The organism is Dankookia sp. P2 (assembly GCF_050632255.1).
Lineage (GTDB): Bacteria > Pseudomonadota > Alphaproteobacteria > Acetobacterales > Acetobacteraceae > Paracraurococcus.
In genome coordinates this window covers 6,161,591-6,267,515 of the sequence record NZ_CP192581.1, presented here as the reverse complement: position 1 = coordinate 6,267,515, position 105,925 = coordinate 6,161,591, and the positions used below count along the sequence as shown (strand labels likewise).

Annotated in this window: 118 protein-coding genes and 28 pseudogenes (2 of these 146 cut by a window edge); 64 read left to right on the top strand and 82 right to left on the bottom strand. The window is 71.2% G+C overall.

Annotation, left to right across the window (positions count from 1 at the left end):
• From ACQ86J_RS37330 to ACQ86J_RS37310, 5 genes and pseudogenes are all read left to right on the top strand, one after another.
• A protein-coding gene (locus ACQ86J_RS37330; RefSeq protein WP_431269443.1) for an ATP-binding cassette domain-containing protein crosses the window boundary here: on the top strand, window positions 1-157 show its final stretch. Its footprint begins 272 nt before the window's first position; only the last 157 of its 429 coding nucleotides appear in the window; its start codon lies off the left edge, out of view; the stop codon is at window positions 155-157.
• Window positions 154-771: pseudogene (phnL, locus tag ACQ86J_RS37325) on the top strand (phosphonate C-P lyase system protein PhnL); the annotation flags it as partial. The gene ACQ86J_RS37330 and the pseudogene phnL, both read left to right, overlap by 4 nt.
• 97 nt (window positions 772-868) lie before the next feature.
• A complete protein-coding gene (locus ACQ86J_RS37320) occupies window positions 869-2,008 on the top strand; it encodes an alpha-D-ribose 1-methylphosphonate 5-triphosphate diphosphatase (protein WP_431269442.1) in 1,140 nt (379 codons plus the stop codon).
• Window positions 2,005-2,670, top strand: coding sequence for a DUF1045 domain-containing protein (locus ACQ86J_RS37315; protein ID WP_431269441.1), 666 nt, complete (start codon window positions 2,005-2,007; stop codon window positions 2,668-2,670). The genes ACQ86J_RS37320 and ACQ86J_RS37315 overlap by 4 nt, the downstream gene beginning before the upstream one ends.
• An 86-nt stretch (window positions 2,671-2,756) precedes the next feature.
• Window positions 2,757-4,541 (top strand): annotated as a pseudogene (locus ACQ86J_RS37310) (gamma-glutamyltransferase family protein).
• A gap of 139 nt (window positions 4,542-4,680) precedes the next feature.
• On the opposite strand, the gene ACQ86J_RS37305 reads toward ACQ86J_RS37310, so the two are convergent.
• The 9 genes and pseudogenes from ACQ86J_RS37305 to ACQ86J_RS37265 all read right to left on the bottom strand — a co-directional run.
• Window positions 4,681-5,958 (bottom strand): hypothetical protein, encoded by a 1,278-nt coding sequence (locus ACQ86J_RS37305; RefSeq protein WP_431269440.1) that lies wholly within the window; start codon window positions 5,956-5,958, stop codon window positions 4,681-4,683.
• Window positions 5,959-6,304: 346 nt separating this feature from the next.
• Window positions 6,305-7,990: a thiamine pyrophosphate-dependent enzyme gene (locus ACQ86J_RS37300; RefSeq protein WP_431269439.1), complete on the bottom strand. Its 1,686-nt coding sequence runs from the start codon at window positions 7,988-7,990 to the stop codon at window positions 6,305-6,307.
• Window positions 7,991-8,053: 63 nt separating this feature from the next.
• On the bottom strand, window positions 8,054-8,293 hold the full coding sequence (locus tag ACQ86J_RS37295) for a hypothetical protein (RefSeq protein ID WP_431272679.1): 240 nt from the start codon (window positions 8,291-8,293) through the stop codon (window positions 8,054-8,056).
• 89 nt (window positions 8,294-8,382) lie between these two features.
• The gene (locus ACQ86J_RS37290; RefSeq protein ID WP_431272678.1) at window positions 8,383-8,583 is read right to left on the bottom strand and encodes a hypothetical protein; all 201 of its coding nucleotides are present in this window, start codon (window positions 8,581-8,583) and stop codon (window positions 8,383-8,385) included.
• Window positions 8,584-8,707: 124 nt separating this feature from the next.
• Window positions 8,708-9,631 (bottom strand): annotated as a pseudogene (locus ACQ86J_RS37285) (AMP-binding protein); the annotation flags it as partial.
• Between the two features lie 51 nt (window positions 9,632-9,682).
• Window positions 9,683-10,693 (bottom strand): ABC transporter ATP-binding protein, encoded by a 1,011-nt coding sequence (locus ACQ86J_RS37280; RefSeq protein ID WP_431272677.1) that lies wholly within the window; start codon window positions 10,691-10,693, stop codon window positions 9,683-9,685.
• The gene (locus tag ACQ86J_RS37275) at window positions 10,690-10,893 is read right to left on the bottom strand and encodes an oligopeptide/dipeptide ABC transporter ATP-binding protein (protein WP_431272676.1); all 204 of its coding nucleotides are present in this window, start codon (window positions 10,891-10,893) and stop codon (window positions 10,690-10,692) included. The genes ACQ86J_RS37280 and ACQ86J_RS37275 overlap by 4 nt, the downstream gene beginning before the upstream one ends.
• Window positions 10,894-10,942: 49 nt before the next feature.
• Window positions 10,943-10,990: pseudogene (locus ACQ86J_RS37270) on the bottom strand (hypothetical protein); the annotation flags it as partial.
• A gap of 226 nt (window positions 10,991-11,216) precedes the next feature.
• A pseudogene (locus ACQ86J_RS37265) lies at window positions 11,217-11,750 on the bottom strand (ATP-binding cassette domain-containing protein); the annotation flags it as partial.
• A gap of 146 nt (window positions 11,751-11,896) precedes the next feature.
• Here ACQ86J_RS37265 and ACQ86J_RS37260 point away from each other — a divergent pair.
• Window positions 11,897-12,151: an Lrp/AsnC ligand binding domain-containing protein gene (locus ACQ86J_RS37260; protein ID WP_431269438.1), complete on the top strand. Its 255-nt coding sequence runs from the start codon at window positions 11,897-11,899 to the stop codon at window positions 12,149-12,151.
• A 99-nt stretch (window positions 12,152-12,250) separates the two neighbouring features.
• A complete protein-coding gene (locus ACQ86J_RS37255; protein WP_431269437.1) occupies window positions 12,251-12,541 on the top strand; it encodes a hypothetical protein in 291 nt (96 codons plus the stop codon).
• Between the two features lie 2 nt (window positions 12,542-12,543).
• Here the strand turns inward: ACQ86J_RS37255 and ACQ86J_RS37250 are convergent, their stop codons facing one another.
• The 4 genes and pseudogenes from ACQ86J_RS37250 to ACQ86J_RS37235 form a co-directional block, all read right to left on the bottom strand.
• A complete protein-coding gene (locus tag ACQ86J_RS37250; RefSeq protein WP_431269436.1) occupies window positions 12,544-13,725 on the bottom strand; it encodes an amidase in 1,182 nt (393 codons plus the stop codon).
• Window positions 13,719-13,910: pseudogene (locus ACQ86J_RS37245) on the bottom strand (amidase family protein); the annotation flags it as partial. The pseudogene ACQ86J_RS37245 and the gene ACQ86J_RS37250, both read right to left, overlap by 7 nt.
• 307 nt (window positions 13,911-14,217) lie before the next feature.
• Complete coding sequence (locus tag ACQ86J_RS37240; protein ID WP_431272675.1) at window positions 14,218-15,522, bottom strand: gamma-glutamyltransferase family protein; 1,305 nt, start codon at window positions 15,520-15,522, stop codon at window positions 14,218-14,220.
• A 151-nt stretch (window positions 15,523-15,673) separates the two neighbouring features.
• Window positions 15,674-15,760: pseudogene (locus ACQ86J_RS37235) on the bottom strand (hypothetical protein); the annotation flags it as partial.
• Between the two features lie 201 nt (window positions 15,761-15,961).
• Between ACQ86J_RS37235 and ACQ86J_RS37230 the strand changes: the two are divergent.
• Both ACQ86J_RS37230 and gpt read left to right on the top strand, forming a co-directional pair.
• Window positions 15,962-16,304, top strand: a pseudogene (locus ACQ86J_RS37230) (tRNA-binding protein).
• Window positions 16,305-16,306: 2 nt separating this feature from the next.
• Window positions 16,307-16,787, top strand: a pseudogene (gpt, locus tag ACQ86J_RS37225) (xanthine phosphoribosyltransferase).
• A gap of 11 nt (window positions 16,788-16,798) precedes the next feature.
• Here gpt and ACQ86J_RS37220 read toward each other — a convergent pair.
• The gene (locus ACQ86J_RS37220) at window positions 16,799-18,112 is read right to left on the bottom strand and encodes a hemolysin family protein (protein WP_431269435.1); all 1,314 of its coding nucleotides are present in this window, start codon (window positions 18,110-18,112) and stop codon (window positions 16,799-16,801) included.
• Between the two features lie 168 nt (window positions 18,113-18,280).
• Between ACQ86J_RS37220 and ACQ86J_RS37215 the strand changes: the two genes are divergently transcribed.
• The 5 genes and pseudogenes from ACQ86J_RS37215 (at window position 18,281) to ACQ86J_RS37195 (ending at window position 21,126) form a co-directional block, all read left to right on the top strand.
• On the top strand, window positions 18,281-18,658 hold the full coding sequence (locus tag ACQ86J_RS37215; RefSeq protein WP_431269434.1) for a DUF3429 domain-containing protein: 378 nt from the start codon (window positions 18,281-18,283) through the stop codon (window positions 18,656-18,658).
• Between the two features lie 111 nt (window positions 18,659-18,769).
• On the top strand, window positions 18,770-19,021 hold the full coding sequence (locus ACQ86J_RS37210) for a hypothetical protein (RefSeq protein WP_431269433.1): 252 nt from the start codon (window positions 18,770-18,772) through the stop codon (window positions 19,019-19,021).
• Between the two features lie 65 nt (window positions 19,022-19,086).
• A pseudogene (locus ACQ86J_RS37205) lies at window positions 19,087-20,061 on the top strand (PfkB family carbohydrate kinase); the annotation flags it as partial.
• The gene (locus tag ACQ86J_RS37200) at window positions 19,964-20,659 is read left to right on the top strand and encodes a carbohydrate kinase family protein (protein WP_431269432.1); all 696 of its coding nucleotides are present in this window, start codon (window positions 19,964-19,966) and stop codon (window positions 20,657-20,659) included. The pseudogene ACQ86J_RS37205 and the gene ACQ86J_RS37200, both read left to right, overlap by 98 nt.
• A gap of 44 nt (window positions 20,660-20,703) precedes the next feature.
• On the top strand, window positions 20,704-21,126 hold the full coding sequence (locus ACQ86J_RS37195) for a hypothetical protein (protein ID WP_431269431.1): 423 nt from the start codon (window positions 20,704-20,706) through the stop codon (window positions 21,124-21,126).
• Between the two features lie 124 nt (window positions 21,127-21,250).
• Here the strand turns inward: ACQ86J_RS37195 and ACQ86J_RS37190 are convergent, their stop codons facing one another.
• The 9 genes and pseudogenes from ACQ86J_RS37190 to ACQ86J_RS37150 form a co-directional block, all read right to left on the bottom strand.
• Window positions 21,251-21,850, bottom strand: coding sequence for an MlrC C-terminal domain-containing protein (locus ACQ86J_RS37190; RefSeq protein WP_431269430.1), 600 nt, complete (start codon window positions 21,848-21,850; stop codon window positions 21,251-21,253).
• Between the two features lie 66 nt (window positions 21,851-21,916).
• Window positions 21,917-22,066, bottom strand: a pseudogene (locus ACQ86J_RS37185) (M81 family metallopeptidase); the annotation flags it as partial.
• Window positions 22,067-22,206: 140 nt separating this feature from the next.
• Window positions 22,207-22,347, bottom strand: a pseudogene (locus ACQ86J_RS37180) (M81 family metallopeptidase); the annotation flags it as partial.
• Complete coding sequence (locus ACQ86J_RS37175) at window positions 22,310-22,750, bottom strand: M81 family metallopeptidase (RefSeq protein WP_431272674.1); 441 nt, start codon at window positions 22,748-22,750, stop codon at window positions 22,310-22,312. The gene ACQ86J_RS37175 and the pseudogene ACQ86J_RS37180, both read right to left, overlap by 38 nt.
• Before the next feature lie 146 nt (window positions 22,751-22,896).
• Window positions 22,897-22,992: pseudogene (locus tag ACQ86J_RS37170) on the bottom strand (hypothetical protein); the annotation flags it as partial.
• Entirely contained in the window at window positions 22,953-23,660 is a 708-nt protein-coding gene (locus ACQ86J_RS37165) for a hypothetical protein (protein ID WP_431269429.1), read from the bottom strand. The pseudogene ACQ86J_RS37170 and the gene ACQ86J_RS37165, both read right to left, overlap by 40 nt.
• Window positions 23,626-24,024: a hypothetical protein gene (locus ACQ86J_RS37160; protein ID WP_431269428.1), complete on the bottom strand. Its 399-nt coding sequence runs from the start codon at window positions 24,022-24,024 to the stop codon at window positions 23,626-23,628. The genes ACQ86J_RS37165 and ACQ86J_RS37160 overlap by 35 nt, the downstream gene beginning before the upstream one ends.
• The gene (locus ACQ86J_RS37155) at window positions 24,021-24,404 is read right to left on the bottom strand and encodes a hypothetical protein (RefSeq protein ID WP_431269427.1); all 384 of its coding nucleotides are present in this window, start codon (window positions 24,402-24,404) and stop codon (window positions 24,021-24,023) included. Before ACQ86J_RS37155 ends, ACQ86J_RS37160 begins: the two co-directional genes overlap by 4 nt.
• Before the next feature lie 11 nt (window positions 24,405-24,415).
• On the bottom strand, window positions 24,416-25,714 hold the full coding sequence (locus tag ACQ86J_RS37150; protein WP_431269426.1) for an ArgE/DapE family deacylase: 1,299 nt from the start codon (window positions 25,712-25,714) through the stop codon (window positions 24,416-24,418).
• Window positions 25,715-25,901: 187 nt separating this feature from the next.
• On the opposite strand from ACQ86J_RS37150, the gene ACQ86J_RS37145 reads away from it, so the two are divergent.
• The 7 genes and pseudogenes from ACQ86J_RS37145 to ACQ86J_RS37115 all read left to right on the top strand — a co-directional run bounded on the left by ACQ86J_RS37145 (window position 25,902) and on the right by ACQ86J_RS37115 (window position 31,850).
• On the top strand, window positions 25,902-26,696 hold the full coding sequence (locus ACQ86J_RS37145; RefSeq protein ID WP_431269425.1) for a histone deacetylase family protein: 795 nt from the start codon (window positions 25,902-25,904) through the stop codon (window positions 26,694-26,696).
• Window positions 26,597-26,851 carry a hypothetical protein gene (locus tag ACQ86J_RS37140; RefSeq protein WP_431272673.1) on the top strand — a complete coding sequence of 85 codons (255 nt, stop codon included), beginning with the start codon at window positions 26,597-26,599 and terminating at the stop codon, window positions 26,849-26,851. Before ACQ86J_RS37145 ends, ACQ86J_RS37140 begins: the two co-directional genes overlap by 100 nt.
• Window positions 26,848-27,849, top strand: a complete 1,002-nt coding sequence (locus ACQ86J_RS37135) for a dipeptidase (protein WP_431269424.1) — start codon at window positions 26,848-26,850, stop codon at window positions 27,847-27,849. Before ACQ86J_RS37140 ends, ACQ86J_RS37135 begins: the two co-directional genes overlap by 4 nt.
• Window positions 27,850-27,921: 72 nt before the next feature.
• Window positions 27,922-29,039 (top strand): annotated as a pseudogene (locus ACQ86J_RS37130) (YifB family Mg chelatase-like AAA ATPase); the annotation flags it as partial.
• Window positions 29,034-29,447 carry a hypothetical protein gene (locus ACQ86J_RS37125; RefSeq protein WP_431272672.1) on the top strand — a complete coding sequence of 138 codons (414 nt, stop codon included), beginning with the start codon at window positions 29,034-29,036 and terminating at the stop codon, window positions 29,445-29,447. The pseudogene ACQ86J_RS37130 and the gene ACQ86J_RS37125, both read left to right, overlap by 6 nt.
• Window positions 29,448-29,601: 154 nt before the next feature.
• Window positions 29,602-31,341, top strand: coding sequence for a gamma-glutamyltransferase (gene ggt, locus ACQ86J_RS37120; RefSeq protein ID WP_431269423.1), 1,740 nt, complete (start codon window positions 29,602-29,604; stop codon window positions 31,339-31,341).
• Between the two features lie 41 nt (window positions 31,342-31,382).
• Complete coding sequence (locus ACQ86J_RS37115; RefSeq protein ID WP_431269422.1) at window positions 31,383-31,850, top strand: CreA family protein; 468 nt, start codon at window positions 31,383-31,385, stop codon at window positions 31,848-31,850.
• Here ACQ86J_RS37115 and ACQ86J_RS37110 read toward each other — a convergent pair.
• From ACQ86J_RS37110 to ACQ86J_RS37080, 7 genes and pseudogenes are all read right to left on the bottom strand, one after another.
• Window positions 31,817-32,872, bottom strand: a pseudogene (locus ACQ86J_RS37110) (ABC transporter ATP-binding protein). The gene ACQ86J_RS37115 and the pseudogene ACQ86J_RS37110 overlap by 34 nt on opposite strands.
• Window positions 32,865-33,869: an ABC transporter ATP-binding protein gene (locus ACQ86J_RS37105; protein WP_431269421.1), complete on the bottom strand. Its 1,005-nt coding sequence runs from the start codon at window positions 33,867-33,869 to the stop codon at window positions 32,865-32,867. Before ACQ86J_RS37105 ends, ACQ86J_RS37110 begins: the two are co-directional and overlap by 8 nt.
• Window positions 33,869-34,783 carry an ABC transporter permease gene (locus ACQ86J_RS37100; RefSeq protein WP_431269420.1) on the bottom strand — a complete coding sequence of 305 codons (915 nt, stop codon included), beginning with the start codon at window positions 34,781-34,783 and terminating at the stop codon, window positions 33,869-33,871. The genes ACQ86J_RS37105 and ACQ86J_RS37100 overlap by 1 nt, the downstream gene beginning before the upstream one ends.
• 1 nt (window position 34,784) lies before the next feature.
• Complete coding sequence (locus tag ACQ86J_RS37095; protein WP_431272671.1) at window positions 34,785-35,057, bottom strand: ABC transporter permease subunit; 273 nt, start codon at window positions 35,055-35,057, stop codon at window positions 34,785-34,787.
• 112 nt (window positions 35,058-35,169) lie between these two features.
• Window positions 35,170-35,727: pseudogene (locus ACQ86J_RS37090) on the bottom strand (ABC transporter permease); the annotation flags it as partial.
• Between the two features lie 113 nt (window positions 35,728-35,840).
• Window positions 35,841-37,217 carry an ABC transporter substrate-binding protein gene (locus tag ACQ86J_RS37085; protein ID WP_431269419.1) on the bottom strand — a complete coding sequence of 459 codons (1,377 nt, stop codon included), beginning with the start codon at window positions 37,215-37,217 and terminating at the stop codon, window positions 35,841-35,843.
• A 307-nt stretch (window positions 37,218-37,524) separates the two neighbouring features.
• Complete coding sequence (locus tag ACQ86J_RS37080; RefSeq protein ID WP_431269418.1) at window positions 37,525-38,595, bottom strand: AI-2E family transporter; 1,071 nt, start codon at window positions 38,593-38,595, stop codon at window positions 37,525-37,527.
• A gap of 118 nt (window positions 38,596-38,713) precedes the next feature.
• Between ACQ86J_RS37080 and ACQ86J_RS37075 the strand changes: the two genes are divergently transcribed.
• The 4 genes from ACQ86J_RS37075 to ACQ86J_RS37060 all read left to right on the top strand — a co-directional run bounded on the left by ACQ86J_RS37075 (window position 38,714) and on the right by ACQ86J_RS37060 (window position 41,466).
• Window positions 38,714-38,974 (top strand): hypothetical protein, encoded by a 261-nt coding sequence (locus ACQ86J_RS37075; RefSeq protein ID WP_431269417.1) that lies wholly within the window; start codon window positions 38,714-38,716, stop codon window positions 38,972-38,974.
• Window positions 38,971-39,492 (top strand): hydroxypyruvate isomerase family protein, encoded by a 522-nt coding sequence (locus ACQ86J_RS37070; RefSeq protein ID WP_431269416.1) that lies wholly within the window; start codon window positions 38,971-38,973, stop codon window positions 39,490-39,492. Before ACQ86J_RS37075 ends, ACQ86J_RS37070 begins: the two co-directional genes overlap by 4 nt.
• 26 nt (window positions 39,493-39,518) lie before the next feature.
• A complete protein-coding gene (locus tag ACQ86J_RS37065) occupies window positions 39,519-40,403 on the top strand; it encodes a 2-hydroxy-3-oxopropionate reductase (RefSeq protein ID WP_431269415.1) in 885 nt (294 codons plus the stop codon).
• A 172-nt stretch (window positions 40,404-40,575) separates the two neighbouring features.
• The gene (locus ACQ86J_RS37060; RefSeq protein ID WP_431269414.1) at window positions 40,576-41,466 is read left to right on the top strand and encodes a helix-turn-helix domain-containing protein; all 891 of its coding nucleotides are present in this window, start codon (window positions 40,576-40,578) and stop codon (window positions 41,464-41,466) included.
• Between the two features lie 20 nt (window positions 41,467-41,486).
• Here the strand turns inward: ACQ86J_RS37060 and ACQ86J_RS37055 are convergent, their stop codons facing one another.
• Window positions 41,487-42,026 (bottom strand): hypothetical protein, encoded by a 540-nt coding sequence (locus ACQ86J_RS37055; RefSeq protein WP_431269413.1) that lies wholly within the window; start codon window positions 42,024-42,026, stop codon window positions 41,487-41,489.
• 199 nt (window positions 42,027-42,225) lie between these two features.
• Between ACQ86J_RS37055 and ACQ86J_RS37050 the strand changes: the two are divergent.
• Window positions 42,226-43,697: pseudogene (locus tag ACQ86J_RS37050) on the top strand (helicase HerA domain-containing protein).
• An 83-nt stretch (window positions 43,698-43,780) separates the two neighbouring features.
• Here ACQ86J_RS37050 and ACQ86J_RS37045 read toward each other — a convergent pair.
• The 8 genes from ACQ86J_RS37045 to ACQ86J_RS37010 all read right to left on the bottom strand — a co-directional run bounded on the left by ACQ86J_RS37045 (window position 43,781) and on the right by ACQ86J_RS37010 (window position 47,153).
• Window positions 43,781-44,167 (bottom strand): nucleoside deaminase, encoded by a 387-nt coding sequence (locus ACQ86J_RS37045; RefSeq protein ID WP_431269412.1) that lies wholly within the window; start codon window positions 44,165-44,167, stop codon window positions 43,781-43,783.
• Window positions 44,168-44,333: 166 nt separating this feature from the next.
• A complete protein-coding gene (locus ACQ86J_RS37040; RefSeq protein WP_431269411.1) occupies window positions 44,334-44,675 on the bottom strand; it encodes a carboxymuconolactone decarboxylase family protein in 342 nt (113 codons plus the stop codon).
• Window positions 44,676-44,779: 104 nt separating this feature from the next.
• The gene (locus ACQ86J_RS37035) at window positions 44,780-45,730 is read right to left on the bottom strand and encodes an ABC transporter substrate-binding protein (RefSeq protein ID WP_431269410.1); all 951 of its coding nucleotides are present in this window, start codon (window positions 45,728-45,730) and stop codon (window positions 44,780-44,782) included.
• Window positions 45,731-45,744: 14 nt separating this feature from the next.
• Window positions 45,745-46,080 carry an ABC transporter permease gene (locus ACQ86J_RS37030; protein WP_431269409.1) on the bottom strand — a complete coding sequence of 112 codons (336 nt, stop codon included), beginning with the start codon at window positions 46,078-46,080 and terminating at the stop codon, window positions 45,745-45,747.
• Window positions 45,972-46,271 (bottom strand): ABC transporter permease, encoded by a 300-nt coding sequence (locus ACQ86J_RS37025; RefSeq protein ID WP_431269408.1) that lies wholly within the window; start codon window positions 46,269-46,271, stop codon window positions 45,972-45,974. Before ACQ86J_RS37025 ends, ACQ86J_RS37030 begins: the two co-directional genes overlap by 109 nt.
• 23 nt (window positions 46,272-46,294) lie before the next feature.
• Window positions 46,295-46,507: a hypothetical protein gene (locus tag ACQ86J_RS37020; RefSeq protein WP_431269407.1), complete on the bottom strand. Its 213-nt coding sequence runs from the start codon at window positions 46,505-46,507 to the stop codon at window positions 46,295-46,297.
• Window positions 46,504-46,701 (bottom strand): hypothetical protein, encoded by a 198-nt coding sequence (locus ACQ86J_RS37015; protein WP_431269406.1) that lies wholly within the window; start codon window positions 46,699-46,701, stop codon window positions 46,504-46,506. Before ACQ86J_RS37015 ends, ACQ86J_RS37020 begins: the two co-directional genes overlap by 4 nt.
• Before the next feature lie 29 nt (window positions 46,702-46,730).
• A complete protein-coding gene (locus tag ACQ86J_RS37010; protein WP_431272670.1) occupies window positions 46,731-47,153 on the bottom strand; it encodes an ATP-binding cassette domain-containing protein in 423 nt (140 codons plus the stop codon).
• Window positions 47,154-47,404: 251 nt separating this feature from the next.
• Here ACQ86J_RS37010 and ACQ86J_RS37005 point away from each other — a divergent pair, with 251 nt between their 5' ends.
• The 8 genes and pseudogenes from ACQ86J_RS37005 to ACQ86J_RS36970 all read left to right on the top strand — a co-directional run bounded on the left by ACQ86J_RS37005 (window position 47,405) and on the right by ACQ86J_RS36970 (window position 52,397).
• Window positions 47,405-47,695, top strand: a complete 291-nt coding sequence (locus ACQ86J_RS37005; RefSeq protein WP_431269405.1) for an SDR family NAD(P)-dependent oxidoreductase — start codon at window positions 47,405-47,407, stop codon at window positions 47,693-47,695.
• Complete coding sequence (locus ACQ86J_RS37000; protein WP_431269404.1) at window positions 47,662-48,003, top strand: SDR family NAD(P)-dependent oxidoreductase; 342 nt, start codon at window positions 47,662-47,664, stop codon at window positions 48,001-48,003. Before ACQ86J_RS37005 ends, ACQ86J_RS37000 begins: the two co-directional genes overlap by 34 nt.
• Window positions 48,000-48,314, top strand: coding sequence for a hypothetical protein (locus ACQ86J_RS36995; RefSeq protein WP_431269403.1), 315 nt, complete (start codon window positions 48,000-48,002; stop codon window positions 48,312-48,314). The genes ACQ86J_RS37000 and ACQ86J_RS36995 overlap by 4 nt, the downstream gene beginning before the upstream one ends.
• 92 nt (window positions 48,315-48,406) lie before the next feature.
• Window positions 48,407-49,377: pseudogene (locus ACQ86J_RS36990) on the top strand (CoA-binding protein).
• 285 nt (window positions 49,378-49,662) lie between these two features.
• The gene (locus tag ACQ86J_RS36985) at window positions 49,663-50,466 is read left to right on the top strand and encodes an acetate--CoA ligase family protein (RefSeq protein ID WP_431269402.1); all 804 of its coding nucleotides are present in this window, start codon (window positions 49,663-49,665) and stop codon (window positions 50,464-50,466) included.
• Between the two features lie 50 nt (window positions 50,467-50,516).
• Window positions 50,517-50,918 carry a VOC family protein gene (locus tag ACQ86J_RS36980; RefSeq protein WP_431269401.1) on the top strand — a complete coding sequence of 134 codons (402 nt, stop codon included), beginning with the start codon at window positions 50,517-50,519 and terminating at the stop codon, window positions 50,916-50,918.
• A gap of 23 nt (window positions 50,919-50,941) precedes the next feature.
• Complete coding sequence (locus ACQ86J_RS36975) at window positions 50,942-51,781, top strand: nitroreductase family protein (RefSeq protein ID WP_431269400.1); 840 nt, start codon at window positions 50,942-50,944, stop codon at window positions 51,779-51,781.
• Window positions 51,774-52,397, top strand: coding sequence for a hypothetical protein (locus ACQ86J_RS36970; protein WP_431269399.1), 624 nt, complete (start codon window positions 51,774-51,776; stop codon window positions 52,395-52,397). Before ACQ86J_RS36975 ends, ACQ86J_RS36970 begins: the two co-directional genes overlap by 8 nt.
• Window positions 52,398-52,477: 80 nt before the next feature.
• On the opposite strand, the gene ACQ86J_RS36965 is transcribed toward ACQ86J_RS36970, so the two are convergent.
• The 8 genes and pseudogenes from ACQ86J_RS36965 to ACQ86J_RS36930 form a co-directional block, all read right to left on the bottom strand.
• Window positions 52,478-52,801 (bottom strand): hypothetical protein, encoded by a 324-nt coding sequence (locus tag ACQ86J_RS36965; RefSeq protein ID WP_431269398.1) that lies wholly within the window; start codon window positions 52,799-52,801, stop codon window positions 52,478-52,480.
• Window positions 52,768-53,010 (bottom strand): annotated as a pseudogene (locus ACQ86J_RS36960) (MBL fold metallo-hydrolase); the annotation flags it as partial. The gene ACQ86J_RS36965 and the pseudogene ACQ86J_RS36960, both read right to left, overlap by 34 nt.
• Window positions 52,929-53,198: an MBL fold metallo-hydrolase gene (locus tag ACQ86J_RS36955; protein WP_431269397.1), complete on the bottom strand. Its 270-nt coding sequence runs from the start codon at window positions 53,196-53,198 to the stop codon at window positions 52,929-52,931. The pseudogene ACQ86J_RS36960 and the gene ACQ86J_RS36955, both read right to left, overlap by 82 nt.
• A gap of 226 nt (window positions 53,199-53,424) precedes the next feature.
• Complete coding sequence (locus ACQ86J_RS36950; protein ID WP_431269396.1) at window positions 53,425-53,613, bottom strand: hypothetical protein; 189 nt, start codon at window positions 53,611-53,613, stop codon at window positions 53,425-53,427.
• Window positions 53,601-54,080, bottom strand: a complete 480-nt coding sequence (locus ACQ86J_RS36945) for an EamA family transporter (protein ID WP_431269395.1) — start codon at window positions 54,078-54,080, stop codon at window positions 53,601-53,603. Before ACQ86J_RS36945 ends, ACQ86J_RS36950 begins: the two co-directional genes overlap by 13 nt.
• A 287-nt stretch (window positions 54,081-54,367) precedes the next feature.
• Window positions 54,368-55,225 (bottom strand): DMT family transporter, encoded by an 858-nt coding sequence (locus ACQ86J_RS36940; RefSeq protein ID WP_431269394.1) that lies wholly within the window; start codon window positions 55,223-55,225, stop codon window positions 54,368-54,370.
• A gap of 43 nt (window positions 55,226-55,268) precedes the next feature.
• Window positions 55,269-56,216 carry a hypothetical protein gene (locus tag ACQ86J_RS36935; RefSeq protein WP_431269393.1) on the bottom strand — a complete coding sequence of 316 codons (948 nt, stop codon included), beginning with the start codon at window positions 56,214-56,216 and terminating at the stop codon, window positions 55,269-55,271.
• 97 nt (window positions 56,217-56,313) lie between these two features.
• Complete coding sequence (locus ACQ86J_RS36930; protein WP_431269392.1) at window positions 56,314-56,874, bottom strand: hypothetical protein; 561 nt, start codon at window positions 56,872-56,874, stop codon at window positions 56,314-56,316.
• A gap of 180 nt (window positions 56,875-57,054) precedes the next feature.
• Here ACQ86J_RS36930 and ACQ86J_RS36925 point away from each other — a divergent pair, with 180 nt between their 5' ends.
• From ACQ86J_RS36925 to ACQ86J_RS36905, 5 genes are read left to right on the top strand one after another with little or no spacing between them, the layout of a single operon-like run.
• Complete coding sequence (locus ACQ86J_RS36925; RefSeq protein WP_431269391.1) at window positions 57,055-57,612, top strand: class I SAM-dependent methyltransferase; 558 nt, start codon at window positions 57,055-57,057, stop codon at window positions 57,610-57,612.
• Window positions 57,609-57,791, top strand: coding sequence for a hypothetical protein (locus tag ACQ86J_RS36920; protein ID WP_431269390.1), 183 nt, complete (start codon window positions 57,609-57,611; stop codon window positions 57,789-57,791). Before ACQ86J_RS36925 ends, ACQ86J_RS36920 begins: the two co-directional genes overlap by 4 nt.
• A gap of 13 nt (window positions 57,792-57,804) precedes the next feature.
• Window positions 57,805-58,335: a glycosyltransferase gene (locus ACQ86J_RS36915; RefSeq protein ID WP_431269389.1), complete on the top strand. Its 531-nt coding sequence runs from the start codon at window positions 57,805-57,807 to the stop codon at window positions 58,333-58,335.
• A complete protein-coding gene (locus tag ACQ86J_RS36910) occupies window positions 58,325-58,804 on the top strand; it encodes a hypothetical protein (RefSeq protein WP_431269388.1) in 480 nt (159 codons plus the stop codon). The genes ACQ86J_RS36915 and ACQ86J_RS36910 overlap by 11 nt, the downstream gene beginning before the upstream one ends.
• Complete coding sequence (locus ACQ86J_RS36905) at window positions 58,801-59,136, top strand: DMT family transporter (protein ID WP_431269387.1); 336 nt, start codon at window positions 58,801-58,803, stop codon at window positions 59,134-59,136. Before ACQ86J_RS36910 ends, ACQ86J_RS36905 begins: the two co-directional genes overlap by 4 nt.
• 10 nt (window positions 59,137-59,146) lie before the next feature.
• On the opposite strand, the gene ACQ86J_RS36900 is transcribed toward ACQ86J_RS36905, so the two are convergent.
• From ACQ86J_RS36900 to ACQ86J_RS36885, 4 genes and pseudogenes are all read right to left on the bottom strand, one after another.
• Complete coding sequence (locus tag ACQ86J_RS36900) at window positions 59,147-59,275, bottom strand: hypothetical protein (RefSeq protein WP_431272785.1); 129 nt, start codon at window positions 59,273-59,275, stop codon at window positions 59,147-59,149.
• Between the two features lie 63 nt (window positions 59,276-59,338).
• Entirely contained in the window at window positions 59,339-59,587 is a 249-nt protein-coding gene (locus tag ACQ86J_RS36895; protein ID WP_431269386.1) for a hypothetical protein, read from the bottom strand.
• Complete coding sequence (locus ACQ86J_RS36890) at window positions 59,580-60,923, bottom strand: acetate--CoA ligase family protein (RefSeq protein WP_431269385.1); 1,344 nt, start codon at window positions 60,921-60,923, stop codon at window positions 59,580-59,582. The genes ACQ86J_RS36895 and ACQ86J_RS36890 overlap by 8 nt, the downstream gene beginning before the upstream one ends.
• A 256-nt stretch (window positions 60,924-61,179) precedes the next feature.
• Window positions 61,180-61,314 (bottom strand): annotated as a pseudogene (locus ACQ86J_RS36885) (hypothetical protein); the annotation flags it as partial.
• Between the two features lie 604 nt (window positions 61,315-61,918).
• Here ACQ86J_RS36885 and ACQ86J_RS36880 point away from each other — a divergent pair.
• The gene (locus ACQ86J_RS36880) at window positions 61,919-62,869 is read left to right on the top strand and encodes an alpha/beta hydrolase (RefSeq protein WP_431269384.1); all 951 of its coding nucleotides are present in this window, start codon (window positions 61,919-61,921) and stop codon (window positions 62,867-62,869) included.
• Window positions 62,870-62,893: 24 nt separating this feature from the next.
• On the opposite strand, the gene ACQ86J_RS36875 is transcribed toward ACQ86J_RS36880, so the two are convergent.
• Window positions 62,894-63,481, bottom strand: coding sequence for a hypothetical protein (locus ACQ86J_RS36875; protein WP_431269383.1), 588 nt, complete (start codon window positions 63,479-63,481; stop codon window positions 62,894-62,896).
• Between the two features lie 63 nt (window positions 63,482-63,544).
• Between ACQ86J_RS36875 and ACQ86J_RS36870 the strand changes: the two genes are divergently transcribed.
• Entirely contained in the window at window positions 63,545-65,002 is a 1,458-nt protein-coding gene (locus ACQ86J_RS36870; RefSeq protein WP_431269382.1) for a P1 family peptidase, read from the top strand.
• Here the strand turns inward: ACQ86J_RS36870 and ACQ86J_RS36865 are convergent.
• Complete coding sequence (locus ACQ86J_RS36865) at window positions 64,975-65,298, bottom strand: M20/M25/M40 family metallo-hydrolase (protein ID WP_431269381.1); 324 nt, start codon at window positions 65,296-65,298, stop codon at window positions 64,975-64,977. The genes ACQ86J_RS36870 and ACQ86J_RS36865 overlap by 28 nt on opposite strands.
• Window positions 65,201-66,148 carry an amidohydrolase gene (locus ACQ86J_RS36860; protein WP_431269380.1) on the bottom strand — a complete coding sequence of 316 codons (948 nt, stop codon included), beginning with the start codon at window positions 66,146-66,148 and terminating at the stop codon, window positions 65,201-65,203. Before ACQ86J_RS36860 ends, ACQ86J_RS36865 begins: the two co-directional genes overlap by 98 nt.
• 77 nt (window positions 66,149-66,225) lie before the next feature.
• On the opposite strand from ACQ86J_RS36860, the gene ACQ86J_RS36855 reads away from it, so the two are divergent.
• The 12 genes and pseudogenes from ACQ86J_RS36855 (at window position 66,226) to ACQ86J_RS36800 (ending at window position 76,210) form a co-directional block, all read left to right on the top strand.
• On the top strand, window positions 66,226-66,540 hold the full coding sequence (locus tag ACQ86J_RS36855; protein ID WP_431269379.1) for a hypothetical protein: 315 nt from the start codon (window positions 66,226-66,228) through the stop codon (window positions 66,538-66,540).
• Between the two features lie 7 nt (window positions 66,541-66,547).
• On the top strand, window positions 66,548-66,775 hold the full coding sequence (locus ACQ86J_RS36850) for a hypothetical protein (protein ID WP_431269378.1): 228 nt from the start codon (window positions 66,548-66,550) through the stop codon (window positions 66,773-66,775).
• Window positions 66,736-68,097, top strand: a complete 1,362-nt coding sequence (locus ACQ86J_RS36845) for an autotransporter assembly complex protein TamA (protein ID WP_431269377.1) — start codon at window positions 66,736-66,738, stop codon at window positions 68,095-68,097. The genes ACQ86J_RS36850 and ACQ86J_RS36845 overlap by 40 nt, the downstream gene beginning before the upstream one ends.
• Before the next feature lie 282 nt (window positions 68,098-68,379).
• A pseudogene (locus tag ACQ86J_RS36840) lies at window positions 68,380-71,277 on the top strand (translocation/assembly module TamB domain-containing protein); the annotation flags it as partial.
• 106 nt (window positions 71,278-71,383) lie between these two features.
• Window positions 71,384-71,914, top strand: a complete 531-nt coding sequence (locus tag ACQ86J_RS36835; RefSeq protein ID WP_431272669.1) for a translocation/assembly module TamB domain-containing protein — start codon at window positions 71,384-71,386, stop codon at window positions 71,912-71,914.
• Between the two features lie 24 nt (window positions 71,915-71,938).
• A complete protein-coding gene (locus ACQ86J_RS36830) occupies window positions 71,939-72,838 on the top strand; it encodes a DUF2252 family protein (protein ID WP_431269376.1) in 900 nt (299 codons plus the stop codon).
• Window positions 72,839-73,097: 259 nt separating this feature from the next.
• Window positions 73,098-73,502: a MarR family winged helix-turn-helix transcriptional regulator gene (locus tag ACQ86J_RS36825; RefSeq protein WP_431269375.1), complete on the top strand. Its 405-nt coding sequence runs from the start codon at window positions 73,098-73,100 to the stop codon at window positions 73,500-73,502.
• Window positions 73,503-73,566: 64 nt separating this feature from the next.
• On the top strand, window positions 73,567-74,037 hold the full coding sequence (locus tag ACQ86J_RS36820; RefSeq protein WP_431269374.1) for a biotin/lipoyl-binding protein: 471 nt from the start codon (window positions 73,567-73,569) through the stop codon (window positions 74,035-74,037).
• Complete coding sequence (locus ACQ86J_RS36815) at window positions 73,938-74,672, top strand: HlyD family secretion protein (RefSeq protein WP_431269373.1); 735 nt, start codon at window positions 73,938-73,940, stop codon at window positions 74,670-74,672. The genes ACQ86J_RS36820 and ACQ86J_RS36815 overlap by 100 nt, the downstream gene beginning before the upstream one ends.
• Window position 74,673: 1 nt before the next feature.
• Window positions 74,674-74,979, top strand: a complete 306-nt coding sequence (locus ACQ86J_RS36810) for an MFS transporter (RefSeq protein ID WP_431269372.1) — start codon at window positions 74,674-74,676, stop codon at window positions 74,977-74,979.
• 4 nt (window positions 74,980-74,983) lie between these two features.
• Window positions 74,984-75,226 carry an MFS transporter gene (locus ACQ86J_RS36805; protein ID WP_431269371.1) on the top strand — a complete coding sequence of 81 codons (243 nt, stop codon included), beginning with the start codon at window positions 74,984-74,986 and terminating at the stop codon, window positions 75,224-75,226.
• Between the two features lie 147 nt (window positions 75,227-75,373).
• The gene (locus ACQ86J_RS36800) at window positions 75,374-76,210 is read left to right on the top strand and encodes an MFS transporter (RefSeq protein ID WP_431269370.1); all 837 of its coding nucleotides are present in this window, start codon (window positions 75,374-75,376) and stop codon (window positions 76,208-76,210) included.
• Window positions 76,211-76,366: 156 nt separating this feature from the next.
• Here ACQ86J_RS36800 and ACQ86J_RS36795 read toward each other — a convergent pair whose 3' ends face one another.
• The 3 genes from ACQ86J_RS36795 to ACQ86J_RS36785 all read right to left on the bottom strand — a co-directional run bounded on the left by ACQ86J_RS36795 (window position 76,367) and on the right by ACQ86J_RS36785 (window position 78,013).
• Entirely contained in the window at window positions 76,367-76,990 is a 624-nt protein-coding gene (locus ACQ86J_RS36795; protein WP_431269369.1) for an NAD(P)H-dependent flavin oxidoreductase, read from the bottom strand.
• Window positions 76,942-77,622 (bottom strand): enoyl-CoA hydratase-related protein, encoded by a 681-nt coding sequence (locus ACQ86J_RS36790; protein WP_431272668.1) that lies wholly within the window; start codon window positions 77,620-77,622, stop codon window positions 76,942-76,944. Before ACQ86J_RS36790 ends, ACQ86J_RS36795 begins: the two co-directional genes overlap by 49 nt.
• A 229-nt stretch (window positions 77,623-77,851) precedes the next feature.
• Complete coding sequence (locus ACQ86J_RS36785; RefSeq protein ID WP_431269368.1) at window positions 77,852-78,013, bottom strand: hypothetical protein; 162 nt, start codon at window positions 78,011-78,013, stop codon at window positions 77,852-77,854.
• On the opposite strand from ACQ86J_RS36785, the pseudogene ACQ86J_RS36780 reads away from it, so the two are divergent.
• Window positions 77,961-78,470, top strand: a pseudogene (locus ACQ86J_RS36780) (tripartite tricarboxylate transporter substrate-binding protein); the annotation flags it as partial. The gene ACQ86J_RS36785 and the pseudogene ACQ86J_RS36780 sit on opposite strands and share 53 nt — an antisense overlap.
• Window positions 78,463-79,086 (top strand): tripartite tricarboxylate transporter substrate binding protein, encoded by a 624-nt coding sequence (locus tag ACQ86J_RS36775; protein ID WP_431272667.1) that lies wholly within the window; start codon window positions 78,463-78,465, stop codon window positions 79,084-79,086. The pseudogene ACQ86J_RS36780 and the gene ACQ86J_RS36775, both read left to right, overlap by 8 nt.
• Window positions 79,087-79,105: 19 nt before the next feature.
• Here ACQ86J_RS36775 and ACQ86J_RS36770 read toward each other — a convergent pair whose 3' ends face one another.
• Both ACQ86J_RS36770 and ACQ86J_RS36765 read right to left on the bottom strand, forming a co-directional pair.
• Window positions 79,106-79,357 carry a TauD/TfdA dioxygenase family protein gene (locus tag ACQ86J_RS36770; protein ID WP_431269367.1) on the bottom strand — a complete coding sequence of 84 codons (252 nt, stop codon included), beginning with the start codon at window positions 79,355-79,357 and terminating at the stop codon, window positions 79,106-79,108.
• 130 nt (window positions 79,358-79,487) lie between these two features.
• Window positions 79,488-79,988 carry a TauD/TfdA dioxygenase family protein gene (locus ACQ86J_RS36765; protein ID WP_431269366.1) on the bottom strand — a complete coding sequence of 167 codons (501 nt, stop codon included), beginning with the start codon at window positions 79,986-79,988 and terminating at the stop codon, window positions 79,488-79,490.
• 294 nt (window positions 79,989-80,282) lie between these two features.
• Between ACQ86J_RS36765 and ACQ86J_RS36760 the strand changes: the two are divergent.
• The 7 genes and pseudogenes from ACQ86J_RS36760 (at window position 80,283) to ACQ86J_RS36730 (ending at window position 85,993) form a co-directional block, all read left to right on the top strand.
• Window positions 80,283-81,097 (top strand): annotated as a pseudogene (locus ACQ86J_RS36760) (tripartite tricarboxylate transporter substrate-binding protein).
• Between the two features lie 28 nt (window positions 81,098-81,125).
• Entirely contained in the window at window positions 81,126-81,434 is a 309-nt protein-coding gene (locus ACQ86J_RS36755) for a TetR/AcrR family transcriptional regulator (RefSeq protein WP_431269365.1), read from the top strand.
• Window positions 81,422-81,721 carry a hypothetical protein gene (locus ACQ86J_RS36750; protein WP_431269364.1) on the top strand — a complete coding sequence of 100 codons (300 nt, stop codon included), beginning with the start codon at window positions 81,422-81,424 and terminating at the stop codon, window positions 81,719-81,721. The genes ACQ86J_RS36755 and ACQ86J_RS36750 overlap by 13 nt, the downstream gene beginning before the upstream one ends.
• A 108-nt stretch (window positions 81,722-81,829) precedes the next feature.
• Window positions 81,830-83,632, top strand: coding sequence for an efflux RND transporter periplasmic adaptor subunit (locus tag ACQ86J_RS36745; protein WP_431269363.1), 1,803 nt, complete (start codon window positions 81,830-81,832; stop codon window positions 83,630-83,632).
• Window positions 83,541-83,960, top strand: coding sequence for an efflux RND transporter permease subunit (locus ACQ86J_RS36740; protein WP_431269362.1), 420 nt, complete (start codon window positions 83,541-83,543; stop codon window positions 83,958-83,960). Before ACQ86J_RS36745 ends, ACQ86J_RS36740 begins: the two co-directional genes overlap by 92 nt.
• Window positions 83,960-84,667, top strand: coding sequence for an efflux RND transporter permease subunit (locus ACQ86J_RS36735; RefSeq protein WP_431272666.1), 708 nt, complete (start codon window positions 83,960-83,962; stop codon window positions 84,665-84,667). The genes ACQ86J_RS36740 and ACQ86J_RS36735 overlap by 1 nt, the downstream gene beginning before the upstream one ends.
• Before the next feature lie 243 nt (window positions 84,668-84,910).
• A complete protein-coding gene (locus tag ACQ86J_RS36730; protein WP_431269361.1) occupies window positions 84,911-85,993 on the top strand; it encodes an efflux RND transporter permease subunit in 1,083 nt (360 codons plus the stop codon).
• A gap of 12 nt (window positions 85,994-86,005) precedes the next feature.
• On the opposite strand, the gene ACQ86J_RS36725 is transcribed toward ACQ86J_RS36730, so the two are convergent.
• From ACQ86J_RS36725 to ACQ86J_RS36715, 3 genes are read right to left on the bottom strand one after another with little or no spacing between them, the layout of a single operon-like run.
• A complete protein-coding gene (locus ACQ86J_RS36725; RefSeq protein ID WP_431269360.1) occupies window positions 86,006-86,818 on the bottom strand; it encodes a flavin monoamine oxidase family protein in 813 nt (270 codons plus the stop codon).
• Complete coding sequence (locus tag ACQ86J_RS36720) at window positions 86,818-87,543, bottom strand: flavin monoamine oxidase family protein (protein WP_431269359.1); 726 nt, start codon at window positions 87,541-87,543, stop codon at window positions 86,818-86,820. The genes ACQ86J_RS36725 and ACQ86J_RS36720 overlap by 1 nt, the downstream gene beginning before the upstream one ends.
• The gene (locus tag ACQ86J_RS36715; RefSeq protein WP_431269358.1) at window positions 87,540-88,628 is read right to left on the bottom strand and encodes an isocitrate/isopropylmalate dehydrogenase family protein; all 1,089 of its coding nucleotides are present in this window, start codon (window positions 88,626-88,628) and stop codon (window positions 87,540-87,542) included. The genes ACQ86J_RS36720 and ACQ86J_RS36715 overlap by 4 nt, the downstream gene beginning before the upstream one ends.
• A 69-nt stretch (window positions 88,629-88,697) precedes the next feature.
• On the opposite strand from ACQ86J_RS36715, the gene ACQ86J_RS36710 reads away from it, so the two are divergent.
• Together ACQ86J_RS36710 and ACQ86J_RS36705 are read left to right on the top strand one after the other, a co-directional pair.
• Window positions 88,698-89,672: a Bug family tripartite tricarboxylate transporter substrate binding protein gene (locus ACQ86J_RS36710; protein ID WP_431269357.1), complete on the top strand. Its 975-nt coding sequence runs from the start codon at window positions 88,698-88,700 to the stop codon at window positions 89,670-89,672.
• Window positions 89,653-90,635, top strand: a pseudogene (locus ACQ86J_RS36705) (Bug family tripartite tricarboxylate transporter substrate binding protein). The gene ACQ86J_RS36710 and the pseudogene ACQ86J_RS36705 overlap by 20 nt, the downstream one beginning before the upstream one ends.
• A 101-nt stretch (window positions 90,636-90,736) precedes the next feature.
• On the opposite strand, the gene ACQ86J_RS36700 reads toward ACQ86J_RS36705, so the two are convergent.
• The 20 genes and pseudogenes from ACQ86J_RS36700 to tsf form a co-directional block, all read right to left on the bottom strand.
• On the bottom strand, window positions 90,737-90,892 hold the full coding sequence (locus ACQ86J_RS36700; protein ID WP_431269356.1) for a hypothetical protein: 156 nt from the start codon (window positions 90,890-90,892) through the stop codon (window positions 90,737-90,739).
• Window positions 90,864-91,076: pseudogene (locus tag ACQ86J_RS36695) on the bottom strand (DUF697 domain-containing protein); the annotation flags it as partial. The pseudogene ACQ86J_RS36695 and the gene ACQ86J_RS36700, both read right to left, overlap by 29 nt.
• Window positions 91,058-91,702 (bottom strand): hypothetical protein, encoded by a 645-nt coding sequence (locus ACQ86J_RS36690; RefSeq protein ID WP_431269355.1) that lies wholly within the window; start codon window positions 91,700-91,702, stop codon window positions 91,058-91,060. The pseudogene ACQ86J_RS36695 and the gene ACQ86J_RS36690, both read right to left, overlap by 19 nt.
• A complete protein-coding gene (locus ACQ86J_RS36685) occupies window positions 91,699-92,505 on the bottom strand; it encodes a YcjX family protein (RefSeq protein ID WP_431272665.1) in 807 nt (268 codons plus the stop codon). Before ACQ86J_RS36685 ends, ACQ86J_RS36690 begins: the two co-directional genes overlap by 4 nt.
• Entirely contained in the window at window positions 92,412-93,101 is a 690-nt protein-coding gene (locus ACQ86J_RS36680) for a YcjX family protein (protein ID WP_431269354.1), read from the bottom strand. The genes ACQ86J_RS36685 and ACQ86J_RS36680 overlap by 94 nt, the downstream gene beginning before the upstream one ends.
• Before the next feature lie 31 nt (window positions 93,102-93,132).
• Window positions 93,133-93,522: a lactoylglutathione lyase gene (gene gloA / locus ACQ86J_RS36675; protein ID WP_431269353.1), complete on the bottom strand. Its 390-nt coding sequence runs from the start codon at window positions 93,520-93,522 to the stop codon at window positions 93,133-93,135.
• Window positions 93,519-94,373, bottom strand: a complete 855-nt coding sequence (locus ACQ86J_RS36670) for an LpxI family protein (protein ID WP_431269352.1) — start codon at window positions 94,371-94,373, stop codon at window positions 93,519-93,521. Before ACQ86J_RS36670 ends, gloA begins: the two co-directional genes overlap by 4 nt.
• Complete coding sequence (gene lpxA, locus ACQ86J_RS36665) at window positions 94,370-95,074, bottom strand: acyl-ACP--UDP-N-acetylglucosamine O-acyltransferase (RefSeq protein ID WP_431269351.1); 705 nt, start codon at window positions 95,072-95,074, stop codon at window positions 94,370-94,372. The genes ACQ86J_RS36670 and lpxA overlap by 4 nt, the downstream gene beginning before the upstream one ends.
• A 176-nt stretch (window positions 95,075-95,250) precedes the next feature.
• The gene (gene fabZ, locus ACQ86J_RS36660) at window positions 95,251-95,739 is read right to left on the bottom strand and encodes a 3-hydroxyacyl-ACP dehydratase FabZ (protein WP_431269350.1); all 489 of its coding nucleotides are present in this window, start codon (window positions 95,737-95,739) and stop codon (window positions 95,251-95,253) included.
• Between the two features lie 20 nt (window positions 95,740-95,759).
• Window positions 95,760-96,778, bottom strand: a pseudogene (lpxD, locus tag ACQ86J_RS36655) (UDP-3-O-(3-hydroxymyristoyl)glucosamine N-acyltransferase).
• A gap of 16 nt (window positions 96,779-96,794) precedes the next feature.
• Window positions 96,795-97,595, bottom strand: a complete 801-nt coding sequence (locus ACQ86J_RS36650) for an OmpH family outer membrane protein (protein WP_431269349.1) — start codon at window positions 97,593-97,595, stop codon at window positions 96,795-96,797.
• Between the two features lie 20 nt (window positions 97,596-97,615).
• Complete coding sequence (gene bamA / locus ACQ86J_RS36645; RefSeq protein ID WP_431269348.1) at window positions 97,616-99,964, bottom strand: outer membrane protein assembly factor BamA; 2,349 nt, start codon at window positions 99,962-99,964, stop codon at window positions 97,616-97,618.
• A gap of 145 nt (window positions 99,965-100,109) precedes the next feature.
• Window positions 100,110-101,213 carry an RIP metalloprotease RseP gene (gene rseP, locus ACQ86J_RS36640; protein ID WP_431272664.1) on the bottom strand — a complete coding sequence of 368 codons (1,104 nt, stop codon included), beginning with the start codon at window positions 101,211-101,213 and terminating at the stop codon, window positions 100,110-100,112.
• A 96-nt stretch (window positions 101,214-101,309) separates the two neighbouring features.
• A pseudogene (gene dxr, locus ACQ86J_RS36635) lies at window positions 101,310-102,471 on the bottom strand (1-deoxy-D-xylulose-5-phosphate reductoisomerase).
• A gap of 126 nt (window positions 102,472-102,597) precedes the next feature.
• Window positions 102,598-102,810 carry a phosphatidate cytidylyltransferase gene (locus ACQ86J_RS36630; RefSeq protein WP_431269347.1) on the bottom strand — a complete coding sequence of 71 codons (213 nt, stop codon included), beginning with the start codon at window positions 102,808-102,810 and terminating at the stop codon, window positions 102,598-102,600.
• Complete coding sequence (locus ACQ86J_RS36625; protein WP_431272663.1) at window positions 102,744-103,361, bottom strand: phosphatidate cytidylyltransferase; 618 nt, start codon at window positions 103,359-103,361, stop codon at window positions 102,744-102,746. Before ACQ86J_RS36625 ends, ACQ86J_RS36630 begins: the two co-directional genes overlap by 67 nt.
• 88 nt (window positions 103,362-103,449) lie before the next feature.
• Window positions 103,450-104,123, bottom strand: a pseudogene (gene uppS, locus ACQ86J_RS36620) (polyprenyl diphosphate synthase).
• 110 nt (window positions 104,124-104,233) lie between these two features.
• Window positions 104,234-104,806 carry a ribosome recycling factor gene (frr, locus tag ACQ86J_RS36615; protein ID WP_431269346.1) on the bottom strand — a complete coding sequence of 191 codons (573 nt, stop codon included), beginning with the start codon at window positions 104,804-104,806 and terminating at the stop codon, window positions 104,234-104,236.
• A gap of 188 nt (window positions 104,807-104,994) precedes the next feature.
• The gene (gene pyrH, locus ACQ86J_RS36610; protein WP_431269345.1) at window positions 104,995-105,717 is read right to left on the bottom strand and encodes a UMP kinase; all 723 of its coding nucleotides are present in this window, start codon (window positions 105,715-105,717) and stop codon (window positions 104,995-104,997) included.
• 154 nt (window positions 105,718-105,871) lie between these two features.
• Window positions 105,872-105,925, bottom strand: the end of a protein-coding gene (gene tsf / locus ACQ86J_RS36605) for a translation elongation factor Ts (RefSeq protein WP_431269344.1). The gene runs 867 nt beyond the window's last position; only the last 54 of its 921 coding nucleotides appear in the window; its start codon lies off the right edge, out of view; its stop codon occupies window positions 105,872-105,874.

The window sequence follows — 105,925 nt, the reverse complement described above, 5'->3', positions numbered from 1 at the left end:
GGTGACGCACGACATCGCGGCCGCGCGGCTGCTGGCGCACCGCATGCTGGTGATGCGCCAGGGCCGGGTGGTGGAGGAAGGCCTGACCGACCGGGTGCTGGACGACCCGCAGCACGAATACACCCAGTTGCTGGTCGCCTCGGTGCTGGCGGCATGAGCTGGGCGCTGCGGACCGAAGGCCTCGGCAAGGGCTTCACCCTCCATCTCCAGGGCGGCACGCACATCCCGGTGCTGCGCGGGGTCGAACTGGAAGTCCAGCCGGGCGAATGCGTCGCGCTGGCCGGGGCCTCGGGGGCCGGGAAGTCCACGCTGATGCGCTGCCTCTACGGCAATTACGGCGCCGGCGAGGGGCGCATCCTGCTCCGCCACCGGGACACGGTAATGGACCTCGCCGCCGCAGACCCGCGGCTGGTGCGGGAGGTCCGGTGCGACACGCTCGGCTACGTCTCGCAGTTCCTGCGGGTGATCCCGCGCGTGCCGACCCTCGACATCGTCGCCGAGCCGCTCGCCGCGCGCGGCCTGCCGCGGGAGGCGGCCCGCGCCCGCGCCGCCGCGCTGCTCGCCCGGCTGAACCTGCCGACCCGGCTGCATGGCTTGCCGCCGGCCACCTTCTCGGGCGGCGAGCAGCAGCGGGTGAACCTCGCGCGCGGCTTCGCGCCGCACTATCCGGTGCTGTTGCTGGACGAGCCCACCGCCAGCCTTGACGCGGGCAACCGCGCCGTGGTCATCGGGCTGATCGAGGAGGCCAAGCGCGCCGGCGCCGCCATCATCGGCATCTTCCATGACACCGAGGTCCGCGACCGGGTCGCCGACCGGCTGTTCGAGGTCACCCCCATGATGTCAGATACCGCGGCCGCGGGGCTGCGGCATGAAGGAAACCATCCTCACCAACGCCCGTCTGGTCCTGCCGGCGGAGGTGATCGCGGGCACCATCCTCCTCCGCGGCGACCGGATCGCCGAGGTCCAGCCCGGCCGCAGCCATCTCAGCGCCGCCGAGGACCTCGAGGGCGACCACCTGATCCCGGGCGTGGTCGACGTGCATACCGACAACCTGGAACGCCAGGTGCTGCCGCGCGCCAATGCCCGCTGGCCGAGCCGGTCCGCCATGCTGGCACATGACGCCCAATGCGCCGCGGCCGGCGTGACCACGGTGCTGGACGCGCTCTGCCTTGGCGATCTCGGCTTCGATGCCGGGCGCGGCCAGACCTTCCTCGACGGCGTGCGCGACCTCGATGCGCTGGGGGATACCGGGCTGCTGAAGGCGGAGCATTTCCTCCACCTCCGCTGCGAGCTGCCGGCGCAGGACATGCCGCAGGCGCTCGACCCGGTCGCCGACCATCCGCGGGTGCTGATGGCCAGCCTGATGGACCATTCGCCGGGCGTCGGCCAGTACCGCGACATCGCCCGCTACCGCGCCATGCGGCAGCGGCAGATGCAGCTCTCGGAGGCCGAGGTGACCACGCGGATCGAGGCGCTGCTGGAGCAGCGCGCCCGGCTGCGGGAGCCGCAGCGGCGCTGGCTGCTGCGCCGCCTCGCGCATCGCGACCTGCCGCTCGCCTCGCATGACGACGACAGCGCCGAGGCCGTGGCGCAGAATGCCGAGGACGGCATCCGCATCAGCGAATTCCCCGTCGTCATGGAAGCCGCGACCGAGGCGAAGCGGATCGGTGTCGGGGTGATCGCAGGCGCGCCCAATATCGTCCGCGGCGGCAGCCATTCCGGCAATGTCTCGGCGGCCGCGATGATCCGCGCCGGCACGGTGGACGCCCTGGCCAGCGACTATGTCCCGGCCGCGCTGGTCGAGGCCGCCTGGCGATCCGTGACCGAGACCGGGATCAGCCTGCCGGCGGCGGTCGCCATGCTGACCGATGCCCCGGCGCGGATGGTGCGGCTGGCCGATCGCGGCCGGCTGGAGGACGGGCTGCGCGCCGACCTCGCCCGGGTCGCTGCCATCGGCGACCTGCCCTTCGTCCGCCAGGTCTGGCGTGCCGGGGAGCGCGTCGCGTGATCGGCGCGCCGCGGCCGGAGGCCCGGCTGGCGCTCTACTGGGCGCCCGATTTGGATGACCCCTTGCATGCGCTCGGCTCGGCCTGGCTGGGCCGGGATGCCGAGACCGGCGCGCCGCTGCCGCAGCCGAAGCTGCCCGGGCTCGATATCGCCGAGCTCACCGCCGACCCGCGCGGCTACGGCCTGCACGCGACGCTGAAGCCGCCCTTCCGCCTCGCCCTGTCCTGGGCGGAAGCGGTCGCGGCGGCCGCGGCGCTGGCGGCGCGGCTGGCGCCCTTCGACCTGCCGCCGCTGGCGGTGCAGGACCTGCAGGGCTTCCTCGCGCTGCGCGAATCGGCGCCCTGCCCCGGCTTGCGCGACCTGGCCGATGCCTGCGTCGAGGCGCTCGACCCCTGCCGCGCCCCGCCCGCCGAGGCCGAGCTCGCGCGGCGGCGCAGGTCCGGGCTCAGCCCGCGGCAGGAGGCGCTGCTGGACCGCTGGGGCTACCCCTATGTCTTCGAGGAATGGCGCTTCCACGTCACCCTGACCCGGCGGCTGACGCCGGCCGAGAAGGCCGTGGTGCTGCCGGCGGTCACCGATTTCCTCGGCGATGCCCCGGCCCGGCCTCGCCGGGTCACGGCGATCTGCCTCTTCACCCAGGCGGCGGCCGGCGCCCCTTCCTGATCGCCGAGCGCCTGCCGCTGGGCGGTTGACCAGCGGGCCCGGGGCTGCGCCAATCCCGCCCGGAAGCGTCCCGCGGAGCCTGCCCCATGTTCACCACCCGCCCCGAGATCGCCGGCACCTTCGGGGCCGTCGCCACCACCCATTGGATCGCCTCCCAGGTCGGGATGTCGGTGCTGGAGCGCGGCGGCAACGCCTTCGACGCCGCGGCGGCGGCCGGCTTCACCCTGCAGATCGTCGAGCCGCACCTGAACGGCCCGGGCGGCGACTGCCCGATCATCCTGCACAGCGCCGCGCTCGGCACCCAGCAGGTGATCTGCGGCCAGGGGCCGGCGCCGAAGGCCATGACGGTCGGGAAGATGCAGTCGCTCGGGCTGGATATCGTGCCCGGCACCGGCTTCCTCTGCGCGCCGATCCCCGGCGCCTTCGATGCCTGGGCGCTGATACTGCGCGACCACGGCACCTGGAAGCTCCGCGACGTGCTCGAATACGCCATCGGCTATGCCGCGCGCGGCGCGCATGTGGTGCCGCGGGTCTCGGCGACGCTCGAGACGGTGCGGCCGCTGTTCGAGAGCGCCTGGCCGAGCAGCGCCGCGCTCTGGCTCCGCGCTGGCGGGCCGAAGCCGGGCGAGCTCTACACCAACCCGGAACTCGCCGAGACCTATGCCCGGGTGGTGCGGGAGGCCGAGGCGGCCGGCCCCGACCGCGTCGCGCAGATCGATGCGGCGCGGAATGCCTGGTATGGCGGCTTCGTCGCCGAGGCGATCGACTCCTTCGGCCGCAGCTTCGAGGCGCTCGACACCTCCGGCCGCCGCCACACCGCGCTGCTGACGGGCGACGACATGGCCGGCTGGCGCGCGGGCGTGGAGACGCCGCTGACGCACGACTATCGCGGCCACACCGTGCTGAAATGCGGCCCCTGGAGCCAAGGGCCGGCCATGCTGCAGACGCTCGCCCTGCTGGAAGGCTTCGACATCGGCGCCATGGACCCGGTCGGCGCCGAGTTCGTCCATACGGTGGTGGAGGCGATGAAGCTCTCCTACGCCGACCGCGAGGCCTATTACGGCGATCCCAACTTCACCGACGTGCCGATGGGGGCGCTGCTGTCCGACGCCTACACGGCCGAGCGCCGCAGACTGATCAGCGCGACCGCGAACAACGACTGGCGCCCGGGCTCGCCCGAGGGGCGGACACCGCGCACCGACTACCCGGCGGCCCTGCGCCGCGCCCGCGACATGGCGGCGGCGGCCGGCACGGGGAGCCGACGGTGTCGCGGCTCGGGGCCTCGGGCGGCGATACCTGCCATATCGACGTGATCGACCGTTGGGAGCAATTTCGTCAGCGCGACGCCCTCGGCCGGCTGGCTGCAGAGCTCGCCGGCGATCCCCGGACTCGGCTTCTGCCTGGGGTCGCGCTGCCAGATGTTCTGGCTGGACGAGTCGCTACCGAACGGCCTTCAGCCCGGCAAGCGGCCCCGCACCACGCTCTCGCCCAGCATGGTGCTGCGCGACGGCAAGCCCTGGATGAGCTTCGGCACCCCGGGCGGCGAGCAGCAGGACCAGTGGCAGCCGATCATGCTGATGCGGATGGTCGACCACCGCTTCAACATCCAGCAGGCGATCGACCTGCCGAGCTTCCATTCCGAGCACTGGATCAGCAGCTTCTGGCCGCGCGGCGCCCGCCCCGGCAAGGTGGTGATCGAGGGCCGCTTCGCGCCGGAGGTGCTCGCTGACCTGACCACGCGCGGCCATGCGGCGGAGATGGGCGGCGAGTGGTCGGAGGGCCGGCTGACCGGCGCGCGGCTGGAAACCGATGGGCAGATCTTCGCCGGGGCCAATCCCCGCGGCATGCAGGGCTACGCGGTCGGCAGGTAGGTTGGGGAGGGAAAAGTATTCCCTCCCCAAGCCCCACCCTTCCTTTTGTGGGTCTGGCTGCCGCCACGCGGAAGGTGCCGACTCATAGAAATAGATGAGGGGTCCGGGGAGAATACCTTCTCCCCGGCCCTCTCCCCTCTCAGACCGGCAGCGCTGCCGCGCTGGGCCGCCGTGCCGCCAGCAGCCCCCGCATCTCCTCGAGCCGCCCGGCGCCGAGATAGGCCTTCAGCAGCGTCGCCTCCACCAGGTCGACCTGCGCCCGGCTGCCGCCGACCCGCTCGCGCTCCGGCAGCACCGGCAGGATGGCCTCGATCGCCACGTCGAAATCCTGCCGCACCATGGCGGCGAAGGCGCGGCCCAGCGCCGTGATCGCCGGGCCGGCGGGATAGCGGCCGGCAGCGGTCATCGCCGCCATGGCCTCCGCCCGCGCCGCCAGTCCCTCGCCGTCGCCGAGCACCGCCTGGGTCAGCGCCACGTGCCAGTCGGCCAGCGGCATCCCCGGCCGCGGCGCAACCTTCAGGGCGAAGTCGTGCAGGGCGCGCCAGCGATCGGGGTCGCGCGGATGCCCGGCGAGCTCGGCCCGCCAGAGGAAGGCGGCGCCATCCGTCAGCTTGAGCCGGGCCGGGGCGTGGTATTCCTCCGCCGCGAAGGCCTCGGCATAGAGCCGGAAGCCTTCCTCGACGTTGCCGGCCTGCAGCTCGCTGAGGGCGAGGTGCCAGTGCAGGTGGCCGTGCAGCCGCCCGGCCCTGGGATAGCCGGGCAGCCAGCCGCGCAGGAAGGCGACGGCGCCGGCATGGTCGCCGGTCTCGTAATGCAGGTGGCCGATGCTGTGGGCGATGTAGCCGTTGCGCGGATTGGCGGCGTAGGAGGCCTCGAGGATCCGTCGCGCCCGCGCCGCCTCCCCCACCTCGGACAGCGCCATCCCGTGATGCGCGCCGAACCACCAGTCCTCGCCGTAATGCGGCGCCAGGCGGTCGAGCAGTTCGGCCAGGTCCTGCTCCCGCCTCGCCAGGCCGGAGAGGCCGATCAGCCCGGTCTGGTTGGCCGTGGTGCTCAGCACCAGCGCGTCGCAGGGCCATTCCGCCAGATGCGCCCGCACCGCTGCGAGCGCCGCCTGCGGCTCGCCCTCCAGCATCAGCCGGAAGACGCGTGCCTGGCCGGCGGCGCGCGGCGCCAAAGCGGTGGTGGCCGCGGCGTCGAGCGCGGCACGGGTGCCGGCGGAGTCCTCGGCCATCTGGAAGGCGCGGGCACGGGCCACGCGGGCCAGGCCGAAGCCGGGATCGGCGGCGATGGCGGCGTCGAACAGTGCCTCGGCGCCGGGATACATGCTGAGCAGCCGTTCGGCGCCGGCGACATAGGCATCCCGCGCGGCAGCGGAGGCGGTGTCGAGGGCAAGGCCGTAGCGGTCGGTCAGCATGTGGCGTCTACCCCCTTGCATATCGGGGAGGAAAGGTACCGGGCGCGGCAGCGAAGCCGGCAAGGCAGTTGCCCTGTTCTTAGGATAATATTCTTGATCCGTGACCTCGCCTCTGATAGGCTGCCTCGCCGCACCAGGGGATGACCGCCATGCCCAGCATTGCCGCCAGGACCGACCGACGGCCCCATCGCCGCGTCGCGGGCCCCGAGCCTTTGTCCGAAGGGCGGGATGCCGGTGGCGCGGCCGGGCTTTGTCCGAAACCCGCGTCCGGGAGGCCGGGACGGGACATTTGTCCGAAACCCGCACGCGGCCCCTGCAAGGGCCGCGGCGGGCTGAATCGCGCCGGCTAGGCCTTCGCCGCCTGCTCCCGTAGCTGGGCGATGGTGCTGCGGTTGGTCACCTGCTCGGGGTTCGTCCGCACTTCGATCACCGCCGGCTTGCCGCTGGCCATCGCCCGCCTGAAGGCCGGCACCAGCTGGTCGGTCGCCTCGACGATCTCGCCATGCCCGCCGAAGCTCTCGATGAACTTGGCGAAGTCGGGATTGGTCAGCGCCGTTGCCGAGACCCGGGCGGGGTAGTGCTTCTCCTGGTGCATGCGGATCGTGCCGTACATGCCGTTGTTGAAGACCAGGACGATCGGGTTGACCTTGTGGTGGAAGGCGGTGGCGATCTCCTGCCCGGTCATCAGGAAGCCGCCGTCGCCGACGAAAGACACCACGGTGCGCTCCGGGAAGACGATCTTGGCGCCGATCGCCGCCGGCACCGAATAGCCCATGGCGCCGTTGGTCGGGCCGAGGAAATCTTGGCCCTCGCTCACATGCATGAAGCGCTGCGGCCAGGTGGCGAAGTTGCCGGCATCGGTGGTGAAGATGGTGTCGGGCGGCAGGACCTTCTCCAGCTCCTGCAGCGCCACGGCCAGGTTCAGCGGGCCCTCATAGGCCTGCGGCTTCGCCTGCGCCTCGCGCGCCGCACGGAGCTGGGCGCGCCAGCCGGACCAGGCCGGCTTCGCCACCGGCGCGCTGGCCTTCGCCGCCGCGGCGAAGGCGTTCAGGTCGGCGGTTATGCCGAGCGCCGGGCGGTAGACGCGGCCGATCTCGGCCTGGTCGGGGTAGACATGGATGATCGGCTTGGCCCCGGCCATGTCGAACAGGGTGTAGCCCTGGCTTACCGTCTCGCCGATCCGGGTGCCGATGGCGATGAAGAGGTCGGCCTCCCGCGCGCTCTTCACCAGCGCCGCATCGGCGCCGACGCCAAGGTCGCCGACGTAGTTCGGGTGGGTGCCGTCGAACAGCCCCATCCGGCGGAAGGAGACTGCGACCGGCAGGTCGTTGGCGACGAGGAATTCCTTGATGTCCGCGCGGCCCTGCTTCGACCAGCCGGCGCCGCCGCCGAGCACGACCAGCGGCCGCTCGGCCTTGGCCAGCATGCCCATCATGCGGCTGACGGCATCCGGCGCCGGGTGCGGCGGCAGCACCTCGGCCGGGGCCAGGTCCGGCACCGTCGCCATGTGCTTCTGCATCTCCTCGGAGATCGCCACCACCACCGGGCCGGGCCGGCCGGAGGTCGCCACGTCGAAGGCATGCGCCATCAGCTCGGGGATGCGCGCGGCGTCGTCGATCTGCGTCACCCATTTGGCAAGCGGCGCGAACATCTTGCGGTAGTCCACCTCCTGGAAGGACTCCCGGTCGGTCTCCTCGAAGGGGATCTGGCCGATGATGAGGACCAGCGGCGTGCTGTCCTGGAAGGCGACATGCACGCCGATCGCGGCGTGGCAGGCGCCAGGGCCACGGGTGACGAGCGCGACGCCCGGCTTGCCCGTCAGCTTGCCATAGGCCTCGGCCATGTGGACGGCACCGGCCTCGAAGCGGCAGGTCACCAGCTCGATCCGGTTGCGCTGGGCATAGAGGCCGTCGAGCAGGTCGAGATAGCTCTCGCCCGGCACGCAGAAGGCATGGGTCACGCCCTGCGCCACCAGCGCATCGGCCAGGATATGCCCGCCGAGCCGCGCCTCGCGCCCCGCTGCCTGCGTCATTCGCGTCTTCCTCGTGTTGTCGTTGTCGATCGCGGCGGACCATACAAGCGGCCCGCCGGGCCGTCACCCGCGCCGAGGGCGCCGCTCTCGGTCCCGGCATAGATCTGCCTGAGTTCCCGCTTGAGCAGCTTGCCCGCGGTGTTCTTCGGCAGGGCCTCGGCCAGGATGATGCGCTTCGGCACCTTGTAGGCGGCGAGGTTGGCGCGCGCATGCGCCAGCAAGCGCGGCCTCGACATCCGCCGGCGGGTCGCCGCGGAGGACGACGACGGCCGCCACCGCCTCGATCCATTTCGGGTCGGGCACCGCGATCACCGCGACCTCGGCGACGGCCGGGTGGGTGAACAGCGCCTCCTCCACCTCACGGCTCGCCACCAGCACGCCGCCGGTATTGATCAGGTCCTTGGTGCGGTCGACGATCGCAAGATACCCTCCGCGTCGATCGTCGCCACGTCGCCGCTGTGGAACCAGCCGCCCTCGAAGGCGCGCGCCGTCTCCTCCGGCATGTCCCAGTAGCCGAGCAGCAGCTGCGGCGAGCGGTGCACCACCTCGCCGCGCTCGCCGGGCGCCACGTCGCGCATCTCGGCATCCACCACGCGCGTCTCGACATTCAGCACGGCGCGGCCGACCGAGCCGGGGCGCGCCTCGTCGCTCCTCCGGCCGCAGCACGGTGGCGAGCGGGGCGATCTCGCTCTGGCCGTAGCAATTGAAGGGCCGCGCCTCGGGCAGCCGGGCGCGCAGCTTCTGCAGCACGGGGACCGGCATAATGGAGGCACCGTAGTAGATGTTGCGCAGGCTGGAGAGGTCGCGCCGGGCGAAGTCGGGGTGCTGCAGCAGGCTGATCCAGAGCGTCGGCGGGGCGAAGAAGCTGGTGATCCGTTCGGCCTCGATCAGCTCGAGTACCAGCGCGGGGTTCGGCGCCTCGATGAGGATGGTGAAGGCGCCGTTGAGCATCTGCGGCATGGTGAAGCAGTGCATCTGCGCGGTGTGGTACAGCGGCAGGGCGGCCAGCGCGCAGTCGTCGCGGCGCATCTCAAGCTCGACCGTCACGCTCGCATATTCGGCCAGGATGGCGCGATGCGTCATCATCGCGCCCTTGGGCTGGCCGGTGGTGCCGGAGGTGTATTGCAGCTGGACGAGGTCGGTGTCCGCGACGCCTTCGCTCACCTCCGGATCGCCCGGCTGGCCCCAGCGCGGGTCCATGGCGGCGGCGAGGATGTCGTGCCGCCCCTCCCCGGCATCGAGGGTGCCGCGCAGCAGCGCCCCGCCGGCGGCATCCGCCACCGGCCGCAGCGCCGGCTGGACGAAGACCGCGGCGGCGCCGCATTGCCGCAGGATGTAGTCGAGCTCCGGCGTTGTCAGGGCGAAATTGGCGGGGACATGCACCAGCCCGGCCCGGGCGCAGCCGAGCCAGAGCAGCAGGAAACCGTCCGGATTCTTGCCGAAGGCGACGACGCGGTCGCCCGGCGCCAGGCCGCTGTCGAGCAGCATGCGGGCGACCCGGTCGGCAGCCAGATCGAGCGCGGCGAAGCTCCAGGACCGGTCGCCGAAGCGCAGCGCCGGGCGGTCGCGGAAACGGGCGCCTGCCCGCCGGACCGCGTCGCCGATGGTATTGCGCCGTGCCCGCGCGCCGATCTCAGCCATGGATGCCTCCCCGTTTTCCGGCATCCTATCCGGCGGGACGGCTGGCGGACATCACCCCGTTGCGGGGACCTTCACGCAGCGGGCCATCCGGCCGGGCAGCGGGCGGCGCGGCGCCGGGCCGATCTCGACCGAGCAGGCCGGCTCGGCCTCGGCGCAGCGCGGCTGGAAGGGGCAGGTGGTGGGCGCGACCTCGAGGCTCGGCGGCGCGCCGGGGATGGTGGTGAGCCGCTTGCCGCGCATGCCGGGATGCACGGTGGCGCCCAGCAGCCCGCGCGGATAGGGGTGCAGCGGGCCGCGCATCAGCGCCGCGACCGGACCTTCCTCGACCACCTTGCCGGCATACATGACGGCGACGCGGTCGGCGATCTCCCCGGCGACGCCGAGGTCGTGGGTGACGAAGATCACCCCCATGCCCATCTGCTCCTGCAGCCGGCGCAGCAGCAGCAGGACCTGGATCTGCACGGTGGCGTCGAGCGCCGTGGTCGGCTCGTCCGCCAGCAGCAGCTTCGGCTTGCAGGCCAGCGCCACCGCGATCATGGCGCGCTGGCGCAGGCCGCCCGAGAGCTCGTGCGGATAGGCCGCGAGGCGGCGCTTGGCAGAGGGGATCTGCACCAGCTCGAGCAGCTCCAGCGCCCGGGTATCCGCGGCGGAGCGGGAGATGCCCTCGTGCCGCTGCACCGTCTCGGCGATCTGCCGGCCGATGGTGAAGACCGGGTCGAGCGCGGTCATCGGCTCCTGGAAGATCATCGCCACGTCGCCGCCGCGGAAATCCTGCAGCTGGCCCTCGCTCATGGCTATGACGTCGCGGCCGCCGACCTCGATGCTGCCGGTGACCTGGGCGAAGCGCGGCAGCAGCCGCATCAGCGCCCGCATGGTCACCGACTTGCCCGAGCCGGATTCGCCGAGGATGCAGAGCACCTCGCCGGCGGCGAGATCGAGGTCGACTCCGTTGACCGCGTTGACGGTGCGATCGCGGGTGACGAAGCGGACGCCGACGTCGCGCATCTTCACCAGCGGCACAGAGGTGCTGGCGGTCGCCGCGCGCTCCATGACCTCGCTCATGCCGCCAGCCTCCCCGCCTTGCTGTGGCCGCTGCCGGGCGCCGCCATGTGGCAGGCGGCCAGGTGTCCCTCGCCCAGGTCGGCGGCGATCGGCTTGCGGTCGGCGCAGATGGCCTCGGCATGCGGACAGCGGGTGCGGAAGCGGCAGCCGGAAGGCGGGTTGATCGGGTTCGGCGGGTCGCCGGTCAGCGGCGGCTCCATCCGCCGCTTGCCTCGGGTCCATCGCCGGCCGGCTGGCCAGCAGGGCCTGGGTGTAGGGATGCGCCGGGCGGTCGTAGATGGCATCCACCGGCCCCATCTCGGCCACCTCGCCGAGGTACATCACCAGCACCCGGTCGGATATGTACTGCACCACGTTCAGGTCGTGGCTGATGAAGAGGTAGGTGAGGCCGAACTTCTCCTTCAGGTCCACCAGCAGGTTCAGCACCTGCGCCTCGACGAGACTTGTCGAGGGCGGCGAGACCGGCTTCGTCCAGCAGCACCAGGCGCGGCTGCAGTGCGAGCGCGCGGGCAATGTTCACCCGCTGGCGCTGCCCGCCCGAAAGCTCATGCGGATAGCGGCGGGCGAAGGTGGCCGGGGACAGGCCGACCGCGGCCAGCATCTCGCGCGCCCGGGCGCGGGCCTCGGCGTCGGAGACACCATGCACCTTGGGGGCAAAGGCGATGCTGTCCTCGATCGGGAGGCGCGGGTTGAGCGAGGCATAGCTGTCCTGGAAGACCATCTGCACCTGGCGGCGGTACTCCTTCAGCGACATGCCGCCGGTCTGGGCATGCTCGCCGACGCCCTCGCCGTCGAAGACCAGTGTGCCGGCATCCGGCGCCATCAGCCGCATCAGCAACCGGGCGGTGGTGGACTTGCCGCAGCCGCTCTCGCCGACGATTCCCAGCGTCTCGCCCTTGCGGACGGCGAAGGAGACGCCGTCCACCGCGCGTACGGTGGCGACGGTGGCGCCGAAGATGCCGCCTTTGATGGGGAAGTGCTTCTTCAAGTCCTGGACGAGCAGCAGGGGCTGGGCCGGGCCGCCGCGATCCTCATAGGTGGTCTGGGCGATGCTCATGCCCTGCCTTTCAGCAAGGCCCATGCCATAGCCGAAGCGGAGTCGGGCCGCCCGGCGCCGCCGCCCTGCCCGCTTGCTGGGCAGCGCCCCTTCCCCGCCGCCCGCCCGCGCGCCATCTTCCGGGCTGGATGGATTTGGGGGCTGCGATGCGGGCGATCTTCGTCATGATCAAATGCGACATGGGCCAGGCCTATCGCGTGGCACGCGAAATGGCCGACGGCATCCCCGAGTTGTCGGAGATGCACTCCACCTCCGGCCAGTACGACCTGATGGGGAAATTCTACCTGGAGCCGGACCAGGATATCGGCCTCTTCGTGGTGGAGACGCTGCAGACCGTGCCGGGGGTGAAGGACACCTACACCATCCAGACCTTCAACGCCTTCTCCGGCGCCAAGGGCTAGCGCCCCGGTTTCGCCACGGACGCCGCGCTTCCGCCGCGGCGCCACCATGGGCGCGCCTCGCGCCGCCGGCATGCTGGGGATCACAGGAGGTTCCCAGCCATGTCTTCCCGCCTGCTCACCGCCGCCGGCCTCTCCGCCGCCCTGCTGCTGGGCGGCTGCCAGAATCCGAACGGCACGACCGACTGGGGCAGCACGCTGCTGCTCGGCGCCGGCATCGGCACCGCCGCGGCGCTGATCGCCGGCGCGGCTTCGGACCACCACCAGCCGCGCCGCTACGCCGGGAGCTATGGCGGCGGCCGCCCCGGCTATGCGCTGCCCTACGGCAGCGGCTACAGTGGCGCCGGATACGGCAGCGCCGGCTATGGCCGCGGCTATGGCCGCGGCTGGTAGCCTCAGCCGAAGCCGAGAAAGCCTTCCATCCCGCTGATCGGCGGCGCCGCCCGCAGCGCCGCTGGGTCCGGCACCGGCCGGGCCAGCGCGGGATCGCCGGCGAAGGCTTCCTCCAGCGCCGCGGCGACGGCCAGGACAAAGGCGTCGCCGCCGCGCGGGCCGACGATCTGCAGGCCGAAGGGCATGCCCTTCGCATCCCGCCCGACCGGCAGGCAGACCGCCGGATGGCCAGCCAGCGTCACGTAATAGGCCAGCGCCAGCCGGTGGACGTAGCTGCGGGTCGGCTGGCCGTCGATCTCGGTGGGGAAGAGCTCGCGCCAGCTGCGTGGGCTGACGGTGATGGCCGGGGTGATCAGCACGTCGTGCCGCGCGAAGAATTCCTGGAAGCCGCGGTACAGCCGGGTCTGCGCGGTCGCCGCCCGGGCATAGTCCTCAAGGCTGTAGCGCAGCCCTTCCTCGACATTGCCGCGGACGTTGGGTCCGACGTCCTGCGGCCGGCTCCGCACCTTCTCCAGGTGCGCGCCGAGGAAGGCGGCGGCGCGCAGCACCTGGAAGGCGTCGTCCGCCCCGCTGCAATCGGGATGCGCCTCGGCGCTGTCGCGAAACAGCGGCGCGGCCGCGGCGGCTACGCCGCGGAAAGCGTCGCGCACCACGCGCTCGACCGGCGCCTCGCCGAAATCCTCCGATACCGCCAGGCGCAACGAGGCGAGGTCGAGCCGCCGCACCGGGTGGAACAGCGCCGCCTCGCCGCGCACCGGGCGGGCGTGCAGCGAATAGGCCAGCGGGTCGCGCGCATCGTCGGAGGCCATCGCCGAGAGCAGCAGCGCGGCATCCGCCACATTGCGCGCCATCGGGCCGAGCACGCCGAGATTGGACCAGCCATGCACCCGCTTCTCGGAGGGCACCAGCCCGGGGCTCGGGCGGAAGCCGACGATGCCGCAGAAGGCGGCCGGGTTGCGCAGGGAGCCGCCCATGTCGGAGCCGGAGCAGAGCGGCGCCATGCCGGTCGCCAACGCCACTGCCGAGCCGCCGGAGGAGCCGGCCGCCGAGCGCGAGGGATCAAAGGGGTTGCCGGTCGCCCCATAGACCGCGTTGCGGGTATTGGCGCCGGCGCCGGATCCGGCGTGTTGGTCTTGCCGAGGACGATGCCGCCGGCGGCGCGGATGCTCGCCACCATGCCGCAATCCTGCGCCGGCACCTGGTCCTGGAAGATCGGGCTGCCATAGGTGGTGCGCAGCCCGGCGGTCTCCTCGAGGTCCTTGATGCCGACCGGCAGGCCGTGCAGCGGCGGCAGGTCGTCGCCGCGCATCACCGCCGCCTCGGCGGTCTTCGCCGCGCCGCGGGCCACAGCCTCGTCCATCGCCACCATGGCATTGACCGCCGGGTTCACCGCGGCGATGCGGCCGAGGCAGCTGTCCAGCAATTCGACGGGCGAGAGCGCCTTCCGGCCGATCAGCCGGCGCGCCTCGAGCGCGGTGAGGTCGCAGGGCTCGGTCACGGGCGGGTTCCTTGTCGTGGGGGCGAGTGTCGGGGCATCGAAGCAGACGACGATGAGGCCAGGCGGGCCGCGACGATCGGGCCGGGCCGAGCGGTGGATCGCGCCACCGCACCCGCCGCGACCGGGCAACCGCCGGCGTCGACGCCGAGCGTCGTGATGCCGACCCGCAGCGGCCGCATCAGAAGCCGAGGGCGAGTCCGTCCTTGCGCGGGTCGCTGCCGCCGACGAGATGGCCGGCCTTCCGGTCGATGAAGATCGCCTGGCCGCCGCCATGCGGCTTGTCCACCAGCTTCACCTCGTGCCCGAGACGGGAGAGCCGGTCGATGACCGGGCCGGGGATGCCGCGCTCTAGCTCCACCGGCCCGCCGCCCGGCCCGGGGAAGAGCCGCGGGCAGTCGATCGCCTCCTGCACGTCGAGTCCGAATTCGAAGTGGTTGGACAGGAACAGGGTCTGGCCCATTGGCTGGAAATGCCCGCCCATGACGCCGTAGGGCATGATCGGCTCGCCGTCCTTCATCACCATGCCGGGGATGATGGTGTGCAGCGGCCGCTTGTTCGGGGCGATGCAGTTCACATGGCCTTCCTGCAGCCGGAAGCCGAAGCCCCGGTTGTGCAGCATGACGCCCGACTTCTCCGCCAGGATGCCGGAGCCGAAGGACTGGAACAGGCTGTTGATGAAGGAGCAGGCATTGCCGTCCGCATCCACCACGCAGAGATAGACGGTGTCCTTGTGCCGGGCGAGGTCGCTCTCCCCGGCCGGCGGCATGGCCGGCATCACCCGGTCGTCGCGGATCAGGCCGCGCAGCGCCGCGAGGTAGGCCGGGTCGGTCAGCTTCGCCACCGGGACGTCGACCTGGGCCGGGTCGGCGAGGAAGGCGTCGCGGTCGCGGTAGACCAGCCGGGCCGCCTCGATGTGGCGGTGATAGCGCTCGGCGCTCACCGGCCCCTGCTCCGGCGTCTCGAAGCCGCCGAGGATGCCGAGCAGCTGCAGGACATGCAGGCCGCTGCCGTTCGGCGGGCACTGGTAGACCTCCATGCCGCGCCAAGTGGCCTTGATCGGCTCGACGAACTCCGCCATTCGCAGCGCATTGGCGAAGTCTTCTTCCGTGTGCAGGCCGCCGAGGGCGCGCAGCGTCGCCACCAGGTCTGCGGCGATCTCGCCCTCGTAGAAGGCGCGGGCGCCCTTGGCGGCGATGGCGCGCAGCGTCCGGCCCAGCTCCGGCTGGACGAAGCGGTGGCCGATGGCGGGCGCCATGCCGTCCACCAGGAAGCGGCGGGAGGAGGCCTCGTTGCCGCGCAGCTTGTCGGCGGCCTCGGCCCAGTCCGACGCAACGCGCGCATGCACCGGCCAGCCCTGCTCGGCGCAGCGGATCGCCGGCTGCAGCAGCTCGCCCAGCGGCTTGCGGCCATGCGTGCTGTTCAGCAACTCCCAGGCCGAGATAGCGCCGGGAATGGTGACCACATGCGGGTCGGTATTGACCAGCTTGCTGACCTGCCGGCTCCGCAGCGCCTCGGGCGTCGAGGCTGCCGGGGCCGGCCGCTGCCGTTGATCGCCACCACCTTGCCGGTCCCTGCCGGGGCATAGAGCAGAAGCAGTCGCCGCCGATGCCCGTGCTCTGCGGCTCCACCACCGCCAGGACCGCAGCGGCGGCGATGGCGCCGTCCAGCGCGTTGCCGCCCTGCCGCAGGACTTCCAGTGCCGTGAAAGTGGCGATCGGCATGGAAGTGGCGGCCATGCCGGCGGTGCCGTAGACGGCGCTGCGGCCGGGGGCGTGGAAGTCGCGCTTCATCGGATCGTCCGTTCTTGCTTCTGTCGGGGCCGGTGACGCTGGCGCCCCGCCGGGGAGCTTGCCTCTCGCATGACCTCCGCCCGGCGGCAACCCGCCCCTTCCCTGACCGCCCCCGAAGGTCTATGCGGGGGCATGGCGGACGTGATCAGCTACGGCGAGTTCGAGAAGGTCGATATCCGGGTCGGCACCATCGTCGATGCCCAGCCCTTCCCCGAGGCGCGCAAGCCGGCCGTCAAGCTCTGGAGTCGATTTCGGCGCGCCGCTCGGGATCCGGCGGTCCTCGGCGCAGATCACCGTGCATTATCCCTGCGACCGGCTGATCGGCCGGCAGGTCATGGCCGTGGTGAACTTCCCGCCGAGGCAGATCGGCCCCTTCACCTCGGAGGTGCTGGTGCTGGGCGTGCCGGACGAGAACGGCGCGGTGGTGCTGGTGAAGCCGGACCTGAAGGTGCCGGACGGAGGAAAGCTTTTCTGACCATGTCCAACCGCTACTACACCGTCAGCTGGGACCAGTTGCACCGCGACAGCAAAGCGCTGGCCTGGCGGCTGAACGACCGCGGCCCCTGGAAGGGCATCGTCGCGATCACCCGCGGCGGGCTGATCCCGGCGGCGATCGTGGCGCGCGAAGCTCGAGGCACGGCTGATCGAGACCGTCTCGGTCGTCACCTACAACGAGGAAGAGCGCGGCCAGCCCGAGGTCGTCAAGCCGCCCGCCGCAGCCGGGGATGGCGAGGGCTGGCTGGTCGTGGACGACCTGGTGGATACCGGGACCACGGCCAAGGTGGTCCGCGCCCTGCTGCCGAAGGCGCATTTCGCCACGGTCTATGCCAAGCCGAAGGGCCGCCCGCTGGTGGATACCTTCATCACCGAGGTGAGCCAGGACACCTGGATCCTGTTTCCCTGGGACACCGAGGCGCAGTTCATCGCGCCGATCGCCCGCAGCGCGGCGGGCAAGTAGGGACCGGGTGGCTAGCCCGCGCCGGCCACCACCGTCTCCTCCCGGATGGCCAGCACCTTGTCGACCCGGCGGCCATCCATATCGACGATCTCGAAGCGCCAGCCGGCCCAGACGATCCGGTCGCCCTCGCGCGGCACCCGCCGCAGCAGCGCCAGCATCAGCCCCGCCACCGTGTGATAGGTGCCGTGATAGGGCAGCGGCGGCAGGTCGAGCTGTGCCCGCAACTCGTCGCTCGGCATCATCCCGTCCAGCAGCAGGCTGCCATCGGCCCGCTGGATCGCCTCGCCCGGCTGCTCCGGCGCGTCCGGCGGTCCGAGCTCGCCGATGATCGCCTCCAGCAGGTCGGAGGTGGTGACCACGCCCTCGAAGCTGCCGTATTCGTCCAGCACCACGGCGATGCCGACCGGGTCGTGCCGCATGCGCTCCAGCGCGTCGATCGCCGGCAGGCTGTCCGGCAGCACCAGCGGCTGGCGCTGCGCGCTGGGAACCGAGAGCGGCGCACCCTCCAGCATCTGGTCCAGCAGGTCCTTGGTCGCCACCACGCCGACCACGTTGTCGATCCGCCGGTCGGCGACGACGAAGCGGGTCACGGTATGCGCCCGGAGCGTCGCCGCCACGTCCTGCGGCGAGGCATTGCGGTCGATCCAGGCGACATCGTTGCGCGGCGTCATCAGCGCCCGTACCGGCTTGTCGGCCAGCCGCAGCACGCGCTCGATCATGTGGCGCTCCTCGTGCTCCAGCGCGCCGGCCTGGGCGCCCTCGGCGACCACCGCCTTGACCTCCTCCTCGGTCACCGACTGGTCCTGCGGCATGTGCGCCCCGAACAGGCGCAGCACGAGCGAAGAGGAGCGCGACAGCACCCAGACGATGGGGGCGGTGTAGCGCGCCAGCCAGGCCATCGGCCGGGCGACGGCGACGGCGAAGCGTTCCGGGTCGCGCAGCGCCAGCTGCTTCGGCACCAGCTCGCCGAGGATCAGGTTGGCATAGGCGATCGCCACCACCACCAGGACGAAACCTGCCTCGTTGGCGAAAGGCGCGAGGCCGGGGATCCGCGCCAGCGCCTCCCCCAACGGCCCGGCAAGCTGGGCGCCGCCGAAGACGCCGGCCAGGATGCCAACTAGGCTGATGCCCACCTGCACCGTCGGCAGGAAGCGCTGCGGGTCCTCGGCCAGCGACAGGGCCGCGGCGGCGCCCGGGCTGCCGCGCCGCTCCATGGCCAGCAGCCGGCCGCGGCGGGCGGAGACGATCGCCAGCTCGCTCATCGCGAACAGGCCATTCAGCACCACCAGCAGCAGGATCACCCCGATCTCGAACCAGATACCCATGCCCATCCCCGCTCCAGCGCGGGTTCTACGCCCCCGTCGGCGCGACGGTAGCGGCGGCGGGGTTGCGCGACGGCACGATCCGACGATCTCCTCGCGCATGGACCAGACGATTCCCCGCCCCACACTCTGGCTCGGCCTCGCCGGGCTGCTGCCTTCCTCGGCTCCGCCTTGCTCGCCTGGACCGCGCCGGCGGAATGGCGCGGCGTCGCGCTCTATGCCCTCGCCGCCTATGGCGCGGTGATCCTCAGCTTCCTCGGCGCGGTGCACTGGGGCTTGGCGTTGCGCGCCCCGGCCGCGGAAGCCGCGGCGATGGCGCCGCGGCTCGGGTTAGGAGTTGTGCCTTCCCTGGTCGGGTGGGTCGCGCTGCTCCTGCCTCCTCTGCCCGGGCTTTCCATGCTGGCGCTCGGGATCCTTGGCACCGCGGCGGTCGAAACGGCGGCGGCGCGGCGCGGGCTGGTGCCGCCGGCCTATCTGCGCCTGCGCTGGATACTGAGCCTTGGCGCCGCGCTCTGCCTGGCGGTCGGTGCCGCCGCGGCGCCGGCCTGACCTGACAGCCATGTGCATTGGTCCCGCAGGGTGGGACCTTTACAAAAATTAGACATCCCTGGAGGGCCGCAAGATGACCGCAACGACCACCAGCCCCTCCTTGCCTTCCCCGTGCGGGAGGATGATCGCCTCCGCCTGGCGCTGCGCAGCCTGGTCGTCGCGCTTGAAGCCCAGGGCGCCGCCGTCGCCGCGCTGCGCGGCGAGCTGTCGGAACTCGCCGGCAGCATGCAGGGGCTGGACTCCTCCTTCGCAACCTACCGGACCGAGCTGGACAGCACCGCCGCCACGCTGCGCGAGGCCGGCGACGAGGCACGGATGCTGGAGCGCACGGCCGAGGACTGGCTTTCCGCCACGCGGGTCTGATCGGCCAAGGCCCTGGCCCCGCGCCGCCCTTCGCCGCAGGATGCGGGGACCGAGGAGAGCACGCCATGACCCATCCGCTCATTCCCGAGTTGCGCCGGGCCCGCGTGGTGCCGGTGGTCCGCACCTCGACCGCCGGCCTCGCCGCCACTGCCTGCGGCTGGCTGCGGGAGGCGGGGATGACCATTCTTGAGATCACCTTGACCATCCCGGACGCGCTGCCGCTGATCCGCGGATTGGCGGCGGAGCCAGGCCTCCTGGTCGGCGCCGGCACGGTGCCGGATGCGCGGATGGCGGAGGCATGCCTGCAGGCCGGGGCGAGATTCCTGGTGACGCCCTGGACCGACCCGGCAGTGATCCGGGCGGCGAAGCAGGCCGGCGCCTGCGCCATGCCCGGCGCCATGACGCCCACGGAAATCCGCGCCGCGCTGGCCGCCGGCGCCGATGTGGTCAAGATCTTCCCGGCGAAGCTCGGCCGGCGGCCCGGCACATATCAAGGCCGTCCGCGCGGTCTTCCCGGATGCGGTCTTCTGCCCGACCGGCGGCGTCGATGCCGCCAATGCCCCGGCCTATCTCGCGGCCGGCGCCGCCTTCGTCGGCATCGGCGGCAAGCTGGTCGACGAGGCGCGGATCGCCGCCGGAGACAAGACGGCGATCCAGCGCGCGGCACGCGACGCGCTCGGACTGATGCAGGCATGACGCCGATGCCGGGATTGCTCTGCATGGGAGAGCCCATGCTCGAGATGAACCGCCAGGCACCGGGGTCGGACGGGCGGGCGATGTACCTGGAAGGGCACGGCGGCGACACCAGCAACGCCGCCATCTGCGCCGCGCGGCAGGGAGCGAGCGTCGGATATGTCACCGCCATCGGCCAGGACCGGCCGGGCGACAGCTTCATGGCGCTCTGGGCGAAGGAGGGCGTGGATACATCCACGGTCATCCGCAATGCGGAGGCGCCGACCGCCCTCTATGTCGTCACGCATGACGCGGGCGGGCATGCCTTCACCTTCTATCGCAGCAACAGCGCCGCCAGCCGCTACGCCCCGCGCGACGTGCCCGAGGCGGCGATCCGCGCCGCCCGCATCCTGCATGTCTCCGGCATCAGTCGAGGCGATCTCGACCAGCGCCTGCGACGCAGTCTTCCATGCCATCGCGGTGGCCAAGGCGGCCGGGGCGAAGGTGTCCTACGACACCAATCTCCGCCTCGCGCTCTGGCCGCGGACACGGGCGGCGGCGGTGATCCATGCGGCGATCGCGGAGGCCGACATCGCCCTGCCCTCGCTTGATGACGCGCGCGTGCTGACCGGGCTGGAGGCGCCGGAGGCGATCGCCGAATTCTACCTGCGCCTCGGCTGCCCGATGGTGCTGCTGAAGCAAGGCAAGGACGGCGTGCTGGTCGCCACCGCCGAGGGCGGCCGAACCCTGATCCCGCCCTGCCGCGTCCAGGCCGTGGATGCGACCGGCGCCGGCGACGCCTTCGCCGGCGCGCTGCTGGCCCGCATGCTGGCAGGCGACGCGCTGGTTGCCGCGGCGAGCTATGCGAATGCCTGCGCCGCGCTCTCCACCACCGGCTATGGCGCGGTGGCGCCCCTGCCCCGGCCGGATGCGGTGCGGGCGCTGCTGCAGGAGACGGCCGGCTAGCCGTCGCGTTTACTTGGATGACCAAGACGGGGTATCCGTTGGGGATGCGCCACGGCTCCCTGCTCCCGCTGCTCCTGCTGCTCGGCTGCGCCACGGACCCGGTGCCGCCGACAGCGCCAGCCCAGGATCTGGCCGAGTTGTCCGGGAAGGCGCCCGAGATCGGCGGGCTGGTGCGGGCAGCGCAACTCTGTGGCCTGGCACTTTCGCGCCCGGCCCAGGAGCGCGCGGCGCGGATCGAGGAAGCGGCGCTGGAGGTGGAGCGGCACCGTGGCGGCATCCAGGCACGGGATGCCTTCCTGCAAGGCATGGCGCCGCCGCATTTCGAGCCGAGGCAGCGCGGCCGTGACCGCGCCGCTTGGTGCCGGGAGAAGGGCCCGGCCGTCCAGGACATGGACACCATGCTGAACAGCCCCGAAGGCACCGCCCTGGTGCAGCGGTCCGAGGCGGCGCAGGCCAGCCTGCATTGAGGCCGGCTGTCCATGAGCCTGGCGTCGCGGCGACAGCGTTTTGCGTCCGCAGATGAACGACGCACCGCAGTGGCTCATCGTGTTCGGAGCCGATTTAGGCGTCCGAGCGTTCCCGCTCTCCCGCCTAGCGGTTCGCCCCGGGGCGAAGCCGCAGCCCTGGCCGCAGATTGGTAAAGGGCAGCACGGCCGGATCGGCCACCACCGGGCCGGGCGCCGCGACCACGATCACCTTCTCCGCGATCGGCTGGAAATGCGCGCGGAAATGCACGCTGGACTTCAGCGCCAGGATCTTCTGCGCGCTCGGCTCGACGCCGATATGGGTGAAGAGCGACTGGTCCAGCGCCTGCATCTTCCGTGTCACCACGATGACCCGCACGCCGGAGGAGACGCGGACCAGGGCGGTCGGGCCGAGATCGACCGGGTTGCCCTTCGACATCGGCCCGGTCCCGGTGAATCGGCCATCCGTCAGCGCCTCCACCACCGCCGTCACTGCCAGCGGTGCACCGTCGCTCTTGCCACCGAGCGTCAGCGACACTGTCGCCCCCACTCCCGCCGCATGGCAGGCGGCAGCGCTTTCGGCATCGTTGATCAGGCCGAGCACGGCGCCCTGCGCGTCCTGGCGGATCAGCTCGGCCAGCAGGCCGGTGGTGTCGCCATGGCCGCCGCCGCCGGGATTGTCCTGGGTATCCGCCATGACGACCGGCTTCAATGCATCGCGCGCCACGGCGATCGCCTCGGCGACGCCCTCCGCCGCCAGGGCGACGCCGCCGGCGAAGTCGGGCTCGTGCGCGTCGAGATAGGCCTGGAGGCCGGCAACGGCGGCATCGGCCGCGGCCTGCGTCTCGGCATAGCCGGCGATGGCGACGCCGCAGCCGGGGAAATCGGCATAGGGAAAGCCGAAGCAGAAGGCGAGCTCGACGCAGCCAGGTTCGGCTTCCAGCCGAGCGCGCTCCTCCAGTACCAGGGGACATGGGCGGAACCATGGTGCATTGCATGGTCAGCGGGATCAGGAAGTCGATCTCGGCAGAAGGCGCGCGCCCAGGGGCGGCCGCGACGGATACGCTCCAGCAGCAGCCGCGTCGCCTGCGCCCCGGCCGGCTTCATGTCGACATGCGGGTAGGTGCGGTAGGGCACCAGCGCATCGGCCAGCGCCACCATCTGTCGCGTCATGTTGGCATGCGGGTCAAGGCTGACGGTGACCGGCAGGTCGGGCCCGACCACGGCGCGCACTGCCGGCGCAGCAGCTCGCCCTCCGCATCGTCAAAGCCCACCGCCACCGTGGCGCCGTGCAGCTCGGAGGAAGATGCCGTCGAGCGGCCCCTCCTGCAGCGCGTCCGACAAGGCGCCCACCAGCAGCGCCGCGATCCGCTCGAAGGCTTCCGCCGTCACCGAGGCCGGCCGGGTTGGCGAAGCACCAGGTCAGCAGGACGATGGTGGCGCCTGCCGCGTCCAGCACCTCGATCGCCCCGGCGCAGGGCACCGAGGTCGGGCGCAGGGTCTCGACCAGGGTCGATGGCCGCTGCAGGCCGGGGAAGCCGCCGGGCTGGAGGAATTCGCGCCAGCCGGTCGGCAGCGGGGCGAAGGAATGGCTCTCGTGCTGGAAGCCGCCGATGGCGATGCGCATGGGATCAGGCCTTCGCGTTTGCCGCGGCGATCGCCGCATCGGCCAGCACCTGCAGCCCGGCCTCCGCCCATGCCGGGGTGATGCTCCTCGGCCTCGTTGTGGAGAGAGCCCGCCATGGCAGGGGTGAAGATCATCACCGTCGGAACCTTGCGCGCCATGTAGACCGCGTCATGGCCGATCGCCGTCGGCATTTCCTGCCACTTCAGCCCGCGTGCCCTGGCCGCTTCGCGCGCGCATTCCACCAGCGTCGCGTCGAAAGGCGTGTGCGGCGGAGTACCAGAAGGGCGTCACCGTCGCCGTCACCCTCCGCGCCGCCGCGATCTCCGCCGCCCGCGCCGCCAGGGCATCGCCCATGCGCGCCAGGGCCTCCGGGTCGCTGTGGCGGAAGTCGACGCTGAAGAAGACCCGGCTCGGCGCGACGTTGCGGCTGGAGGGATAGACCTCGACCACGCCGACCGTGCCGCGGCCCGGCTCGCCGGAGGGTGCCCGCGTCGCCAGGGCGATCTCCTCGACGGCCGCGATCGGCGGCGCCGCCGCCATCAACGCATCCCGCCGCCCGGCCATGGGCGAGCCGCCATGCGCGTCCTCGCCCTCCACCCACCACCTCGAACCAGTGCTGCGCCAGCGCATGGGTGACGACGCCGACATCGAGCCCGGCATCCTCGAGCAGCTTGCCCTGCTCGATATGCAGCTCGAGATAGGCGGCGCAGGTCTGCAGCTCGGCCGGGTCGACCTCCCCTTGCCAGCCGATGCGCCGCAGCTCCTCGCCGAACACCGCCCCGGCCTGGTCGCGCTTGGCCAGCACCTCCGCCTCGGTGAAGATGCCCATGGCCGCGCCGCTGCCCATCATGGGCGGGGAGAAGCGGGCGCCTTCCTCATTGGTCCAGTTGATCAGCAGCAGCGGCGCCATCGGTCTCCGCGCCGGCCTCGTGCAGCGCGCGCATGACCTCGAGCCCGGCCAGCACGCCGAGCACGCCGTCGAACTTACCGCCGGTTGGCTGGGTATCCAGGTGGCTGCCGATAGCGACCGGGGCGCGGGACGGGTCGCGCCCCTCCCGCCGGAAGACCATGTTGCCGAGGCGGTCGACGCTCAGCGTCAGGCCGCGAGCCTCGCCCCAGCGCCGAAACAGCGCGCGGCCCTCGGCATCCCGGTCGGTCAGGGTCTGGCGGTTGCTGCCGCCCTTCGGCGTGCCGCCGATCTTCGCCATCTCCATCAGGCTGTCCCAGAGCCGGGTGCACGACAGCGGCAGGTTGTGCGCGAGCGGGCCCGTCATGGCGTGCGCCCGAGCCGGGCGGCGCAATCGCCAAGCGCCCGGTCCAGCGCCCGCGCAATCGGCTCGGCTGCCGGACCGGACTCAGCCACCAGCACGCGCCAGACCAGCGGACTGCGTGGCGGCTGGTCCACCACCAGGGCGAAATCTGGCGTGTGACCGGGCAGGACGGAGCCCGCCACCGGCCGCACCGCCGCGCCGGCCTGGCGCAACACCACGACGGTGCCCGGCACCTCCTGCGACACGCAGGCGGCCAGTTGCGCCGGGTCCGGCAGGACCAGCTTGCCCTCCTGCCGATAGCCGCCCTGCGCCGGGTCGGGTTCCGGCGGCGGAGGGGCGATGCTGCAGCCCGCGACCGAAAGGGCGAGAAGGTGGTGGGACAAGGGAATGCGCCTCATTGTGCGATCGCCTCCACCCCGCACCATTCGGCCATGGTCAGGGCGATGGTGCGGGTGATGCCGTGCATGCTGTCCAGGCCGACATTCTCGTCGATGCCGTGGATGTCGACCGCGTCCGGGCCGAAGCAGGCGACCGGCGTGTCCTGGTACAGCGCGAAGAACCGGCCATCGGTCAGGCCCGTCGCGGGGTAGTCGCGCAAGCTCCCGCCGGTGACGTCGGCGTAGCTGCGGCGGGCCAGCCGCACGATCGCGGCTTCGGTGTCGAAGACGCAGGGATCGGCCATGAAGCCCTTGAATTCCAGCTTCACCTGCGCCCCGCGCAGACGCTCATGCTGCTTCGCCTGCTCGACGATGCGCTCGATATCCGCGCGGGTCTGCGCGGCGGTGTAGCCCATCATCACGCCGACCCGCAGGCCTATGCGGCAGCGGGTGGCGACCGAGGAATTCCACTCGCCGCCCTCGATGGTGCCAAGGTTGACATTGACCGGGTGGTTCACCCCGCGGAAGGCGGCGTGGATGCGTGAGCCGTCGTTCATCTCCCGCTCGTAGTCCTTGAAGGCGGCGCCGATGATCTGCGCCGCCTCGATGGCGTTCAGCCCGGCCTGCATGTCGCGCACATGCGCCGGCCGGCCAGACACCGTCACCCAGGCCCAGACCACGCCGACCTCGGCGGTGTAGAGCGCATCGAGGCCCGGGCCGGGTTCCGGGATGATCACCGCATCGGCCTTCGGCATCGCCAGCATGCAGGCCAGCGCGCCATTGCCGCTGCATTCCTCCTCGATCACCGACTGCATCTGCACCTCCGCCGCCGGCTGCAGCCCGGCCAGCTGCATCGCCTTGAAGGCGGTGAGGTAGCTGACGATCCCGGCCTTCATGTCGCCGGCGCCGCGGCCATACATGCGGCCATCACGGATGGCGGGCTCGTAGGGCGGGGTCTCCCACATGTCGGCGGCGCCCTCCGGCACCACATCGACATGGCCCTGCAGCACCAGGCTGTGGCCGGCCACGGCCTTCGGCCGATGCAGCGCGACGACGTTGTCGCGCCCCTCGTAGGAGATCAGCGGCGGCGAGAAGCCGGGATGGCCGGCCAGTTGCTCCGGCAGCGTCGGCACGCGCCAGGGTTCGAGGCCGAGCCCGGCATAGAGCCGCGCCATCTCCTCCAACGCCGATTGCTCATGCCCAAGCACCGAGGGGCAGCGCACCAGCCCCTCCAGCGTGGTCACCGACCAGTCCCGCAGCGCATCGACCGCATCGAGGATGGCGCGGCGGGCGCCGGGGTCGAGGCTTTGGGTCATGCAAGCTCCATGTTGCGGCGCGGCAGTGCAGCCCAGCCGCCGCGGTCTCGTCCAGCCATGCGGCGCATGGACAAGCGACGCACCGCTGCTAGCCTCCCCGCCATGCGCGCCTTCCATCATCCCGACCAGGCCCGGCACACGCCGCGCTTCTTCCTGACCCGCGGCGAGGTCCGCCAGAGATTACGAGGTGCCGGAACGCGCCGCCTCGCTGCTTGCGGGGCTGCAGGCGCTGCGCCTCGCGCCGGATGTCGCGGTGCCGGCAGAGCGGGCGGCGCTCACGCGCGTTCATACGCCCGACTATGTCGACTACCTCGCGACCGCCGCCGCCGCCTGGGCGGCCCTGCCGAATGGTGGGCCGGAGGTGGTGGCGAATATCCATCCCGCGCCGGAAATGCTGGCGCATGGCGCCCGACCCGGCGACCACGTTATCGGCCGGGCCGGCTGGTACAGCGCCGACGCCGCCTGCCCGATCGGCCCCGGCACCTGGGAGGCGACGCTCTCCGCCGCCGGCGTCGCCCTGGCCGCGGCGGCCGAGGCGGCGGCCGGCCGCAGCGCCTATGCGCTCTGCCGCCCGCCCGGCCACCACGCCTATGCCGCCCGCGCCGGCGGCCATTGCTACGTCAACAATGCCGCCCTGGCGGTCGAGGCGCTACGCGCCGCCGGGGCGAAGCGGGTCGCAACCCTCGACATCGACAGTCATCACGGCAACGGCACCCAGGGCATCTTCTGGGAGCGGGAGGATGTTCTGACCGTCTCGGTGCATGGAGACCCGACCCGCTACTACCCATGGTATGTTGGCCACGCCGAGGAACGCGGCGCCGGCGCCGGACTCGGCCGCAACCTCAACATGCCGCTGGCCATCGGCAGCGGCGACGCCCCTGGCTGGAGGCGGTCAGCCGCGGTGTCCAGGCGGCGCGCGACTTCGGCGCGGAGGCGCTGGTCGTCTCGCTCGGCTTCGATGCCTCCGAGCACGAGCCGCTGAACGCGCTGAACGTGACGGCGGACGGCTTCGCCCGGGCCGGCGCGCTGATCGGCGGCCTCGGCCTGCCGAGCGCGCTGATCCAGGAGGGCGGCTACAACATCGACCTGCTCGGCACCCTGCTGCAGCGGTTCCTGACCGGCTGGAGCGAGGCATGAGCGACATCCATTCCGCCACCCTCTGCCTCGATACCCATATCGATATCCGCTGGCCGGAGCCGCCGGACCCGCTGGCGGAAGGGCCGATGCGGGTGGACTTCCCGAAGATGGCGCGCGGCGGGATGAACGCGGCGATCTTCATCGCCTATGTCAGCCAGGGAAAGCGCGACGCTGCGGGGCACGCGGCCGCCGCCGAACGTGCCGAGGCCATGCTGCGGCATATCCGGGCCCGCGCCGATGGCGCCGCGCACCGCTTCTGCGCCACGGCGGACGAGCTCGAGGCCTGCTTCGCCGCCGGCGCGCTGGCGGTGATGTCGGCGGTCGAGAACGGCTATGCCATGGGCCATGACCTCGGCGCCCCGGCGCGCTGGAAGGCGCTCGGCGCCTGCTACCTGACCCTGACGCATGACGGGCACAACGACCTCTCGGATAGCGCCCGGCCGCGTCCGCAGCTGGGCGACGCGCCGGAGGAGCATGGCGGGCTCTCGCCGCTCGGCCGCGCCGCGATCGGCGCACTGAACCGGGCGGGGATGCTGGTCGATGTGAGCCATGTCTCGAAGCAGGGGATGCTGCAGGCAGCCGAGGTGTCGCGCACGCCGATTGTCGCCACCCATACCGCCTGCCGCGCGCTCTGCGACCATCCGCGCGGGATCGACGACGAGCAGCTGGACGTGCTGCGCCGGGTCGGTGGCCTGGCGCAGATCACCGCCGTGCCCGCCTTCCTGCGGAAGGTGCCGGACGGCCAGCGCAACCCGGCCAGCGTCGAGGACATGGCCGACCATGTCGATCATGCGGTGAACCGCATCGGCTTGGAGCATGTCGGCGTGTCATCGGATTTCGATGGCGGCGGCGCGGTGGAGGGCTGGCAGAACGCCGCCGAGACCGGCGGGCTGAGCGCGGCGCTGCTGCGGCGCGGCTATGGCCCGCGGGAGCTGGGCCTGCTCTGGTCGGGCAACTTCATCCGGCTGCTGCGCCAAGCGGAAGCCGCAGCCGGTTAGAACCACTCAGTTTGTTTTGGTATAGCATTGTCTTGTTGCGCGTCCTTGGGCTGGCGGCCATGGTTGCAGCCCATGACGATCGCCCGAGTCGCCAGCTTCGCCTTCGCCGGCATCGACGCCCAGCCGGTCGAGGTCCAGGTGCAGATCGCCGCCGGCCTGCCCGCCTTCCTGGTCGTCGGCCTGCCCGATAAGGCGGTGGGCGAGAGCCGGGAACAGGTGCGCGCGGCCCTTGCCGGGCTTGGCCTCTCCCTGCCGCCGAAGCGCGTGCTGGTGAACCTGGCCCCGGCCGACATCACCAAGGAAGGCAGCCATTTCGACCTGCCCATCGCACTGGCGGTGCTGGCCGCGATGGACGTCCTGCCGCGCGAGGAGCTGGCCGGCTATGCCGCGCTCGGCGAGCTGGCACTGGACGGCGGGATCAACCCGGTGGCGGGCGTGCTGCCGGCAGCGCTCGGCGCTTCGGCGCGCGAGCTGGGGCTGATCTGCCCGGCGGCGCAGGGCAGCGAGGCGGCCTGGGCGGGGCGGATCGAGGTGCTCGCGGCGCCCGACCTGCTGGCCTTGATGAACCATTTCCGCGGCACCCAGGTGCTGACGCCGCCGGAGCCGCCGGCGGTGGACAGCACGCCTTGGCAGGGTCCCTGCCTGTCCGAGGTGAAGGGCCAGGAGAGCGCCAAGCGCGCACTCGAGGTTGCCGCGGCGGGGGGCCACAATCTCCTGATGATCGGCCCGCCGGGCGCCGGCAAGTCGATGCTTGCGGTCCGTCTGCCCGGCCTGCTGCCGGACCTGACCCCGGCCGAGGCGCTCGAGGTCAGCCTGGTGCACTCCATCGCCGGGCTACTGCGCGGCGGCCGCCTGGTCACCCGGCCGCCCTTCCGCGAGCCGCACCACTCCGCCAGCCAGGCCGCGCTGACGGGGGAGGCAACCGCGCCAAGCCGGGCGAGATCAGCCTGGCGCATAACGGGGTGCTGTTCCTGGACGAGTGGCCGGAGATTCCCCGCCCGGCGCTGGAAGCGCTGCGGCAGCCAATGGAGACCGGCCGCGCCAGCATCAGCCGCGCCAACCACCACGTCACCTATCCCGCGCGCTTCCAGTGCATCGCGGCGATGAACCCCTGCCGCTGCGGTTATCTCGGCGATGCCCCGCGCGAGTGCGGCCGCGCTCCGCGCTGCGGGGAGGACTACCAGATGCGGCTTTCCGGCCCGCTGCTCGACCGCATGGACCTGGCGATCGAGATCATGCCGGTGCCGCCCGCGGAACTCGCCCGCGCACCGACTGGCGAAACCACCGAGGCAGTCGCCGCGCGCATCCGCGCGGCGCGCGAGCGGCAGCGTGCCCGCTATGGCCCGGACGGCCCCCGCTGCAACGCCGTCGCCGAGGGAGCGGTGCTGGAACGCACGCTGCTGGCGGAGGCGCCGGCGCGGCTGCTGGCGGAACAGGCAGCGGACCGACTGCGGCTTTCGGCGCGCGGCTACACGCGGACGCTCCGCGTCGCCCGCACCATCGCCGACTTGGCCGGCAGCGAGGCCGTGCAGCGGGCGCATGTGGCGGAGGCATTGGCCTTCCGCCACCGCGGCGGCGCCCGCGTGCAGGCGGCGTAGAGGAAGATGGCGGGAAAGCGTGAACACTTCGACGCCCGCATCTGACCTGAAGATGACAGGCTACAGCGGCGCGGCGTTCGTCTTCGAACGCAAGCCGCTGTAGCCTCGCTTCCCCGCACACCGCTACAAGGGTCGGGCATCCGAGGGGAGCGCGATGATCCGGCTGGTCCTGCTGCTCCTGTTCCTCGCCGTGCCGGCCCGGGCGCAGCGCCAGATGGTTGTCGCCGCGCACCCGCTGGCCGCCGAGGCCGGCATGGCCATGCTGCGCGCCGGCGGCAGCGCGCTCGATGCCGCCGTCGCCGCCCAGGCGATGCTGGCGGTGGTGGAGCCGCAGGCATCGGGACTCGCCGGCGGCGCGCTGCTGCTGCACTGGGACGCCGCGGCCCGGCGCCTCGTTGCCTGGGACGGGCGGGAAGCGGCGCCGGCGGCCGTGCCGCCCGGGCTTTTCCTGCGCGATGGCCAGCCGCTGCCCTTTTTCGAGGCGGCTGTCGGCGGCCGCGCCGTGGGCGTGCCCGGCGCCATGCGGATGCTGGAAGCAGCGCATCGGAACCAGGGTAGGCTACGCTGGGCGCAACTCTTCGCCCCGGCAATTGCCGTCGCCGAGGCCGGCTTTCCCACCCCCGCCCGGCTTTCGGCGCAGATTGCCGCCGATGCAGACCGGCTGGGGCGCGACCCGCAGGCGCGTGCCCTGCTGCTGCCCGGCGGCAGGCCACTGGCCGCCGGCGCGCCGCTGCGCAACCCGGCCCTGGCCACGACGCTCCGCGCCATCGCCGAGCAGGGTGCCGATGCGCTGCATCTCGGCCCGATCGCGGCCGATATCGCCACCGCGGTGCGGGCGCATGCCAATGCCGGCTTCATGACTACCGACGACCTGGCCGGCTATGCGCCGCGCGAGCGGGAGGCTGTCTGCGCGCCCTACCGGGCCTGGACGCTCTGCGGCTTCCCGCCGCCCTCCTCCGGCGGCGTCGCGGTTCTGCAGATCATGGCGCTGCTCGGTCATCAGGACATGGCCGCCCTCGACCCGCGCGGCACGCCGTCCGAGACGCGCGTGCTCGATGCCGCGCATCTGCTCGGCGAAGCCGGGCGGATCGCCTTCGCCGACCGTAACCGGTACTTGGCCGACAGCGACTTCGTACCGGTGCCGGTCCGCGGGCTCCTCGACCCGGCCTACCTGACCTTGCGGGCGCAGCTGATCGACCGCGACCGCGCACTGGCCGTGCCGCGCCCCGGCAACCCGCCCTGGGATGGCGGGGCTCCGCTCGCCTCGCAACCGCCGCAGCCGGAAAATGGTACCAGCCATCTCTCGATCATCGACGCGACCGGCAATGTCGTCGCCATGACCACCACCATCGAGGACGTCTTCGGCGCCCGAGTGATGGTGCGCGGCATGCTGCTGAACAACGAGCTGACCGACTTCTCCTTCCTGCCGGAGGTCGACGGTCGGCCGGTGGCGAACCGCGTGGCCCCAGGCAAGCGGCCGCGCTCCTCCATGTCGCCGACCATCGTCTTCGGCGCGGATGGGCTGCCGGCGGCGGTGGTCGGCTCGGCCGGCGGCTTCCGCATCATCGGCCACGTGGCGCAGACCCTGGTGGCGATGCTGGATTGGGGAATGGACCCGCAAACCGCCGTTGCCCTGCCCCGGGTCGGCGCGGCGAACGAGCGGATAGAGCTGGAGGCCGGGACCACAGCCGCCGCCCTGGCCCCTGCGCTCGAGGCCCGCGGCCTCCCGGTGGAGGTGCGCACCATGACCAGTGGCCTGCACGCCATCCGGGTGCTGCGCGGGCCGGACGGTGTCCGGTTGCAAGGCGGCGCCGATCCGCGGCGGGATGGCGTGGCGCTGAGGAATAGGTCACATCCGCGCTTGGGCACTTTTTCCGGTCGCCATCCGGCGTGACCGATGTTGAAGCGTGTCAGCCCCAATTGCAGGAGCCCGCCATGTCCCGCTTCGCCATCCTCGCCGCCGCCTTGCTGCTCCCCTGCGCCGCCTTGGCGCAGGAAACCAAGGAGATCGGCCATGTGAACACCGCGCTGACCAATCTCGGCCTGACCCGGAGCCACCAGATCGTCATCGAGCGCTTCGACGACCCGAAGATCGAGGGCGTCTCCTGCTACATCGCGCAGGCCCGCACCGGCGGGGTGAGCGGCATGGTCGGGCTGGCCGAGGACCCGGCGCGCTTCGCCCTGTCCTGCACCCAAACCGGCGCGGTGAAGGTCAGCGACGCCGCCCGCCGCAGCGAGAAGGGCGAGCGGGTGTACGAAAGCTCGACCAGCCTGTTCTTCAAGGAAACGCGGGTGCACCGCTTCCTCGACGAGGAGCGCAACGTGGTGGTCTACATGGCTTGGTCGACGAAGCTGGTGGACGGCTCGCCCTACAATGCGATGGCGGTCGTGCCGATGCGCTGATCGGCCCCGGCCGGCGCGGGCGATGGATCGCGCTGTTCCTGCACCGCGTGGCAGGCAGCCACGGTACCCGGCTGCCCCGCCGGCGGCAGGAGCGCCGGCATTTCCGCCCTGCAGCGGTCATTGGCAAGCGGGCAGCGCGGGTGGAAGGGGCAGCCGGAGGGCGGGCTGATCGGGCTCGGTACCTCCCCGCCCACCGGGATGCGCTGCCGTCCGGTCATCTCGAGGTCCGGGATCGCCTCCATCAAGGCGCGCGTATAGGGATGCCGCGGCGCGGTGAAGGCGTCTCCGCCGGAGCAAGCTCGACCAGCCGGCCGAGATACATCACCCCGATGCGGTCGCTGATCTGTCGCACCACAGCCAGATTGTGGCTGATGAACAGGTAAGTCAGGCCGAGCCGCTGCTGCAGGTCCTTCATCAGGTTCAGGATCTGCGCCTGGACCGAGACGTCGAGCGCGCTGGTCGGCTCGTCGCGAGACCAGGAAGTCGGGGTTCGAGGAGAGCGCCCGAGCGATCGAGATCCGCTGACGCTGGCCGCCGCTGAACTCGTGCGGGAATTTCTCGCCATCGAACGGGGAGAGGCCGACCTGGGTCAGCAACTGCCCGACCCGCTCGCGCAGCGCGGCCGCACCTTGCGCCATACCGAAGGCACGGATCGGCTCGGCGATGATGTCCTGCACCCGCCAGCGCGGGTTGAGCGAGGCATAGGGGTCCTGGAAGATCATCTGCATCCGCCGCCTGGTCTCAGCGTCGGCGCGGGCCTTCTCCAGCTCGATTCCCTCGAACAGCACGCGGCCGCGGCTCGGGCGATAGAGGCCGACGACGAGGCGGGCTACGGTGGACTTGCCGCAGCCGCTCTCGCCGACCAATGACAGAGTGGTGCCCTTCGGGATCTCGAAGGAGACGCCGTCCACGGCCTTGAGGGTGCGGCGCCCCTCCCCCGACAGCAGCCGCTGCAATAGGGGACGGGAGACGTCGAAGTAGCGGGCCAGGTCCTCGGCGACCAGTACGGGCGTCTCAGACATGGCGCATCACCTCTGGTGCCTGCTTTTCCGAAGCCGGATCGTAGAGCCAGCAGGCTGCCCGCGTGCTGCCGGTGTCCAGCAGTTCGGGCCGCTCGATCTTGCAGCGGGCGAAGACATGCGGGCAGCGTGGGTTGAAGGCGCAGCCCTGCGGGATGGCGGAAAGCCTAGGCATGGAGCCCTCGATCCCGGCCAGGTGGTCCACCTTGCGGTCGAGCGGCGGGATGGAGGCCATGAGGCCGGCGGAATAGGGGTGCTTCGCCGACTTCACCACGGCCCGCACCGGGCCGATCTCGGCGACGCGGCCGGCATACATGACCGCGACCCGGTCGGCGGTTTCGGCGATCACGCCCATGTCGTGGGTGACCAGCATCATCGCCGTCCCCTTCTCCCGCGCCAGGGTCTTCAGCAGAGCGATGATCTGCGCCTGGATCGAGACGTCGAGCGCGGTGGTGGGCTCGTCCGCCACGATCAGCTTCGGCTCGGCGCAGAGAGCGAGCGAGATGACCACGCGCTGGCGCATGCCGCCCGAGAATTCGTGCGGGTAGCTGTCGACGCGCTGCGCCGCGGCTGGGATGCCTACCATTTCCAGCCAGCCGATGGCGCGCTGCCGGGCTTCCTTGTCGGACAGCGGCAGGTGGGTCTGCATCGTCTCGATCAACTGACGGCCGACGGTGTAGAGCGGATTGAGGGTGGTCAGCGGGTCCTGGAAGATGGCGCCGATCTCGCGGCCACGGATGCGGCGCATCTGCTCATAGGGCAGATTGTCGATGCGCTTGCCGTTCATCAGGATCTGGCCGCCGGCGATCCGGCCCGGCGGCTCCAGCAGGCCGATGATGGCGGCACCGGTCATCGACTTGCCGGCGCCGGATTCGCCGACCACGCCCAGCACCTCGCCCGGGGCGATGTCGAAGGAGACACCGTCAAGCGCCGTCAACGTTCCGCGGCGGGTCGGGAATTCCACCCGCAGGTCGCGGACTTCGAGGATAGGGCCGGCCATCAGCGGAGCCTCGGGTTCAGCGCGTCGCGCAGCCAGTCGCCCAGCAGGTTCACCGACAGCACCATGCAGATCAGGGCAATGCCCGGGAAGATGGTGATCCACCACTCGCCGCTGAACAGGAAGTCGTTGCCGATGCGGATGAGCGTGCCTAGCGAAGGCTGGGTCGGCGGCACGCCGACGCCGAGAAAGGAGAGCGTCGCCTCCGCCAGGATGGCAAAGCCGAGGTTGAGCGTGGCGATGACCAGCACCGGCCCAATCACGTTGGGCAGCACATGAGTCAGCATGATCCGAAGCTGCGAGACCCCGATGATCCGCGCCGCGAGGACATATTCCTTGTTGCGCTCGACCAGGGTCGAGCCGCGCACGGTGCGGGCGGATGCAGGCCAGGCGCTGATGCCGATGGCGAAGATCACGACGAACAGGGCGATCTCGTCGTGCACCTCCCGCGGCACCGCGGCGCGGACCACGCCATCCACCAGCAGGGCAATCAGGATCGAGGGAAAGGTCAGCTGGATGTCGGCGATGCGCATCAGCAGGCTGTCCACCGTGCCGCCCAGATAGCCGGCCAGCAGGCCAATGGCGACGCCGACCAGGGTCGAAAAGACCACGGAGCAGACGCCGACCAGCAGCGAGATGCGCGCGCCGTACATGATCGCCGAGAGGACGTCGCGCCCCTGGTCGTCGGTACCGAGGGCGAAGAGCGCATCACCGTCCTCGGCCCAGGCCGGCGGCTTGAAGGCGTCGCCGAGGTTGAGCGTGGCGAGGTCGAAGGGGTTGTGCGGCGCGATCCAGGGCGCCAGCACCGCGCCGAGGATGCAGACCAGCGCCACCACCGCCGAGGCGACCGTGCCCGGCGAGCGCTTGAAGGACCACCAGAGGTCGCTGTCGAGGGCGCGGGCGAGGGCGGAGGCCATCTCAGTGCCCCCCGGTCGCGCCACGGCCGACCCGCAGCCGCGGATCGACGAGGAAGTAGAGCAGGTCGACCACCAGATTGATGCCAACGAAGACCAGCGCGATCAGCATGAGATAGGCCGCCATGACCGGGATGTCGGCGGCGCCGACCGACTGGATGAAGAGCAACCCCATGCCCGGCCACTGGAACACCGTCTCGGTCACGATGGCGAAGGCGATGATGCCGCCGAGTTGCAGCCCGGCGATGGTGATGACCGGCACCAGCGTGTTCTTCAGCGCATGGCCGAAATTGATGGCCCGGTTGCCGAGGCCCCGGGCTCGGGCGAGATGTAATGTAGTCGGTGCGCAGCACCTCCAGCATCTCAGACCGCACCAATCGCATGATGAGCGTGAGCTGGAACAGGCCGAGGGTGATCGCCGGCAGGATCAGCGCCTTGATACCCGACCAGGTCAGGAAGCCGGTGCTCCACCACCCGAGCTGGACGACCTCGCCGCGGCCGAAGCTCGGCAGCCAGCCGAGCCAGACGGAGAAGATGAGGATCAGCAGGATGCCGATCAGGAAGGGCGGCAGGGAGACGCCAATCAGGCTGAAGGTGAGGAAGGCGCGGCTCAGCCAGGGATTGCGGTAGAGCCCGGTATAGACCCCCATGGCGACGCCGACGACCAGGGCGATGCTGGCGGCGCAGATCGCCAGTTCCAGCGTCGCCGGCGCACGCTCGCCGATCAGCTGCGCCACCGGCCGGGACAGCCGGTAGGACAGGCCGAACTCGCCCTGCACCGCATTGCCGATGAAGCTGGCGAACTGCATGAAGAAGGACTGGTCGAGGCCGAGATCCTTGATCAGCTGGGTCCGCTGCGCCTCGGTGAAATCCTGGCCGAGCATGATGGAGACCGGGTCGCCGACATAGGCGAACATGGCGAAGCTGATCAGCGCCACCACCAGCATGACCGGGATGGCCTGCAGGATGCGGGAGAGGATGAAGGCGAACACTTAGTTCGGCCCCCGGCACGCAGCCGCCACGCCAACCCTATGTGCAGGGGGCATGTTTCTCTCCTTCATCACTGGACCACCGCCCAGCGGAAATAGGGCTGGTTGTTGGCCATGTGCGGGATCTGGATATTGGACCGCATCGCCCAGGGAATCATCTGGTGGTGCAGCGGGATATGCGGGATGTCCTCGCGGTACAGTGTCAGCGCCTCGGTGATGGCGGCCTGCCGCGCCTCGCCGGTGTCGGACTTCATGCGCTGGACCAGCGCATCCATCCGCGGGTTCGAATAGCGCCCGTAATTCCAGATGCCGTCGCCCTGCTCCCCGTTGCGGGAGGCGAGCAGCGACTGGAAGGAATAGAGCGCATCGAGTGTCGGCACGCCCCAGCCCAGCAGGTAGACCGAGGTGTCGTCCTTCTGGATCTGGGCGAAGAAGGGCGCCAGCGGCTGCGACTTCACGGCGGTCTTCACCCCGATGCGCGACCACATGGCGGCGATGTTCTGGCAGATTTGCTCGTCGTTGATGTAGCGGTTGTTCGGGCAGTCCAGCGTCACGCTGAAGCCCTGGCCGTAGCCGGCCTGCTCCAGCAGGGTTTTGGCACGGGCGGCATCGAAGGGTAGCCGGACATCCTCAGCCTTGATGTAGCCGTTCACCTGCTCGGGGAAGAGGGTTCCGGTCACCACCGACTGTCCGCGCATGGTCGTGCGGTGGATCGCCTGGATGTCGATCGCCTGGTACAGCGCCTGTCGCACCCGCAGGTCCTTGAAGGGGTTCTTGCCCTTCACGTCGCTGTACAGCAGCTCGTCACGGTTCACGTCCATTGCCAGGAAGATGGTCCGCACTTCCGGCCCCTCCACCACCTTGACCCCGGGCGCGGCGCGGAGGCGGGTGAGGTCCTGCAGCGGTGGGTCCATGACGAAATCGATCTCGCCCGAGAGAAGGGCTGCGATCCGCGTGGCATCGGAGGCGATCGGCCGGTAGACGATCTCGGTGACGTTGCCGGCATTGCCCTCGGTGCCCCAGCCCCACCAGGCATCGTTCCGGGCCAGCACGGTCCGGACGTCGGGCTCGCGCGAGGCGAGCCGGTAGGCGCCGGTGCCGTTGGTATTGCGGGTAGTGTGCATCTCCTCCCGCGCGCGGGTGTTCTGCGGCCGGATGGCGTTGTGCTTCTCCGACCAGCTTTTCGACATGATGAAGATGCTGGCCAGCTTGTTCGGCAGGATCGGGTCGGGCCGCTTCAGGATGATGTCGACCGTGCGCTCGTCCACCGCAACGGCGCGGTCCACCGTATCGACGTAGATGCCGAAATTGCTGGTCGGCTGCAGCGCCCGCTGGACCGAGAAGGCGACATCCTCGGCAGTCAGGCTCTCGCCCTCATGGAATTTCACGCCTTGCCGCAGGGTGAAGCGCCAGCGGGTCGGCTCCTCCTGCCGCCATTCGGTCGCCAAGCCCGGGGCGAGGGAGAGGTCCTGGTTCCGCTTGAGCAGAGAGGTCGTAGACCTGCTGCAGCACCATGGTGACCGTGCCGACATTCTGGCTGTGCGGATCCATCGTGTTGGGATCGCCGCTTGCGGACCAGCGGACGGTCTTCGCCTGCACGGTGCTCGTGCCGACAGCTTGCCAGAAACGCCAATGCCGCGGCGGTCCGCAGGACCGCCCTTCCCTTCGCCCGCATCGCCCTGCCTCCGTCCCGGCCCGGTAAGCCCGGGTCTCGCGCCCGCCCTCTTATCGCCCAAGCTGGCCGGCGGAAAGGTCTCAGCCCGGACCTTTCGCCGGCGCCCCGGCCTCATCCGCCCAATCCTTGAGCAGTGTGAAGCCCACCGCGAGCAACACCGGGCCGAGGAACAGCCCGAGGAAGCCGAAGGCGAATACCCCGCCCAGCGCGCCGAGCAGGGTCAGCAGCAGCGGCAGGTCGGCACCGCGGGCGATCAGCCAGGGGCGGATGACGTTGTCCGCGCTGCTGATGCCGAAGGCTCCATAGAGGCCGAGGAAGATGGCCCAGCCAGTCTGGCCCTGGGCGAACAGCCAAAGCGTGGCCGGGATCCAGACGAGCGGCGCCCCGACCGGCATGATCGAGATACAGCCGGCGATGACCGCCAGCAGCGCCGGCCGCGGCACACCGGTGATCCACAGCCCGAACCAGGTCATCAGCCCCTGCACCACGGCGGTGCCGAGCAGCCCGTAGACCACCCCGCGGGTGACGCCGCCGATCAGCTCGACGATATGGCGGGTCCGGTCGCCGGCCAGCCGCGCCAGCGCGGCCTCCGCGCGCTGGGCAATCGCCGGGCCGTCCCGGTAGAGGAAGAAGGCGAGCAGGATGGCCAGCAGCACCTCCGCCAGGCCCGAGAGCACCGCCAGCAGCACCCCGAGTGCTCCCTGCGCCAACGTCGCGGCATAGGGGCTGATCAGGTCCGCCAGTCCCGAGAGGCCGAAATCCACCCCGGCCAGGTGTTCCTGCAGGCTCGGGCCGATCAACGGAAGCCGGCCGAGCCAGTCGCCGAGGCCGGGCATCCCCTGGGTCAGGAATGTCTCGACCGCGGCGCGCAGGCCGTCGATCTCGTCACGCTTGGTTGGGGTGGCGAAGACCAGCGGCACGCCGATCAGCAGGAATTCGGCCATCACCATCAGCAGCGCCGCCAAGCCGGGCGACAGACGCAGCCGCTCCCGCAGCATGCGGAAGGCGGGCCAAGTGGAATAGACAAGGATCGCGGCCCAAAGCAGCGCCGACAGGAAGGGCCGCAGCACCAGCAGGCAGCCGAAGCCCAAAGCCAGTGCCGCCAGCAGCCCAAGCAGCCGGACCGGGTTGCCATTGTCGGGCTGCATCATCCGCCTCCGATTCGGTTTCCGACCTGTAGCATCCGCTCGCATCGGGCGCATCTGCGGCAGTAGCCAGCCAGCCGGTGCGCCGTTAGCTTCCGCAGCCCAATGGGGGAGTTCCCGCGCCATGCCGCGCTTCGCCGCCAACCTGTCCATGATGTTCAACGAGGTTCCCTTCCTGGACCGCTTCGCCCGCGCCCGGACGGCAGGCTTCCAGGCAGTGGAGTTCCTCTTTCCCTATGATTTCCCGGCGGCCGAGATCGCCGCCCGGCTAAAGGACAACGGGCTGCAGCAGGTGCTGTTCAACGCCCCGCCCGGCGACTGGGCAAAGGGCGAGCGCGGCCAGGCCGCCCTGCCCGGCCGCAGCGCCGAGTTCCGCGAGGGGTGAAGAAGGCACTGGACTATGCCGCCACCCTCTCCTGCCCGCGGCTGCATCTGATGGCCGGGCTTACGCCCGCCGGTGTGCCGCGCGACACGTTGCTGGCGACCTATGCCGCGAACCTGGCCTGGGCCGCCGAGGAATGCGGCAAGGTGGGGGTCAAGCCGGTGATCGAGCCGATCAACCATCGCGACATTCCCGGCTTCTTCCTCAACACCATGGCCGAGGGCGCGGCGATCATCGAGGCGATCGGGCCGGAGCGGGTCGGCCTGCAATCCGACCTGTATCATTGCCAGATCACCGAGGGCGACATCGTCAAGCGGGTAGAGAAGCACCTGCCGATCATCGCCCATATGCAGGTGGCGGATAATCCTGGACGCAACGAGCCCGGCACCGGCGAGGTCAACTGGCCGTTCGTCTTCCGCAAGATCGACGAGCTCGGCTTCCGCGGCTGGATCGGCTGCGAGTACCGGCCGGCGGCGGAGACCGAGGCCGGCCTCGGCTGGTTCGCGCCCTACAAGTCCTGACCATCCATACCAAGGAATCAAAGACCATGAAGATCGGCTTCATCGGCCTCGGCATCATGGGAAAGCCCATGGCCGGCCACCTCAAGGCGGCGGGCCACGAGATCATCGTGCCCGAGCGCCGGAGCCTCGATGCCGAGGCGCGCGCTGCCTTCACCGTCGCCGCCGACGCCACCGCGGTAGCGGCCGCCGCCGAGGTGATCATCCTGATGGTGCCCGACACCCCGGATGTCGAGGCGGTCCTGTTCGGCGCCGGCGGCGTCGCCGCCGGCCTGTCGAAGGGCAAGCTGGTCATCGATATGTCCTCGATCAGCCCGACCGCGACCAAGGATTTCGCCTCCAAGGTCAATGCCCTCGGCTGCGACTACATCGACGCCCCGGTGTCGGGCGGCGAGGTCGGCGCAAAAGCCGCGAGCCTCACCATTATGGTCGGCGCCGAGGAAGCTGCTTTCGAACGCGCCAGGCCGCTGTTCGAGGCGATGGGCAAGAACATAACCCTGGTCGGGCCGAACGGCGCGGGACAGACCACCAAGGTCGCCAACCAGATCATTGTCGCCCTGACCATTGAGGCGGTGGGCGAGGCCATGGTCTTCGCCAGCAAGGCCGGGGCCGACCCCGCCAAGGTGCGCCAGGCCCTGATGGGCGGCCTCGCCACCTCCCGGATCCTGGAACTGCATGGCGAACGGATGATCAAGCGGACCTTCAACCCAGGCTTCCGCATCGTCCTGCACCAGAAGGACCTGAACTTGGCCCTGCAATCGGCCAAGGAGCTCGGAGTCGCGCTGCCGAACACCGCATCCACCCAACAGCTCTTCTCCGCCTCGGTCGCCGCTGGCAATGGCGGGCTCGACCATTCGGGTCTGGTGAAAGCGTTGGAAGCGATGGCTTCTCACCCGGTTGCGCCGGACGCGTAGTGCTGACGTAACGCGCGAGCGGCGGGGCGGAATGCCCCGCTCGCCGTGAAGCCGATCCGCAATGCTTGCCTTTTGCGCGCAAAGCGCGCAAGTTTTTGGACCAGTACCGGCAGCGGGGGCATTTCCAGGAATACGCTGCGCGCCGGGCACCCATGGCGGGCCGGAGATCGGGATGCGTTTCGCGGATATCGGGCAGCAACTGCGCGCCTATCGGCTCGAATCCGGCCTGCGGGCCGAGGAGATCGCCGCCCGGCTTGGTGTCTCCCGCGCTGCCCTGTACCGCTACGAGAAGGGCGAGGTCATCAAGCTGGACACGATCCGGCGGCTGGCCAAGCTGCTGAAGATCTCGCCGCTCTCGCTGCTTGGGATCGGCATCGACTACTTCTCCCGTCCCCTCGCCTTCCAGGAACGCCTCCGCCAACTGGAGGAGGAGGCCGACCAGATCCTGCTGTTCGGCGGCAGCGTCTGTTTCCAGGTCGCCTCGGATGCCTATGAGGCGGCACTTAACGAGGCCTGGGCCGAGTCGGCCGAGGCGGGCGGCGACCCGATCCAGGGCCGCGGCCAGGCGGAACAGGCGCTTTCCATCCTGTCGCAGCGCCGCAAGCTCTATCAGCAGCGCCGGCCGAGCATCATCGCCATCCTGTCCGAGGCCGCCCTGCACCGGTCCCTGGAGTACGGCATCGCCGATGGCCTGGCAGCCTCCGAGCGGAGCCGCGCGCGTGGCCGGGCCGCCGCGGCGGCCGAGATCGAGAACTTGGCCAACCTGATGGAGTCGGTGCCCATCGGCCTGCAGATCGGCCTGAAGGAAGGCCCCGAGCCGACCGGCAGCTTCATCGTGCTGCGGGGGCGGGAGCGGGCGCATGTGGTGACCAGTCCCTTCCCGCCGGATAGCGGCCCAGCGGTGGGCGCGGGCGTCGCCATGATCACCGCGGCGGATGAGGCGGTTGGCCTGCACCAGCGAGTGGCCGAGGCCGCCTGGCGGGACGCGCTGAAGGGCAGCGCGGCGGCGAGCCGCCTGCGCGCGCTGCTGCGGGATGTCCGGCCAGCCGAAGCCGCCGCCTGAAAGCGTCCGCGTCTCACCGCTCAGCCCTCCCGCGCGCCGCCATCCGCGCCTTCCGGCGCAACCCGCTTCAGCCGTTTAGCAGCCTGTCGATCTCTGCCTGCGCCAGGTCCGGCCCAGCCTGGGCCGGCGCCGCCAGCGTGGTCGGCAGCGCCTGCACCTGCACTGCCGCGGCCTGCGGGCCGGTCGCGCCATCCGGCATCATGCCCTGCAGCATCGTCTCCACCTGCTGCAGGTGCTGGATGGCGCGGCGGATCCGCTGGCCCGTGACGTCCTGGAAGCTGCAGGCCTCGAAGATCGAGATTGACCCGGGCCGAAAGCGCCTGCAGCGCGGCCTTGTCCTGCGCCCCGCCCTTGATCCAGTCCTGGATCGCCTCCGCCGCTTCCATGATCGTGTTGGCGGCGGCCTCGGTCGCCTGCACCACGGCCTCCAGCTCCACCCCGCTGTTGCGGGTGCTGGCGGCGGGAATGGCGACCAGCCCGGCAATCTGCTCATGGATGCGGCCGAGCTGGCCGGAAAGGTTGGTCTCTGAATAATCCACGAGTTGGACCGTGGCATGCACCTCGGCGCTCAGCTCGGCGATTCGGCGATCGATGAAGCGCCGCAGGTCGGCGACATTGCGCGGCGATCTCGGCGGCTGGGGGCGCGGTCTGCATGACTTTTCCTAGCCGGGCTCTCCTTTCGACCGGGTGAATGCGCGCGGCTGATTGAGCGGCGGGGCCGGCTGCTCTAGGAGCAGCGCTCCACGGAGCCGGAGCGGCATGGCGGTCAGCATCGATCTGGGGTTTCGCGACAATGGCCAGCCGGCGCTGCTGGACCTCGAGGAACTGCTGGCAACCCGCCTGCTGGTCCAGGGCAATTCCGGCTGCGGCAAGTCGCATCTGCTGCGCCGGCTGCTGGAACGCAGCGCGCCCTTCGTGCAGCAGGCGGTGATCGACCCGGAGGGCGACTTCACCTCGCTCGCGGACCGCTTCGGTCATCTGGTGATCGACGCCGCCGAGCAGACCGAGCAAGGCCTGGTCCTGGCCGGGGAGCGGGTGCGGCAGCACCGCGTCTCCGTCGTGCTCAACCTCGAGGGCGTCGATGTCGAGGGCCAGATGCGCCGCGCCGCCGCCTTTCTCGACGGCATCTTCGCGGTGGAACGCCAGTTCTGGACGCCGATGCTGGTGGTGGTGGACGAGGCGCAGCTCTTCGCCCCTCCGGCGGGGTCGAGGTGGCGGAGGAGGCGCGCCGGACATCCCTCGCCGCCATGACCGACCTGATGTGCCGCGGCCGCAAGCGCGGCCTGGCCGGCATCATCGCCACCCAGCGCCTGGCCAAGCTGGCCAAGAACGTCGCGGCCGAAGCCTCCAATTTCCTGATGGGTCGCACCTTCCTCGACATCGACATGGCCCGCGCCGCCGACCTACTGGGCATGGAGAAGCGCCAGGCGGAGATGTTCCGCGACCTGGAGCGCGGGCGTTTCATGGCGCTCGGCCCCGCTTTGGCGCGGCGGCCGCTCGCGGTGCGGGTGGGCGCGGTCGAGACCGAAAGCCGCGGCGCCGGCCCCGGGCTGATGCCGCTGCCGGAGACCCCGCGGGAAGCAGCGCACGCGCTGATCCTGAAGCCAGTCCCGGCCGAGGCGCCACGGCCGCGCCGAGTGCCGGCCGCGCCGCCGCCCGACCTGCTGGCGCAGCTCGCGGCCGCCCGCCCGGCCACGCCCGCTGCCCTGCCGCCGCCCACGGCCGAGGAGGAATCCGGCCGCCGCCGTGCCCAGCTCGCCGTGCTGCGCACCATCATGGCCGAGCCGCAGGCGGCCTTCCGGCCGGTGCTCTCGCTGCACCAGGACTACCAGCTGCGCTGCCGGATCGAGATGCTGCCGGGCCGCCCGCTCGACTTGCCAGCCTTCCGCCGGCTGCTTGCCCTGGTGCTCGCCGGCGTGACCGATGAGCTGGAGGCGCGGCCCGAATGGCCCCTCGCGCTCGACCACGCCACGGCGCTGCCGGAAGACCGCCAAGGCGCTTACCTGTTGCTGGCGCGCGCCGCGATCGAGGGTGCCCCCTGCCCGTCCGACCTGGCAATCGCCAGGGTGCTCGGCAGCGTCTCGCGCGGGCGTGGGCGCTCGGCGTTGGAGTTTATCGAGAAGCAGGGGGCGATCGCCTGCCGGCCGGATGCGGCGTCGCGGCGGATCGTGACGATCATCGGCCCGGGCTGGGAGACGGCGCCCGGCGACCCGGAAGCAGCGGCGGCATAAGCAGAGCCGGGGAGACGGCATTCTCCCGTTGAACGCAGAGCGTCCAACCCCTCCATACGCCTTTTCCGGGTAGGCGCCGGGCCTCAGTAGGGCGTCCGATCCGGCTTCGCCAGCCAGGCCGCGAAGGGCAGCTTACCCTCCTCTGGCAGCAGCGGCCGCGTCGGCACCATGCGGCCCTCGAGCGGCGCCGCGACTTCCCGATACAGCAATTCATCATCAAAGCCGGCAGCCGCAGCATCCCACCGGGTGCCGGCGAACCAGGTGCCGTCCAGCCGCGCCCAATGGATCGAGGCGAGGCACATCGGGCAAGGCTCGCAACTCGAGAACAGCGTCAGCCCGCGCAGGTCGAAGCGCCCGAGCGCGGCGCAGGCGCGGCGGATCGCCGTGACCTCGGCATGTGCGGTGGGGTCGAGATCAACGGTGACCCGGTTATTGCCCTCGGCTACCACCTCCGCCCCGCGCGCAATCACCGCGCCGAAAGGCCCGCCGCCCGCTGCGACGGGTCGCAGGCCAGCGCAATGGCGCGCCGCATGTGGCGGAGGGCGACGGGATCGGGTTCGGTCCATGCGGCAGCCTCGTTCGGGTGATGTGCGGCGCCGGCGTCCGCGCTTGGAAGCCGGCGCCGCGGCGCTTCCGCTACGCCTCCGCGCGCATCTCGCGGAACAGCTCCTCGGCGACCAGCAGCGCCTCCCGCACCGACGGCAAGCCGACATAGCCGCCCATGTGCAGCAGCGCCTCGCTCAGTTCATCCTCGGTCCAGCCCATGTTGCGCGCCATCCGCAAATGGATCTTCAACTCGGGCCAGGCATGCGTCGCAGTGTCCGAGACGACGCAGATCAGCGCCCGGGTCTTGAGGTCGAGGCCGGGCCGGGTCCAAAGCATCCCGAACACGGCCTCGGTCGCGTAGTCGCCGAATTTCTGCATCATAGGGTCGTCGTAGACGGTCTTCGCCATCTGCTCGACCGCACGGTCGCTCAATCAGCTTCTGCCGGACCTCCCGGCCCTTGGCGTGGTTCGGACCCTTGTCCATGGCGTTTGTCTCCTCCCTGGGTGATGGGCCGGGAGAGGCTATGCCAGCCGGCTTAGATGCGCACGCGGTCGGGCGCTGCCATCCGCAGGGCGCCCGGCCAGATGACCTCGGCTGGCGTCACCTCCCGGCCCAGCTTGCCCATGGTGCGGAGCTGGTCGATGGCGAGCTGGATGTTGCCGACCAGATCGGGCGTGAGATTCATCCGGAAGCCCACCTTGGTCATCAGCTCGGCCACCAGGGCGCGGTCCTGGCGCAGGAAGCGCGCCACCTGCTGCGCCGCCTGGTCCTTGTTGCCCTCGATGAACTCGGTCGCCTGGATCAAGGACCGCATCAGCCGCGCGGTCGCTTGCTGGTTGGCCTGCGCCCAGGCCTTGTTCATGTAGACGAAGTTGCGGACGACCTGGATCGGCTCGTTGTTGACCAGGATCTTCGTGCCCGGAATGGCCTTCATCGCCCGTGTCGGCCAGGGCTCCCAGACCGCGAAGGCGTCGATGTTGCCGCGCTCGAGCGCCGCGACCATCTCCGGCGCCTCGACGTTCACTATGGTGTAGTCGGCCGGGTTCAGCTTCAGCTTCTCGACGACCGAGAGCCAGAAGGTCTCGCTGCCCGTGCCGCGGGCCACGCCGACCTTCTTGCCCTTCAGCTTGTCCATCGTCGGGATATTGCGGCCGAGCACGCTGATCCAGCGCAGCAGCGCCGTGCCTTCCGCCACCGCCACCACATTCGGGTCGCGGATATGCGCGGAGACGCCGGCCTGTTCGGCGCCGTAGGCGCAGTTGACCTGGTCCCCGATCAGGAAGGCGACCATGGCGCTGCCGGAGGGACCGGTATTGACCGTGACATCGAGCCCGTTCCGCTCGAAGAAGCCGCCTTCCTTGCCGACGTAGAAGGGCGAGAAAGAGGGATCGACGCCGGTGGCAATCGTCAGCTTGATGCTACTCTGGGCCCTTGCGGGAAGGGTGGCGAGCAGGGCGGGCGTGGCAAGCAGGCTGCGGCGGCGCATGGTCCTGGTCTCCCCTACATGGTCGGGTTGTAGCGGCCGGCGAAGGCGCGGATGGCGAGGCGGAAGGCGCGGTCCACCGTGAAGCCGAGCAGGCCGAGGGTGACCAGCGCCACGAAGATATCCTCCACCTGCATGAACAGGCGGGCGTCCCACAGCATCTTGCCGAGCCCGTCATTGCTGGCGACCAGCTCGGCCGCGACGATGGTGACGAAGGCGTTGGCCATCGCCAGTCGCATCCCGGTCAGGATAAAGGGCAAGGTGGCCGGCAGCGCGACCAGCGTGAAGACCTGCAGGCGCGAGGCGCCGAGGCATTGCGCCGCGCGGATCTTGTCCCGCGCGACCGCGCCCACCCCGCCGCGGTGGCGATGATGACCACGAAAACGGTGGTGTAGGCGATGAGGAAGACCTTGCTCGCCTCGCCGATGCCGAACCAGATGACCGAGACGGTGATCATGGCGACCGCCGGGATGAAGCGGAAGAACTCGGTCCAGGGCTCGAGGATGGCGCGGACCGGTCGGAAGCTGCCGATGGCGAGGCCCACGGGGATGCCGACCGCGCTGCCGATCAGGATCCCTGGGCGATCCGGCGCAGGCTGGCCAGCACCGCCTCCTGCAGCAGCCCGTCCTGCACCAGTGCCACCGCGCGCTCGAAGACCGGCCCGGGCGGCGGGAACAGCGCCGAGCGCGCCAGCGAGGTCGCGGCCAGATGCCAGACCAGGAACAGCAGCGCGAAGCCGCCGACATAGCCGAGCACGGTCGGCAGACGGTCGCGTATCATGCGTGGATCTCCGCATGGATCAGCGCATGCACCTGGCGGAAGGCCGCCATGAAGCCGTCCGAGGTGCGGTCGCGCGGAAAGGGCAGGTCCACCGGCACCACCGCCTTCAGGGTGCCGCCCGGGCCCCGCGTCATCACCGCGACGCGGGTCGAGAGCGCCACGGCTTCCTCGATGTCATGGGTGATGAAGAGCACGGTCTTCCGCGTCTCCGCCCAGATCCGCGTCAGCTCCCCTGCAGCACAGCCCGGGTCATCGCGTCCAACGCGCCGAAGGGCTCGTCCATCAGCAGGATGCGCGGATCGGCCGCGAGCGCCCGGGCGATCTGGATGCGCTGCTTCATCCCGCCGGACAGTTCGGCAGGGTGCTTCGCCCCCGCCCGCCCAGGCCGACGAGCCCGAGAAAATGCCCCGCCCGCTCCCGCCTCTCGCGCCGGCCAAGGCCCCGCAGCCGCAGACCCGAAGGCGATGTTGTCCAGCGCGGATAACCAATCATACAGGCTGTCATGCCCCTGAAAGACGACCCCGCGCTCCGCCCCCGGGGCGCGCACCGAGGCGCCGTCCAGCAGGATGCGGCCGGCGGTCGGTGCCTCGAACCCTGCCACCATATTGAGCACGGTTGTCTTGCCGCAGCCGGAGGTGCCGAGCAGGCAGACGAACTCGCCCTCGGCCAGGTCGAGCGAGAATCCCCTTGACCGCTTCCCAGGCGCCGGTGCGCCCTCGGAAAGTCTTACCCACCTCGTCCAGTACGACCAGCACCACCCGCACGATCTCCCGACCAGCCCGATCGGGTATGCAATGGCCCTGCCACCGCGACAATCCTCCCCTGCCTGGCTTCCCGTGCCGGGCCGGCGGGGCTACGAATAGCACCCTACGCATCGACGGGAGAGGGAACGCCACAATGGGCATGCTGGACGGTAAGGTCGCGGTCGTCACCGGCTCGGGCGGCGGCATCGGGCGCGAGATCGCGCTGCACATGGCGCAGGCCGGCGCCAAGGTCATCATCAACGATATCGGCGCGTCGCTGACCGGCGAGGGCCAATCGGCCACCCCGGCGCAGCAGACCAAAGCGATCATCGAGCAGCGCGGCGGCCAGGCCGAGATCAACACCGACAGCGTGTCAAGCGGGAGAGCGCCGGCAAGATCGTCCAGTCGGCGATGGACCATTTCGGCCGTATCGACGTTGTCGTGAACAATGCCGGCATCCTGCGCGATCAGATCTTCCACCGCATGACGCCGGAGGAGTGGAACGCCGTCATCGACGTCCACCTGAACGGTTCCTTCTACGTCTCTCGCCATGCGGCCACGCATTTCCGCAAGCAGGAGAGCGGCAGCTACGTCCATATCACCTCGACCTCCGGCCTGATCGGCAACTTCGGCCAGGCCAACTACTCCGCCGCCAAGCTCGGCATTGCCGCCCTGTCGAAGTCGATCGCCCTGGACATGAAGCGGTACAACGTTCGCTCCAACTGCCTCGCTCCTTCGCCTGGTCGCGCATGACCTCCTCGATACCGGCGGAGACGCCGGAGCAGAAGGCGCGCGTCGAGAAGATCATGCGGATGGGCCCGGAGAAGAACGCGCCGCTGGCGGTCTTCCTCGCCTCCGACGCGGCGAAGGAGGTCAACGGCCAGATCTTCGGGCCGCGGATGAACGAGCTGTTTCTCTTCAGCCAGAATCGGCCGATCCGCGGCATTCACAGCAGCGAGGGCTGGACGCCGGAATCCCTGGCCGAGCACGCGCTGCCGGCGCTGAAGAGCTTCTTCGTGCCGCTGGAGCGGTCGGGCGAGGTCTTCTCCTGGGATCCGCTGTAAGCCGGCAAGATCGGGGAGAGAGGGCACCTCTCTCCCCTTTGGGCGCCTTTGACGTCCGAGCCCACTCACCGTGTCCTGTGAGTCCGCCCCACATGCACCCGCTTCATCGCGCACTCTTCCAGCCACGGCGCATAGCGCTCATCGGCGCCTCGGCTGACCGGACCCGGCTGACTGCGCGGGCGCAGCTCTATCTCCGCAAGCACGGCTACGCCGGCGAGATCCTGCCGGTGCATGCGCGCGAGAGCGAAGTGCTGGGCGAGAAGGCCTACCCGACCGTCACCGACATCCCGGGTGAGGTGGACTTCGCCTATATCCTGCTCAACACGCCGCATGTGGAAGGCGTGATCGAAGCAGTTGCCGCCAAGGGCATCGCCGCCGCCGGCGTGCTGGCCGACGGCTTCGCCGAGGCGGGGCCGAAGAGCGCCGCGCTGCAGGCCCGGCTGGTCGCCACCGCGCAGCGCGCCGGCCTCCGCCTCCTCGGACCCAATCCCATGGGCATGGTAAACCTCAACGACCGCATCGCCTGCACGGTGAACGCGGCGCTCGAGGCCGAGACGCTGCCGGCCGGGCGGATCGCCCTGGTCAGCCAGTCCGGCTCCATGATGGGCGCCATCATGTCGCGCGGCGCAGCCCGCGGGATCGGCTTCTCCCATATCATCGGCACGGGTAACGAAGCCGATCTCTCGGCCGGCGAGATCGCCGGGCTGCTGGTGGACGACCCGCAGGTCGATGCCATCCTGCTGTTCCTGGAGGCGATACGGCAGCCGCAGCATTATGCCGACCTGGCCCGCCGTGCGCATGATGCGGGCAAGCCGGTCATTGCCTACAAGCTCGGCCGCTCCCCTACGGCGCCGAGCTCGCCGCAAGCCTTACCGGCGCGCTGGCCGGCTCCGACGCGGCAGCCGAAGCCTTCTTCCGCGCCCATGGCATCCTGCGCGTCACCACCCTGGAATCGCTGATCAGATTGCCGGCACTGGTGATCGGCCGCAGGCCGCCCCGCGCGCAGCCAATACGCGGTCAGCGTTACAACGACAACCGGTGGTGGCGGTGCCATGGCCGTTGATTGCCTCGGCGTTGTCGGGATCGAGGCACGCGCCCCGGATGCCGCTGCGGCGGCCAGGCTGGACGCTGCCGGCATCCATTATCATGGCCGGTTGCTCGACCTGACCCTCGCCGGCGCGAAGCCGGAGCGCGTGGCCGCCGCGATCGACGCGTTGCAGGCGGCCGCGGACACCGACCTCGTGCTCTCGGTCATCGGCTCCTCCGCCCAGTTCAAGCCGCAGGATGCCGTCGCTGGCATCGTCCGCGCGCGCGACGCGGGCGGCGCCAGCCGATCGCCGCCTTCCTGGTGCCGCAGGCCGATGCCTCCCTGCGACTGCTGGCCGAGGCCGGCATTCCCGCCTTCCGCACGCCGGAAGTCGCCGCCGACTGCATGCGCGCCTGGTCGGACTGGCGCGCGCCGCGGACCGAGGCCATGTCCCCCGCCATCGAGCATAGCCTGCCGGCGGCGCCGGACGAGGCGGATGCGCGGCGGCTCTTTGCCGCGCTGGGCCTCGCTAGCCCCTTCGCCCTGCTGCGGACGCCGCAGGATGCGGCGAAGGACATGGCCTTCCCGGTGGCGCTGAAGATTCTCTCGCCCGACCTGGCCCACAAGACCGAGGTCGGCGGCGTCAGGCTCGGCATCGCCGGCCCGGATGCGCTGCGTCAGGAAGCCGCCGCCATGCAGGGCCGCGTCGCCCGGATGGCGCCTGCGGCGAGGCTGACCGGTTTCCTGGTGCAGCCCATGGCCAAGGGGCTGGGCGAGGCCATCATCGGCTTCCGCCGCGACCCGGAGGTCGGGCCGGTGGTGCTGCTCGGCACCGGCGGCATCACCGCCAAGCTGTTCCGCGATGTCACCCTGCGCCTGGCGCCGGTGGACAAGGCGGAAGCCATGGCGATGATCGCCGAGGTGAAGGGCATGCGCCTGCTCGGCGGCTGGCGCGGCCTGCCGCGCGGCGACCTGCCCGCCCTGGCCCAGGCCGTCGTCGCGGTCTCGCGTCTGGCCGCGCGCGATGATATCTCCGAGGCAGAGATCAACCCGCTGATCATCCACGCCGAGTCCGAAGGCGTGACGGTTGCGGATGCCTGGGTGGTGCGCGCGCAGGACGCTTGATGCGGCGCGTGTCGTCCCGGCCTTTTTGCGGGACCACAGGAAGCCATTTCATGTCCGCCAGCATCATCCCGACCATGCCTTACCGCGACGCCGCGGCGGCGATCGACTGGCTCTGCCGCGCCTTCGGCTTCAGCCGGCACGCAGTCTATCCGGACGGGGCCGGTGGCGTTGCCCATGCGCAACTGATCTTCGGCAACGGCATGATCATGCTGGGCACCGCGTCGGAGGAAGGCAGCGGCTCCATCCAATATCCGCCGGCGGGCCATGTGACGCAGAGCGCCTATGTCGTGGTGAAGGATGCCGATGCGCACCACGCCCGGGCCCGGCGGGAGGGCGCCGAGATCGTCGCGCCCTTGAAGGAGGAGGCGCATGGCGGGCGCGGCTATTCCTGCCGCGACCTGGAAGGTCACCTCTGGCACTTCGGCACCTACGACCCCTGGGCGAAGGCCTAGTTACCGGGCATGCTGCCCGGGACATGTCCGAGAACGATCCAGCAGCGCTGATTCGCGGCCGCTACGGCGTGAAGCCTGACGCGCCCCTGCCTTTCGCTCCGGCCGACGAGGTGCCGGCCGGCCTCGCCGCCATCCTCGACCGCCGCGTGACGCGCCGCTACGCGCCGCACCCGGTGCCGGAGCCCCTACTGCAGACAGTGCTGGCCGGCGCGCAGTCTGCGCCCAGCAAGTCGGACTTGCAGCAGTATTCCGTCATCGTGCTGCAGGACCCCGACAAGATTGCGCGCATCGCCGACTGGATCGGCGGCATGGATTGGATCAAGCAGGCGCCCGTCTTCCTGCTGTTCTGCGGCGACATTCGGCGCGCCCGGCGGGTCTGCGAACTGCATGGCCGCCTCCATGCCAACGACAATGTCGACACCTTCATCAATGCCACGGCCGATGCGGCGCTCGCCCTCGGCTTCACGGTGATGGCGGCGGAGGCGGCGGGGCTCGGCACCTGCCCGATTTCCTATGTCCGCAATCATGTCGAGAAGATCGGGCCGATGTGCGGCCTGCCGCCCGGCGTCTACCCGTTGGCCGGGTTGACGCTCGGCTTCCCCGCCGGCGCGCGCAACTGGCTCTCGCCGCGCCTGCCGCAACACCTGATGGTTCACCGCGAAAGCTACGACGACAGTGGCCTTGAGGCGGCGCTGCCCGGCTATGACGCCGCCCGCCCGCCGGCCAAGCCGCGCTACCCGGAGATCCATGGGCCGAAGCCCGAAGGCTGCGGCTGGTCGGAGAATGCGGCACGGCAGACCTCGGTGCCGGAGCGCTTCGGGATGCGCACCTGGCTCAAGCTGCAGGGCCTCTCGCTTGACTGACGCTCACCACAGGCATGAGTCACCGACCGAGGACAATCCCGGCGGCACTGCGGAGATCAGGCGCGCCGCCACCCGTAGCGTCACGCCGCGCCATGCCGCGAGCCTGATCCTCTGGCGTGAGGGTCGCCAAGGACCGGAAGTGCTGATGGGCCTGCGGCATGCCGGCCACCGCTTCATGCCGAACGTGCTGGTCTTTCCCGGCGGCCGCGTCGACCGCGCCGACCATCGCGCCAAGGCCTTGTCAGAGCTGCCCGATGTCACCCGGACCTGCCTGGAACGCCAGGCGCCGCCCTCCCTCGCCCGCGCCATCGGCATTGCCGCGGCGCGCGAGCTGGAGGAGGAGACCGGGTTGGTGCTCGGCAGGCAGGATGGCAAGCGGCTGCTGCCCGACCTGGCGGTGGTCGAGTATCTCTGCCGTGCGGTGACGCCGCCCAACCGCTTCCGCCGCTTCAACGCCCGCTTCCTGATCGCCCCGGCCGAGGCGGCGCATGGCAGCTGCGCGGCTCCGGTGAGCTGGAGGAGCTGCGCTATTTCGGCTTCGAGGACGCCTTCCGGCACAAGATCGCCAGCATCACTGCCAAGGTGCTGGCGGAGTTCCGCAGCTGGCTGGCGATGACGCCGTCGCAGCGGGAGACGCGGGAGCTGGTCTGCTTCCGCGGGATGGACAACCGGACGGTCGAGCGCTGAGCCGGCGGCTCAGGCCACCAGCCAGTTGCCCCCGACGCTCGAGCGAACCACGCCCTCGCGTTCCAGCTTCACCAAATGCGCCAGCAGGCTGCGCCCAGCCGCCGGCACCAGCTTGGGGTCGAGCGGGCCGTAGACCGGCGCGACCAGCTCCTCGACCGGCGCCATCACCGCCACGGTCAGCGCCTCCAGCACCTTCGCCTCGCGCTCCAGACGATGCGCCCGCAAGGCCTGCATGTAGGGCTGCGGGTCGCGGATCGCCGGGCCATGGCCAGGCAGCAGCACCGCATCGTCGCGGGCGATCAGCCGGTCGAGGCTCGCCATGTAGTCCCCCATGTCGCCATCCGGGGGCTGACCACGCTGGTCGACCAGCCCATGACATGGTCGGCGCTGAACAGCACGCCGTTTCCGTCCATGGCGAAGCAGAGATGGTTGGCGCAATGCCCCGGCGTGTGCAGCGCGGTCAGGCGCCAGCCCTCGCCCTCGATGACGCCGCCTCGGGCACGGTCACCTCGGGGCGGAAGCCGTGGTCGCCGCCCTCCCCGCCCTGGTCGGGCGGTGTCATGTGCGGGCCGAAGCCGTAGGTCGTGGCGCCGGTCGCCGCGACCAGCGCCGCCGCGCCGGGCGAGTGGTCGCGGTGGGTATGGGTGACGATCACATGCGTCACCGTCTCGCCCTGCGTCGCCGCCAGGATCGCCGCCAGATGCGCCGGGTTCTCAGGCCCCGGGTCCATCACCGCGACACGCGCCCGCGGCCGATGACATAGGTATTGGTGCCGCGGAAGGTGAGGCAGAGAGGGTTGTTGCACACCAGGCGTCGCACGCCGGGCGCGGTCTCCTCCACCGCGCCATGCGGCAGCGGGTCATCGCGCAGGAATGCCTGTGGCCATCACTTGCTCCCTTTGGGCTGGCCGCGGCGGACCAACTCCCGGTGCAGGATGTACAGCCCCGCCGCCACGATCAAGCCGGACCCGCCAGCATCGCCAATCCCGGCAGATCGCCGAAGGCCAGCCAGCCCAGGCCGATCGACCAGAGCAGCGCCGAATAGGAATAGGGCGCGATGGCCGAGACCTGCGCGCTTGCCCAGGCCTCGGTCAGCAGCCATTGCGCGCAGCCGCCGACCAGGCCGACCAGGATCAGCAGGTCCAAGATCGCCCCAATCGGGCGTCACCCCAGACGATGGGCAGCAGCACTGCGCCGCATAGCCGCCCATCAGCAGCGACTGCCAGAGCGTGATGGTGAGGCTCTCGGTCGAGGACAGTTGCCCGCACCAGCATCGTCGTCACCGCCGAGAACATGCCCTGCGCGACGCCCGCTGCGGTGCCGAGCAGCAGCACCGGCGGCATCGTCCCGAACCCCACGCCCTGGCCGGCCGCGATCAGCAGCACCCCGGAGAAGCCGAGCAGCACTGCGGACCAGCGATGGATGCCGACCCTCTCGCCGAGGAAGGGGATGGCGAGGATGGTAACGAAGAGCGGCTGGGTGCAGCCGAGCGCCGTCTGTTCCGCGAGCGGCAGCACCGACAGCGCATAGAAGCCGAGCGTCTGCGCCGCGATGCCGGTGCTGGCGCGCAGCGCGTGGCCGCGGAACCGCCGGGTCCGCCAGCGAAGCCCCACCCGACCGGGCGCAGATCGCCAGGATCACCGGCAGGGGCGAAGGCGCTGCGGAAGAACATGAGCTCGATGACCGGGATATGGTCGGCCAGGTGCTTCACGACGACGCCCATGGCGGTGAAGAGCGCATGCGCCGCCAGCATGCAAGAGCGCCCCGCGGCGAAGGTCATGCCGCAGCGCCATCAGCTGGCGCCTGGGCTGCGCTGCGCCGCGGCCGCCATCGCCAGCGCCAAGCGTTCCTCCGCCCGGCGCACCCGCTCGCGGTGTACGTTGTACAGCCCGGCCGGAGATCACCACGGCGGCGCCGCCAGCGTGGTCCAGGCCGGCACCTCGTCCCAGATCAAGAAGCCGAGCGCGATGCCCCAGAGCAGCGGGGTGTATTCGAAGGGCGCAATGGCCGAGACCGGCGCCAGCGCGTAGCCGCGGCCGAACAGGATCTGCGCCATGGCGTTGAGCCCGGCGAAGCAGGCCAGCACCGCCATCACCCAAAACGCCGGCAACAGCGGCGGCGGGCCGCCGGCCGGCCACATCGCCGGCCACGCCAGCATCGCCGCGCCGACCGGGGCCTGCGCCGCCAGCACCCAGAAAGCCATGCTGTCCGGCGTGTCGGTGCGGGTCAGGATGCGGGTCCAGATGCGGGTCAGCGCCATGATGGCGGTCGCCACCAGCAGCATCGCCGATCCCAGCGCCACAAGCTCACCGCCCGGCTGCAGCATGAACAGCACGCCGGCGCAGCCGACCGCGGTGCTGCACCAGCGCCGCCAGCCGACCTTCTCGCCCAACAGCGGGATCGCCAGCAGGGTCATCAGCAGCGGCGAGGCGGCGGCGACCGCATAGCTGTCGGCGAGCGTCACGCCGAGCGACCAGGCCAAGTACCAGGCGGCCGAGACGCTGGCCTGCAGCAGGCTGCGGATCGCCAGCAGCCGCCGGTTCACCGCCCGCAAGGCCCTGCCCCGCGACAGCAGCAGCACCGCCCCGCCGCCCAGCAGGCCGCGCCAGATCATCGCGCCGGCCGGGCCGATCTCCGGCAGCACCCATTTCACCGTGGCGTCCGCCAGGGCGATCACCGCATAGCCCAGTGCCACGATGGTGAGGCCGCGGACCGCATCCTCCCCGGTCGGCACTGCCATGGGGCGCGTGACGGGCATGGGCCGAGCACCCATCAGCGCCACCCGCGATGTCGTTGCGGCATCAATCCTCGCGGCGCAGAAGACGGTAGCCCTCGATCTCGGCCGCCAAACGGTAGCGGCGCAGCGTCTCGGCGAAGAGGGGTGGCGGCCGAAATACTCGAGCACGTCGAAGGGCCGGCCGCAGACCGGTATGGCCGGCCGGGTGGAAATCAGGATGGCGGCCGGCGGCGCCCGGCTGAAATCCTCGGCCACGGTCCGGTAGACGAAGAATTCGGTGCGCGACATCTCCCAGGTCTCGCGGTAGCGCGCGCCGCCGGCCGGGCAGGCCTGGTAAACGCCCTGCAGTAGCCAGAGATTCATGGTCCGCAGGGTGGACTGCGCCCTGGGCGTAGTTCAGCGCCGGGAAGACCGGGAAGATGTCGGGCGAGAGCACCAGCAGTCGCTCGCCATAGGCCTCCCGCTTCAGCAGCGCGGTGACCTCGCCGCCGCGGGACCAGGACCAGGTGATCTCGCGCCAGGGCGCCTCGGCCCCGGCGAAGCCATGAATGCCGAGGCCGAAGGCGGCGACCACCGCCAGCGCCGGCGCAGCGCGGGATGCGCGCGGCGCGGGCAGCGCGCGGTCCAGCCAGCGTGCGGCCAGCACCACAGCCAGCAGCCCGGCCAGCAGCCGCACCGGCATTGCGTGATAGGACCAGCCCTTGTGCTGCACCACGGCCGCGACGGTGGCACCCAGCGCTGCCACGGTGATGACCTTCGGCAGCGTCCCCCAGCCGGGCCGTGCCGCGACAAGGCCAAGCGGCAGCAGCAGCATCAGCGCGGTGCCCAGCCGCTCCGTCAGGATCACCTGCCACCAGGCGAAGCCGCCGAGGTCCAGGTAGTAGTCCCAGACCAGCGGGATGACCTGGCCGAGATAGTCCGGGAAGATCATTGGCAGGCTGGCGAGATAGGCCAGCCAGACCGCGGCCATGGTCCAGGGCACCGGGTCCTTGCAGCGCGCGGCCGGGGCCACGGTGCAGCAGCACCAGGGCCTCGACTCAAGCCGGGGATGGCGAGGAAATGCGGCTTCAACGCGAAGCCGAGGGCGGCCAGGAGGGCTGCGCCGAGCGTCAGGCCGGGACCGGTCGGCGTCCCTCCATCCGCCGCGCCGCGAGAAAGAGGTAGGGCAGCGCCGCCGCCATCAGGTGCTCCCGCTGACCGAAATCGTAGCCTGCCGCCAGCGTCAGCAGCGGTAGCGCCACGCCGAGGCATGCGGCCTCGACCGGCGCCGCGGCCGGGCGGGCGAGCCGCAGGGCCATCCAGGCCGAAAGGGCGCAGATCGCCATCAGGCAGACGAGCAAGCCCTGCACCGCGTCCAGCGGCGTCCAGGCGCCGATCGCCGCGGGCAGCAGATTGAGCACGAAGATCAGCGGCGGGTTGACGTCGATCAGGTCGGCATAGAGCCGCTCCCCGGCCAGCATCCGCTCCGCGAAATTGAGCACTGCCGCCACATCGTGGTTGAGCGGCGGTGACAGCGCTACCAGGAGGAAGGCCGCCGCCGGCACCAGGGCGGCCAGCCGGAGCAGCCTTGCCTTGGACAGCGCGGCGCCCTGGTGGCGCACCAGCACGGCGGCCGCGGGCCCGTGGCCGGCGGTGCCGCTCGGGCGGCTCTCGGGATCGGGTGGTGTCATCGCGCTCGGCGTAGCCTTGGACCGGCCCGGTAAAGACTGCAATCCGATTGCCGCAACATTGCGGCAAGGCGGCAACATGGTCATTTCCTAACGCAAGGGTGTAGAGCGCGGCTTCAACTCGCGCTCTTGTTGCGAGACCGCGCCTTGTTATTGCAGGCGCGAGCGTGGCAGAACCCCGGCGTGGAACTCGCCGAATACGACCTCATGGACGCGGTCGAGGACGGCATGTGGTGGTACCGCGCCCTGCATGCCCAGGTTCTCGATGCGCTCGACAGTGTCCGCCCGGGCCACGGGCGGCTGCTCGACGCCGGCTGCGGCACCGGGGGTTCCTCGCGCGGTTGCGGGCGGGAAAGGCCGGACCAGCCCGCGGCCGGGCTGGAATACAACCCCGCCGCGGCGGCACGAGCGGAAGCCAAGTCGGGTGTCCCGGTTGCGGCCGGGACCATCAATGCGATGCCCTTTGCCGATGCCAGCTTCTCGGTCGTCGTCAGCCTCGATGTGCTCAGCCATGCCGCGGTCGACCCGGAGCGTGCGCTGGCCGAGATGCTGCGGGTCCTCGCGTCCTGGCGGGGTGCTGATCGTCAACCTGCCGGCCTTCGACCTGGCTGCGCTCGGCCCACGACATCCGGGTGCAGAACGCCCGGCGGTTCACCCGGGCGACCGCCGGCGCAATGCTGGCCAGGGCCGGGCTGGCCCAGGTTCGGCCCTATTACTGGAACAGCCTGCTGCTGCCGATGATGGTGCTGCACCGCAAGGTGCTGGCCCGCGCGCCCGAGCGCCGCTCGGATGTCGCGCAATTCCCGCCCTGGCTGGACACTAGCCTGCATGCCGTGACCCGGCTGGAACGCAGCCTGCTGGCCAGCGGCTTTCCCTTCCCCGCCGGTGGTTCGGTGCTTGCCACCGCGCTCCGCCCCTGAGATGAGGACCTTCATGTCGCCGATGATCCCGGATCTCGCCGCGCATCCCGTCGGGCTCAGCATCGTCGTGCCGGTCTATCGCGGCGCTACGACGATCGGCCGGCTGGTGAGACGCGCTCGCCCTGCTCGAACCCGCTGGCGGGCTGGAGATCGTGCTGGTGAACGACGGCAGCCCGGACAATTCCGGCGATGTCTGCCGGGCAATCGCCGCCACCGCCAGCATGCCGGTCACCTACCTGGAGCACGCACGGATTTCGGCGAGCACAACGCAGTCATGACCGGTCTCCGGCATGCCCGCGGCGCCTATGTCATCACCATGGACGACGACCTGCAGAACCCGCCGGAGGAGGTGGTGAAGCTGTACAACCACGCCCGGCTCGGCGGCTGGGACGTGGTCTACACTGCGCTACGCGGAAAAGAAGCACGAAGGCTGGCGCAACCTCGGCAGCCGCTTCGCCAACAAGGTCGCCGATGCGCTGCTCGACAAGCCGAAGGGCCTCTATTTGTCCTCTTTCCGCTGCATGAGCGCGCTGGTGGTGCGTGAGGTCGCGCGCTACCGCGGCCCCTACCCGTACATCGACGGGCTGATCATGCAGGTCACCCAGCGGATCGACAGCATCGAGGTCATGCACCTGGCCCGTGCCGAGGGCCGGTCCAACTACACGGTCAAGCGGCTGATCTCGCTCTGGAGCAACTTGGCGACGAATTTCTCCGTGCTGCCGCTGCGCCTCGCCACCTTCGCCGGGGTGGCCATGGGCATCCTTGGCCTCGCCGCCGCGGTGCTGGTGGTGCTGGAGGCGATGATCACTGGCACGCCGTCAGGCTGGGCCTCCTCGATGACCACAACGCTGCTGGTCGCGGGCGTGCAGTTCCTCATCCTCGGCGTGCTCGGGGAATATGTCGGCCGGGCCTTCCTCTCGGCCAACGGCAAGCCGCAGGGCGTGGTGCGGGAGATGATCGCGCCGAAGCCCGACCGGGCCGCCGCCCTGTCCCCGCAGGACGCGCTGCAGTGACGATCTACTGGCTGGCGCTGGCTGCGGCGATCCTCACCTCGCTCGCCGGCCAGGTGCTGCTGAAGGCGGGCGCCATCGGCGAGGGCGGCTTTCTCACCCAGGTCTTCCGGCCAAGCACCATCATCGGCTTGGCCGCCTATGGCGGCGCCGCCTTTCTCTACATCATCGCGCTGCGCCGGATCCCGATGAGCGTGGCGCTGCCCTGCACCGCTGCCAGCTATGTCGCGGTGGCGGTGATCGGCCACTTCATGTTCGGCGAGCACCTCTCGACCCAGAAGATCGCGGCGATCGGGCTGATCTGCGGCGGTGTCCTAATCCTCGCCACCGCCTGAGCCGCCTCGCCTACAGCGAGAGCCTGGCCTCCATCACGTCCTCCTCGTCCGCCGAGCGCTTCACCGTGAAGCCAAGCCGCTTGACGAAGGCCAGCATCGGCGCGTTGTCGGCCAGCACATGGCCCATGATGTCGCGCACCCCGTTGTGCGCGGCCCCATTCGAACAGCCGCTCCATCATGTGCCGCCCGAGGCCCTGCCCCTTCATGCTGCGGGAGACGACGACGGCGAATTCGCCATGGGTCGGCTCCGCCGGGTCGCCGGATCAGGCGGGAGACGGCCAGCGTTTCCTCCTGCCCGTCCAGCCGGCGGCGGGGAGGCGACGAAGGCGATCTCCCGGTCGTAGTCGATCTGCGTCAGCCGCGCGGTCAGGCTGGGCGAAAGCTCCTTCAGCGGCGAGAAGAACCGCCAGCGGACATCCTCCGGCGCCAGGGTGTGGAAGAACTCACCCATGCGTCTCGGCATCCTCCGGCGCACCGGCCGGATCGTCGGGACCTCGCCCGAGCGCAGCTGCCAGGGAGCGCGCCAGTTCCGCCGGATAGAGGCGGGATGGCGAGGATCCCGCACTCCCCTCCGGCCGCAGCATCAGATGCGCATCGGCAGGCCAGCACGCCGCGCGTTGTCGGCAAAGAGCGGGTTGAGGGTCAGCGCCTCGATTTCGGGGGAAGTCCACCGCGACCTGGGACAGGCGCACCAGCACGCGAGCGACCGCCGACTGGTTGACCGGCGCATGGTCGCGGAAGCCGGCCATCAGGCGGGCAGTGCGCGAGCGCGCGATCAACTGGTTGGCAAGGGCCAGGTTCAGCGGTGGCAGGTCATGCGCCTCATCCTCAGCCAGGTCGGCCGCGGTGCCGCCCTGGCCGAAGCCGATCCAGGGCCCGAACATGGTGTCGTCGCCAAGCCTGAGGCGCAGCTCCAGCGCAGGCGCCGCCTGGCGCTGCACCAGGAAGCCCTCGATCTGCGCCACCGGCCGCTTCGCCCGGACCCGCGCGAGCATGGCCTCGGCCTCCGCCCGAACCGCACCCGCCGTGGACAGGCCGAGAACGACGCCGCCGACCTCGCTCTTGTGCCGCAGGTCGGGGCTGAGGATCTTCAGCACCGCGGGAAAGCCCAGCATGGCGGCGGCATCGGCCGCCTCCTGCGGCCCCGCGGCGCGGCGGCCCGGCACGGTCGGCACGCCATAGGCGGCCAGCACGCCGAGCGCCTCCTCCTCGGTCAGCGCCTGCCGGTATTCCGCCCGCGCAGCTTCCAGGATGCGGCGAACGGCGGTGCGGTCGGGCGCCAGGTCAAGCCACCTCGCGCGAGGGCACGCTCGGCCGCGGCGGCGCGGTTGCGGCGGTCGCGCGCCAGGTGCAGGGCGCCCCGCACCGCGGCCTCGGGCGTCGCGGAAGACGGCCAGCCCGGCCTCAGCCATGGCCTGGCGCTGCCGCCCGGCGGTCGCCTGGCCGGACCAGCTGACCAGCACCGGGGCGGCGCGCTGGCCACCGGCGCGGGCGGCGGCGATCATCGCCTCGGCGGCGACCTCGCCGGCCCCCTCCGCGGCCGGGGCGTGCAGCGCCACCACGGAATCCACCTCGGGCAGCGCGGCCAGCATGGCGGCCGCCTCGGCCAGTCGGGCCCCCGCAGCGGGCCCGAGCGATAGCGGGTTGCCGGCCTGCCAACCCTCCGGCAGCAGCATGTCGAAGGCCGCCAGCGCCTCGGGCGAGAGCTGCGCCAGCCGTCCACCGCCGCTGAGCACCGCATCGGCCGCCAGATGGCCCAGGCCGATGCCGTTGGTCACGATCGCCACGCGGTCTCCGCGCAGCGCATCCGGCCCGCCGCCGATCCGCGGCCTGACCTGCGCCAGGGTCTCGGCGGCGGAGAGAAATCCTCGAGCCCCGAGACCCGCAGCACGCCGGCGCGGCGCAGCGCCGCTTCCAGGATGCAGTCGCCGATCCCCGAGGCATCGGCGCTGCGGCTGCCGGCGCGGATGGCGACCACCGGCCGGTCCGCGCCACGGCGCGGGCGGCGGAGACGAAGGCGCGGCGGTTTCGGATCCGCCGCAGGTCGAGCAGCACCGCATTGGTTCCGACGTCCCGCGCCAGCCAATCGAGCGCCATGGCGAAGCCGATGGTGGCATTGCCGCCGATGCCGATGACATGGCTGAAGCCGACCGCCTCGGCTGCCGCCCAATCCAGCACGACGCGGGCGAGCGCGGCGGACTGGGTGACCAAAGCGAGCTTGCCTGGCGCCGGCGCGATATGCGCGAGCGTGGCGTTCAGGCCGATCGCCGGGACGCAGAGCCCGAAGCTGCCCTGGCCTAGGCGCCTTCACGCCGGTGCGGGCGGAGATGGCGGCAAGCTCGGGGGCGGCGCCCGGCACCACGGCGGCATGGCAGCCGCGCGCGGCGAGCGCCGCCATGGCCGCTTCCAGCCGATCGGGTGGCAGGCAGAGCACGGCGAGGTCGGGCGGCTCGGGCAGGTCCTCAACGGTCTCGGCCTGGACCATGCCCTCGGCCGGCATGCCGATCACCCGCAGCGTCCCCTTGAAGCCGCCGCCGGCCAGGTTGCGGACAATGGTCGCGGTTTCCGGCAGGGCGGGATCGGCCAGCAGCACGACGCTGCGCGGGCGGAACATGGCGGCGGCGCGAAAGCTTGCGGAGCCGCGAACGGTGATCATGGCAGGCATGGTGCAGTGCAACATGGCCCCTGGGACAGGCGTTGCGCAAGCGGCCCAGCGTGACATTTCAGGCCTTGCAGCGCCAGCCGGAGCCGCCTCCACTGGTGGCAGAGGCAGGAGACGAGCATGGCAGACCCGCGGCTTGACCCGGAGATGGCGGCCTTCAATGCGATGATGGAGGCGCGCGCCGCAGCCCTGCCGCCGGTTCGCCTGCAGCAGCCCTTCGACGAACCGCGCGCTTTGACCGAGGCGCTGAACCTGCCGCTGGCCAGCGGCGGTCCGGTCATGGCCGAGAGCGGCGACCGCTGGGTGCCGGCGCGCGGACGCCGGGTGCAGTGCCGGGTGCACCGGCCGGACCTGCCGGGACCCCTGCCCGTCCTGCTCTACCTGCATGGTGGCGGTTGGGTCTGGAACAGCATCGACACGCATGACCGGCTGATGCGCGAGTACGCCGCCACGGCCGGCTGCATCGTGGTCGGGCCGGATTATGCACTGAGCCCGGAAGCCGTCTTCCCGCAGGCACTCGAGGAATGCGAGGCGGTGCTGCGCTGGGTCGCCGCCGGCGGCGCTGCCTGGGGAGCGGATCCCGGGCGCATCGTGATCGGCGGGGATTCCGCGGGCGCCAACCTCGCGGCGGGCCTCGCCCTCTGGCTGCGCGACGGCCCCACTCCGCCACCGCTGCGCGGCCTGCTGCTGAACTACGGCGTCTTCGATTCTGCGGCTCGACACGCCGAGCTACGCCAGGTCGCCACTGGCTACGGGCTGACGCGAGAGCGGATGGCGTTCTACTGGCAGGCCTATGCGCCGCGCGCGGTGGACCGGGCCAGCCCCTTCACCACGCCGCTGCGGGCCGGTCTCGCCGGGCTGCCGCCCTGCCTGCTGCATGTCGCCGAGCTCGACGTGCTGGCGTCCGAGAACCATGTCATGGCGGCGCAGCTGCGGGCGGCCGGGGTGGTGGTGGAAACCCGGCTCTTTCCCGGCACGGTGCATGGCTTCCTTCGTGCCCTCGGCCATGTCGGCCAGGCGCACGCAGCGGTCGAGGCGGCCGGGACCTGGCTGCGCGCCCGCTTCGCCTGACGCGCCCGGGGTTGCGAAAGCCGGTCAGTGCCGAGCCTGTCCCGCTTTGGTACCATCCGGCCAGGCACGGGATGCATCCGCCGCCCTTCCGGCTCTCGACGAGCCGGCACCGCCGGGCGGCCGGGGCCGATCAGCCAGGTCGCGCCATGAACCGCGCGCCTGGGCCATAGCTGGCCAGGGCCTGGGCATCGGTGACCGGCGCATCGCGAAAGCCCTGCCCCCCCAGTATTCGCCTGTGCCGGGGATGGCGACCAGCGTCGCCCGTGGCCATGGCGAGGCGCCCAGCATCGCCCGCAGCACCGCAGCGGCATGCCCCCGCCCCGCGCCGCGGGGTCGAGCGCGATGTCGTGGATGTGCCAGGCGCCCGGCCGCATCGGCAGCGTGCCGAGCAGCAGAATCCAGCGGCGGCGGCGCCGTCCCGGTCCAGGGATGGGTGATCGCATACCCGAGCACCGCTTCCCCGGCTGCCAGCACCCGGCAGCCGGCGGCGGCCAGGACCAGCCGCTCGGCGATGACCGCGGGAGATTCCGGGTGATGCGGGTGCAGCCGGTCGGCCAGCGCCTGCACCGCCGGCAGGTCGGCCCGGGTCATCTGCCGCCAAACCGGGGACATCGCACGCGCTCCGTTGCTTCGGCCGGATAGCGCAGCCTGGCGGCGCATGCGAGCCTGTGGCGCATGACCATCCGACCCGGCCCACGCAACCTCATCACCGATGTCGAAGGCATCCTCGTCGGCAATGCCGAGGACCACCGCGTCCGCACCGGCGTTACGGTGATCTACCCGGAAGCGCGCTGCGCTGCCGCCGCCGATGTGCGCGGCGGCGCGCCGGGCACCTGGAACGTCCAGGCGCTGGATGCCACCAGCCTGGCGAACGAGGTCGACGCGATCGTGCTCTCGGGTGGGTCGATGTACGGTCTCGATGCCGGCGGCGGCGTAGTGGCGGCGCTCGGCGCCCGCGGCCGGGGGATCGGCTTCGGCGGAGCCGTCATCCCGGTGGTGCCCGGCGCCATCCTGTTCGATCTGGCCAATGGCGGCGAGAAGGACTGGGGCGAGGCGCCGCCCTATGCCGCGCTGGGCCGTGCGGCACTGGACGCGGTCGGGCCGGACTTCGCGCTAGGCAATGCCGGGGCCGGGCTCGGCGCCCGATCGGGGGCGCTGAAGGGCGGCCTCGGCAGCGCCAGCACGGTAACCGAAGACGGGCTGCAGATCGGCGCGCTGGTCGCGGTCAACAGCTTCGGGAGCGCGGTGATGCCGGGCTGCGACCGGTTCTGGGCGGGGCCGCTGGAACTGGGCGGGGAGTTCGGCGGCCTTGGCCCGCCGCCGGCCGGCTGGCGGGGCGAGGCGGAGATGCCGCTGCCGCCCAGCTTCGCGGCGAACCCGATGGCCAACACGACGATCGCCGTGGTGGCCTGCAACGTCGCGCTCGGCAAGGGCGAGTTGCAGCGGCTGGCGATCATGGCGCAGGACGGGCTGGCGCGGGCGATCCGGCCGATCCACACGCCCTTCGACGGCGACAGCGTTTTCACAATGGCGACCGGCAGGTTGCCGCTGACCAACCCGGCGATGCTGGCACGGCTGGGGCACCTGGCAGCGGATACGCTGGCGCGGGCAGTGGCGCGGGGGTGTACCACGCGGAGAGCCTGGGCGACCGGCCGGGGTGGCGGGAGCAACGATATGGGTGAGGCGATCACAGCCCCGCAGACCGGTACGTCCGACAAGGTCGATCCCGCAGCGCTCGCCGCAAGCGTCGTCGCCGTCACCGTGTCGATCTTCGTCGTGCCCGGCCCGTTCGAGGTGTTCAACCTCGTCGTAGCGACCGTCGTGCTGTCCATCCTCATCGCCTTCTACGGCGACAAAGCTCGGTCACCGGCCAGATCCTGGGCCTTCGCTTGCGGTGCTGCATTGGTCGCGATGCCCGCCTTCGGCTTCGCACTGGAAGCCGCGCGCACCGACCTGCCGCTCGATTTCCTCGTCAACGGCAACCTGTGGAATTGCGGGCCCGCGCCGTGCCAGGGCGAAAGCCGCGTGTCGTCGGTGCCAACCACCGGATTGGCCATTGTCTGGCTTGGACTGGCGATTACCTTCACCGGCATCGACCTCCGCCATCAGGCGACGCGGTCGCGCCGGGGATAGTTATCCCTGGCCGAGCGCCCTTTCGCCACCTCGGCCAGGAAGCCGCTCGCGGCCGGCAGGATGGCGTCGTTGAAATCGTAATTCGGGTGGTGCAGCTCGCGGCCGCCCTCCGCCGGGCCGTTGCCAATCCAGACGAAGGCGCCCGGCACCTCGTGCAGGAACCAGGAGAAATCCTCGCCCGTCATCGCCGCCGCCAGGTCACGCCGCACCGCGGTCACGGCGCCGGCTGCTACTGCCGCCAGTTCGCGCTCGGCTGGATGGTTGGCGGTGACCGGGACGCCGACCTTGAACTCCACCTCGGCCCGCAGCCCGAAGGCCGCGGCAATGCCCTCGGCCACCCGGCGCATGCTCCGCCTCGATCGCCGCTCCGGTCTCGTCCGAGAGCCAGCGCGCCGTGCCGCGCAGCACCGCACGGTTGGCGATCTGGTTCTGCGCCGACCCGGCCTCGGCCACCGTCACGCTGACCACGCCGGCCTGCATGGGGTCGACGTTGCGGGCAACGATCGACTGGAGCGCCACGATGCAATGGCCCGCGCCCAACATCGGGTCGCGCGTCAGGTGCGGCAGGGCGGCGTGGCCGGCATGGCCCTCAAAGGCGATCTCGAAGCGAGCGCCGGCGGCCATCACCGCGCGCTCGTGCACCGCCACGGTCCCGGCCTCCAGCCCCGGCCAGTTATGCCAGCCGAAGATGCGTTCCATCGGGAAGCGGGAGAAGAGCCCATCGGCAATCATCGCGCGGGCGCCGCCACCGCCCTCCTCGGCTGGCTGGAAGATCAGCTGCACCGTGCCGGCCCAGCCCTTGTCGGCGGCTAGCAGCGCCGCGGCGCCGAGCAGCGCGGTGGTGTGCCCGTCATGGCCGCAGGCATGCATTACACCCGGAATGGTGGAGCGGTGCGGCAGGTCTGGGTTGAGTTCCTGGATCGGCAGCGCGTCCATGTCGCCGCGCAACCCGACCGAGCGGTTGCCGCCGCGGCGGATGGTGCCGACCACGCCATGGCCGCCGACCCCTTCGGTCACCTCAACCCCCATCTCCCGCAGCCGGGCGGCGACGAAGGCGGCGGTTGCCCCTTCGTTCAGGGTCAGGCCGGGATGCGCGTGCAGATGCCGGCGCCAGGCGGTCAGGTTTTGGGCAAGGGCTTGATCCATGGCAGACTCCTAACCCGCGCCCATCTGAACTGCCATCCCCGCGGGGAACCGCGCCCGAGGAAAATACTTCCGCACCCGTGCCAGCCCGCTTCCGCCGATTCCTGCTGCCCTTCCTGCTGCTCGCCGGCCTCGCGCTCGCCCAGGAAACGCCGCCGGACCCCGACACGCTCCCCTACAAGGTGGAGATCGCGCCGACCGGTGACGGAAGGCTGGACGCGGCGCTCGCAGCGGTGTCGCAACTCGTCGCGCTGCAGGATTCGGCACCGACCAGCGCCGGCGGCGTGCTCGGCCGCGCCGATGGCGACCGCGAAAGGCTGCAGCGTGCCCTGCAGTCGGAAGGCTATTGGGCCGGCACCACGCGAGATCGAGCTGGCTGGCGGCGCGGTCGGTGATCCTTCCATGCTGGAGCGGATCGAAGCGGCCAAGGCGCGGCCGCTGCCGGTGCGGATCGTGGTCGACAAAGGCCGGCCCTACCGGATCGCCCGGATCGGCTTGCGGGCGGAGACACCGGCGGAGCAGCCCGCGCTGGACCAGGCCGCGGCGACCCCTTCGGCCTCGCGGTCGGCGACCCGGCCCGGGCGGAGCCGGTGCTGGCAGCGGAGCGCACGCTGCTCGACCGGCTGCTGAACGCCGGCCACCCGCTGGCCAGCATGGTGCGACGGGAGACGACGGTCGACCACGACCGCAAGTCGATGGACATCGCCTGGACCTACGCCCCTGGCCCGGTCGCCAGCTTCGCCACGCCGGATGTCGACGGCATGGTGCGGGTGGACCGCAGCTTCCTGCAGGCGCAGGCCTCACGGCTCGAGGGCCAGCGCTACAGCCCGGAGGCGCTGGAGAAGGAACGCCAGGCTCTGATGGCGCTCGGCGCCTTCGGCTCGGTCCGCGCACGGGCGGCGGAACGGCTGGACGAGGCCGGACGGCTGCCGGTGACCTTCACGGTGGCCGAACGCGCCCGCCACGCCATGGGCGTGAACCTGGCCTACGAGACAGATTACGGCCCCAGCGTCCGCGTCTATTGGGAACACCGGAACCTCTTCGGCCGGGCCGAGCGGCTGCGGCTGGAGGCCGAGGTGGCACGGATCGGGACCAATGGCGGGCTGGACCAGTCGACCTACCGGATCGGCGGCACCTATCGCGATCCCTCGGTTTTCGGCCTGAACATCGGCCCGGACTGGAGCTTTATCGGCAGCCTCTTTGGGCTGCGCGAGCGGCTGGAGGCCTATGACCGCGACGCCATCACCTTCTCGGCGCTGATGGAGCGGCGCTTTTCCGAGCGGTTGAGCGGCAATCTCGGGCCGGTGCTTGATTTCGGCAGCATCGGGCCGCCGGGCGGGACGCTGACCCCTTACCAGATCCTCGGCTTCCAGTTCGGCGGGCGGTACGACGGCACGGACAGCCTGCTCGACCCGGCCCGGGGCTACCGGGTGAGCGGCACCCTGACGCCGTCCTGGTCCTTCCGCGACTCGGCCGCCTTCGCCCCGCTGCGGGTGACCGGCAGCACCTACTGGGACGTGCTGGGCGACCGGCGCAGCATCCTGGCGGTGCGCGGCACCTTTGGCTCCCTTCTGGGGGCGGAGCAGGCCAATGTGCCGCGGCACCAACGCTTCTATGCCGGCGGCGGCGGTTCGGTCCGCGGCTACGATTACCAGTCGATCGGCCCGCGCGACCAGTTCAACCGTCCGAATGGGGGCGCCAGCCTGGTGGAGGCCAGCCTGGAATGGCGGCAGCGCGTCTGGGGCGATATCGGCGCGGTCGCCTTCGTCGATGCCGGCTCGGTCGGCACCGGCTCCGCGCCGGATACGTCGAACCTCCGGGTCGGGGCCGGCGCCGGGTTGCGCTACTACACGCCGATCGGCCCGGTGCGGGTGGATGTGGCGGTGCCCCTGGTGAAGCAGCGAGACAACTCGGCCTTCGGGCTCTATGTGGGAATAGGCCAATCTTTCTGATGCTTACGGCTCTTTGATGCGCCGCGGTCTCAAGTGGAGCCTGGGCATCCTTCTCGCGCTCATCGCCCTCCCTTGCTGGCGCTCGGCGCCGCGCTGGCTTGGGTGAACACCGAGAGCGGCCGGGCGACGGTGGCGCGGCTCGCCGCCGCGCAGGTGCCCGGGCTGGTAATCGAGGGGCTGAGCGGGCCGATCCCCGGCCGGATTGGCGCGGCGCGGATCACCCTGGCCGACAAGGACGGCATATGGCTGACGGTCGAGGAGGCGCAGATCGGCCTCGACCTGATGGCGCTGACCACGGGGACCCTGCGGATCGAGCGGCTGGAAGCGGCGCGCATCGCCCTGCCCTGGCTGCCGGCGGCCGGCGACGCCCTGCCCCCGCCCGAGCCACCCGCGGAGACCGTGCTGCCGCAACTGCCCTCCCTGCCGGTCGCGGTGGCGCTGGACCATCTCGGCATTGGCCGGCTGGAACTTGGTGCGGCGATCCTGCAGCAGGACGCAGCCTTCTCGGCCGAGGGCAATGCGGCCTTGGCGGCGGGCGCGCTGCGGGCGGCCCTCGAGCTGAAGCGGCTCGACGCCGCGGGCGGCGCAACGCTCGCCCTCTCGCTCGCGCCGAGCGAGGACCGGCTTGCGGCCAAGCTGGCTTGGCGGGAGGACCCGGGCGGCATCGTCCCTGTCCTGTCAGGGCTTAAGGAGCAACCTTTCACTCTGGATCTGAGCCTGGACGGTCCGGCCGGTGGCGCTGCGCTGACCCTCGATGCGACGCTCGGTCCGAATGTAAAGATCGGCACGCAAGGCATTGTTCGCGCGAGGCCTGATGGCGCGCTCGGCGCCAGCCTGAAGGGCGAGGCCCGGGCCGCCGCCTTCTTGCCGCCGGAGGCCGCGGCGCTCGCCGCGCCGGCGGAGTTCGCCCTCGATGCCGATCTCGCTGCCGACAAGCGGCTGGCGCTGCGGGATCTGACCGTGAACGTCCCGGCTGGGCGCCTCGCCGCGACAGGGACCGCCAATCTGGCGACCGAGGCGCTCGACCTGAAGGCGACGCTGGCCCTGGCGGCGTCCGGCGGCTTCGGCGCGCTGCTGCCGGAGGGACTGGCCTGGAGCGCGGTGAATGCGGAGGCGGCGATCGGCGGGACCATGGCGAAGCCGGCCCTCGACCTGACCCTGAAACCGGATGGCTTGAGAACGCCGGTCGCCCAGGCCGATGCGGTGCTCGGCCCGGCGCCCCGCCTCACGCTGAAGGCCGTGCTGCCCGGGCCGAGCCTCGATGTCCTCCTCGAGGGGGCCGAGGGTCGGCTGACCGCAGTGGGGACACTTGCCGAGCCGATCGCGCTCGATGCCCGGCTGTCCCTGCCGCGTCTGGCCGTGCTGGGCGCCGGCTCCGAGGGCGCGCTGGACGCCCGCCTTCAGGCGAGCGGCAAGCTGGCCGACCCGGACTTGGTGGTGACCGCCTCATCCGGCCGCATAGAAGCTGCCGGGCACGCTTGGAATCCTTGGCGATCGATGCCCGCATTGCCACCCCTGCCTCGGCCCCGCGCGGCACCGCGAGGCTCGACGGGAAGCTGGACGGCCTGCCCCTGGCGCTCGCCTTCCGCGGCCAGCCGGAAGGCAGCGCCGTGCAGGTGGAGCAGGGCGAGGCGCGGCTCGGCCCCGCCCGCCTCGCCGTCACCGGACGGCTGGATCCCGCTGGCCCGACCTTCGATGGCACCGCCCGGCTGGAAGCGACCGACCTCGCGCCGCTCGGCAAGCTGGGGAGGCCTCGCCGGCCTGGCGGGGCGGCTGGTGCTGGATGCCAAGCTTGGTCCGAAGGACGGCCAGCAGGGCTTCGAGGCGAAGCTCGACGCGCCGAAGCTCGGCTTCGGCGGCACAGAGGGCAGCCTGCAGGCGACCGCCGCCGGCACGCCCGCCGCGATCGACTGGACCGTCCAGGGCCGCACCACTGAGGGCAGCGTCAGCGGCCGCGGCAAGGTCGCGCAGGAGTATGGCGGCTGGCGCCTCGACTTGGCGGCGCTCGAGGCGCAGGCGATGGGCGAGGCGGTCCGGCTGGCCGCGCCGACACGCGTCAAGTTGGGTGGCGATGGTGGGATCGATCTCGCCCCGACCGCGCTGGCCATCGCCCGAGGCGGGCGGGTGGAGGCACGCGGCAAATGGGGACCGGAGCGGGCCGACATCACCGCCACCGTCGCCGCCCTGCCCCTTGCGCTGGCCGAGCGCTTCGCACCCGAGGTCAAGCCGCGGGGCACGCTCTCGGCCGATATCCGGGCGACCGGGCCGGTAACGAAGCCCGAGATCAAGGCGACGCTGAACGGCACGGGGCTCGGCGCCGGGGCGGACTGGGCGCAAGGCCTGCCCGCCCTGACCTTGCGCGCCGAGGGCAACCTGGCGGGCGAGGCAACGCAGCTGCGCGCCGAGGTGGATGCCGGGCCGGCCGGGCGGATCGACCTGACGGCGCGCCTGCCGAACGGCTTTGGGCCAGAGGGGCCGATCACCGCCAGCCTCGATGGCGGGCTTAACTTGGCGCCGCTGGCCAGTCCCTTCCTCGCCGCCGGTGCCGACCGGGTGACCGGCCGGCTGGCCCTGGCGCTCCGGGCGGAGGGCACGGTCGGCACGCCACGGCTCGGCGGACGCGCCACGCTGTCGGGCGCCGAGTACCGCAACACCGTCTATGGCGTTCGGGTCTTCGACCTGAACGGCACCATCATTGGCGACGGCACGCGGCTGGTGATCGACCGCATCGCCGGGCGCACCGCCGGCAACGGCACCATCGTCCTGCAGGGCAGCCTCGATGCCGGCGCGCCGGGCTTTCCGGCCGACCTGACGCTGACCTCGCGCAACGCCCGCCCGGTGGTCTCCGACTTGGTGACCGCGACGATCAACACGGATATCCGGGTGCAGGGGCCGATCACCGGCGGCGGCACCGTCTCCGGCACCGTCCGCATCCAGCAGGCGGAGATCCGCATCCCGACCACCCTGCCGGCCAGCGTCCCGACGCTGGCGAATGTCCGCCAGACCGGCCGCCTGCCGCCCGGCGTCATCCCCGCCGCGCCGCCGCGCCCGCCGGCGCCGCCGGCGCCGCCGCTGAACCTCGCGGTCACCATCAGTGCGCCGCAAAGCATCTACGTGCGGGGCCGTGGCGTCGATGTGGAGCTGGGCGGCGAGGTGAAGGTCGGCGGCACCGCCGCGGCGCCGGTCCCGAACGGCACCCTCAACCTCCGCCGCGGCACGCTGAACCTGATCGGCCGGCAAGCTCACCTTCCAGAAAGGCACCATCGGCTTCGCGCCGGGCTCGCTGATGCCGACGCTGGACCTCAATGCCCAGGCGACGTCAGGCAGCACCACCATCACGGTTTCGGTGCAGGGCTCGCCGGCGGCGCCCAAGGTGACCTTCAGCTCCACGCCGGAGCTGCCGCAGGACGAGGTGCTTGCGCGGCTGCTGTTCGACCGCTCGACCAGCAACCTCTCGCCTTTCGAGATCGCGCAGATCGCCGGCGCGGTGGCGCAGATGACCGGCATCGGCGGCGGCGCGGCCAATCCGCTGGACAAGGTGCGCGGGCTGCTGGGGCTAGACCGGCTCGGGGTAAGCGCCGGCGGCCAGCAATCTGCGGCCGGCAGCACCCAGGCGGGCGGCCAGCAGGGACCAACGGTGGAGGCCGGGCGCTATGTCGCGCCGGGCGTCTTCCTTGGCGTCCGGCAGGGGACGCAAGGCGGCCAGACCGGCGTCGGCGTGCAGGTGGAGATCACCCCGCGGCTGAAGCTGGAAGGCCAGACCGCCACCGGCCCGGCCGGCGACCGGCTCGGCCTGTCCTACGAGTTCGAGTATTGAGGCGGCGTAAGCGGACCTTTCCCCATGCCCAGGGCCGACATCATCGCCGCGCTCGACGCCTATGACGCTTGGCTGGGGCGCCAGTGTGCCGTGATCCCGGCGGCGCTGGCGCGCAAGCGGGCGCTCCTGGCCCGCGAGCCCTTCGCTTTCCTGCGCGGCACCGCCTTCCGTTTCGCCGCGCAATCTCGTGACGCTTCTGCCAACGTTGGCGGCGACGCGACCGGTGCCCTCCCTGCGGCGATGCGCACCTGGAGAACTCTCGGCACCTGGCGGGACGCCGAGGGCAGGCTGGTCTGGGGCGTCAACGACCTCGACGAAGCGGCGATGCTGCCCTTCGCCGCCGATCTCGTCCGGCTGGCGACCAGCGCCATGCTGGCCCGCGCGGACCATTTGCCCAAATCCCGCGACATCGCTGCCACGCTCCTGCGTGGCTATGCCCGGCATCTCGCCGAGCCGTGTGCCTTCGTGCTGGATGAGGAAAACGCCGCGCTGCGCGCCTTCGTCTCGCCGGATCCCGCGGCACGGGCCGCCTTCTGGGCCAAGCTCGCCAAGCTGGAGGAAGCAGCGCCGCCCGCTGCCTGGAAGGCCGCCCTGCTCGCCGCCCTGCCGCCGGATGCGGGCCCGGTTCGCTTCGCGCCGCGAGAAGCGGGGATCGGCAGCCTCGGGCGGCCGCGCTACGTCGCAATCGCCGCGTGGCGCGGCGGGCGGGTGGTGCGGGAGGCCAAGTCCCGCGTCGCCTCCGCTTGGCTGCAGGCCGGCTGCCCCGGGGCGACCGCGATCGACCTGGCGGCCCTTGCCGGTGGCCCCACTCGGGCGCCGGATCCCTGGTTCCGGCTGAGTCCAGCCTCCTTATCCGCCGCCTCGCACCTGACAGCCGCAAGCTGGAAGCGCCAGGCAGCGACGCCAGCGCGCTTCTGGCGCTGATGGACGCGATGGGAGGCGAGATCGGCAACCTGCATGCCTCGGCCGGCGACGGGGGCGCCGTGCTCGGGGCGCTCGAGACCCTGCCCCCGACTGGCTGCACGATGCGGCCGCGGCCATGGCGGCGGCGGTACGGGAAGATCAGGCGGTATTGGCCCAGGCCGTTCGCAAGAAATTGTGAATGCCGCCTTCCGGGTAATCGGGCGTTTGCTGTTGGGCTGATGATAACGCAGCTTATATTAAGCCGCGTGAGAGCCAGCGCATGCCCGATCTGCACGAGCCCAACCTACTGATTCTGCTAAACGACGTCGCCAGGCTGATCCGCACCCAGGCGGATCGTCGCGCCCGGGCGCATGGCATGACCCGGGCGCAATGGATGATCCTGGTGCGGCTGCGCCGCTGCGGCGGGATGACCCAGCGCGAGCTGGCCGAGATCCTTGAGGTCGAGCCGATCACGGTCGGCCGGCTGGTGGACCGCCTAGCCGCCCGGAAGCTGGTCGAGCGGCGCGCCGATCCCGCCGACCGCCGCGTCTGGCGGCTGCACCTGACCCCGCCGCCGACCCGGTCCTGGCCGAAATCGACCGGGTCCGCATCGCCTTCGATGCCGAAGCCACCGCCGGCCTGCCGCCCGAGCGCCGGCAGGCGGTGGTCGAGGCGCTGCTGTTGATGAAGTCCAACCTGCTGGCCACCGGCGAAGCCGGTGAGGCCGCCTGAGAGAGCGACAGACCCATATGCCCGAGGGTTCGATCCGCACCGGACGTGGCGTCGATGCCGAGACGGTGACGCCAGCCGAGGTACCGCCGAAGCGCCGCCGCTGGCTTCGCCCCGTCCTGATGATCGGCGGTGTCCTGGTCGTGGCCGCGGGCGCCGGCGCCTTCTGGCTGCATGGCGGCCGCTACGCCGGCACCGACGATGCCTATGTCCAGGCCGACAAGCTGCTGCTGGCCACCGATGTCGCCGGAATCGTGCGGACGATCGCCGTGCATGAGGGCGATATGGTCAAGGCCGGCCAGGAGCTCGTGATGCTTGATCCCGCCCCTTCGAATATGCCGTCCAGCAGGCCGAGGCGCAGCTGCTGCAGACCGGCCTGTCGCTGCGGGCCATGCAGGCCGACTATCGTCGCATCCAGCATGACATCGCGGCGCAGGAGGCGGCGGTGCAGCTGGCCCAGGCGACCTATGACCGCGCGGCGCAGATCGTGAACAGCGGGGCGGTGACCCGCGCCACCTTCGACCAGGCCCGCTTCGGCCTGCAACAGGCGCAGCAGCAACTGGAGTCGCTGCGCGTCCAGGCGCAGGTGCAGCTGGCGAAGCTGGGCGGGCAGGCGGACTCGCTCGTCGAGCAGCACCCGGACTGGCGCGCCGCCCAGGCGCGGCTGGCTGAGGCGAAGAGGCAGCTCGACCACACCACGCTGCGGGCCCCCTTTGCCGGCACGGTTACCCAGGTCTCCTCGCTGCAGCCGGGCCAGTATCTCGGCGCGGCAACGCCGGCCTTCGCGTTGGTGTCGGACCAGCGGGTCTGGGTGGATGCGCTGCCGAAGGAGACCGACCTGACGCATGTGAAGCCGGGCGACAAGGCGACGGTGACGGTCGACACCTATCCGGGCGTTACGTTCGACGCCTCGGTGGAGAGCATCAGCCCTGCCTCGGGCTCCACCTTCAGCGTGCTGCCGGCCCAGAACGCGTCCGGCAACTGGGTGAAGGTGGTGCAGCGCATCCCCGTCCGCATCCGGGTCGAGCAGCCGGCCGACGGCCCCAGGTTGCGCGCGGGAATGAGTGCCGAGGTCTCAATCGACACCGGCCATGAGCGGCACCTGTCGGATTTGATCGGCGGCTGAGATGGCGAACCCCGCGGAGCCGGTCCCGCACCGTGCCCTGATCACCGTCTGCGCCATGGTGGCCACGTTGATGCAGGCGCTGGACGGCACCATCGCCAATGTCGCCCTGCCCTACATGCAGGGCGGGCTGGCGGCGACGGCCGACCAGATAACCTGGGTGCTGACGAGCTACATCACCGCCGCTGCCATCCTGACCGCGCCCGTCGGCTTCCTTGTCGCCCGCTTCGGCCGGCGCGCGGTCTTTCTCGGCTCGGTCGGCGGCTTCACCCCTCGCCTCCGTGTTGTGCGGCGCGGCGCAGTCGCTTGAGCAGATGGTGGTGTTCCGCCTGCTGCAGGGTGCCTTCGGCGCGGCGCTGGTCCCGCTCAGCCAATCGACCATGCTCGACATCTACCCGCCCGAGCAGCGCGGCCAGGCCATGGCGATCTGGGGCATGGGCGTGATGGTCGGGCCGATCCTCGGGCCGACGCTCGGCGGCTACCTGACCGAGAGCTGGAACTGGCGCTGGGTCTTCTACGTCAACCTGCCTTCGGCGTGCTGGCCTTCCTCGGCCTGATGTTCTTCCTGCCGAAAGGCGGCGCGGAGACAGGGCGGCGCTTCGACTGGCTGGGCTTCGGCGTGCTGGCGCTCGGCGTCGGGGCGCTGCAGGTCATGCTGGACCGCGGCGAATTGAAGAATTGGTTCGGCTCGACCGAGATCCTCATTGAGGCAACATTGGCCGCGCTCGGCCTCTATCTCTTCCTCGTGCACATGGCACTGGCGGAGAAGCCCTTCATCCCTCCGCGCATCTTCCGCGACCGCAACTTCGCTGCCGGGCTCGGCATCATGTTCGCGGTCGGCGCCATCCTCTTCGCTACCCTCGGCGCTGCTGGCGCCCTACCTGCAGACCCTGGCGGACTACCCGGTCTTCACCGCCGGCCTCGCCATGGCGCCGCGCGGCCTCGGCACCATGGCGGCGATGTTCCTGGCGGGACGGCTGGCCAGCCGGTTCGACCCCCGCAAGGTCATGGCCTTCGGCATCCTGGTGCTATCATGGACGCTCTGGGACATGGTGCACTGGACGCCCGACATCCCGATGCACTGGCTGATGCTGGTCACGGTCATCCAGGGCGCCGGCCTTGGCTTCGTTTTCATCCCGCTCAACCTGGTGGCCTTCGCCACGCTCGACCCGGCCCTGCGAACCGACGGCACCGCCTTGATCAGCCTGCTGCGCAACCTCGGCTCGGCGATCGGCATCTCGGTCATGGCGGCGCTGCTGACGCGCAACACGCAGATCATGCACGCCTCGCTGGCCGAGCACGTGACGCCGTTGAACCGGCTGTTCGAGTTGCCCTGGGTGCAGCGCTTCTGGGATCCGTCCACCAGCCAGGGCGTGGCCATGCTGAACGCCGAGGTGACGCGGCAATCGAGCATCATCGCCTACGGCAACGACTTCCATCTGCTGATGCTGCTGGCCCTTGCGATGCTGCTGCTGCTGCCGCTGATGCGGCGCCCGCCCCGGGCGGCCGCAGCGGATCCGGCGCATGCGGCGATGGATTGAGGGCCACCGCCGCGCTTCGCCTATTCCGCCGCGGCGGCGTCCAGCACCTTTTCCCAGGCCGGGTTGACCACGGAGCTGCGCGCGCCGAGCCGCGCGCGCGCCGCCGCGTATTCGCGGCGGAAGCGCTCCACCAGCGCGCCGGCCGGCTGATCGCCTTCACCGCACCGATGCCCTGGCCGGAGCCCCAGATATCCTTCCAGCGCTTCTTGCGGTCGGAGCCGAAATCCATCGCGCTGGGATCCGAGGTTGGCAGGTTCTCCGGATCCAGCCCGGCCTTCTGAGCGAGGGCTTCAGGTAGTTGCCGTGCACGCCGGTGATGAGGTTGGTGTAGACGATGTCCTCGGCGCCGCTCTCGACGATCATCTGCTGCTGCTCGGGCTGCGCGCGGGCTTCCTCCGTGGCGATGAAGGCGCTGCCGATGTAGGCGAAGTCGGCGCCGAGCGCCTCTGCGGCCAGGATGGAACGGCCATGCGCGATGGCGCCCGAGAGCGCGATCGGCCCGTCGAACCATTCCCGCGTCTCCTGCAGAAAGCCGAAAGGCGACAGCGCGCCCGCATGCCCGCCGGCCCCGGCCGAGACCAGCACCAGCCCGTCCGCGCCCTTGTCGATGGCGCTGTGCGCGAAGCGCTGGTTGATCACGTCGTGCAGGATGTAGCCGCCATAGGAATGGACGGCCTGGTTCACCTCCGGCCGGGCGCCGAGGCTGCTGATGATCAGCGGCACCTTCTGCTTCACGCAGATGGCCAGGTCGTGCTCCAGCCGGTCGTTCGACTTGTGCACGATAAGGTTGATGGCGAAGCGGTGCCGCCGGCCGGTCCGGGTGGCGCGGCGTCATGTGCCGCCAGGCGTTCCTTGATCTCGATCACCCATTCCTCGAACTGCTCGGCGGGCCGGGCATTGAGCGAGGGCATCGAGCCGATGATGCCCGCGGTGCATTGCGCCACCACCAGGTCGGGCACCGAGATGATGAAGAGTGGCGAGCCGATGACGGGCAGCGAGAGCCGACCCTTCACCATATCCAGCAGCGACATAGGGCGGCGTCCTTCTAACGCTTGGGCTTCAGCACATTGGCCATGATGGCCTGCTTCCGGCGCGCGCAGGCGCTCGGCGAGGATCTCGCGTTCCTCCTCCATCCGTGCGATCAGCGGCGGCATCTCGGGCCGCAGCAGCCGCTTGGTCAGCCGCATCGCCTCCTGCGGCTTGGCGGCCAGCGCCTGCGCGGTGGCCATCGCGTTCGGCAGCAGCTCGGCGCGGTCGAGGATGCGGTTGACGAAGCCCATCCGCTCGGCCGCGGCGGCATCGAAGAAATCGCCGAGCAGCATCGCTCTGGCCGCCTTGTGCTTGCCGACCAGCCAAGGCACGAGGCGCGAGGCGCCGAGCTCCGGCACCAGGCCGAGATCGACGAAGGGCAGCCGGAACCGCGCTTCCGGCGCGGCGTAGACGATATCGGCGCAGCAGCATGGTGCAGCCGATGCCGATCGCCAGGCCGGGCACCGCGCGCGACCACCGGCTTCCTCGAAATTCGGCCAGGCCGAAATAGAAGCGGTGGCTGGGGCCGGGCGCGTCCGGTTCCTCCGCCGGGCGGGGCTTCTGGAAGTCGCCGATGTCGTTACCGGCGCAGAAGACCTCCTGCCGTGCCGGTCAGCAGCAGGCAGCGGATGGCAGGGTCGGCGGCGCTTTGCTCGATCGCCCTCGGCGAGGCCGAGAGTACATGTCGCGGGTCAGCGCGTTCTTCTTCTCGGGCCGGTGCATGGCGACGGTGCAGACGCCGTCTGCCACCGAGACGCGGATATGCTCGGACATGGTAATCCTCCTCTGGCGCCCATTAGCGGGGCGCGGCAGGGCCGGCGTCAAGCTTGGGCCATTCCCGGCCCGCCGGGGCATGGCAGCCTGCCGAGAAGAATACGGGAGGAAGACATGCGGCGGATCGTGCTCGGGCGGCGGCCCCTGCTGGCACTCGGTGCGGCCGGCCTGGCGGCGCCGGCCCTCGCCCAGGCGCGGCCGATCACCCTGGTGGTCCCCTTCCCGCCCGGCGGGTCCACCGACCTCATGGGCCGGCTGCTCGCCGAGCGGATGCAGGCAGTGCTGGGCTCAGCCCGTGCTGGTGGAAAACCGCCCTGGCGCAGCGACGGTGGTCGGCGCGGAATCGGTGGCGCGGGCGGCGCCGGACGGCTTCACCGCCATCGTCAACTCCGGCACGACGCTGACCCTGAACCCGCTGCTGATGCGCCGGCTCTCCTACAAGGTCGAGGATTTCGCGCCGGTCTCGCTGCTCTCGACTCTGCCCTTCGCCTTCCTGCTGCAGAACCGCCTGCCGGCGACCGTCCCCATCTGTCGCCCTGGCGAAGTCGAAGCCGGGGCAGCTGAACTACGGCACCAACGGGCCATCGAGCTTCAACAACATCGCCGCGGTGCTGGTGGCCGACCGACTCGGCATCCGCATGCAGGACGTGACCTACAAGGGCGATGCGCAGCAGCTGAACGACTTCATGGCCGGCACGCTGGACCTGCTGGTGGTGGGCGGGGCGAGCGCCATCCAGCCGCACCGCAACGGCCAGGGCCGGATCCTGGCCTGGACCGGCGACCGGCGGATGCCGATCACGCCGGACATCCCGACCTTCGCCGACCTCGCCCCCGACACCGTGGCGCAGACCTATTTCGGCCTGGCCGTCCCGGCGAAGACGCCGCGCGCGGCGATCGACCGGCTGTCGCAGGCGGCGGCGACCGCCCTGCAGGACCCCGGCTTCCGCGACCGGCTGCTGGCGGAGGGGCACCTCGCCCTCGGCACCGGGCCGGAGGAATACGGCGCCTTCCTGAAGGCCGAGGCGGCGCGCTGGGCGCCGGTGCTGCAGAAGATGAACCTGCAGATCGACTGAGCCGCCCGCGCGCGCCGGATCACGCCATCGGCGGCGCCTCGCCCTTCACCTGCGTCCGGTGCATCACCCGGCGCGCCGCCGCGTCGAATGGATCGCGCCGATGCATGGTGCAGCGGTTGTCCCAAAGCACGAGGTCACCGACCCGCCAAACATTCTTCCAGCAGAGCGCAGGCTTCGTCGCGTAGGACCATAGCTCGTCGAGCAGCGCCTCGCTCTCGGCGAGGTCGAGGCCATCGATATAGGCCATCCGCCGCCGCCCAAGGTACAGCATGGACCGCCCGGTGTCGGGGTGCCGGCAGACCAGCGGATGCAGGTGCCCCGCGCGATCCGCGGGTCGTCGGTCGGCGTCACCCCGGCGCGGAGGAAGCCGCCGCTGTTGTAGGTGCCGTCATGCTTCACCATCAGCCCCTGCGCCCGCGCCCGCAGCGCCGGGGCAGGCTCTCATACGCCGCATACATCGAGGCGAAATGCGTGTCGCCGCCCATGGGCGGGATCTCCAGCGCATAGAGCATCGAGGCCTTGGGCGGACGCGGCAGGTAGGACATGTCGGTGTGCCACACCGCCTCCCCGTTGCCGAGGCTGCCGATCGGCTTGCCCGCGTCGTCGAGCACGTTGGAGACGATGTAGAGTTCCGGCCGGCCGGCGACGATGCTCTGGCCGTGCTCCTGCACCGGCGCATGGTCGAGCGCCCCGAAGCGCCGGCTGAAATCGATCAGGTCGTCGGGCGTCAGGCTCTGGCCACGGAACAGCAGCACCGCATGGGCATGCCAGGCCTTGAGAATCCCGGCGAACTCGGCCTCACCCAGCCGGCGAAGGTCGATGCCCCTGACCTCGGCACCGAGCGCGGCGCCGGTCGGCACCACCTCCAGCCCCGCTCGCGCGGACGTCGCTGCGCTCGACATGGGATTCCCCTTTCCTGGTCGTTGGACCGGACCGTACCACCGCGTCGGCGCGGGCGGAAAGCACGGCTTTGACGCATGCCGCGGGCGTCGGCAGGCTCTTGCCGGGCAGGAGGCGCGGCATGGCGACAAGGCGGGGAATGCTGGCGCTCGGCGCCGCGCCTCTGGCGACGGGGGCTGCGCGGGCCCAGGACGGGCCTGTGACCCTGCTGGTACCCTATACCCCTCGGCACCGGGCCGGACCTGCTGGCGCGGCTGCTCGCGCCGACGCTGCAGCAGGCGCTCAGCCAGCCGGTAGTGGTCGAGAACCGGGCCGGCGCCTCGGGCAATATCGGCACCCAAGCGGTCGCGCGGGCGGCGCCGGACGGGCGAACCCTGCTCTTGCAGGCCAATACATTCGTCATGAACCCCAGCCTGTTCCGCCAGGTGCCCTACGACCCGGTCGGCAGCTTCACCCCGATCATCCGGATCAGCCGCGGCGACCTCGTGCTGGCGGTCAACCCCGACATCGCCGCCGAGGACGCACGAGCCTTCGCCGCCCTCGCCCGGCGGCAGATGCTGGACTATGCGAGCCCCGGTGTCGGCACGCCACAGCACCTCGGCATGGCGCTGTTCGGGCTGGAGGCGAAGGCCCGGCTGAACCACGTGCCCTACCGGGGCAGCGCCCCGGCCATCCAGGACCTGATCGGCCGCCGGGTCGCCGCCATGGTGCTGCCGCTGCACACCGCCCTGCCGTTGGCCGAGGCGAAGCAGGTCCGGTTGCTGGCGATCGGCAGCCCGGCCCGTGCCCCTCGGCGCCCGGCGTGCCGACCATGGCGGAAGCCGGTTTCCCGGGAGTCGAGGTGGATCTCTGGTACGGGTTGCTCGGCCCGGCCGGCCTGCCCGCCCCGCTCGTCGCCAGGCTGAACGGCGCGGTTCAGGTCTGGGCCGCCCTGCCAGCCATCCAGGACCAGCTTCGCGCCCAGGGGCTGCAGCCGGTCGGCGGCCCGGCGGAGGAGTTCGCTGCCACCATCGCCGCCGATCTGGTACGCTGGGCCGGAGTGATCCGCGCCGCAGGCATCGTGGCAGACTCAGCCCGGCGCTTCCGTCCGGCCCGCGGACGGCCTAACTAAGATGATGGTTGAAGGAAATCGTCATACCATGTCGGGCCAGCCCCTCGCCGCTTCTGCTGCCTCCCGGGCCGAGGCAATGCGCAGCCGCATCGAGGAGGTCGCCGAGCGGCTCTTCCGCAGCATGGGCTACCAGAAGACCGCAGTCGCCGACATCGCCCGCGAACTCGACATGTCGCCGGCCAATATCTACCGCTTCTATCCCTCGAAGAGCGCCATCAACGAGGCGATCGCCCAGCGCACGCTCGGCGCCATGCTGGCGGAGATCGACTCGATCGCCGGCGGGCCCGGTCCCGCGGCGACCTGGCGCGCCGCCTGTTCAGCCGCATGTTCGAGCTGAAAATCGAGGTCTTCTTCCAAGAACGCCGATTGCACGACATGGTCTCCGCCGCCATGGACGAGCATTGGGACGTGATCGAGCGGCACATGGCCGGCGTGCACGCCTCCATCGCCCGGGTGTTGGCCGATGGAATGGCCTCCGGCGAGTTCGCTTCTCGCGATCCCGTTAAGGAAGCGCATACCATTTTGCATACGATGGTCCCCTGGAACCACCCGGCGCTCATCGCGGGCTGCATCTCGCGCAAGGGCCGACGGTCGAGGAGCTTCGCGCCCAGGTCGCCGACATGACCGAGTTCGTGCTGCGCGCCTCCGGCCGTGAAGGGTGCATACTGACGTTTGTTGACAATCGTCAGTCCGCACTCCTACTGACCTCCGGCCACCCACCCGGAGACCGCCATGCGTCCCCACCTCCTGCTCGCCCTTCTCGCCCTCGCCGGCTGCAAGGCCGAGGAGTGCATCCCGCCTCGAGGGGCAGGTCGAGGCGCTGCGGCCGGTCCAGGTGCCGCGGTCCACCTGGCCCCGGCGACTGAGGCGCGCGCCTTCACCGGCGTGGTGCGCGCCCGGCGGGAGGCCGATATCGCCTTCCGCACCGGCGGCCGGATCACCGCCCGGCTGGTCGAGGTCGGCCAGTCCGTCGCCACCGGCCAGCTCCTCGCCCGGCTGGACGAGGCCGACTTGGCGCTTGGCGTCCGCGCCGCCGAGGCCGAGCTTTCCGCGGCCGAGGCGCAGTCCCGCCAGGCCACGGCCGAAGCGGCGCGCTCGAAAACCCTGCTCGCCGCCGGCCATGTCGCCGCGGCCTATGACGACCAGCGGGTCGCCGCCGCCCGCAGCGCCGCCGAGAAGGCCGCGGCGGCCCGCGCCGGTCTAGACCTCGCGCGCCGCCGGCTGGACTATGCGCAGCTGCGGGCTCCGAATGCCGGCGTGGTGACCGCGCTGCTGGCGGAAGCCGGCCAGGTCGTGGCCGAAGGACAGGCCATGCTCCGCATCGCCAATCCCGAGGAGCGGGAGCTGGTGGTGCAGGTGCCCGAATCCACAGTCGGCGGGCTGGCCGAGGCCGCCGCCGAGGCCCGCTTCTGGGCCCGCCCGGACGAGCCGCACGCCGCCCGGCTGCGCGAGCTGGCGCCGCAGGCCGAGGACCGCGCTGCGGACCTATACCGCCCGCTTCTCCCTTCCCGCGGCGCCCGACTGGGTGGCGCTCGGCATGACCGGCACGGTGCGCACGCAGGCGCCAACGGCGACCCTCGCCACACTGCCGCTCTCGGCGCTGCACGACCGCGGCCAGGGACCGATGGTGTGGAAGGTGGAGCGCGACCGCGTCGCCGCGGTGCCGGTCGAGGTGGTCTCGCTCGGCGCGGTCACCGCCGTGCTGCGCGGCGCGCTGGCCGAGGGCGATCAGGTGGTGGCGCTCGGCCCGCAGGTGCTGGACCCGACCAGCCGGGTCCGCGTCGCCGGCCTCCGAGCCGCCGCCACGCTGCGCTGAGGGCCACCGGCATGCGCTTCAACCTCTCGGACTGGGGCGTCCGCAACGGCACCCTGACGCTCTTCCTCATCCTGCTGCTGGCCGCCGCCGGCGGCTTCTCCTACCTCCGGCTCGGCCGCGCCGAGGACCCGGGCTTCACCATCAAGGTGATGGTCGTCTCCGCCCAATGGCCGGGCGCGACGGCGGCGGAGATGCAGGATCAGGTCGCCGACCGGATCGAGAGCAGGCTGCAGGACCTGCCGCATCTTGACTATGTCCAGACCTTCACCCGGCCCGGTTCCGCCATCACCACCGTGGTGCTGCAGGACACGACACCGCCGAGGGAGGTCCAGGGCCTCTGGTACCAGGTCCGCAAGAAGGTCGGCGACATCCAGCGCACGCTTCCCGCCGGCGTGCAGGGCCCGTTCTTCGACGACGAGTATTCCGACGTCTATGCCGTCGTCATCGCCCTGACCGGCGCCGACAATGCCGAGCTGGTGCGACAGGCCGAGCGCCTGCGGCTACGCTTCCTGGCGCTGCCCGGCGCCGGCAAGGTGACGCTCTTCGGCGAGGAGGCGCAGCGCGTCTTCGTCGATGTCTCGCATGCCAGGCTGGCGACGCTCGCCGTGCCGCCTGGCGCCATCATCGATGCGCTGGCTCGGCACAATTCCCATCGCCCCTTCCGGCGTCGCGGAGACCGCCTCCTCCCGCATCTATCTCCGCACCGATACCGGCTATGACGGGCTGGCGGCGATCCGCGCCGTGCCGGTCGAGAGCGGCGGGCGCACGCTGCGGCTCGGCGACCTCGCCACTGTCAGCCGCGGCCTGGCCGACCCGCCGAGCAGCGCGATCCGGCACGAGGGCAGGCCCGCGGTCCTCGTCGGCATCGCCAAGCGCCCCGGCGTCGACGTGCTGGCGCTCGGCCGCGACGTGCAGGCCGAGCTCGGCCGGCTGCGGGCCGAGCTGCCGGCCGGGCTCGAGCTGGCCGAGATCGCCGACCAGCCCGGCGTGGTGCAGGAGAGCGTCAGCGAGTTCCTGCTGAAGTCGCCGTCGCCCTCGCCGTGGTGATGGTGGTCTCCTTCCTCTCGCTCGGCCTCCGCGCCGGCGTCATCGTCGCGCTCTCGGTCCCGCTAACGCTCGCCATTGTCTTCCTGGTGATGCTGGCCTGGGGGATGGAGCTGGAGCGCATCACGCTCGGCGCGCTGATCCTCTCGCTCGGCCTGCTGGTCGACGACGCGATCATTGCGATCGAGGCTATGGCGGTGAAGCTCGACCAGGGCTGGGACCGGGTCCGCGCGGCGACCTTCGCCTGGTCCTCCACCGCCTTCCCGATGCTCTTCGGCACGCTGGTGACGGTCGCCGGGTTCCTGCCGGTGGGCTTCGCCGCCTCGACCGCCGGCGAATATGCCGGCGGCATCTTCTGGGTGGTGGGCGTCGCGCTCGTCGCCTCCTGGCTCGTCGCCGTGCTGTTCATCCCCTATCTCGGCGTGCGGTTGCTGCCGGCGCCGAAGCCGGGCGCGGTGCACCATGGCGGCTACGACAGCCGTATCTATCGCACCCTGCGCCGCCTGGTCGGCTGGTGCGTCGACCACCGCTTCGTGGTGCTGCTTGCAACCGCCGGCCTGCTCGCCCTCGGCTTCGCCGGGATGGGCATGACGCGGAAGCAGTTTTCCCGACCTCCGCCCGGCTGGAGCTGCTGGTCGACATCACCCTCCGCCAGGGCGCCGGCCTGCCCGCCACCCGCGCCGCGGCGGAACGCGTGGAGGCCGTGCTGAAGGGCGATCCCGCTGCCCGCACCTACACCACCTATCTCGGGGCCGGCGCGCCGCGCTTCTTCCTGGCGCTGAACCCCGACCTGCCGAACGAGTCCTTCGCCAAGATCGTGATCCAGACCGCCGACCTCGCGGCCCGGGAACGCCTGCTGGGCAAGCTCCGCGCCCTGGCGCAGGACGGCGCGGTGCCGGAGGCGCGCATCCGCGTCTCGCGCCTCGAATTCCGGCCCGCCGGTCGGCTTCCCCGTGCAGTTCCGCATCCATGGGCCGGATGCGGACACGCTCCGCCGCACGGCCGAGGATGTCGCCGCCGCCCTCCGGGCCACGTCCGGCACGAAGGACATCCAGTTCTCCTGGGGCGAGCGCGCACCCGGGATGCGCATCGCGCTCGACCAGGAACGCTTGGCGCAGCTCGGCCTGTCGCCCGCCGTCGTCGCGCAATCCCTGCAGGGGCTGCTCTCCGGCACCACGGCGACGCAGTTGCGCGAGGGCAACCGCCTGGTCGACGTGGTCGTGCGTACCCCCGCGGCCGAGCGCCTCTCGCTCGACGGGCTCGGCGACCTGACCATCTCGACGCCCGCTGGCGCGTCGCCGCTCTCCCAGCTCGCGCGGCTGGAGCCGGTGATGGAGGAGCCCATTCTCTGGCGCCGCAACCGCGAGATGGTGCTGACCGTCCGCGCCGACATCACCGACGGGCTGCAGGGCCCCGACGTCACGGCCGCCGCCGAGCCGCGCGTCAACCTCCTGCGCGCCCGCCTGCCCGCCGATGTGCGGATCGTCACCGGCGGCGCGACCGAGGAGAGCGCCAAGGCCAATGCCGCGCTGTTCGGCCTGTTCCCCATCATGGTCGGTGCCATGCTGCTGTTGCTGATGTGGCAGCTCCGCCATTTCGGCCGCACGGCGCTCGTGCTCGCCACCGCGCCGCTCGGCATCCCCGGTGCGGCGGCGGCGCTGCTGGCGATGGACATGCCCTTCGGCTTCGTCGCCCTGCTCGGCGTCATCGCGCTGGCCGGGATGATCATGCGGAACACCGTCATCCTGGTGGACCAGGTGCGGCAGGATCTGGAAGCCGGCGCCGACCTGCGCCGCGCCATCGTCGAGAGCACGGTTCGCCGCGCGCGGCCCGTGGTGCTAACGGCGCTGGCCGCGGTGCTGGCCTTCGTGCCGCTGACGCTCTCGGTCTTCTGGGGGCCGATGGCGGTGGCGATGATCGGCGGGCTGGCGCTAGGTACCTTCGCCACGCTGCTGGTGGTGCCGGCCCTCTACGCGCTCGCGCTGCGGCGGCAGCGCGGCACCGTGCCGCATGGGGTGGCCGTCCCGGCGGAGTAAGGCCGGCCGCGCCTATCGCTGCGAGCCGGCGAGTCCTTCCAGCGCGTTCCAGGCGGACAGCACGGCGCCCTCCTGCCAACCGGTGAGCCAGGAGAGGTATTCGCCGGCGAAGTGATAGGGCCCCTCGGGCGCGCGCAGCAGCGGGTATTCGCGGGTGCGCTGCGCCGCGGTCCATTCCGCCCAGGCGCCGCGCGCCCGCGGCATGCGCGCCCAGGCGACCGAGACCGGGGCCGAGACCTCCCGCGCATAGCCGGGATGCAGCGCCTCCGCATCCGCTGCCATCGCCACAGCGCGCGCGTCCGGCGCCAGCGCGGCGAAGCGCGCCGCGACATCGTCGTCCCAGATATAGGCGCCGACCAGCACGCCCTTCTCGGCATGGAATCCGTGGCTGGGATACCAGAGCTGGGTCGCATCCCGCGCGGTCCAGGAGATGCCGCCATAGATCGCCGCATCCTCCTCCCAGAACCGCCGCTCGCTCAGGAAGGCGAGCTTCGCCGCCTGCGAGTAGTGCAGCCCCGTCAGGGCCGCGCGCCGCGCCGCCGAGAGATCCGTATCCAGCACCGCCAGCACCGGGGCAGGCAGCGCCAGCAGCACCCGCGGCGCCACCTCCGCCCTCACCGTACCATCGGCACCGCGCCAGGTCACCCGTGCGCCAGCCTCGACCCGCCGCAAGGACAGCACCTCCGCCCCGGTGACCACCGCATCGCCCAGCGCCCGCGCCAGGGCGGCGGCAATGCGATCCATCCCGCCCACCGGCTGCAGCATGGTCGCCTGGTAGTCGATGCCCTCGGCGAAGCTGGCCGCGAGCCAGACTTCGCGACTCATCAGCACGCGCGCATCGAGCGGCAGATTTGGCTGCGGCGGCGCCAGCCCGCCCCTGGCCCTTCCGCCCAGCCGGCGCGCGAGGTCCCGCGGTAATGCAGCTCGGCATCCAGCGCCCCCCAGAACCGTAGCGCCTGCCGCAGCGCTGCCAGATCGGCCTCGGTCACCGGCAAGCCAAGCCCGCCAGCACCCAGCCCTTTCACCGCCAGCTCGGCAATCATGCCGCGGAGATCCGCCTGCGCCCGGCGCAGCGGCACCGGGCCGCCCGGTGCATCGACCACCGCCGCACGGTTGTCGTTCACCAGCACTTCCAGCGACACGCCGAGTGCCTTGCAGTAGCCGAGGATGCCGCGGTGGTGGTGCGGGATGCGCGCCGGGCCGGGGTTGAAATAGAGATGGGGCGCGGAAGCCCAGCCGATGTCTTGCGGCGGGCCGCCGATCTCCTCCACCGTGTCGCCGCCGCGCAGAGTCATGCAGCGGCCGCCGACCTGCGCCGCCGCTTCCAGCACCCGCACCGACCAGCCGGCCCGCTGCATCTCCAGCGCCGCGACCAGGCCTGCGATACCCCCGCCCACCACCAGCACGCGGCGCCCGTCGCGCGGCAGGTCTGGCGCCGCGGCCCGCGTCGGGGTCGTTTCCAGCCCGCCCAGCGCTGCCAGGGTGGCGATCGCCGCCCGCGCGCCGCCGGCGGCGGCGACGCCGTCCAGCAGCGCGCGCCGGGTGATCATCCGCCGATCCGCGCGGTCACCGCTTTCGCCACCTCGACGGTGCCGTCCTTGCCGCCGATATCGGCTGTCCGCAGCCCGGCGCCGAAGGCCGCGTCCACCGCGCCTTCCAGCTCGGCCGCCGCATCAGCGAAGCCCTGCCCTGCGCCGCGCGCCGCCAGCCAATCCAGCATCATCGCAGCCGAGAGCAGCGTCGCCGTCGGGTTGGCGATGCCCTGGCCGGCGATGTCTGGCGCAGTGCCATGCGCCGGCTGGAACACCGCGTGGTCGTCGCCGATATCGGCGGAGGGCGAGAAGCCCATGCCGCCCACTAGCCCGGCGCCGAGGTCGGACAGGATGTCGCCGAACATGTTCTCCGTCGGGAGGACGTCGAACTCCCAGGGCTTGCGGATCAGGTCCAGCGCCATGGCATCGACATAGTGGTACGCGCTCTCGACGCCGGGGAAGTCCTTGGCGACCTCGTCGAACACGCCGCGCATGAAGGCGAAGGCGCGGAACACGTTCGCCTTGTCAACCAGCGTCACCCGCCCGGTGCGACCGCGCCGCTGCGCCCGCCGCTGCGCCAGCAGGAAGGCAAAGCGGGACAGCTTCTCGGTGGTTTTGCGGGTGATTCGCAGCGTCTCCTCGGCATGGTCCTGCGTCACCAGCCCCTTGCCGCGGGAATGGAACAGCCCCTCGGTGCTCTCGCGGATCAGCACCAGGTCGATCTCCCGCGCGCGGGGATGCGCCAGCGCCACCGGCACGCCGGGGATCGCCCGCACCGGCCGCACCCCGGCATAGAGGTTGAGCCGGAACCGCAGGTCGAGCTGCGGCGCGATCTCCGTGCCATCGGCCTGGCGGATGCCGGGCCAGCCCATGGCGCCGAGCAGGATGGCGTCCGCCGCCTCCGCTGCCTTGAAGCTCGCCTCGGGGAAGCCCTCCCCAGTCGCTTGGTAATGGAAGGCGCCGGCCGGCAGCACCTCGGTTGCGAGGCCGATGCCATGCCGCTTCGCCAGCGGCTCGAGCACCGCCAGCGTCGCCTCGGTGACCTCCGTCCCGATGCCGTCACCCGGCAATACCGCGATCCGGACGGGATTCGACTGCGCCATGACCCGCTTCCCCTGGTCTCTTGAGTGCCCCTATCCTGCGGCAAAGACGAAGGGAGCGACAGGCATGGCATGGACCAGGCGCGGCACGCTGGCGGCCGCGGCGAGCATGGCTGCGACCGGCGCCGGAGCGCAGGCGCCGGCCCCTGGCCGGAGAAGCCGGTTCGCATCATCGTCCCCTTCCCGCCCGGCCAGGCCGCCGACATCTTCACCCGGCTCTACGCGGATGAACTCTCGCGCCGCTGGCCGCAGCGGGTGGTGGTGGAGAATCGCGGCGGCGGCGCCGGCGCCCCGGCGCTGGAGGCCGGGGCTCGCGCCGCGCCGGACGGCTATACGCTGACCGCCGGCACCTCCGGCACGCTCGGGGTGAACCCCTCGGTCCTGCCGCGCATCCCCTACGATGCGGAGAAGGACTTCGCCTTCATCGGCAATGTCGTCGTGCTGCCGCTGCTGATGGTGGCGCATCCTGCCTTCCCGCACCGCACGGCGGCCGAGGTTGTCGCCGCGGCCAAGGCGAAGCCGGGCGGCATCGACCTCGCCACCGCCGGCCCGGCGACCAGTCAGCATATGTCGGCCGAGCTCTTCGCGCATCGCACCGGGACGAAGTTCAACATGGTGCACTACCGCGGCAGCGGCCCCGCCATGGCCGACCTGCTGGCCGGCAACGTGCCGCTGATGTTCGACAGCGTTGCCTCGGCGCTTGGCAACATCCAGGCCGGCAAGGTGATCCCGATCGCCGTGACCACCCCCGCCCGGGCGCCGCAGCTGCCGATGGTGCCGACCATCGCCGAAACGGTCGCGCCCGGCTACGGCGCCTATGGCTGGACCGGCCTGTGCGGCCCGGCTGGCCTGCCGGATGCCATCGCCCGCAAGGTGAATGCCGACCTCAATGCCATCCTGCGCGAGCCGGCGATGCAGGCGCGATTCATCGAGCTGGGCGGCACTGCCGCGCCCGGCACGCCCGACGAATTCGGCGCCTTCGTGCGGCGGGAGATCGCCCAGTGGCGCGAGGTCGCCCGCATCGCCAATGTCCGGCTGGAGGGCTGACGCCATGCAGCGCCGTGCGCTCCTCGCCGCGCTTGCCCTGCCCTGGGTGGCGCGCGCCCAGCCGGGCGGCTTCCCGGCGCGCTCCGTCCGCATCATCGTCCCCTACGGGCCGGGCGGCTCGAGCGACATCGTCGCCCGCACGCTGGCGCAGCACGCCACCGAACTGTCCGGCCAGAGCTTCCTGGTGGAGGATCGCGGCGGCGGCGCGGGCGTGCCGGGCACCCAGGCGGTCCTCTCCGCCCCGCCGGATGGCTATACGGTCGGGACCAACGACAATGCGCTGGTGGTAAACCCCTCCCTGCTGAAGGAGAAGCCGCCCTACGAGGTCGAGCGCGACGTCGGGGCGCTCGGCCTCGCGGTCACTTCCCCCGGCCTGCTGCTCGCGCATCCCAGCGGCACGGCGCGGGACATGGCGGAGTTGGTCGCCCAGGCGGCAACGCGGCCGGGGATGGCGGTCTCGCATGGCGGCATCGGCACGCCCTCCACCTCGCGGTGGTGCAGATGCTGTTGGCGACGGGGCGGAGATTCACGCCGGTGGGCTATCGCGGCGGCGGGCCGCAGCTGACCGGGCTGGTCGCCGGCGACGTGCCCTATGGCATCGCCGCGCTTTCCTCCTCGCTGGGCCATGTGCAGTCCGGCCGGCTGCGCGCCATCGCGGTCACCGGCGCGGCGCGGACGCCGCTGCTGCCGGAGGTGCCGAGCATGGCGGAGGCCGGCTTCCCGGCCGTGGATGTCGTCGGCATCTGGGGCTTCATCGCGCCGGCCGGCCTGCCGCCCGAGGTCACCACGCGGCTGCACGCCCTGCTGATCGCCCCGGCGCGGGACCCGCAGCTGCAGGCAAAGCTGGTCGCGCAGGGCTATGCGGTGGTGGCGAGCAGCCCGGCCGACTACGCGGCGCAGCTGCGGCGGGAGGTCGCGCAATGGCGGGCGATTGTCGCCAAGGCCGGGATCACCCCCGAATAGCGAGACCAGGATTGCCTGGACACTGTCAGGGCAATCCTGTTCCCAGGTTCGTTGAATCGGCCCTTCACACCCTGAGTGTGTCCACTCCGGATGATCGCTAGCTACCCCGGCGGCAGCACCCGACAGGCTTCCGCCGCCACCCGCGCCAGCCGCAGCATCCGTCGCGCCGCCACGGCACCTGCCGCGGCCTCGCCGGCGAGATTGCTCCAGCAGTCGGTTCGACAGCAGCGCCCGCGCGGCGGCGTCGACCGCGACATCGGTCGCCGCCACCATCGCCGCATCCTGCAAGGTCCGCCGCAGCAGCGCCAAGGTGCCGGCCAGCCCCGGCCGCAGCCCGTGCAGCGCCGCCACCTGCCGTACCAGCCGCACGCCGCGCCAGGCGAAGACCAGCGCATCCAGCCCCGGCGAGGGGCTGATCGCCGTCACCGCGAAGCTCTGCACCGCCGCATTGCGGCCGAGCGCCGCGGCACGGGCTTCCAGCTGCGCCAGCGCCGGCTGCAGCAGCGCGCCCAGCTCTCGATGCTCGCCGCGCCGCGGATCGCCGGCTGCAGCGGCGCGGCTTCCTGCGCCGAGGCGGCCCAGCGCAGCGTCTCCGCCTTGGCCGCCGCCAAGTCGCCGCGGGCGAAGGCGGCACGGGCGCGGTCGACCGCGCGGATCGAGGCCAGCCCGCGTACCTCCCGCCACAGGCCGGAGCCCAGCAGCGCCACGCCGCCGGCGACCACGCCGAGCGTGGCCCAGCCCTGCACCGCACCGCGGCCGAACTGGTCCATGACGAAATTGGCCGCATCCAGCGCCGCCAATCCGCCGCCCAGCAGGGTCAGCCCGCCGATGGCGCGGCCGATGCCCGACCAGCGCACCGAGGGGCGCGGCACCGCCACCGGCACCACCGCCTGCTCCCATTGAAAGTCGAGCCGCGGCGCCGGCCCGTCCTGCTCCTCGAGGATCACCCGAGGGCCGCCCGGCGGCATCGCCTGCGCCTCGGCCTGCGGCATGGGACGCGGGGTGACCGGGATTGGCTCGTCCTCCGGGATCACGCGCGGACCGCGCGGCGGCTGCCTGTCGCTCACAGCAGGTCTCCGATCAACGCCGCCAGCAGCGCGTCGAGGCCGAGATGCGGCACCCCGGCGCCGCCCGCCGCATCCAGCCGGGGTGGCTGGAATCCCGGCATCTCGAAGAAGCCATGGTCCCAGAAGCCTGGCTCGGGCGGGCGCAGCGGGATTTCCCCAGGATAGACCTTGGCGCTGCGGCCGCTGGCGAGCAGCACGCCGCGGACGGCCGCGACCGGACGGCCATCGAGCGTCGCCACGTCATCCTCGGTACAGCGGATCGCGGCCAACGCATGCACGCTGGTGGTGACGCCGGCGCTGGTCGCCCTGCCCTGCGGCGCCGCGACCAGATGCCCGAGCAGCGCCGACAGCGCGTCCCGCTGCCGCGCCGGCACGTGGTCCGCCTTCGTGGCGACGAAGGCAACACGATCCACGCCGACGCCGGTCAGCCAGTCCAGCCAGCCGCCGCCGTAGCGCAGCGCCTCGGCGATGGCCGCCAGCGCCTCGGCGGTATCGTCGAAGGCGGCCTGGCCGGCATGCAGCGCGCCGAGCACGTCGACCAGCACGGCCTGACGCTCGAAGCGGCGAAAATAGGGCTCGAAGAATTCGCGCCGCTGCGCCTCGACATAGGCCCGGTGGCGCTCGGCCATGACCGTGGCGAGGCCGCCACGGGCGCCGGGCGGCAGCGGGAAGAACCATAACAGCGGCGTCTCCCCGCGCGGCCCGGGATTCAGCACGCGGCCTGGCTGCAGGAAGCGGAAGCCGAGCCGGTCGCGGCAGCCGCGCAAAGCGTCGCGGTAGAGTGCGAAGCCGCGTTGGACCAGGCTGTCCTCGGCCCCGACGCCGGTCGGCAAAGTGTCGAGGAAACCGAGGATTCGCCCATGGCGGCGGCATGGCCCGGCCGCCGCAGCCGGGCCAGGGTCGCCGCCGACCAGCCGGAGAAGTCCTGGTTCAGCATCGGCAGATCGAGCAGCCATTCGCCGGGATAGTCGAGCAGCTCGAGTGTCACGCCGCGGGTCCCGAGCAGCCCCGCCAGCATGGACTGCCGGTCGAGCTCGAGCGTCAGCTCGAGGGTCGAGAGATCCTCGGTCCGGGCCGGCCAGGCGGGCGGGTCGGCGGCCAGCGCCGCCAGATGCGCCGCGACATTGAAGCGCGGCAGGCCCTCGATGCCGGGCGGGACCGGCCGCACCGCGCGCAGCCGGCCGCCGGCGGCCTCTTCCAGCATCGGCAGCGTCCGGCGCCCGCGCCCCGCCGCCAGCAGGTTCGCCAGCAGCGAGGTGAGGAAGACCGTCTTCCCCGCCCGCGTCAGGCCGGTGACGGCCAGACGGATGCGTTCCTGCCCGATCAGCGAGCGGCCGAGCCGCTCCGCCCCGTAGGCGGCGTCGCGCAGCAGGCCGAAGGGATCGAGAAGGCCCGACATGGGACGCAGCCGGGGCGCGGCAGCCCTGGCCTCAGCGCTGGATCAGCTCGATCTTGTAGCCGTCCGGATCTTCGACGAAGGCGATGATGGTGGTGCCGAACTTCACCGGCCCGGCCTCGCGCGTCACCTTGCCGCCGCCGGCGCGGACCTTCTCGCAGGCCGCGGCCACGTCCGGCAGGCCGACCGCGAGGTGGCCGAAGGCGTTGCCCTGCTCGTACTTCTCGACACCGTAATTGTAGGTCAGCTCGATCTCGCCCTGGCCCTCGGCATTGCCCTCGCCATAGCCCAGGAAGGCCAGCGTGTACTTGCCGTCCGGCACGTCGCGGCGGCGCAGCTCCTTCATGCCCAGCAGCTCGGTATAGAACTTCACGCTGCGGTCGAGATTGCCGACGCGGATCATGGTGTGCAGGAACTTGCTCATGGGACGGTCTCCTCAAAGGTGGTTGGGTCGCAGGCGAGGATGAAGAGCCCCGCCCGGTCGGCCGCCGCGACGGTCGCCGCGCGATCGACGACGATGGTCCCGCCCGCCTCGATGGCGATGCCGGCGAGCCCCGCCGCCGCCGCATGGCCGATGGTGACGGGACCAATGGTCGGGAGGTCGATGCGGCGATCCTGCCCCGGCTTGACCAGCTTCACCAGCACGCCGCCCGCCCCCTCCCGCCGCAGACCGCCACAACGGTCGAGCAGCGCATCGGTGCCCTCGATCGCCTCGACGCCCAGCACGAGCCCCTGCTGCACCACGGCCCCCTGGCCGACATCGACGGCGCCGAGCGCGCGGACCACGGCGATGCCGCGCCGGATGTCGGCGCGGGCCCGGGCATCAGGGGCGGCCGCGGTCAGCAGCCCGGCCGTCGGCAGCGCGTCCTGCACGATGGCCTGGGCCGGCAGGACGGTGAAGCCGTCCTCCTCCACCACCTTGACCATGGCCTTGAGCAGCCCGTCATCGCCCTGGAAAGCGGCCGAGCCGATGCGTGCCAGCAGCTTCAGCATGCCCCCGCCCGGTGCCAGCGAGGTCAATGAGGGCCGATGCGCCCGGCCGCACATCACCAGGTGCCGGATGCCCTGCGCGCGGAACTTGGCATAGGCATCGTCGACCGCGCCGACCTTGACCATGGCATGCGGCACATGGCCGTAATCGGCGGGGTCGGCCCAGCCCTCGATCAGCAGGGCGAAGACGTCATGGCCCGCGGCGCGGGCGGCGGTGACCACCCGCAGCGGCATCTGTCCGCCGCCGGCGACCAGGCCGAGCTTGCTGCCGGGTGGCAGGCTCACGTGCCGTCCCCGTTCTCCTCGTCGACGCCGCCGAGTTCGGGAGCAGCCATGCGGCCGGGGCGCACCAGTTGGCGACGGCGCGTCATGTCGCGGACGAAGTCGAGGACTTCCTGCACCAGCACTTCCTCGGGCCAGCGGGTTGCCGCCTGCTCGATCTTGGCCGCGAATTCGCCGGGATCCTTGAACAGCAGGTTGTTGGCGAGCCGCAGCGTCCGCAGCTGGTCGCGCGAGGCGCCTCGCCGCAGCAGGCCAATCTTGTTGAAGCCGACGAGGCGCGCCGGCAGGCCGAAGACATAGCCGAAGGGCGGGATGTCGTTGGTGACGCCAGCAAGGCCCGAGACCATCGCCAGCCGGCCGATCCGCACCGTCTGGTGCACCGCGGCGCCGCCGCCGATAAAGGCGCCGTCGCCGACCAGCACATGGCCGCCGAGCATGACGTTGTTGGCCAGGATGACGCCTTCGCCAAGGATGCAGTCATGCGCGACATGCGCCTGCGCCATCAGCATGCAGCCGGCGCCGACCCTGGTCACGCCGCCGCCGCCGACGCTGGCGCGGTGGATCGTGACGCCCTCGCGGATCAGGCATTTCGGCCCGACCTCGCACCGCGTCGGCTCGTTCCTGTATTTCAGATCCTGCGGCGGCGTGCCGATCGCGGCGAAGGAAAGAACCTTGGTGCCCGCACCGATCTCGCGTCGCGCCATCGACGACGACATGCGAGACGAGCTCGACATCCGCCTCCAGCACGACCTCCGGCCCGACCGTGCAGAAAGGGCCGATGCGGCAACCGGGGCCGATGACGGCGCCTTCGGCGATGGCGGCATTCGGCGCGACCGATGCCGTCGGGTCGATGCCGGTCAGGGCCAGGGGGGCAAGGCGTTCAACGGTCCAGGATCATCGCAGCATAGGTGGCTTCCGCCACCACCTTCCCATCGACCTTGGCCTCGGCGTGGAACTTCCAGATGTTGGCCCGCTGCTTTTCCTTCACGACATGCACGCGCATCTGGTCGCCGGGCACCACGGGCTTACGGAACTTGGCGTTCTCGACAGTCATGAAATAGACCAACTTGCCGCGCGCCTCCGGCCCCAGCGTCTCAACGACCAGCACGGCTGCGGTCTGCGCCATGCATTCGATGATCAGCACGCCGGGCATCACCGGGTGTTCCGGGAAATGTCCCTGGAAGAAGTTCTCGTTGATGGTTACGTTCTTGATGCCGATGGCAGAGATGTTCTTGTGCACCTCCACCACGCGGTCGACCATCAGGAAGGGGTAGCGATGCGGGATCGCGCGCATGATCTGCGCGATGTCGTAGGCTTCCACCGTCGCCGCAGCCGTGGTCTCCGCCGCCTGCGCCTCACTCGCGTCCATCGTACCCGTCTGCCTTCTGTCTAGCCGTCGCGCCCGCTGCCGAGCTTCTGCCACCGCGCCATCGCACGCCAGAATCTCCTTACAGGCATGGACGGACTGCCGATTACATCAACCTTCGGTGGGACGTCGTTCATGACGCCGGCCTGTGCGCCGATCCGCGCCTGAGAGCCGATCGTAAGATGGCCTGCAATCCCGGCCTGCGCTGCCAGGGTCACGAAGTCGCCGAGCGTGGCGGAACCGGCAATCCCTGCCTGCCCGACAATGACGCAACCGCGCCCCATCTGCACGTTGTGCCCGATCTGCACCAGATTGTCGAGGCGCGTGCCCGGCCCAATGACGGTATCGCCCTGGCTGCCGCGGTCCACGCAGGAATCGCTCCTACCTCGACGAAGTCTCCCAGCACTACGCGACCGAGTTGGGGCATAGTCTCGAAGCGGCCATCCGGGGTCGGCGCGAAGCCGAAACCTTCCTGCCCGATCCGGGCGCCGGGATGCAGCACCACGCCGCGGCCGAGGATGGCGTGGCTGACGCTGCTGTTCGCATGCAGGCGGCAGCCATCGCCGATCTCGACGCCGGGCCCGACCGTCACATGCGGCTGCAGGATGCAGCCGGCGCCGATCCGTGCCGCCGCGCCGATGACGACGCAGGCGGCGATCTCCGTTCCCTCTCCGATCACCGCGTCCGGCGCCACGACCGCGCTGGGATGAATGCCGGGCACCGGCTGAACCGGCGGGTGCAGCAGTCTCGCGACCCGCGCGAAACCGAGATAGGGCTGCGCGGTCACCAGGGCCACGGCGCCCGCCGGAACCTGGTCGGCGAAAGCCTTGGCCAGCACCACGGCGCCGGCCTTGGTCTCTGTCAGCAGCGCGGCATAGCGGCGATTGTCGAGGAAGCTGACGTCGTCCGGTCCCGCCGATTGCAGCGGGGCGACGCCAGTGAAACGCCGCTCCCCGTCACCCTCGAAGGCGGCGCCGGCGGCGGCGGCGACATCCGCCAGCCGCTGCGGGCCGCTGCCGGGAAAGAATCGAGGGTCCGCCATGGCGCCGCCTGCCCGGTCAGCGCCGCTGCTGCGGCTGGCCCTGCGCGGCAGGACGCGCCGCCGGCGCATTCGCCGCGGCGGGCGCCTCGGTGCCGTTCGACTCCGGCGGCATGTTGACGCTCTTGAGCACCTTGTTGAACTGCGTCGCCACTTCCTCGGTCAGGTCGAAGGGCGGGTCGTTGAAGATGACCAGCGGCCGCGGCAGCACGAGGTTGACGCTGCGGCTCGCCGCGACCTGGCGGATCACCGTGCCCAGCGTCTGCTCGATCTCGACCAGCGACTGCTGCGCTGCCTGCTCGATCGTGCGGCTGCGCTCACGGAAGATGCGCTGACTGTCGGTGATGCGGTCCTGCAGGCTGCGCTCACGCTCCCGCAGCTGGTCGGCCGGCAAGGACGCGCGCTGGTTCGCCAGCTGCTGCTGCTGCTCGCGCCAGTTGTTCTGCTCGCGCTGCAGGTCGTCGTTCAGCCGCTGGCGGCGACGCTCGATCTCGTCCCGCACCTGGGTGAAGGCGGTCGAGACGCGCTGGATTTCCGGCACATCGACGATGCCAATGACCGCCGTCGGCGGCTGCTGGCCCGCCGGCAGCGGCGCTGGGGCCTGAGTGGCGGGCCGCTGCGGCGGGCGCTGCTGGGCCTGCGCCGGCTGGCCGGCCGGGCGCTGCGCCGGCTGGCCGGCCGGGCGCTGCTGCCCCTGGCCCGGGACGAACCATTCCGGCTGCTGCTGCGCGAAGGCCGGCGTGGCCAGCAGCAGGACGGCCGAGGCGGCACCGGCCAGGAACCGGGGGGCCGAGCGGGCCGGGGCGGAGGTAAGGCGCATGAAGCGTGGAATTCCCATCATCAGAAGCGGGTGCCGAAGCCGAAGCGGAAGATCTGCGTCTCGTCGTAAGATTTCTTCACGACGGCCTGGGCCAGGTCGATATTGATGAGACCGAAGGGGCTGCGCCACGATACGCCGACGCCGGCGCCGACGCGCGGCGAGGCATCGTCGCCGACCCGCACCCCCGCCAGGGTCGGCGAGCTCTTGTCGAGCTGCGACAGCGACCCGACATCGACAAAGGCGCGGCCGACCAGGCCGAGTTCCGCTGGCAAGGGCAGCGGGTAGCGCATTTCCGTGCTCTGCGTCCAAATGAAGCGGCCGCCGAGGCTGTCGCGGGTGTCGAGGTCGCGCGGGCCGGCGCCGGCGATGCGGAAGCCGCGCAGGTTCTCGCCACCCAGGAAGAAGCGGTCGATGATGCGTTCCTGCTTGCCGCCGATCGGCTCCAGGTAGCCGATGCCGCCGGAGATCGAGAGCACGTAGTCCGGGTCGCCGAGATACTGCTCGAACGGGATGTAATAGGTGCCGTCGAGCCGGGCGCGGATATAGGCCACATCGCCGCCGAGGCCGGCGAAGTCGGTGCCGAGCCGGGCCACGCCGCGCGCCGCGGGTCGATGATCGAGATCGCGGAAGTCGTAGGTCAGCGTCTGGCCGATCTGCGACAGCAGCGTCTCGCCCTTCTGCTCCTGGATGTAGCGGGAGGCATTCGCGGCGATGTCGTAGACCTCTCGGTCGGTCAGGGTATAGGCCCAGGTCTGCCGCAGCCGGTCGTTGAAGGCGTAGCCGACGCGCAGCGCGAAGCCCTGCCGGCGCTCACGGTAGGCCGAGATGCTGAGCAGGTTGCGCTGGACGAAGAAGATGTCGAGGCCGGCGGCCAAGTTGCGGTCGAGGAAGTAGGGATCGGTGACCGAGAAGTCGAGCTGGCTGCGCCGCTGCGCCAGGGTGCCGTTGATGCGGGCGTCGATGCCGGTGCCGAGCAGGTTGCGCTCACGCAGGCCGACATCGGCCAGCGCGCCCGCATCCGTCGAATAGCCGCCGCCGATCGAAACCTCGCCCGTCGCCCGCTCGACAACCTGGGTGTTGAGCACGGCGCGGTCCGGCGCCGAGCCGGGCTGCGAGCTGATCTGCACGTCGGAGAAGTAGCCGAGGTCGCGGATGCGCTGCCGGCTGCGGCGAATCTGCGCGGCGTTGAAGGCATCGCCCTCGGCCAGGCGGAACTCGCGGCGGATGACGCGGTCCTGGGTCCGCGTGTTGCCGTTGATCTCGATGCGCTCGACATAGACCCGCGGCGCCTCGTTGATCTCGAAGCTCAGGTCGACGGTCCGCGCGTCCTTGTTGCGCTGGATCCGCGGCTGCACGTCGACGAAGGGGAAGCCGCGCAGGTTGACGGCATCCTGCAGCGACTGCGCGATGCGCTCGACGCTGTCGCCGTCGTACCAGTCGCCGGTGTCGATATCGACCAGGCGGCGGACGCTGGCCGCATCCAGGTTGCGCAGATTGGAGACGACGTCGACCTTGCCGACACGGTAGCGCGGGCCCTCGTCGATCGTATAGGTGACGAAGAAGCCGCTGCGGTCGGGCGCCAGCTCGGCCGTGGCGTTGTTGATCTGCACGTCGGCATAGCCGTTCCGCAGGTAGAAGCGGCGCAGCAGTTCGCGGTCGAAGGACAGCCGCTCGGGGTCGAACTGGTCGGAGGAGGAGAGGATGCGGTACCAGGCCTGCTCCTTGGTTGCGACGATCTCACGCAGCTTGCTGTCGCTGTATTCCTGGTTGCCGACGAAGTTGATGCGCGCCACCAGCGCCGCATCGCCTTCCTGGATTTCGTAGACCACGTCGACGCGGTTCTGGTCCTGCTGGATCAGCTTCGGCTCGACGCTGGCGGCGAAGCGGCCGCGCCGGGCGTAGAGCTCCTGGATCCGCTGCCGGTCGGCCTGCACCGCCTGCGGCGTGAAGACCGCCCGGCTGCGCATCTGCACCTCGTTGCGCAGCACCTCGTCGGAAATCTTGCGGTTGCCCTCGAAGGCCACCCGATTGACGATCGGGTTCTCCTGAACGTCGACGATCACCCGGTTGCCTTCGCGGCGTACCTGGACGTCCTTGAACAGGCCAGTGGCGAAGAGCGACTTCAGGCTCCGGTCGAGCCGGTCGGCATCGAAGGGATCGCCGGGCTGCAGCAGCATGTAGGACCGCACGGTGTCGGCCTCGATGCGCTGGTTGCCCCGCACCTCGATGGCCTGGACGGTGCCCTCGGCGCCGGAGCGCTGGGACGCCGCCCGGGCCGGAGCGCGGGTCTGCGCCTCCGCCACCACGGGCAGCAGGGCCGGCGTCAGGCAGGCGGTGGCGAGCAGGAGGACGCGAAGGGAAAGGGACAAGTTGGGACCCGTGCAGCTGGGGATCGCAGGCGGGGCGCAGAATAGCCGCAGCACCCCGTCGCCGCCACCCCGCCCGCTGCGCCCCCGGTCCGTATTGCCGCCGGCGTGGCCCGGCGGCGTCATGCGGCAGGGGCCGGCGTGCCGCTCAGCCCAGCAGGCGGGCCACGAATTTGCCGATACCGCCCTCGACGATGTCGTTCCTTGAGGCGAAGAGGAACAGTGCGATCAGCAGCGCGAATCCGGCGCGGAAGCCGTATTCCTGCACCTTTGGCGGCAACGGCCGGCCGCGAATCGCCTCGGCCGCGTAGAACATCAGGTGGCCGCCATCCAGCACTGGGATGGGAAACAGGTTGAGCAGGCCGAGGCTGACTGAGAGCACCGCCATCAGGTTAACCAGGGCACCGAGGCCGAGCGAGGCGGCCTCCCCGCTGATCTCGGCGATGCGGATGGGTCCGCCAAGTTCCTTGGTGCTGCGCTGGCCGGTGATCATCTCGCCGATTCCGGCGAGAGTTTGCCAGGTGATGTCGGCGGTCTGCACCGTGCCGGCGGCCAGGGCGGAGATCGGGTCAAGCCGATCGAACCGCGCCGCGCCGCCCTGGATGCCGAGCACGCCGACCTTGCCCTGGGCATTCTCCCGCATCTCGGGCACCACGGTCAGCGTCAGCTCCGCCCCGTCGCGCAGCACCCGGACGGCGATCGGCTGGCCGGCGCGCGGCTGGACATAGCGTTGCACCTGCTCGAACCGGTTGACCTTCTGGTTGTCGAGCGCGGTGATCTCATCGCCCGCGCGGAGTCCGGCCTGGGCCGCGGCCGAGGCCTCGACCACCGCGCCGACGCCGGTGCCGCCGACCGGCTGGCCGATGGTCATGAAGAGGCCGGCGAAGAGCAGGATCGCGAGGACGAAGTTGGCTACCGGCCCGGCCGCCACAACGATGGCGCGACTGCCGACCGACTTGCCGTGGAAGGTCCGCCCTTCCTGCCAGGAGGCCCGCACCTCGGGCGAGGCGTCCTCGGGCGTCTCCTGCCCATGCATCTTCACGTAGCCGCCGAGCGGAATCCAGCCGAGCCGCCATTCCGTGCCGTGCCGGTCGATGCCTTTCAGGATGGGCCGGCCGAAGCCGATCGAGAAAGCTTCCACATGAACGCCGCGCCAGCGCGCGGCGAGGTAGTGGCCGAGTTCGTGGATGAAGACCAGCACGCCGAGCACGACCGCGAACGCAATCAGGGTGCGCGGCAGGCTCGGCAGCATGTTCCAAAGGTTACCCAGCAGCTCCAAGGCCCTGTCCTCCAGCCGGCCGGTGGCCGGCACGGGTTCAGCATCGGTCGATGGCGGCGGCGCGCCGCCTCAGGCGGCGGCGCGGCGGGCGGCGATCCGCCCCGCCTCGGCCCGCGCCGCGTCGTCGAGGGAGAGCACCGCGTCCAGCCCCGCCGCGGCAGGCGCGCCGAAGACCGACAGCGTCTCCTCCACCACCGCCGCGATGTCGAGGAAGCCGAGCCGGCGATCGAGGAAGAGCGCCACCGCCACCTCGTTCGCGGCATTCAGGATAGTGGGGCGCCGCCGCCCGCCTGCAACGCCTCCCGCGCCAGGCGGAGGGCGGGGAAGCGGTGCGGATCGGGGCGAAGAATTCGAGCCGCCCCAGCGTCGCCAGGTCCAGCCGCGGCAGCGTCACCGGCATCCGCGTCGGCCAGGCCAGGCAGTGGGAGATCGGCGTCCGCATGTCCGGCGTGCCGAGCTGGGCGAGGACCGAGCCATCGGCATACTGCACCATGCCGTGCACGGTCGACTGCGGGTGCACCAGCACCTCGATCCGGTCCTCCGGCACCGGGAAGAGCCGGGCGGCCTCGATCAGCTCGAGCCCCTTGTTCATCATGGTGGCACTGTCGACCGAGATCTTGGCGCCCATCGACCAGACCGGATGCTTCACCGCCATCTCCGGCGTGGCTGCCCGCATGGTGGCGAGGTCCGCGGTGCGGAAGGGCCCGCCCGAGGCGGTCAGCACGATCTTCTCGATCAGCGCCGGATCCTTGGTGTCGAGCGCCTGGAAGATGGCGTTGTGCTCGCTGTCCACCGGCAACAGCGCGGCGCCGGTGCGGGCGGCGGCGGCCAGCACGATCTCGCCGGCGCAGACCAGCGTCTCCTTGTTGGCCAGGGCCAGGGTGCCGCCGCGCTTCAGCACGGCCAGGGCCGAATGCAGCCCGGCACTGCCGACGATCGCCGCCATGGTCCAGTCGGCCGGGCGGGCAGCGGCCTCGACCACCGCCGCCGGCCCCGCCGCAGCCTCGATCCCCGTCCCGGCCAGGGCCTCGCGCAGGGCGCCAAGCGCGCTGGCATCGGCGACGACGGCCATGCGGGCGCGGAACTTGCGCGCCTGGGCGGCCAGCGCCGCCACGTCCCGGCCGGCGACCAGCGCCTCCACCGCGAATGCCCCGGGCGCCGCGGCCTCGACCAGCGCGAGGGTGCTGCGGCCGATCGAGCCGGTGCTGCCAAGAATGGTGAGGCGCTTCATGGGGCCGTCCGCTGTTGATCTTGCCGGGTTGTTACGGACCCGGATGTCAGCCGTGCCTGACAGCCAAGCCTAGTGCGAAATGCCGGGGGATGGAGACCTTCCGGACGCGCCGGGCCTGCCGTGGCTTCAATGCCACAATGCGGTCCCGCCACCCAGCAGCGCCCCGAGCAGCGCCGCTGCCGGCGCTGCGGCCAGCACCGCATCCAGCCGGTCGAGCAGGCCGCCATGGCCGGGAATCAGCGCCGAGCTGTCCTTGACGTTGAACCGTCGCTTCAGCCAGCTCTCGAACAGGTCGCCGAGCTGCGCCAGCACCGCCAGGACCGCCGCGACCAGCAGCACCCGGCCGACGACCAGCCCCGCGGGGCGATCGTCGCGGCGGCCAGCAGCCCGACCAGCATGGCGGAGAGCAGGCCGCCCGCGGCGCCGGACCAGGTCTTGTTGGGCGAGATGGCCGGCGCCAGCTTCGGCCCGCCGAAGCGCCGCCCGGCCAGATAGGCGCCGATATCGCTGGCCCAGACCACGAGGAACAGGAACAGGACATTGCCCCGCCCCGCCGCGCCATCGCCTCGCAGGTGGATCAGCGCGATCCCGGCCAGGCCGATATAGACCACGCCGAAAGCCAGCCAGGCGCCGGAGCGCGCACGTGGTTCCTCGGCCGGCCGGCCGAAGGCCCAGAGCGCTGCGAAGCCGGCCGCCAGCACGGCCAGCGCCCATCCCCAGGCGGCCTCCACCGCCAGGGTTCCGGCGGCCAGAGCCAGGATCGGCACGGCCAGCCCCGGCAAACGCCGGGTGGAGAAGCCGCAAAGCCGCACCCACTCCCAGGCGAGCAACGCGACAGCGGCCGCCATCAGCGCGGCCCATGCCTCGGCTCCAAGCCAGATGCACAGCACGGCGGCCGGCACCAGCAGCGCGGCCGAGAGCACCCGTTTCCGCAAATCCGGCCAGCGGGATGGCCGGGGTGCCACGGCGCCGGAAGGCTCAGCCTGTGCGGGCACCGTAACGCCGCTCCCGCCGGCCAGATCGCGGATGGCCTCCCCGAGGGATTCGGCGTCGTAGTCGGGCCAGAGCACGTCCTGGAAGACGAACTCGGCATAGGCCGCTTGCCAGAGCAGGAAGTTCGACAGGCGCTGCTCGCCCGAGGTGCGGATGATCAGGTCCGGGTCCGGCATCTCGGCGGTGAAGAGCCGGCGGCCGAAACTCGCCTCGTCCAGCTCCGCCGGATCCAGCCGGCCGTCGCGGACCGCCTCGGCCACCGCGCGGGCGGCGGCGAGGATCTCCGCCCGGCCGCCATAGGAGAGCGCCACCGTCAGGTTCAGCTTGGTGCCATGCGCGGTCTGCGCCTCGGCCCGCTCGATCTCCTTCATCGTCTCGCGTCCGAACCGGGCGCGGTCGCCGATGACGCGGAGCCGGATGCCCTCCTTCGCCAGCGTCGCCACCTCGGCCCGGAGATAGAGGCGCAGCAGGCCGGTGAGCGCCCGAACCTCCTCGACTGGCCGCAGCCAGTTCTCGGAAGAGAAGGCGAACAGGGTCAGCCAGCCGACGCCCTCGCGGATGCAGGCCTCGATGGTGCGGCGGACCGCCTCGGCGCCGGCCTTATGGCCGAGCGGCACTGGCAGGCCGCGGGCCTCGGCCCAGCGGCGGTTGCCGTCCATGATAATGGCGACATGCGTCGGCAGCCCGGCTTGGCCGGGGCGGCTCGTGGCGCCGGCCTGCGCCGCATCCAGCGGCGCAAGGCTCAGCTTGGGGGCACCGGACACCTGGCTCAGACCTGCCTGATGTCCTTTTCCTTGTCGGCCAAGGTCTGGTCGACGGTCTTGATGTACTGGGCGGTCAGCTTCTCGACCTCGGCGGACCAGCCCTTGGCCTCGTCTTGGCCGAGCGGCGCCTTCTTGTCCTTTTCCTGGGCCTTGATCTGCTCCATCCCGTCGCGGCGGACGCTGCGGATGGCGACCTTGGCGCCTTCGGCATATTTGCCGGCGGTCTTCACCAGGTCGTTCCGGCGTTCCTGGGTCAGTGGCGGCAGGGGGACGCGGATCACCTGGCCCTCGGTCTGCGGGTTGAGCCCAAGCCCGGAATCGCGGATGGCGATCTCCACCGCCTTCACCAGCGACTTGTCCCAGACCTGGACCGAGAGCAGACCGGGGCCGGAGACTTGGACATTGGCCATCTGGTTCAGCGGCTGGTTGTTGCCATAGGCCTCGACGCGGACGAGCTCGAGCAGCGCCGGGCTGGCGCGGCCGGTGCGGAGGCCGGAGAATTCCTTCTTCAGAAGCTCGATCGCGCCGTCCATCCGGCGCGTGAGGTCCTGCTTCAATGACTTGAGGTCGGCCGGCATGGCCCCTGGTCCCCCGCTCCGTTATTGGCGCGGCCCTGCCGCGGCCCCGGACTGCCCGGAAAGGCTAGCCCTGGCCGCCGGCGGACCCACCGGGCCGGTCCTGCGCCGCACTGCGGCGAGACTCCGGCCCGGCACCTGGTTCAACTGGCCCCCGCCGCGCCGGCAAATCGCCGGCGCGTGGGAAAGCCTCAATGTTCCACGACGGTGGTGAATCGCCCCTCACCGCGCATCACCGCAGTGAAGGCTCCCGCCTCGTGGATATTGAAGACGATGATCGGCAGCTTGTTCTCGCGGCACAGCGAGATCGCCGCGGCATCCATCACCGCGAGGTCGCGCGCCAGCATGTCGAGATAGGTCAGCGTCACGTAGCGCTCGGCCTGCGGGTTCTTGCGCGGGTCAGCGGCATAGACGCCGTCCACCTGGGTCCCCTTGAACAGCGCGTCGCACTGCATCTCGGCGGCGCGGAGCGCCGCGGCGGTGTCGGTGGTGAAGAAGGGGTTGCCCGTGCCGGCGGCGAAGATCACAACCCGCCCCTTCTCCATGTGCCGCATGGCGCGGCGGCGGATATAGGGCTCGCAGACCGACTGCATGGCGATGGCGCTCTGCACCCGCGTTGGCACGCCGACCTTCTCCAGCGCCGACTGCATGCCCAGGGCATTCATCACGGTGGCCAGCATGCCCATGTAGTCGGCCTGGGCCCGGTCCATGCCGGCGGCGGCGCCAGCGATTCCGCGGAAGATGTTGCCGCCGCCGATCACCATGCAGACCTCGACGCCGAGCGCGATGGCACCTTGCACATCCTCGGCGATGCGCTGGCAGGTATGGGTGTCGAGCCCATACTCCCCATCACCCATCAGTGCCTCGCCGGACACCTTGAGCATGACACGCTTGTAGCTGGGCGGATGGCTCATTCGGGGACCGTCACGGCAGGCGGGTGAAGATAGGCAGGCCCCTACACCCGGGCAAGCTCGGGAATCAACAAGGGGGAGAGAGGCGCCGGCCAGGATCGCGGCGCGGCACCACGGCCTTTCCGGGTGCGACGCCCGGAAAGGCCGAAGGCCAAGCCTAGGCTGGGCCGGTGCCGGCCGCGGCCGCAACCTCGGCGGCGAAGTCGGGGCC

What these genes read in the sequence shown, in the direction of transcription:
- ACQ86J_RS37000 (WP_431269404.1), top strand. Translation starts at nt 47,662, where the DNA reads ATGGACCATTTCGGCCGTATCGACGTTGTCGTGAACAATGCCGGCATC.
- ACQ86J_RS36980 (WP_431269401.1), top strand. Translation starts at nt 50,517, where the DNA reads ATGTCCGCCAGCATCATCCCGACCATGCCTTACCGCGACGCCGCGGCG.
- ACQ86J_RS36940 (WP_431269394.1), bottom strand. Translation starts at nt 55,225, where the DNA reads ATGCCCGTCACGCGCCCCATGGCAGTGCCGACCGGGGAGGATGCGGTC.
- ACQ86J_RS36740 (WP_431269362.1), top strand. Translation starts at nt 83,541, where the DNA reads ATGCGCTGGCTCGGCACAATTCCCATCGCCCCTTCCGGCGTCGCGGAG.
- ACQ86J_RS36710 (WP_431269357.1), top strand. Translation starts at nt 88,698, where the DNA reads ATGGACCAGGCGCGGCACGCTGGCGGCCGCGGCGAGCATGGCTGCGAC.
- ACQ86J_RS37260 (WP_431269438.1), top strand. Translation starts at nt 11,897, where the DNA reads ATGCGGGCGATCTTCGTCATGATCAAATGCGACATGGGCCAGGCCTAT.
- ACQ86J_RS36930 (WP_431269392.1), bottom strand. Translation starts at nt 56,874, where the DNA reads ATGACACCACCCGATCCCGAGAGCCGCCCGAGCGGCACCGCCGGCCAC.
- rseP (WP_431272664.1), bottom strand. Translation starts at nt 101,213, where the DNA reads ATGCTGCCGAGCCTGCCGCGCACCCTGATTGCGTTCGCGGTCGTGCTC.
- ACQ86J_RS37135 (WP_431269424.1), top strand. Translation starts at nt 26,848, where the DNA reads ATGAGCGACATCCATTCCGCCACCCTCTGCCTCGATACCCATATCGAT.
- ACQ86J_RS36870 (WP_431269382.1), top strand. Translation starts at nt 63,545, where the DNA reads ATGACCATCCGACCCGGCCCACGCAACCTCATCACCGATGTCGAAGGC.
- ACQ86J_RS36955 (WP_431269397.1), bottom strand. Translation starts at nt 53,198, where the DNA reads ATGGACCCGGGGCCTGAGAACCCGGCGCATCTGGCGGCGATCCTGGCG.
- ACQ86J_RS37165 (WP_431269429.1), bottom strand. Translation starts at nt 23,660, where the DNA reads ATGGCGCCGCTGCTGCTGATCAACTGGACCAATGAGGAAGGCGCCCGC.
- ACQ86J_RS36915 (WP_431269389.1), top strand. Translation starts at nt 57,805, where the DNA reads ATGTCGCCGATGATCCCGGATCTCGCCGCGCATCCCGTCGGGCTCAGC.
- ACQ86J_RS37195 (WP_431269431.1), top strand. Translation starts at nt 20,704, where the DNA reads ATGCGCCACGGCTCCCTGCTCCCGCTGCTCCTGCTGCTCGGCTGCGCC.
- ACQ86J_RS37200 (WP_431269432.1), top strand. Translation starts at nt 19,964, where the DNA reads ATGCGGAGGCGCCGACCGCCCTCTATGTCGTCACGCATGACGCGGGCG.
- ACQ86J_RS37150 (WP_431269426.1), bottom strand. Translation starts at nt 25,714, where the DNA reads ATGACCCAAAGCCTCGACCCCGGCGCCCGCCGCGCCATCCTCGATGCG.
- ACQ86J_RS36880 (WP_431269384.1), top strand. Translation starts at nt 61,919, where the DNA reads ATGGCAGACCCGCGGCTTGACCCGGAGATGGCGGCCTTCAATGCGATG.
- ACQ86J_RS37300 (WP_431269439.1), bottom strand. Translation starts at nt 7,990, where the DNA reads ATGACGCAGGCAGCGGGGCGCGAGGCGCGGCTCGGCGGGCATATCCTG.
- ACQ86J_RS36745 (WP_431269363.1), top strand. Translation starts at nt 81,830, where the DNA reads ATGCGTCCCCACCTCCTGCTCGCCCTTCTCGCCCTCGCCGGCTGCAAG.
- ACQ86J_RS36815 (WP_431269373.1), top strand. Translation starts at nt 73,938, where the DNA reads ATGCAGGCCGACTATCGTCGCATCCAGCATGACATCGCGGCGCAGGAG.
- ACQ86J_RS36680 (WP_431269354.1), bottom strand. Translation starts at nt 93,101, where the DNA reads ATGTCGGGCCTTCTCGATCCCTTCGGCCTGCTGCGCGACGCCGCCTAC.
- lpxA (WP_431269351.1), bottom strand. Translation starts at nt 95,074, where the DNA reads ATGGCGCGACGCGAGATCGGTGCGGGCACCAAGGTTCTTTCCTTCGCC.
- ACQ86J_RS36765 (WP_431269366.1), bottom strand. Translation starts at nt 79,988, where the DNA reads ATGTCGAGCGCAGCGACGTCCGCGCGAGCGGGGCTGGAGGTGGTGCCG.
- ACQ86J_RS36895 (WP_431269386.1), bottom strand. Translation starts at nt 59,587, where the DNA reads ATGGGTGAGTTCTTCCACACCCTGGCGCCGGAGGATGTCCGCTGGCGG.
- ACQ86J_RS36700 (WP_431269356.1), bottom strand. Translation starts at nt 90,892, where the DNA reads ATGTCGCGGTCGACGCCGCCGCGCGGGCGCTGCTGTCGAACCGACTGC.
- ACQ86J_RS37175 (WP_431272674.1), bottom strand. Translation starts at nt 22,750, where the DNA reads ATGCGCATCGCCATCGGCGGCTTCCAGCACGAGAGCCATTCCTTCGCC.
- ACQ86J_RS36770 (WP_431269367.1), bottom strand. Translation starts at nt 79,357, where the DNA reads ATGCTGTACCTTGGGCGGCGGCGGATGGCCTATATCGATGGCCTCGAC.
- ACQ86J_RS36650 (WP_431269349.1), bottom strand. Translation starts at nt 97,595, where the DNA reads ATGCGCCTTACCTCCGCCCCGGCCCGCTCGGCCCCCCGGTTCCTGGCC.
- ACQ86J_RS37100 (WP_431269420.1), bottom strand. Translation starts at nt 34,783, where the DNA reads ATGGCCTCCGCCCTCGCCCGCGCCCTCGACAGCGACCTCTGGTGGTCC.
- ACQ86J_RS36750 (WP_431269364.1), top strand. Translation starts at nt 81,422, where the DNA reads ATGTTCGAGCTGAAAATCGAGGTCTTCTTCCAAGAACGCCGATTGCAC.
- ACQ86J_RS37020 (WP_431269407.1), bottom strand. Translation starts at nt 46,507, where the DNA reads ATGATACGCGACCGTCTGCCGACCGTGCTCGGCTATGTCGGCGGCTTC.
- frr (WP_431269346.1), bottom strand. Translation starts at nt 104,806, where the DNA reads ATGCCGGCCGACCTCAAGTCATTGAAGCAGGACCTCACGCGCCGGATG.
- ACQ86J_RS36830 (WP_431269376.1), top strand. Translation starts at nt 71,939, where the DNA reads ATGCCCAGGGCCGACATCATCGCCGCGCTCGACGCCTATGACGCTTGG.
- ACQ86J_RS37115 (WP_431269422.1), top strand. Translation starts at nt 31,383, where the DNA reads ATGTCCCGCTTCGCCATCCTCGCCGCCGCCTTGCTGCTCCCCTGCGCC.
- ACQ86J_RS36755 (WP_431269365.1), top strand. Translation starts at nt 81,126, where the DNA reads ATGTCGGGCCAGCCCCTCGCCGCTTCTGCTGCCTCCCGGGCCGAGGCA.
- pyrH (WP_431269345.1), bottom strand. Translation starts at nt 105,717, where the DNA reads ATGAGCCATCCGCCCAGCTACAAGCGTGTCATGCTCAAGGTGTCCGGC.
- ACQ86J_RS36825 (WP_431269375.1), top strand. Translation starts at nt 73,098, where the DNA reads ATGCCCGATCTGCACGAGCCCAACCTACTGATTCTGCTAAACGACGTC.
- ACQ86J_RS36820 (WP_431269374.1), top strand. Translation starts at nt 73,567, where the DNA reads ATGCCCGAGGGTTCGATCCGCACCGGACGTGGCGTCGATGCCGAGACG.
- ACQ86J_RS36810 (WP_431269372.1), top strand. Translation starts at nt 74,674, where the DNA reads ATGGCGAACCCCGCGGAGCCGGTCCCGCACCGTGCCCTGATCACCGTC.
- ACQ86J_RS37125 (WP_431272672.1), top strand. Translation starts at nt 29,034, where the DNA reads ATGCGGCTTTCCGGCCCGCTGCTCGACCGCATGGACCTGGCGATCGAG.
- ACQ86J_RS36965 (WP_431269398.1), bottom strand. Translation starts at nt 52,801, where the DNA reads ATGGGGGACTACATGGCGAGCCTCGACCGGCTGATCGCCCGCGACGAT.
- ACQ86J_RS37320 (WP_431269442.1), top strand. Translation starts at nt 869, where the DNA reads ATGAAGGAAACCATCCTCACCAACGCCCGTCTGGTCCTGCCGGCGGAG.
- ACQ86J_RS36975 (WP_431269400.1), top strand. Translation starts at nt 50,942, where the DNA reads ATGTCCGAGAACGATCCAGCAGCGCTGATTCGCGGCCGCTACGGCGTG.
- ACQ86J_RS36995 (WP_431269403.1), top strand. Translation starts at nt 48,000, where the DNA reads ATGACCTCCTCGATACCGGCGGAGACGCCGGAGCAGAAGGCGCGCGTC.
- ACQ86J_RS36875 (WP_431269383.1), bottom strand. Translation starts at nt 63,481, where the DNA reads ATGTCCCCGGTTTGGCGGCAGATGACCCGGGCCGACCTGCCGGCGGTG.
- ACQ86J_RS37080 (WP_431269418.1), bottom strand. Translation starts at nt 38,595, where the DNA reads ATGATGCAGCCCGACAATGGCAACCCGGTCCGGCTGCTTGGGCTGCTG.
- ACQ86J_RS36805 (WP_431269371.1), top strand. Translation starts at nt 74,984, where the DNA reads ATGGTGGTGTTCCGCCTGCTGCAGGGTGCCTTCGGCGCGGCGCTGGTC.
- ACQ86J_RS37255 (WP_431269437.1), top strand. Translation starts at nt 12,251, where the DNA reads ATGTCTTCCCGCCTGCTCACCGCCGCCGGCCTCTCCGCCGCCCTGCTG.
- ACQ86J_RS37305 (WP_431269440.1), bottom strand. Translation starts at nt 5,958, where the DNA reads ATGCTGACCGACCGCTACGGCCTTGCCCTCGACACCGCCTCCGCTGCC.
- ACQ86J_RS37065 (WP_431269415.1), top strand. Translation starts at nt 39,519, where the DNA reads ATGAAGATCGGCTTCATCGGCCTCGGCATCATGGGAAAGCCCATGGCC.
- ACQ86J_RS36835 (WP_431272669.1), top strand. Translation starts at nt 71,384, where the DNA reads ATGCCGACGCTGGACCTCAATGCCCAGGCGACGTCAGGCAGCACCACC.
- ACQ86J_RS36785 (WP_431269368.1), bottom strand. Translation starts at nt 78,013, where the DNA reads ATGTCCGAGCATATCCGCGTCTCGGTGGCAGACGGCGTCTGCACCGTC.
- ACQ86J_RS36720 (WP_431269359.1), bottom strand. Translation starts at nt 87,543, where the DNA reads ATGATCACCCGGCGCGCGCTGCTGGACGGCGTCGCCGCCGCCGGCGGC.
- ACQ86J_RS37220 (WP_431269435.1), bottom strand. Translation starts at nt 18,112, where the DNA reads ATGGGTATCTGGTTCGAGATCGGGGTGATCCTGCTGCTGGTGGTGCTG.
- ACQ86J_RS37280 (WP_431272677.1), bottom strand. Translation starts at nt 10,693, where the DNA reads ATGAGCGAGGTCATGGAGCGCGCGGCGACCGCCAGCACCTCTGTGCCG.
- ACQ86J_RS36920 (WP_431269390.1), top strand. Translation starts at nt 57,609, where the DNA reads ATGATGGTGCTGCACCGCAAGGTGCTGGCCCGCGCGCCCGAGCGCCGC.
- ACQ86J_RS37005 (WP_431269405.1), top strand. Translation starts at nt 47,405, where the DNA reads ATGGGCATGCTGGACGGTAAGGTCGCGGTCGTCACCGGCTCGGGCGGC.
- ACQ86J_RS37275 (WP_431272676.1), bottom strand. Translation starts at nt 10,893, where the DNA reads ATGGAGCCGCCGCTGACCGGCGACCCGCCGAACCCGATCAACCCGCCT.
- ACQ86J_RS36735 (WP_431272666.1), top strand. Translation starts at nt 83,960, where the DNA reads ATGGTGGTCTCCTTCCTCTCGCTCGGCCTCCGCGCCGGCGTCATCGTC.
- ACQ86J_RS37060 (WP_431269414.1), top strand. Translation starts at nt 40,576, where the DNA reads ATGCGTTTCGCGGATATCGGGCAGCAACTGCGCGCCTATCGGCTCGAA.
- ACQ86J_RS36725 (WP_431269360.1), bottom strand. Translation starts at nt 86,818, where the DNA reads ATGAGTCGCGAAGTCTGGCTCGCGGCCAGCTTCGCCGAGGGCATCGAC.
- ggt (WP_431269423.1), top strand. Translation starts at nt 29,602, where the DNA reads ATGATCCGGCTGGTCCTGCTGCTCCTGTTCCTCGCCGTGCCGGCCCGG.
- ACQ86J_RS36860 (WP_431269380.1), bottom strand. Translation starts at nt 66,148, where the DNA reads ATGGATCAAGCCCTTGCCCAAAACCTGACCGCCTGGCGCCGGCATCTG.
- gloA (WP_431269353.1), bottom strand. Translation starts at nt 93,522, where the DNA reads ATGAGCAAGTTCCTGCACACCATGATCCGCGTCGGCAATCTCGACCGC.
- fabZ (WP_431269350.1), bottom strand. Translation starts at nt 95,739, where the DNA reads ATGGACGCGAGTGAGGCGCAGGCGGCGGAGACCACGGCTGCGGCGACG.
- ACQ86J_RS37105 (WP_431269421.1), bottom strand. Translation starts at nt 33,869, where the DNA reads ATGGCCGGCCCTATCCTCGAAGTCCGCGACCTGCGGGTGGAATTCCCG.
- ACQ86J_RS36715 (WP_431269358.1), bottom strand. Translation starts at nt 88,628, where the DNA reads ATGGCGCAGTCGAATCCCGTCCGGATCGCGGTATTGCCGGGTGACGGC.
- ACQ86J_RS37160 (WP_431269428.1), bottom strand. Translation starts at nt 24,024, where the DNA reads ATGACGGGCCCGCTCGCGCACAACCTGCCGCTGTCGTGCACCCGGCTC.
- ACQ86J_RS36850 (WP_431269378.1), top strand. Translation starts at nt 66,548, where the DNA reads ATGCTGGAGCGGATCGAAGCGGCCAAGGCGCGGCCGCTGCCGGTGCGG.
- ACQ86J_RS37035 (WP_431269410.1), bottom strand. Translation starts at nt 45,730, where the DNA reads ATGCGCCGCCGCAGCCTGCTTGCCACGCCCGCCCTGCTCGCCACCCTT.
- ACQ86J_RS37075 (WP_431269417.1), top strand. Translation starts at nt 38,714, where the DNA reads ATGCCGCGCTTCGCCGCCAACCTGTCCATGATGTTCAACGAGGTTCCC.